The organism is Synechococcus sp. N32, from assembly GCF_900473895.1.
In the GTDB taxonomy this organism is placed as follows: domain Bacteria; phylum Cyanobacteriota; class Cyanobacteriia; order PCC-6307; family Cyanobiaceae; genus Parasynechococcus.
Genome location: NZ_UCND01000008.1, coordinates 56,493 through 167,136 on the forward strand (window position 1 = coordinate 56,493; position 110,644 = coordinate 167,136).

A 110,644-nucleotide genomic window follows, 5' to 3' on the forward strand; every position below is an offset into this window, starting at 1 on the left:
ATCCTCGAGCAAGGCGTCATAGGGGTAGGCATGGGCTGTGGGAATCAGCTCCTCGCGCAGCCGCTGGTTGGGGGCATGGAGGCTCACCGCAAGGGTGAACTGGGCGCGGCCCAGCCGCTGCATGGCCAGTTCCGCGAGTTGCGGCAAGGTTTTCGGAACACCCACCGTGCTGACGGTGATGCGCCGTTGGCCGATGCCGAGATCATCATTGAGGCAGCGGATCGCCTCCAGCACAGCGCTGCTGTTGAGCAAGGGCTCGCCCATGCCCATGAACACGATGTGGGAAGGACGACGGTCCATCGCCTCACGCACACTCAGCACCTGATCCACGATTTCGTGGGTCTGAAGTGAACGCTGCAACCCCCCTTTGCCGGTGGCACAGAAGCGGCAGGCCATGGGACAACCCACCTGGCTGGACACACAGACGGTGAGCCGTTGGTCGGTGGGAATCCCGACCGTTTCGATGGTTTCGCCGTCCTCGGTGGAGAGCAGCAATTTGGTGGTGGCATCCGTGGCCACCGAACGATGCACTTCCTTCAGCCGGCCCACATCAATACCGTCCTCCAACAAGGCGGCACGCCAGGTCTTGGGGAAGACCGTGATGTCGGCCAGGGATCGAGCCCCCTTGGCATAGATCCAGTCGTGGAGCTGACGGCCGCGGAACGGCTTTTGCCCCTGGGCGACGGCCCAGTCCTGCAGCTCGGCCGCGCTGCGACCCAGCAGAGCCTGGGTCACCAGATCAGCAGACCATGGCCAAGCTTGATCTCCACCGCCATTAGGGCGATGAAGCCAAGCATGGCCAGACGTCCATTCAGCCGCTCGGTATGGGTGTGGAACCCATATTTGGGCAGGCGTCTCTTGGGGATCTCAGTGGGCTCAAGCATGGAAGGGGCTGCAATGGTGAACGATTGAGCGGAGCTCATTCGTCAGAGAGCAGGCCCTCTTCCTGAAGACCCTCAACGGCTTCAGCATCGACCACCTGCTCTTCCTTCAGCTCATTGTCGGCGTCCGGACGGGTGAACGCGGCGAAATTGCTCGCCGAGGGGTCGATGTTGTGGCGGGTGCGGGTGGCCTCGAGATCAGCGTCACTGGGGTCATCCAACACCGCGCTGGCGCTGGCGGCAGGGGGCATGTCGACGGTGTAGTCGGGACGCAGGTTCTGCATGCGGCGGTAGCCAGCCGGATCCTCCGAAAGGATGTCGGGGTGGGGGCCAGCCTCCTTCTGCAGCTCTTCTTCGAAGCCGCTGAAGCCGGTACCTGCAGGAATCAGGCGACCGATGATCACGTTCTCCTTGAGACCGCGCAGCCAGTCGCTCTTGCCCTCGATGGCGGCTTCGGTGAGCACCCGGGTCGTCTCCTGGAAGGAGGCGGCGGAGATGAAGCTGTCGGTGTTGAGCGACGCCTTGGTGATACCCAGCAGAACCGGGGTGAACTCGGCGGGAGCGCCACCGGTGATCGCCATGGCCTGGTTGGTGTCTTCCACCTGACGCAGTTCGATCAGCTCACCGGGCAACAGGGTGGTGTCACCGGCATCTTCGACCCGCACCTTGCTGGTCATCTGACGGACGATCACCTCGATGTGCTTGTCGTCAATCGAGACGCCCTGGGACTTGTAGACGTTCTGAACCTCAGTCACCAGACGGTGCTGCAGGTTGGCGATCGCCTCCTGAGCGGCCTCCATCAGCGGCTTGCGGCTGCGCAGATCTTCGAAGTAGCACTCGAGCAACTCGTGGGGGTTGATCGGGCCATCGGTCAGCAATTCACCAGCGGTGACCTGTTGGCCATCGCTCACCATGATGTTGCGGCCGAGCAGAATCGGATATTCACCGATGGCGTCATCGGATTCGATCACGTTGACGGCGAGGGACTCGTCGTCTTCACCCTGCTTGATCTCAACGGTGCCGGGCTTCTTGCAGAGAATCGCGGATTCACGGGGGCGTCGGGCCTCCAGCAGTTCCTCGATTCGGGGCAGACCCTGAACGATGTCACCGGTCTTCTGGCGTTCAAACACCAGCAGGGCCAGGCCATCCCCCCGCTGCACCAGATCTCCATCACGCACGTGCAGGACGGAGTCGGGCGACACCATGTAGGGACGTCCCAGACGCAGGGTGACGCTGTTGCCGCTGACGGCCTCGATCTCACCACAGCAGGTGGCGGTTTCGCCCTCGGCAAGGGCATCGCCATCGACAATCCGCTGACCGACGCTCACCACCGGCTTGCCGGAGGTGCTCAGGGTGGTGGTGTCTTCGGGGCGTTCCACGATCATCCGACGCACAGGGTCGGCTTCCGTGGCTTCGGGCAACTGCGCCAGACCGGCCTGCTTGCAGAGGATCTGCGTGGTGGCGACGACATCGCCAGCCTTCACTGACACGCCATCTTCGACCTGCAGCTCGGTGTGGGTTGAGCCGTGGCTGGAGTCGGACATGGTGTCGCGACGCACCAGGATCGACTCGAGGATCACGAGGCGCAGACGGGAAATGGTCTTGGCCCGCTTGTCGGGAGCCTTCTCCACATCCACCGTCATCTGCGGGGTGGTGTCGAAGGTCTCGAGCAGCAGCTGGGTCTTGAGCAGCTCCACACCTTCAACGGACTTGATCAGTTCGTTGTCCTTGAACGCCAGACGCTGGGTGGCCTTGATGCCGAGGTGAGGGCCATTGGCCTGCTTCACGTGGGACAGCTCAGGCAGCTGGGCCTCGTTGGGGATGGTGTACTCCTCAACCGGACGCAGCAGCAGACCCTTACCTTCGGGGGTCTCCACCGTCTGCACGTACTTCATCGTGTCAACGGAGAGCCCCTTGGCGATGTCCTCGCCGGGGTTGACCATCTGGCCATCACCCTCGAAACGCTCCAGCGCCTTGGCATCGGTGCAGAGGTGGAACTCACCACTGCGGACGATGATTTCGCGCAGGATGTCGTTCTTCTGGGTGACGGTGACGATGCCCGCGGTCTGGCTGAAGATGTCTTTGACAACCTCGGTGCCGGCCTCGATCCACTGACCATCGGTGATCATCAACAGGGAGATGTCCTTGTTGATTTCGTGGGTCTCCTGGGGGATCCACAGCAGGGTGCCGCCCTTGTTGACCTCGTAACCGTTCTTGGCGGAACGGGCCTTCTTGATCGCCAGACCAGGGGCGAATTTGACCAGACCACCGGTGCCGGTGCGGAAGCGGTCATCCGCCAGTTCAGCGATGACCTCACCGGAACCGATCTTGCTGCCGGGGATGGTGTTGAGGCGGTAACGGGTGCCGTCTTTGGCCTCGAGGTTCCAGATCTCACCGGAGTGGGTGGACTCCTCCAGCAGCTTGAAGTCCTTGAGGGTCATCGCCGTGGTGACGATCTGCACCTCACGAGAATCACCGATGGAGTCGCGCAAGCGCACTTCACCGCCGTACTCACTCCGCTGGCTGGCTTCGGCCAGCACCTGACCCTCAGTGACCTGGGTCTCGCTGCTGACCACGGGCTGAGCGTTGGGCGGCAGGTTGTAGACGTCACCGGAAAGCACCCACATCCGGCCGAGACGCTGGGCCTTCAGGGTGATGTTGCCCTGGCGGTCGGTGACCTCACGGGGCTGGATCGCCTCCTCGTAGCGCACCTGGCCAGCCAGGTCGCAGATCACATCCTTGGTGGCCTTCTCCACACTCTTCTTGACCGCACCAGCGGCGATCTGCGCCACGGTGACGTCGGCGTCGATGTCAGCACCGTTGTCGACGAACAACAGGGAGCCGTTGGTGATCTCGATCTTCTGAGCCTTGCCCTTGCCGGACGGCTTGATCGTGAGGTTGAAATCAACCTCAGCCTGTTGGGCGTTCACACCATGGGGGGTGCGGTAGGGACGCACCCGCGCCTTGCTGCCGAACTCGACAGTTCCAGCCAACTTGGAGCGAACCACACCGGTTTCAGCGGTGGACACACCACCGGTGTGGAAGGTCCGCATGGTGAGCTGGGTTCCGGGCTCACCGATCGACTGGGCCGCGATGATGCCGACGGCTTCACCCAGGTCGACCAGTTCGTTGTGGGCCAGCGCCCAGCCGTAGCACTTGCGGCAAACGGAACGGTTGGCTTCACAGGTGAGCGGCGAACGCACACTCACGGCCTTGACGCCAGCGGCCTCGAAGGACTTGGACAGCGGCGGATCGATTTCGGTGTCGCGCTCAGCCAGCACCTCGCCATCGGCATTCACCACCTGGGCGGCGGTCAGGCGACCCACAAGCCGGCTGCCGAATTTGCCGTCCTCAGCGTCCACCACGATGTGGCGGGTCGTGCCGCAGTCATCCTCACGGACGATCACATCCTGGGCAACGTCCACCAGACGACGGGTGAGATAACCGGAGTCGGCGGTGCGCAGCGCCGTATCAACCAGACCCTTGCGGGCGCCATAGGAGGAGATGACGTACTCGGTGACCGTCAGACCCTCACGGAAGTTGGTGCGGATCGGAAGGTCGATGATTTCACCCTGCGGGTTGGCCATCAGGCCGCGCATGCCCACCAGCTGACGCACCTGGGACATGTTTCCCCGGGCACCGGAGTTGGCCATCATCCACACCGAGTTCAGCGGTGCGTTCTCGTCAAAGTTCTTTTTGACGGCATCCACCAGACGCTCGTTGGTCTCGGTCCAGGTGTCGATCACCTTGGTGTGGCGCTCCACCTCAGTGATTTCACCGAGGCGATAGCGCTCTTCGGTGGCCGTGATCTGTTCCTCGGCCTGGCCCAGCAGATCCTTCTTCGCCTCGGGCACCTTGAGGTCGTCGACAGAGATCGAAACAGCCGCCTGGGTGGCGTACTTGAAGCCGAGATCCTTGAGGTTGTCGGCCATGGCCGACGTCACCGCCGTGCCGTGGTTCTTGTAGGACCAGGCGACGAGCTGCTTGAGGGCCCGCTTGTCGATGACCTGGTTGCGGAACGGCGGTGGGGTCTTCGAGAGCGGACGCGATGCGCTCACGGGAGCCTCTTTGGCGGCCTTGGAGGCCTTGCTGGATTTGGACTTGCGGGATTTCGAGGACGAGGTCATGGCTGCGCGCGGATCAGGAGTTAAGGAGGAAGGACGTCTGGCTTGATTCAGGCGGCGGCCACCGCGTCGATGATCGTGTGATTCATCACCACGCGGCCCACAGTGGTGAGGATGTAGCGGCTGATCAGGGCACCGTCTTCATCGAAACGGTCGCGGCGGTAGCTCCACTCTTCGATGCGCGTGCCATCGCTGAGGGATTCGCTCTTGCTGGGCGCATCCAGCTCTTCATCATCCTGAACTTCACCGTTGAAGCGGACCCACACCCAGTCGTGCAGACCGATCCGGTTGTCTTCAAAGGCGTGAATGACATCCTCCAGACCCGCGAACGTGCAGCTGCGATCGCCGAAGTCGGGCTTGGAGACACCGGGTTGCAGCGCCGTCAGGTAGTAAGAGCCGAGCACCATGTCCTGAGACGGGGTGATGATCGGCTCACCGGTCGCAGGCGACAGGATGTTGTTGCTGGCCAGCATCAGCATGCGGGCCTCGGTCTGCGCCTCGATGGCCAGGGGCACGTGAACGGCCATCTGGTCACCGTCAAAGTCAGCGTTGAAGGCTGGGCAGACGAGGGGGTGCAGCTGAATGGCACGCCCATCCACCAGCTTGGGTTCGAAGGCCTGAATGCCGAGACGGTGCAGGGTTGGAGCACGGTTCAGCAGGATCGGGTGACCGTCGATCACCTCTTGCAGCACCTGCATCACTTCATCGTCGGCCCGCTGAATCAGCTTCTTGGCCGCCTTGATGTTGTTAACGATGTTCTGGCGGATCAGGCGGTGGATCACGAAGGGCTGGAACAGCTCGATCGCCATCTCCTTGGGCAGACCGCACTGGTGCATCTTCAGCTTCGGACCCACCACGATCACGGAACGACCGGAGTAGTCAACCCGCTTACCCAGGAGGTTCTGACGGAAGCGGCCCTGCTTGCCTTCAATGATGTCGCTCAGTGATTTGAGCGGACGGTTGTTGGCACCCACGACGGTGCGACCGCGACGGCCGTTGTCGATCAGGGCGTCGACGGCCTCCTGCAGCATCCGCTTCTCGTTGCGGACGATGATTTCAGGGGCCAGGATTTCCTGGAGCCTCGCCAAACGGTTGTTGCGGTTGATCACCCGCCGGTAGAGATCGTTGAGATCGCTGGTGGCGAAGCGACCACCATCGAGCTGCACCATCGGGCGCAGGTCGGGCGGAATCACCGGGATCACATCGAGCACCATCCACTCGGGACGAGCGTTGGTGGCGATGAAGTTGTCGATCACGCGCAGACGCTTGATCAACTTGGCGCGCTTCTGACCCTTGCTGCCGTTGATCTCCTCCCGCAGCTGCTCAGCCACTTCATCGAGGGTGAGGTCTTCCAGCAGTTGCTTGAGGGCCTCGGCACCGATGCCCACCACGGGCTCGTTCTCGATCTCGGAATCTTCGGCGTAGATCTCGTCCTCAATTTCCAGCCACTCGTCTTCGGTGAGCAGCTGCTTGTACTTCAGGTCCTTGTGGTCGCCGGGATCCAGCACCACGTAGCAGTTGAAGTAGACGATCTGCTCCACATCCCGCAGGGGCATGTCCAGCAGGATGGCCACGTAGCTGGGGATCCCCTTCAGGTACCAGACGTGGGAGACGGGGGCCGCCAGCTTGATGAAGCCCATGCGGTGACGACGCACGCGGCTCTCGGTGACCTCCACACCGCAGCGTTCACAAACGATGCCCCGATGACGCACCCGCTTGTACTTGCCGCAGTGGCATTCCCAGTCTTTGGACGGGCCAAAGATCTTTTCGCAGAACAGCCCGTCCATCTCGGGCTTGAGGGTGCGGTAGTTGATGGTCTCCGGCTTGGTGACCTCACCGACCACCTGGCCGTTGGGCAGGGTGCGCTGTCCCCACTCCATCACCCGATCGGGTGAGGCGAGGGTGATCTTGACGTAATCGAAGTGGTTCTCGGTGCGGAGGTTGCTGTTGGTCATTGACGGTTAAGGAAGAAGGAGCGGGGAATCGGTTCGTTCGTTGATCCGTCAGTCCTCGTCGTAATCCGCGACGCCGAGGGATTCGTAGGTGGGCCTGCTGGGGGTGCTGCGACGTGGGTTCACGTCCTGCATCAGATCCACTTCCTTGCCTTCGTCGGTGTAGACGGCGATGTCCAGACCCAGGGACTGAAGCTCGCGCATCAGCACCTTGAAGGATTCCGGTGTACCCGGGCGGGGAATCGGCTTGCCCTTGACGATGGCGTTGAGGGCCTCGTTGCGGCCCTGCATGTCGTCGGACTTGACCGTGAGAAGTTCCTGCAGGGTGTATGCGGCGCCATAGGCCTCGAGGGCCCACACCTCCATCTCACCCAGACGCTGACCACCTTGCTGTGCCTTACCGCCCAGGGGCTGCTGGGTGACCAGGGAGTAAGGGCCGGTGGACCGTGCATGAATCTTGTCGTCCACCAGGTGAACCAGCTTGAGGAAGTGGGAGTAACCCACGGCCACGGGCTGGTCGAAGGGCAGACCGGTGCGGCCATCCCGCAGCTGCAGCTTGCCGGGATCCTCAGGGTCGTACACCCAACCCTTTCCGGGCTGCTTGGCGGCTTCCTTGAGGAAGGTCTCGACGGTCTGCTGGGACTTCTCAGCACCGTGCATCTCATCGAAGGGAACGATGCGCACGCGGCAATCCAGGTTGGACGCGGCCCAACCCATCAGCAGCTCGAACACCTGACCCACATTCATCCGGCTCGGCACACCCAGGGGGTTGAGCACGATGTCGACCGGGGTGCCGTCGGGCAGATAGGGCATGTCCTCCCGAGGAAGGATGCGGCTGATGATGCCCTTGTTGCCGTGGCGGCCAGCCATCTTGTCGCCGACCTGGATCTTGCGGCGCTGGGCCACATACACCCGCACCACCATGTTGGCGCCGGGGGGCAGCTCATCACCCTGTTCACGGGTGTAGATGCGCACATCCACAACGCGGCCACGCTCGGTGCCGGGCACCCGCAGGGAGTTGTCGCGCACGTCGCGCGCCTTCTCACCGAAGATCGCGCGCAGCAGCTTCTCTTCCGGCGGCTGATCGGATTCACCCTTGGGCGTCACCTTGCCCACGAGGATGTCGCCGCTTTCAACGAAAGCGCCCACGCGGATGATGCCCATCTCGTCGAGGTTGCCAAGGCTTTCCTCAGCGACGTTGGGAATTTCGCGGGTGATCTCCTCAGGTCCAAGCTTGGTCTGACGCGCTTCGATCTCGTACTTCTCGATGTGAACCGAGGTGTAGAGGTCGTCGGTGACCAGACGCTCGCTGACCAGCAGCGCGTCCTCGTAGTTGTAACCCTCCCAGGGCATGTAAGCGATCAGAACGTTCTGACCCAGGGCGATCTCACCGCCTTCACAGGCGGAACCATCCGCCATCACCTGGCCGACAATCACCGGATCACCGCAGCGGACGATCGGGCGCTGGTTCAGGCAGGTGTCCTGGTTGGAGCGCTGATACTTCTGCAGGAAGTGGGTGTGGTCGTTGCCGTCCTCGTCCTGAACAACGATGGCGTTGGCATCCACATAGGTGACGGTGCCATTCACCCGGGAGATCGGCACCATGCCGGAGTCGCGGGCCACCTGGGTTTCCAGGCCGGTTCCCACCAGGGCACGCTCAGGACGCAGCAACGGCACAGCCTGACGCTGCATGTTGGAGCCCATCAGGGCGCGGTTGGCGTCGTCGTGCTCCAGGAAGGGAATCAGGGACGTTGCCACTGAGATCACCTGCACCGGTGAAAGGGCGACGTAGTCGACCTGCTCAGGGGGGACCTTCTCGAAGTCCTGGCGATAACGCACAGGAATCAGATCCGCCGAGATCCGGCCGTCGTCCTCGGTGGCCACGTCACCAGGGGCGACGCGCACTTCGTCTTCGCGGTCGGCAGACAGGTAGATCGGATCGCCATCCTTCAGAACGACACCGTTCTCCACCTTCCAGAACGGCGTTTCGATGAAGCCGTACTCGTTGACCCGGGCGTGGGTGGCCAGGGAGTTGATCAGACCGGCGTTGGGGCCTTCCGGCGTCTCAATCGGGCAGAGACGGCCGTAGTGAGAGGGGTGAATGTCGCGGACGGCGAAGCCGGCACGCTCACGGGTGAGACCGCCGGGTCCAAGGGCCGAGATGCGGCGCTTGTGGGTGAGCTCAGCCAGAGGGTTGGTCTGGTCCATGAACTGGCTCAGCTGGCTGGAGCCGAAGAACTCCTTGATCGCCGCCACCAGGGGCTTGGGGTTCACCAACTGGGCCGGGGTCAGCGAATCGGTTTCGCCGACGGTCATCCGTTCCTTGATGATCCGCTCAAGACGGTTCAGACCCACCCGAACCTGGTTCTGCAGGAGTTCGCCCACGGAACGCACGCGGCGGTTGCCGAGGTGATCGATGTCGTCGAGGCTGGCGCCGCCGACATCCAGTTCCAGGTTGATCAGGTAATCGAGGGTGGAGAGCACGTCCTCATGGGTGAGGGTGCGCACCGTGTCGGGGATGGTGAGGCGCAGCTTCTTGTTGATCTTGTAGCGGCCGACCCGACCGAGGTCGTAGCGCTTGGGATCGAAGAAACGGGTCTGCAGCAGCTGCTGACCGCCACTCACTGAGGGAGGCTCACCCGGACGGAGTTTCTTGTAGAGCTCAAGCAGCGCTTGGTCTTCCGAACTGATGCCCTCGTCGTTGGCGGCATCAATCGACTTCTTGTAGAACTCGGGGTGACGCAGCTTGTCGAGCACGTCGTTGTCAGACAGACCCATGGCACGCATGAGCACGTGCGCGTTGATCTTGCGGGTCTTGTCCACACGAACGTGGAGCAAGTCGTTCTTATCTGTCTCAAACTTCAGCCAGGCACCCCGGTTGGGGATGACGCTGGCGTTGTAGGTGCGCCGGCCGTTCTTGTCCATTTCATCTTTGAAATAGACACCGGGGCTGCGCACGATCTGGTTCACGATCACGCGCTCAGCGCCGTTGATGATGAACGTGCCGCGCTCGGTCATCAGCGGCAGTTCGCCGATGAAGACCTCCTGCTCCTTGATCTCACCGGTCTCCTTGTTGACCAGGCGGCAGGTCACATACATCTGTGACGCGAAGGTCGCATCACGGCGCTTGGCCTCTTCCACATCGTGGCGGGGGCGCTTCAGGCGGTACTCGCTACCGATGAAGTGCAGCTCCAGCTTGCCGGTGTAATCCGTGATCGGAGAGAAGCTTTCCAGCTCCTCGATCAGACCTTGATCCAAAAACCACTTAAAGCTGGCCCGCTGCACCTCCACCAGATCAGGGAGGTAGGTGGCGGTCTTGGCGACCTGAATCGCGCTGCTGCTCATGCGGGGACCGGCAGAGAGGACGAAGGGACTGGGGAGGACTGGATTGGCGGCAGAAGCTCACCTGACAGGACGATTCGACACAACAGCGGCACCGACGGTTTCCAGGATGGAACCGACAGCGCCGCTGCTGCTGTTCAGAAATCGCGGGTCAGATCAGCTGACGACGACAAGTGCACCGGAAGGAAATGGACGCTTCAGGCACCACACACAAGACGGAATCCCGCGCATGGCCAGGCCAATACAACATCTTACATATGGACTCGACACCTTTTGAACTCCGGTTAAGGGAGTCCGAACAAACGCCGGGCGTTGGCGGTGCTGCTGCAGGCCACGCTGTCGAGATCCACGCCGCGCAGCTCAGCCACCCGCGTGGCAACGGAAGCCACGAAGGCCGGCTCATTGCGCTTGCCGCGGCGGGGCACTGGGGCCAGAAAAGGGCAATCCGTTTCCACCAGGAAACGATCCTCCGGCACCTGACGGGCGCAGTCGTGGGTGGGCTCCGCCTTGGGGAAGGTGACGGTGCCGCTGAAGCTGATGTAAAAGCCGAGCTCCAGGAACTGGTGCATTTCATCGGGGGTACCGCCCCAGCAATGCATCACCCCTCCGGGGCAACGGCCCTGCGCCTTGCGGGCCCGCAGTTCCTCCAGCATCGGCTCGGCGGCATCCCGGCAGTGAATGATCACCGGCAGGTTCAACTCCACCGCCAGGTCCAATTGAGGGCGCAGCACAGCAAGCTGCTCCTCGAGATTCTTGTCTCGGAAGAGATCGAGGCCGAGTTCGCCGATGGCGACCACCCGATCATCCTCCAGAGCTGCCCGGCGCAGCACCGCCACCGTGTCATCCCGCCAATGCTCGGTGTCCAGTGGATGGACGCCGACGGAATAACGCATCTCCGGGAATCGATCCGCCAGGGCGCGGATCGCCGGGATTTCGGAGGGTTCGACGCAGGCGTGCAGCAGCGCACCAATCCCAGCCTCACGCCAGCGTGAAGCCACCTCATCGAGGTCGTCGTCAAAGTTGCGGAAGACGATGTGACAGTGGCTGTCAATCAACGTCGGGGTGGGGGACACAGCTGGGCCGAAACGCGCTTTCGGCCCATTCTGCCGGTTGAAACCAAATCAGCTGGCGGGCTCGAGCACCTTGCGCACGGCCGCACTGAGGCGGGACTTCTGGTTGGCACCGTTGTTGCGGTGCAGCACACCCACCTTCACGGCCTTGTCGATCCTGCTGAAGGCGGCACGCATGGAGGTCTGCACGCTGGCCTTGGCTTCATCACCAGGGGTGGCGCTGTAGGCGTCACAGGCGGCGAAGCAGCGCTTCATCAGGGTGCGCATCGAAGACTTGTAGGTGCGGTTGCGCAGACGGTTGCGCTCAGCAATCTCAATCCGCTTCTTGGCTGACTTGTTATTGGCCACTGAGGCTTCAACGTTGCGAACAATCCAGCACCATACTCCTTGACAGGACCACCTTCCCTGGGCTGTGGAGTCCTAACTTGACCAAATTCTCCCACTGTTCCTTTGTCTGTAAGCCAGCCGGCCGTTGCTCCCCTTCGCATCGTGCGGGATCTGGACCGGGCCCAGACGGAGCTGAAACGGTTGTCGAGCCGCACCACACAAACCCAGCAGGGTGAAGCCCGTGAGAGGGTTGAAGCCATTCTCACAGCGGTGCGCGACCGCGGTGATGCCGCCATTGCCGACTTCACCGAACGGTTCGATGGCTTCCGGCCCGAACCGATGGCGGTGTCCCCCGAGGCACTCGAACAGGCCTGGACGTCGCTGCCGACCAATCTGCGGGATGCCCTGGAGCTGGCCCATCGCCGCATCACCGATTTTCACCAACGCCAACGTCCCGCCGATCTGGCGGTGACAGGCCCCCACGGCGAACAGCTTGGGCGGCGCTGGCGACCGGTGGAGCGGGCGGGTCTCTACGTGCCCGGAGGACGGGCGGCTTATCCCAGCACCGTGCTGATGAATGCGGTGCCAGCCCGGGTCGCCGGAGTCAAAGACGTGGTGATCTGTTCCCCTGCCGGACGTGATGGTGCGGTGAACCCCGTGGTGCTAGCAGCGGCCCACCTGGCCGGCGTGAAAACGGTGTTCCGCCTCGGAGGTGCCCAAGCTGTTGCCGCCATGGCCTACGGCAGCGAGAGCGTGCCCAAGGTGGACGTGATCAGTGGCCCCGGAAACCTCTACGTCACCCTGGCGAAACAGGCGGTGTACGGCCAGGTGGCCATCGATTCCCTAGCGGGACCAAGCGAAGTGCTGGTGATCGCAGACCACTCCGCCAAGCCCGATCAAGTGGCAGCGGATCTGTTGGCGCAGGCGGAGCACGACCCCCTGGCGGCGGCGGTGCTGATCACCACCGACCCTGCACTGGCCGACGGGATCAACGCCGCAGTGGCCGAACAGCTGGCCGATCACCCCCGCCAGGAGATCTGCGAAGCCGCTCTGCGGGAATGGGGGCTGGTGGTGGTCTGCGACGACCTCGAGAGCTGTGCCCGCCTCAGCGACAGCTTCGCCCCCGAACACCTGGAGCTGCTGGTGGAGAGGCCCGAACCCTTGGCGGATCGCATTCAGAACGCCGGAGCAATTTTCCTGGGCCCCTGGTCCCCAGAAGCGGTGGGGGATTACCTGGCAGGCCCGAACCACACGCTGCCCACCTGTGGAGCCGCGCGTTTCAGCGGGGCCCTGAGTGTTGAGACCTTCATGCGCCACACCTCGCTGATCGGTTTCAACCGGGCTGCCCTGGAAGCAACGGGTTCAGCTGTGCAGGAGCTGGCCACCAGTGAAGGCCTGCACAGCCACGCTGAATCGGTGCGGCGGCGCCTCAGCTGAGGCGCTTCTCCAGGCTGCGGACACCCGCCACACCATCGGTGATCTCACCGACCAACACCTCATCGGTGATGTTGACGAACAGGCCGTTCTCCAGCACACCGGGAATGTTGTTGATCGTCTGCTCCAGGGCCACTGGATCGCTGATGCCGCCGTCTAGCTTGGCGTCCAGCACCAGGTTGCCCTGATCGGTAACCACAGGGCCGGCCTTGCGCTGGGCCATGCGCAGCTCAGCGCTGCCCCCGAGGGCTTCCAGCTGCTGCTTCACCTGGCGCCAGGCCCCGGGAAGCACTTCCACCGGCAGCAGAAAACCGAGGTTGAGACGGTCCACCAGCTTGGTGGAGTCCACCACCACCACAAACCGATCCGCCCGTGCCGCCACGAGTTTCTCCTGCACGTGGCAGGCGCCACCGCCCTTGATCAACTGAAAGCCAGGGTCGACTTCATCGGCACCATCGATGGCCAGATCAATCCGGCTGACGGCGTTGAGGCTGAGCAGGGGAATGTTGAGCTCAGCGGCCAGCACCTCTCCTTGGAAGGAAGTGGTAACACCGACGATGTCTTTGAGTTCTCCGCTGGCGAGCTTGCCCCCCAGGCCCTGAATCATCAGAGCGGCGGTGGAGCCTGATCCCAGGCCCAGCACCATGCCGTCCTTGATCTGTTCCACGGCGGCATCAGCCACCGCCTGCTTCATCTGGGTCTGCAGATCAGCCATCGGGTCACGTCCTTTGGGCGCGACCGTAGCAAGGGGTTTCAGGCCATCCCAGGCAGGGGCTCCGGTTTGACGGACAGGGTGAGCTCGCGGCCCGCCCGCAGCACTTTCAGAGGCAGGGGAACATCGATGGCGGCGGCATCCACCACCTCGAGCAGCGCCTGAGGATCGGCAATGTCGCGCTCATCCACCGTGATCAGCAGATCGCCGCGGCGCAGTCCTGCTTTTTCGGCCGGGCCATCGGGCAGCACGGCTTGCACCAGGGCACCGCTGCGTTCCGGCAGCTGCACAAGGGCATTGGGGTCCTTGTTGTGCTCGCGCGCGATGCGCGGTGTGAGCGCCACCAGTTGCAGACCGATATAGGGGTGCACCACTTCACCCTGCTGCTGGAGCTGATCAGCCACCCGGCGGGCCAGGTTGATCGGGATGGCAAAACCAAGGCCGGCCCCAGGACCCGACCGCACCAGGGTGTTGATGCCAATCACCTGGCCATCGCCGTTCACCAACGGCCCACCGGAATTACCGGGGTTGATGGCGGCATCGGTCTGAATCAGTTCCAGCCGTTTGTCGGCGAAGCCAAGGCTGTTGATGTTGCGGTGCAGGCTGCTGACAATGCCCAGAGTCACCGTGCGTTCCAATCCGAACGGGGTGCCGAGGGCGATCGCCCAATCGCCCACCTGCATGGCTTCCGAATCACCAAGGGGAGCCCGTGGCGGCAGTTGATCGCCCTCGAGACGCACCAGGGCCAGGTCTGTCACCGCATCGGTGCCCACCACCCGTCCATCCCGCTGTTCCCCGTCGGCCAGGGTGACGCTGACGGACTCCACCCGATCCACCACATGGGCATTGGTGAGCACAAGGCCCTTGGCATCGATCACCACACCAGAGCCTTGCCCCCGTTCCCGCTCCGGACCTGCCGGAGGGTCCCCCAGCAGGTCCCGCAGCAGGGGATCAAGCAGCGTGGGGTCAAACGGCTGACGTTCCACGGTGCGCTCGGTGTCGATCCGAACCACCGCCGGCGCCACCCGCTGAACGGCATCGGCCACAAAGCTGTGCTCCAGGGCCTGCGCTGAGTCACCTTCACCGACCAGAACCGCTACGGCCATCAGAACGGCCAGGAGTTGACGCAGGGCGTACCGCAACACAAGACCTCTAATTGCCTTCTTTTTATCGGATCCAGCCCGAGAAACGGGCCCTGGTCCAAATCGATCGCAATCTCAGCACCTCCATTGCGATGCGCGGTCGAGCTTGGAGATTCCAGCTAACAAATCAGCAAACGCAGTTTTCGCATGCGTGCACTTCTGGCTCCAGCGGCAGCTGTGCTTGCCCTGGCTGGCCCGGTTGCACTCACCCCTCAAGCCTCCGCGGAGAGCACAACGCTCAAGGCGGTGATCTTTGAGGAGGTCAAGCCGCTGTATCAGAAAACAGATACCGGCTACGAAGGCCTCGGGGTTGACGTTCTGGAACAGATCCGGATCCAGGCCAAGCGCCGCAAGGTGGACTACCGGGTGGCCAAGTCGGTGAACGACGGCATCGGCGCCGTGATCACCGGCAAAGCCGACATCGCCTGCGGCGTGGCCTTCACCTGGGGCCGCTCCACACAGGTCACTTACAGCCTTCCCTTCGGCATCGGTGGCACCCGTCTGCTGATGGCCAGCGACACCACCGTCGATGGAACCCCCGCCTCACTGGAGGGACAAACCATTGGTGTGGTGAAGGGCACCGCTTCCGCCCAGGTGCTGAAGAACGTGGTGCCCGGCGCCACGCTGAAGAACTTCACCACCCCCAAGGAAGCGTTGGACGCCTTCTACACAGGTGACGTCTCCATCCTGGGGGGCGGCACCCTGTGGCTGGCCGCCAACAGCCGCATCGACAAGACGGCACTGCTGCCCTTCCGTCCCTACGGCCGCTCCGGCATCAGCTGCATCGTCAACCAAAACAACGGCAAGCTGCTCTCCTCCACCAACATCGCGTTGGGCCAGATGATGCAGGCCTACATGGATGGTGATGCGGGAACGCGCCGCATGATCAACCGTTGGATCGGCCCCGGCAGTGATGTGGGCCTGAGCCAGGAATCGATCCGCTCCCTTTACGGCCTGATCCTCAGCGTCACAGCAGAAATCAACACTCCAGCGACACCAGGAATCTGACGACTCCTCGATTGCTTTTGTTCTCTACCCATCAACAGTCATGAAGCGTTCACTGATTGCTTTTCAAGCACTGCTGGCCTCCAGCGCTGTGCTTTGCCAAACCGCCGAAGCCAGCTCCACTTACTCCGCGCCGGAGCATCTGAACGACGCGGCTAAAGCCAACAGCATCGAAGCCCGGATCGAAGCGGTGCGGAACACCGACTGGGGCTCACTGCTTAAGGACCCCGAAATCGAAGACGAGCTTGTTGCCAAGAGCAAGTGGAAGAACGGCAAGGGCAAGAAATTCGGCAACAGCCGCGGCAAAGGCAAGTGGGGCAACGGCAAGAGCGGCAACAAGTGGGGCAATAGCCGCCGCACCTGGGGCAATGGCAGCTACTACGGCGGTTGGCGCAACGGTGGTGGCGGCTGGGGCAACGGCGGCGGCGGCTTCGTGAACTGGTGATCGTTTCCTCTCCCAACGTCGGGCCCGACCTCAACCGTTTCGGGCCCATCGGCCTCGTGGTTGTGCAGTCCACCTCGCTGTGCAACCTCGATTGCTCGTATTGCTACCTGCCCGATCGGCAGAAGAAGCGGGTCTTTGACCTGGATCTGCTGCACCTGCTGATGCAGCGGATTCTGGAAAGCCCCTTTGCCGGACCCGAATTTTCCCTGGTTTGGCATGCCGGTGAACCGCTCACCCTGCCCACCAGTTGGTACGACGAGGCAACGGCGATCCTGTATCGCAGCCTTGAGCAGTTCAATGCGAAGGGGCTGGACTTCACCCAGCACGTGCAAACCAACGCCACGTTGATCAATGACGCGTGGTGCGACTGCTTCCGGCGAAACCGCATCGTGGTGGGCATCAGTGTGGATGGCCCGGAGGACATCCACGACGCCCATCGGCGCTTCCGCAATGGGCGCGGCTCCCACGCCATGGCAATGAAAGGGATTGAAGCCCTGCATCGCAACGATGTGCCCTTCCACTGCATCTCGGTGGTGACCGCCGATGCCATGGAGCAACCGGAGCGGATGTACCGCTTCTTCCGCGACAACGGCATCCACGACGTGGGCTTCAACGTTGAGGAGCAGGAGGGGATCAACACCAGCTCCTCAATGCAGGGCTCCGCCATGGAGGAGAAGTACCGCGACTTCCTGCGGGCCTTCTGGCGGCTCAGCGAGCAGGACGGCTACCCCGTGGTGCTGCGCGAATTCGAGCAGGTGATCAGCCTGATCCAAGGCAACGAACGGATGACCCAGAACGAGCTGAATCGCCCGTTCTCGATCCTCAGCGTGGATTGGGAGGGCAATTTCTCCACCTTCGACCCTGAGCTGCTTTCGGTGGCCAGCGACCGCTACGGCAGCTTCAACCTCGGCAACATCAAGGATCTTTCTCTGGTGGAGTCCACCCACACCGAGCAGTTCCGTCGGCTGATGGCCGACATGACCAGCGGTGTGGAGACCTGCCACAAGAGCTGCGAATACTTCGGCCTCTGCGGCGGGGGCAACGGCAGCAACAAGTTCTGGGAACACGGCACCCTCACCTCCAGCGAAACCAACGCCTGCCGCTTCGGCACCCAGATCCCCACGCAAGTGCTTTTGGAGCGCTTTGAAGAAGGCCCTCCCCTGACGCCACTCACACCCAATCCATCGGGGTCTTGATGCGATCGATCGCTGTTCTGCCCCTTTCAGCAAATGGGCGGGTTTTGATGGCCACCGATCGCACAGCGGCTCTTGCGTCCACTGCTTAAGGTCGGGCCGTTTTGTGAGCTTCACTCTTGAGCGAATCCGCCGCTTCACAACGCTGTGAGCTCTGCCAGGTCGTGATCGAAGACTGCCCTGGCCTTCCCGATGTGGTGACGTTCAGCAATGGCCCCCAGGGCAGCCGCAGCAAACTCTGGAGCCCCGTCTGCCAGTACGTGACCGATCCGGAGCGTCGACGCCTCTGCATCAATCAGGATTCCGACGGGCGCGGCGCCGAACAGCCGGGAGACGCCTTCCCCGACGCTCCACCCATCGATCTGGGCAACAGCTGACGGCGGGCAGACGGTCCCGTACATTGAAGGTGTGTCCGACGGGCATCTCCCTGCGGGAGATCGGTCACAACTGAAATGCACGTCGGGCCGACGTCCGCCCTCAGTTCGCGTTGCCTCATCCTCTGCTTCCGGATCTCGAAACGCTGGTCACCGATGTGGCCGCCAGCAAAGGCTTTGCCCTTTGCGGCATTCAGCTGCTCACCCACATGAGCCCAATGACCCTGGAAGTGCAGATCCGCCACAGCAGTGGAGCGGATGTGAGCCTTGATGACTGCGCCGGTTTCAGTGGCGTGCTGGGGGATGCCCTTGAGGCCTCCACCCTGCTCACTGACGCGTATGTTCTGGAGATCAGCAGTCCCGGCATCGGCGACCAGCTGTCCAGCGATCGCGACTTTGAAACCTTCCGTGGGTTCCCCGTGGAGGTTCATCACCGCGACAAGGACGACAGCGAGCAACGCCTGGAGGGCCTCTTGCTCGAACGCGACGCCGACACGCTGCAGATCAACATTCGCGGGCGAATCAAACGAATTCCCCGGGATTGCGTGATCGGTGTCCGCCTCACGAGTCCAGGCAGCTGAACCCAGCGTTCACACCCCTGCAACCGCTCCTTTCTTTTCCCCTAACCCAACGCGATGGCTCTCGTCCTGCTTCCCGGTCTCAGCAACCTGATCGACGACATCAGCGAAGAGAAGAAGCTGCCGCCCCAGGTGGTGGAGGCGGCCCTGCGGGAGGCCCTGCTGAAGGGCTATGAGCGCTACCGGCGCACCCTGTACATAGGCATCAGCGAAGACCCCTTTGATGAGGAGTACTTCAGCAACTTCGACGTTGGCCTTGACCTTGAGGAGGAGGGCTATCGGGTTCTCGCCAGCAAGATCATTGTTGATGAGGTGGAGAGCGAAGACCACCAGATCGCGATCGCTGAGGTGATGCAGGTGGCCGATGACGCCCAGGTGGGCGACACGGTGGTGCTGGATGTCACCCCAGAGAAAGAGGACTTCGGCCGGATGGCCGCCGCCACCACCAAGCAGGTGCTGGCCCAGAAGCTGCGGGATCAGCAGCGCCGGATGATCCAGGAGGAATTCGCTGATCTGGAGGATCCGGTGCTGACGGCCCGGGTGATCCGCTTCGAGCGCCAGTCGGTGATCATGGCGGTCAGCTCAGGCCTGGGCCGTCCGGAAGTGGAGGCTGAACTCCCCCGGCGCGATCAACTGCCCAACGACAACTACCGCGCCAACGCCACCTTCAAGGTCTTCTTGAAAGAGGTGAGCGAAGTGCCCCGCCGGGGACCGCAGCTGTTCGTCAGCCGCTCCAATGCCGGTTTGGTGGTCTACCTGTTCGAGAACGAAGTTCCCGAAATTCAGGAAGGATCTGTTCGGATCGTGGCCGTGGCCCGTGAGGCCAATCCCCCCTCCCGTTCCGTGGGCCCCCGCACCAAGGTGGCCGTGGACAGCATCGAACGCGAGGTGGATCCCGTCGGAGCCTGCATCGGCGCCCGCGGCTCCCGCATTCAGCAGGTGGTGAACGAACTGCGTGGAGAAAAAATCGACGTGATCCGCTGGTCGCAGGATCCGGGCCAGTACATCGCCAACTCCCTCAGCCCCGCTCGGGTGGAAATGGTGCGCCTGGTGGATCCCGTGGGCCAGCACGCCCATGTGCTGGTGCCCCCCGATCAGCTGAGCCTGGCCATCGGCCGCGAAGGCCAGAACGTGCGTTTGGCCGCCCGACTCACCGGCTGGAAGATCGACATCAAGAACTCCACCGAGTACGACCAAGAGGCTGAGGATGCCGTGGTGGCAGAGCTGATCTCCCAGCGGGAGGAGGAGGAAGCCCTCCAGCAGCAAGCCGAAGAACGACTGGCCGCCGAACAGGCCGCTCGGGCGGAAGAGGATGCACGCCTGCGGGAGCTGTATCCGCTGCCCGAAGACGAAGAGGAGTACGGCGAGGAGCAGGCCGAGCAGGAGTTCTCTGAGGAGGAGCCCGCTGAGGTGGAAGCCAGCAGCGAAACCGAGTTCGAGGCCGAGGCTGAAACCACGGACGCAGCGGCTGAGGCCGATGCCGAGCCCGATCAGGAGCAGGTCCGGTGAGTGACCGCCCCGTCCTGCGTCGCTGCGTGGCCTGCCGCCAACTCTTGGATCGCCGCCAACTCTGGAGGGTGATCCGCGACCATCAGGATGGAGTTCTCCTCGATCAGGGGATGGGCCGTTCGGCCTATCTCTGCCGCGAGGAGAACTGCCTTGAGGAGGCGACCCGTCGCAAGCGTCTGCAGAAAGCCCTGCGTTGTCAGGTGCCCGAAACAGTGCTTGCGGTGTTGAAACAGCGGCTTAACCAAAGCGTTGGTGAATCCGCTGAGGCAGACTGAACATTGGCCCCACTTTGTGCGAGGCCACCGCGGCATTCCATGCCCGGACCGATCGGAGACCCGAACTGAATGACCAGCAGCGGCAAAGTCAGAATTTACGAGCTGTCCAAGGACCTCGGCCTTGAGAACAAGGACGTGCTGGATGCGGCTGAAAAGCTGTCGATCGCTGCGAAGAGCCACAGCAGCTCGATCAGTGACGCTGAAGCCGGAAAGATCCGTTCACTCCTCGGCAAAGGCGGGAATGGTGCGAAACCCGCTGCCGCGGCCCCTGCCAAGCCCGCAGCTGGCAAGGCCATCCTCTCGGTGAAGAAAGCGGCCCCCGCCGCGCCAAGCAAGCCCGCCCCAGCGGCGAGCAAACCGGTCGCCAAACCTGTAGCTGCCAAGCCCGTGGTCGCCAAACCCGTGGCGGCTGCCAAACCGCAGGCGACCCCGAAGCCTCCCGCAGCGGCCACGCCCAAACCGGTGATCACCAAGCCAGCGGCTGCACCGGTGAAAGCCTCAGCAGCACCGGCGCGGCCCGCCGCTCCTCAGAAAACCCCCGCAGCCCCAGCGCGACCAACGGCGGCAAAACCCGTTCCACGACCTGCCGCGGCCAAGCCGCAGGTTGTCAGCAAGCCGGCTGCAGGCAAACCGGAACTGGTGAGCAAGCCCAAGGCTGCCGCCAAACCCACGGCACCCACACCGCGGCCCACTCCGGCTCGCCCGACGCCACGCCCCGCAGGTGCTGGAAGCCCAGCGCGGCCCACCCCTGGCCAGGGGCAGCCCAAGCCACAGATCATCCGCGCAGGAGCTCCATCTCGGCCCGGCGCGCCAACCCGCGCCGGTGCCCCCACAAAGCCTGGTGCACCCTCACGGCCCACTCCGAGGCCTGAACTGGTCGGCAAACCCGTGCCCCGCCGTCCGGCAGGCACCGGCGTGCCTCAACGCCAGGGCGGTCCAAGCCGCCCAGGAGCCCCCACCCGACAGGGTCGCCCCGGGATGCCCCCCCGCAGCGGCAACACCCTTGAACTGGTCGGCAAGCCGATTCGTCGCGACGGCAGCAGCACAGGTAGCGGTCGCCCTGGTGCGCCCACCCGTCCGGGAGCGCCTGGACGTCCCGGCATGCCCGCTGGAATGCGCAAACCGGTGGCTCCCGGTGAGCTCATGCAGCTGCAAAAGCCTGTCGGCAGGCCAACGGCACCGGCACCCCGCCGTCCGGATGCACCCACCAAAACCGGTGCAGGTGCAGGAACAGCCACCCCGCCCGTGGCGCGTCCGAATGCCCCCTCGGCGCCCCGCCGTCCCAGCTTCCGTCCGGGTGGCCCTGGTGGCCAGCGGCGGCCAGGCCGGCCCGACTGGGATGACAGCGCACGGCTCGATGCTCTGCGCAGCCGCTCGCCGCAGAAGCAGCGCCAGAAGGTGCACATCATCGGTGAAAACGATGATTCCCTGGCGGCACAGACCGGCGGCTTCGCCGGTGAACAGGAGAACATGGTTCTCTCGGCGAGCCTGGCTCGTCCCGCCAAGCCCAAGTCGCAGCAGCGCACAGCACCCAAGCCGGTGGCGGCGATGCGCAAGCGCAAGAAGGAAACCGCCCGCCAGCGTCAGCGCCGGCGTGCCATGGAGCTGCGGGCAGCCCGGGAAGCCAAGCAGGTGCGTCCCGAAATGATCGTGGTGCCGGAGGACAACCTCACGGTGCAGGAACTGGCGGACATGCTGAGCGTCGAAAGCTCAGAGATCATCAAATCCCTGTTCTTCAAAGGGATCATCGCCACGGTCACCCAGACCCTGGACATGCCCACGATCGAGGCCGTTGCCGACGAATTCGGTGTTCCGGTGCTGCAGGACGACGTGGAGGAGGCGGCCAAGAAGACCGTCGAGATGATCGAAGAGGCCGACAAGGCTCACCTGATCCGACGTCCGCCCGTGGTCACCGTCATGGGCCACGTCGACCATGGCAAAACCAGCCTGCTGGATGCCATCCGTCAGGCCCGCGTCGCTGCGGGTGAGGCTGGCGGCATCACCCAGCACATCGGTGCGTATCAGGTTGAGATCGAGCACAACAACGAGCAGCGCAAGCTCACCTTCCTGGACACTCCGGGCCACGAAGCCTTCACGGCCATGCGAGCCCGCGGCACCAAGGTGACCGACGTGGCTGTGCTGGTGGTGGCTGCTGATGACGGCGTCCGCCCCCAGACCCTGGAAGCCATCAGCCACGCCCGGGCCGCTGAAGTGCCGATCGTGGTGGCGATCAACAAAATCGACAAGGAAGGTTCATCGCCCGAGCGGGTGAAGCAGGAGTTGTCTGAGCAGAACCTGCTGGCGGAAGACTGGGGCGGCGATGTGGTGATGGTGCCGGTGAGCGCCATCAAGGGCGAAAACATCGACAAGCTGCTGGAGATGCTGCTGCTGGTCACCGAAGTGGAAGACCTGCAGGCCAACCCGGATCGTCTGGCCCGCGGCACCGTGATCGAGGCCCACCTCGATAAGGCCAAAGGCCCCGTGGCCACGCTGCTGGTGCAGAACGGCACCCTCAAGACCGGCGACGTCGTCGCCGCTGGTCCGGTGCTGGGCAAGGTGCGCGCCATGGTGGACGACAACCGTCAACGCCTCAAGGAAGCGGGCCCCTCCTTTGCTGTGGAGGCCCTGGGCTTCAGCGAGGTGCCCACCGCCGGTGATGAGTTCGAGGTGTACCCCGACGAGAAATCGGCCCGGGCCGTGGTGGGCGATCGCGCCTCCGATGCCCGCGCCACCCGTCTTGCTCAGCAGATGGCGTCACGACGCGTCTCGCTCACGGCCATGTCCGGCCAGGCCAATGACGGTGAGCTGAAGGAACTCAACCTGATTCTCAAGGCCGACGTTCAAGGCTCCGTGGAAGCCATCCTCGGATCGCTCGAGCAGTTGCCCAAGGATGAGGTGCAGGTGCGGGTGCTGCTGTCGGCACCTGGCGAGATCACCGAAACCGACGTCGACCTGGCCGCCGCTTCCGGCGCGGTGATCGTGGGCTTCAACACCTCCATGGCCTCCGGCGCCAAGAAAGCGGCGGATGCCACCGGGGTGGATGTGCGCGACTACGACGTGATCTACAAGCTGCTGGAAGACATCCAGTTGGCGATGGAAGGTCTGCTGGAGCCGGAACTGGTGGAAGAAGCCCTGGGCGAAGCCGAGGTGCGCGCCGTCTTCACCATCGGCAAGAGCGCCGTGGCCGGCTGTTATGTCACCACCGGCAAGCTGCATCGCAACTGCCGGGTGCGGGTGCACCGCGGAAAACAGGTGGTCTACGAGGGCGACCTCGACTCCCTGCGTCGCAACAAGGACGACGTCAAAGAAGTGGCCACGGGCTTCGAATGCGGTGTCGGCACCGATCGGTTCGCCAACTGGGAAGAAGGCGATCGCATTGAAGCCTTCAAGATGGTCACCCAACGCCGCAAACTCACCACCTGACCCCGCAAGCGATCGTGCAGCCCCGCAGCGAGCCACTGCTCTGGCTTCAGTGCCTGGCCCTTGGAGCCATTCCCCTGGAGCTGCTGCTGATCCGCCTGGTTCTGGCCGGCGCGGATCCGGGTCCTGTTCCCGGTGTGGAGCGATTTCTGATCTGGGGGGTGGGGGTCCTGGCCCCTGCCGTCGCGTTGTGGCGACGGCCAGCCGACTGGGGCTCACTGCTGTTCGTGCGTCAGCCGCTGGCCAGCCGCAACAGCGATCAACTCCGCATCAGTGCATCCCAAGGCGGCTTAAGCAGCCGCGCCGCTGTGGTTAGCGCCGCAGTGATCCTGCTGCCCGTGCTCTGGTGGATGGACGATTCAGCGGTGCTGGCGAGTGAATTTTCCCCGGTGTCGGGACAATCCCGTCTGGTCACCCTGTTGCTGGTCAGCCCACTGCTGGCCTTGATGGTCTGGCAGGTGCAGCAGCTGATTCAAGCCGCAGCGCTGTTGCTTGGATCACCAGCAACCGTCGCCCCTGCCGATTCGGCTTTTCGTGCTGATGCTGTGGCAACGCAACGCACCAGTCTGGGCCTGCAACTTCTAAACCTCCCTGGCCTGGAGTGGCCGGAGCCTGCAGTCGAGTCGATCAAGCCAGAGCCCGACAAGGCCATCGGGGTGGAAGACACCGCATCGGAGACAGACGACAGCACTGATCAAGCCACTACTGATCAAGCCAGCACTGACAACGAAGCACCTGACAACGAAGCACCCGACGGGGAAAGTTCAGCCGACAATCCGGTGACGGCTGCAGTGTCTGACGAAGCTGATTCCGAAACAGCTCCTGAGCCCGTCGTTGCCGAAGCTCGAGCTAACGACGAGTCGTCTAATGACGCTGAAGAGGCTGCTCCAACACTCGATCAGGACGCCGATGAGGCCATGGACTTGGAAGACGAGGAAGACACCACGCCGGAACCGGACGACAGCACTGAAGACGTCAACACCGCCGACATCAGCCCTGACAACGAAGAGCCAGACGACGACAGTTCAGCCATCAACACAGCGACGGCTGAAGAGCCCGATGACGTCGAGCCCGAAGCGCTGGAACCCGTCGAGGCAGAGGATCAAGACGACATGTCGGAAGACGACGACGCTGAAGACATCAGTGCGGTTGATGCCGACGAATCAAGCGTCGCTGCTGCTGTCCCTGTTGCGGTCGAACCAGAGCAGACCGGTGAAGAGCAGGAGAGCACCCCCCTGGATGCCGAAGTCAGCCAGATCGACGGTGTCGCCGGCGGAAGCACGGAAAGCCATCGTGAACAGGCCGAGTCCAGCGGAGGCAAAGAGAGCGAACCAGACGAGCCGTCTGAGCCCACGCCAAGGGGTCTGTGATTCCTTGAGCAGCCGTTCCCGCAAAGCGGGATCCAGGCCAGATTTGGGGCGGGGATTATCGGGCAAACGTCCAAGTTGGATTCTGAGCAAATGTTAAATTGCTTGTGACGCCGATGTAGCTCAGCCGGTAGAGCAACGCTTTCGTAAAGCGTGGGTCGCCTGTTCAAGTCAGGTCATCGGCTTTTAAAACAGTGGTGCGTTGAATCAGCCGGATTCAACGCATGTCTAATTAACACATAGTCGCTTCAATCCAGAATACGAACAGAGCTCTTTTCCGCTGGCGATCCTGCCATCAAGAAGATCGTTCCAGGGAACAATCCAGTGCACTGGATTCACATCAGCCAACACGTCAGCCGCCTCAGGGTTCTGAAGCACAAGGATCCTTCGAGACCGCAGGTTGAGTTGGCGCCTCAACCAGGGCGTCATGATCGCTTCTTCAACAAGGCGCTGGTACGAGCCATCGGCGATCACCCGTTCAAAACCGGTCTGAATCGCGGCTGCCAGCTCCGTGTTCTCTGGAGCCACATAGAAAAAACCCGCAAAGGGATAAACAATCAACAGATGGGGATCCAGCAGCATCTGCGGGTACAACGACGTCACAACGGAATCCTCCGCTTCAAGTTCCGCCACACCGCGGGGAAACAACTGCACCCGGTTGTCATTCACCAAGCGCAGCAATTTTTCCGACCGAGCGGTGTAGGTGCGCAACCCAGCACGATCGAAAATCTCAACATCGCTCCAGCCCAGTCCTTGCACCAAAACGATGCGTTGGAGATCCTGAAGGCTGCGGATCGTTTGCAGTTCGGCCAGGGATGCCTGATTGGTCCATCCCGCCCGCAGTCCGAGGATTCCCCCTGTCACTGGAATGGGCACCGCCCGCAGACGACGGTTCAACTCAGGGCCGGCACCGTAAACACCAACCGAGAGTCGAAGGGTGTTCCGCCGACCCGCCTTCTGGCCTTCCGCGAGCGCTGCAATCGCCTCATCCTGCGGCTGAACGGCAGCGCTGAAACCGAGGGCAAATGGTGTGCCGCTGCGCTCCAGCAGCAGCTTCAGCAGGCGAAAGCGAAAGTCGTTCTGATCCTGACCGAGGCGTCGATCCAACACCACGGGAAGCGTGCCTTGCGGCAGCGCTGCAACTTCATCAGCAGTGAGAACATATCGATCGGGCAGCAGCTCGCGGCGTTCCGACAGCCGTGGCTGAATCGACAGAACTCCCAACAGAAGGATCAAAAGCGTCAATGCACTGGTAACAAAGGCCCAGAGGCCCTTGGCCTGCGACGCCGACATCTCAGTGGAGGATCGTTCAGTCAAGGAATAATCCAGAAAATGCCAAGAAGCGTGATGCCGACGTAACTGGGCAACAGCAACACACGCAGAACCTGGGAGATGCGCTCGTTGAGAACAACCAGATGGCTGTCAATCAACTCATCAGCCGCAACCACATACAAAATCCCCAGAAAAATAATCAGCTGCAGATTGCCGATGAAGCCCGCCATGGCTGTGACCGGCAGCTTCCCAGCGATGTAGACAAAATTGCCTCCCGCTGACACCACAGCAGCCAGGATCAGATCATCCCGGCTGTGGGTAATCAGCAAACTCATGCAGCACAAGCCGATCGCGAGCATGTAGCCGAGAAAATCAGGTGCCACGAACAGGAGACTGCGGCGCTGAATCAGCAGATCAAGCGACACGGCCGGTTGACGACGAAGCACCTCTCCATCCATCAACGGGCGCCCAAGATCACTCATCAGGCTGACGCTGGAGGCATAGGCACCGGGCTGCTTCAAGATCCAGCCTGGCAACACCAGACCGGGAGACACAGCGAAGGGATCCGGTTCAGCAACATCCAGATTCACGGACGCCAGCGGATCAGCCAGACCGATCTGGATGTGCAGCATTTGGTCGTCGAAGGGATAGCGCTGCAGCCGCCAGCGTTTGACCACGGCCGAGCGCACCCGATAAAGCGTCCAAGACCCGGCTTCAGTTTGCTCATGGCTGACCCGCTCAAACCGCTGAATGTCGCCGTCATAAATCCCATTCAGGATCATCAGCTGATCACTGGGATCGGCCTGCGGATCACCGGCCCAGGTGGTCCAGAGCAGCATCTCCACAGAGAACTGGTCTTCCAGGAGATCGATGTTGTTGATGTTGGTGATGTAGGCACCGATCCGAAGTGGCGGGCTTTCCGGCTCTATCACCTCCACCGGGGCCGCCCCCCAATCAATCGGTGCCGGCCTCTGGTCGACAGCAGCCTGGGCTCCCCATCCCAACTGCGCGAGAGACAGGGTTAGCGCGCAAGCCAACGCAAGCCAGACAAGCCGCCATGTCCAACGACGGGACCTCACCCTCACGTCAGCAAGCGGTTACAACCTCCCCACGATGACAAGGGTGCGCGAAGGCGACCAGCACGGAACCAGCCCTTTCCTCTTTCTGAATACGATTGACCTGAGAATCAATGACGACCCTGATGTCGAAACAACGTGTCAATAGCAGGTATCGTCCCTGCCGAAATCCTGTGGCCTGGGGTTCATGCAGGATCCGACCTTGATGCGCATTGGATCAGCCCTAAGCGGGTTGTTATTGGTGCTGTTTCTGGTGGTTCATCTGGCCGGTTTGTTGCCCGCCCTGATTGCACCGGTGCAGTTCGAGCACTACGCCACGGCCCTGCATCAGCAGCCATGGCTGCCTGTGTTGGAGGCCGGCCTGGCCGCCACCGCAACCGTGCATCTCAGCTTCACCATCGCCAAAACGCTGCAGAATCGGCGCGCTGGAAACACGTCTGCGCTGCTTAGCCGTCGCGGTCAACCGCTCGAGGCACTTGCCAGCCGAAGCAAGCTGGTTGCTGGCCTCATCACATTGGGGTTTCTCACCCTGCACCTGCAGCAACTGCGTTGGCCACGGCCGGCTGACGGTCTGGAGCGAGAGGTGCTGCTGCAGGTGCTGCTGCAGCCGATCAACCTGGTGGTTTATGCCGCCGGCAGCCTGGCCATTGGCCTGCATCTGCTCCACGGCGCGGAAGCAGCCCACCGGAACCTGGGTCTGCTCAACCCGGCCAACGGCCCCAGCATCCGCTGGGGAGGTCGCCTTTGGGCGTCGGGAATCGGGGGAGGCTTCCTGCTGATCAGCCTGGGACTGGCCCTTGGAGGGTTGGCATGACAGAGGGCCTGCCTGATCCCAGGATTCCCGCCGGGCCGCTCGCCGATGCCTGGCGACGGACCCGCGAAGGACTGCCGCTGATCAGCCCTCTGCGCAAAGGGCAGATGGATGTGCTCGTGGTGGGCACCGGTCTGGCGGGAGCTTCCGCCGCGGCGACTCTGGCGCAACAGGGCTACCGGGTCACAGTGCTCAGCTTTCACGACAGCCCGAGACGCGCCCATTCGGTGGCGGCTCAGGGGGGCATCAATGCCGCACGTTCTGTGGCGGTGGATGGCGACAGCGTCAGCCGCCTGTTCGCCGACACCCTCAAAGGGGGCGACTTCCGCGCCCGGGAAGCGGGCTGCCAGCGGCTGGCGGAAATCAGCAGCGGCATCATCGATCAATGCGTGGCCCAGGGGGTGCCGTTCGCGCGCGAATATGGCGGCAGCCTGGCCACCCGCAGTTTTGGCGGGGCCCTGGTGAGCCGCACCTTCTATGCCCGGGGGCAGACCGGTCAGCAATTGCTGTATGGCGCCTACCAGGCCTTAATGCGCCAGGTGGAGCTGGGCCGCGTTCAACTGCTCACCCGCCGGGACGTGCTCGAGCTGATAACCGTGGATGGGGTGGCCCGTGGTGTGGTGGCGCGCCATCTGCTGAGCGGTGAGCTGGAGGTGCACACCGCCCGCACCGTTCTGCTCTGCACTGGCGGTTACAGCAACGTCTACTTCCTCTCCACCAACGCACTGAAGTCGAACACCAGTGCGATCTGGAGGGCCCACCGCAAAGGGGCGCTGTTCGCCAATCCCTGCTTCACCCAAATCCATCCCACCTGCATTCCCAGTGGCGATGTCTTCCAGAGCAAGCTGACGCTGATGAGCGAAAGCCTGCGCAACGACGGGCGGGTCTGGCTGCCCAAGAACCCCGGCGAGTCACGCCAACCCGATGCGATACCGGAAGCGGAACGTGACTACTTCCTCGAGAGGCTTTATCCCACCTACGGCAACATGACGCCGCGGGACGTCGCCTCCAGGCGGGCCAGAGAACTCTGCAACGCGGGGCGGGGTGTCGGCCCAGGGGGGCGGTCGGTGTACCTCGACCTCACCGATGCCATCAGAGCCGAAGGCAAAGACGCCATTGCCGCCCGCTACGGCAACTTGATGACGATGTACGAGCGCATCAGCGGCGATGACCCGTACAAGAAGCCGATGCGGATTTATCCCGCACCGCACTACACAATGGGCGGCCTCTGGGTGGACTACCACCTGATGAGTTCCATCCCCGGCCTATTTGTTCTGGGGGAAGCGAACTACTCCGAACATGGCGCCAACCGCCTGGGCGCCAGCGCCCTGATGCAAGGGCTCGCCGATGGCTACTTCATTGCGCCATCCACGGTCACAGCCTGGCTTGCAGGCAACCCGGCGCAGGATGTAGCCACCGATCACCCGGCCTGCCGCGAGGCCTTGGAGACCACCCGCCGCCGCATCAGCCAATTGATCAACAGCGCAGGCAACACCCCAGTGGACGGCTTCCATCGCGAGCTGGGCAGCGTGATGATCGACCGCTGCGGCATCAGCCGCCATGCCGATGGTCTGCGGGAGGGGCTGGAACAGGTGAAGACGCTGGAGAAGCGGTTCGAGGCCGAAGTGCGGGTGCCCGGCGAAACCAGCGGCCCCAATGCCGAGCTTGAGAAAGCGCTGCGGGTCAAAGACTTCTTCGGCCTGGCCCAGCTGATGCTGCGGGATGCCCTGGCCCGGGAGGAGTCGTGCGGGGCCCACTTCCGCGAGGAACACCAAAGTGACGAGGGCGAAGCCCGACGGGACGACGTGAACTTCGCCCACATCGCCGCCTGGGGGCACAACACCAACGGTGAGCCGATCCGCTACAGCGAACCGCTGCAGTTCACCGCGCTGCAACCCAGCACCCGGAGCTACAAATGAAACTCACCCTGCGCATCTGGCGTCAACGCAGCGCCGATCAACCCGGTGGTTACCAGAGCCATCAGCTGGAGAACGTCTCCCCCAACCTCTCCCTGCTGGAGACCCTCGATCAGCTCAACGAACAACTGATCAGCGCCGGAGAACGGCCGGTGAGCTTCGAGCACGACTGCCGCGAAGGCATCTGCGGCAGCTGCGGCTTCCTGGTGAACGGCCAGGCCCATGGCCCTCGGGCCGCCACCTCCGTATGCCAGCTCTACCTGCGGGAATTCGACGATGGTGCGGTGCTGACCCTGGATCCCTGGCGCGCCAAGGCCTTTCCTCCAATCCAGGATCTAATGGTGGACCGCTCCGCCTTCGACCGGCTGATTGCCGCCGGCGGCTACTGCTCAACGGGCACTGGCCAGGCCCCCGACGGCAACGCACTGCCCGTGGGCCGGGAGCAGGCCACCAGCGCCTTCAGTACGGCAACCTGCATCGGTTGTGGCGCCTGCGTCGCCAGCTGCCGCAACGCCTCGGCAAGCCTGTTCGTGGCCGCCAAGCTGGCGCACTTGGGGCAACTGCCGCAGGGACAACCGGAACGGGCCAGCCGTGCCGACGCCATGCAACGCCAGATGGTGGCCGAGGGCTTCGGCAGCTGCAGCAGCAATCTCGAATGCGAGGCGGTCTGTCCCCAGGAGATTTCCGCAGACTGGATCAGCTGGATGCACCGGGAACGCAGAAACTGACGCCGCATGAACACGATGAGCCGCATCTAGCTGGTCTCCCTGCTCATCCTGGCAGTAGCCACCGGGATCTGGTTGAACCGCAGGGCATGGCAGAACCGGCGCTTGTTCTGGCAACTGCAAGCTGCCGTCGTCGCTGGTGGCGTTGGCTTCATCGCTGGTCGTATGACCGCTGGAAACGACTAAAAGTTGAGCCCACAATTGAGCACCAGCGAGGGTCCCCGTGCATGCAAATTCTCTCGGCCTTCAAGGACGAAACAGCACATTCAATCAACAATAATCGACTCCAATCCGGGCACAAACCAACAGACTCTCTTCCCGATCTAGCCATACCAAATACCTAACCTATTGAACATCACTTAAAAGCATCAACATGCAAGCCAACCCCCAGCCGGAGCAGATCACCAAAACCGTGGTTGGCGTGACCACGGTTTTCATTGGAGGCATTGCTCTGCTCTCAAGTGTGTTTGTTGTTCCCGCTGGTGAAGTTGGCGTGGTCACCACCCTTGGCAAAGTCTCCAACACCCCAAGAGAGCCGGGCTTGAACCTCAAACTTCCGTTCATTCAGTCGACCCATAATTTCAGTGTCAGAACACAGGTGATCCCCGAAAAATTTTCAACACTCACCAAAGACCTGCAGGTGATCGAAGCCACAGCAACGGTGAAATATGCGGTCAAGCCTGGAGAAGCCCCCAGGATCTACAGCACGATTGCCACCGATGACTCTGCGATTTACGCCAGGGTGATCCAGCCATCCCTGCTGAAATCACTGAAATCAGTGTTCTCGAAGTATGAACTCGACACCATCGCCACCGACTGGAACAACATTTCCACCCTTGTGCAGGAAAGCGTCTCCAATGAGCTGAGCAAATTCGACTATGTGGCCGTCAAAGGCCTTGACATCACGGGCCTCAAGATCGCTGAGGAATACCGAGCGGCCATTGAGCAGAAGCAGATTGCGCAACAGCAGCTTTTACGCGCCAAAACAGAGGTTCAGATCGCCGAGCAGGAAGCCCTGAAGTTTCAGACCTTGACCCGCTCGCTCAATGACAGCGTTCTCTACAAACTGTTCCTCGATAAGTGGGACGGAAAAACAAAGGTGGTTCCGCCCATTCGTGGAGGCAGCACGCCGCCGGTGATCGTTGGCCAATAAAAGGATTCAAATGGATGCATCAGAGCCCAGCGCAGCCGCGGGTCGCCGCCTGCAGGTCAGCAATGGCCTCGGCACCACGACCCGCCCGCAGCTGCTGCATCACCAGATCCGCCTGAACCCCCAACAGCAGGGTCTGGCAGGGATAGGCACTACGGGCTGACGCCTGTTGCTGCAGGGCCTCCGCCTCGATCAAGGCCTGTTCACAGAGCTGAGGCTGACGGCCCTCCAAGCAGCGCCTGGCTCGGGCCTGAAAGGCTGCCAAGGGCGACGCACGCACCACAGGGGCCGCCATGGCGAACAGCAGCAGGACTGTGACGGAGCGCGCGAGCAGGGCTCAGGGGGGCGATTTGCTGAGATGATGCCTCAACTTCGACCCACCGCCCCGCCGTGTACACCGACTGGACCGCCATTGCCCTGCTGCTGTTCACCGCGGTGCCGCTGTTGATCGTTGTGGCGACGGCCACTTACTTCGTGATTCAGAACGATCAGAAGACTCCCCTGGGCTGAGGATCAAGCCAGGGGCCGGGTCGGACAGCTGAGTTTGGCCAGACCTGGGGTGTTGATCGGCTGGTGGTTCAACGGTGCCGACTGCACCGCTGAACTGATCTGACCGGTCCCCAGACAGACGATGCAGGTGCGGAAGCGGTCTCCCGACACCCGCTGCATCCCACTGCCACCACAGACGGTGCACGTGCACATGATCCCAAGGATCAGACGATGAATTCAGTGTGGGCGGAAAACCCGCCGCTGATCCCGAAGTGTTCCTTAAGAAATCACTGCATTGATCTCTTGCTGCGTCAAGTGCTCGAGCAACTCTGTTGCACTCAGACGCGCACCAGGATCCAGCAGCTGAAGCCCTGAGGCCAAGCGACCGATCACCGCAGCCGCATCCAGCCCCGCAGCACGGAGCGGTTCCAGGCCGGAACTGGCCTCACGCTTGGACAGTTTCTGGCCGCTGGCATCACAAAGCAGCGGCCCATGCCGGAACTGGGGCGGTGATTCCCCCAGGGCCGCAAAAAAACTTCGCTGGGCTGGCAGGGCCTCGCGCAGATCAGCACCACGCACCACATCGGTGATGCCGAAGCTAAGTTCGTCGATCACTGTGGCGAGCTGGTAGGCGATGAAGCCATCGGCTCGCCGCAACACCACATCGCCACTGCCGTGGGGATCGTCATCGGCCACCTGCAGGCGCCAACTGGGGAGCCGCTGCTGCTGCCAGCCCCAGTTGTGCCCAGCCGTCCGGCAGACGCCGGGATAGATCGGCTGACCGGCAAGCTGTCTTCGGGAGCAGCGGCAGGCGAACAACCATCCGGATCGGCGCAACCACGACAACCAGGAGTGGTAAGTGCCACGCCGTTCGCTCTGGAGCAGCACCGGGCCATCCCATTCCAGGCCCAGCCAGCGCAAATCGCTTTGGATCGCCTCGATGGCACCGGCACGGTTGCGCGGCGTATCGAGGTCATCGATGCGCAGCAACCATTCCCCACCGGCCTGACGGGCCGCCAACCACGAGAGCAGAGCCGTTTGCAGGTTACCGAGGTGGAGCACCCCCGTAGGAGATGGGGCGAAACGGCCGCGGTAGCCACCGGCGGCAGCCAGGGCTCGACCCCGCTCCAGATGCTGTTGCAGATGCTCCGGAATTTCCTTCATATGGAACAGCCATCAAAAAAGGCGACCCGCTGGGCCGCCCGGAGAACGAGGTTGAGGCGCTGATCAGCCCTGAACGCGGTCCTTGAACATCTTGCCGGCGGTGAAGGCGGGAACGCGCTTGGCGGGAATCGCGATCTTCTCGCCGGTCTTGGGGTTCAGACCCTGACGGGCGGAACGCTCACGAGGCTCAAAGGAACCGAAACCGAGGATGGACACCTTCTTGCCTTCCACCACGGAGTCGATGATCGTGTCGATGGCGGCGTCGACAACCATGGAAACGTCAGTCTTGGTGAGCTCGGTGCGAGCAGCCACCAGATTCACCAGGTCAGCTTTGTTCATTGGTTAGAGAGAGTCGGGGGGCGGGAGACGGCTCAGATACGGCGTCGTGGGCTCGCCGCTGCCTTCCCCAAGCGGCCCAATCGTATGGAGAGCAAACGGTTGCTGCAAGCGAAACGTGTTGTGCCGCAACGCTTTAGCAGTTATCCGCAACATCGCTCCAACCGCTGAAGGGCACGAGCCGCTCCCCACGCAATGCACCAAGCGCAGCCCCAGAAAGCAGTTGGGGACAGGCATCTGAAGGAATCCAATCCCTGAGCCTAGCCAAGCTGTTCAGCTGTCTGGGCCAGTGGAATGTGCGGGCATGGCGCATCGGCGCAAGCTGACCCGGAGCCCATGGCGTCAGCAAACGCCCGCAGAACAACAGTTCATTTGGTGCCGGGGCAAATACCACACAGCTCCCCGGCGTCGGCCCCGGCGTCCACAACAGCCGCAAACCACTCACCGTGGTGTGTTCCTCGGCAAAGGTCTCCAACGGCTCCACATTGGGCAGGAGATAGGCCTCCTGTTCTTGCACCAGCACCGGCCATCCCAGGCGCTCCTGAACGCGACGCAAGCGCCCATGGCCTTCTCGACTGGTGAGGAGAATCCTCGGGCTGCGGGTTCCCGCCAGCTGGCGCAGAGCAGTGAGGCTGGCCTCCGTCAACGGCGGGCAGTCCACCAGCACGGGCTCGGGATCCAGATCCAGCCACCAGGAACTGCCCCCCTGGCTGTCGCGGTTAGGCGGAAACAACCAGAGGTTGTCACGCAGCTGCTGCGGCGGCCGGCCGGCCTCAAGTGTGGTGGTCATCGCCATTGGTTCAAAACAACGGACCAAACCACTAGTTTGAAGTCGAGATGCCCCAACGGGCCTTGAGTGGCATTCACCCCGGTTCTCCCTGGCCCCTGGGCAGCAGCCTCACCCGCCGAGGTGTGAACTTTGTGCTGGCGGCTCCCGGGGCCGACCGCCTTGAATTGCTGCTCTACAGCAACGGCAACGATCGCAGCCCGGAGCGGGTGATCGAACTGGACAGTCGACGTCACCGCTCGGGCGACTACTGGCACGTGGAAGTGGAGGGGGTCGGCGAAGGCTGCTGTTACGGCTACCGCGTCTTTGGGCCGCTGGCACCGGGGGGCCATGGCTTCCAGCCTTCCAAAGTGCTGCTGGACCCCGCCGCCCGTGCCATCAGTGGCTGGGACGTCTACGACCGGGTGCTGGCCACCGGCCCCTCACCCAACGCCCATGCCTGCCTCAAGGCGGTGGTGTGCGAACAGGATCTGTTCGACTTTCAGGCCCATCCGCGCCCGCGCCACAGCTGGCAACGCACAGTGATCTACGAGCTGCACGTGGGGGGCTTCACCCGCCGTGAGGATGCCGGGGTCGCCGTGGAACACCGCGGCACCTACCTGGGCTTGATCGAGAAGTTGCCCTACCTCAAGGAGCTGGGCATCACGGCTGTGGAGCTGCTGCCGGTGTTCTGCTTCGACCCGGCCGATGCGCCCCCGGGCCGCGACAACGTGTGGGGGTACAGCCCCCTGAGCTGGTTCACACCCCACCACGGCTACTGCAGCAGTAGCGATCCGTTGCAGGCCCGCCATGAGGTGCGCCAACTGGTGGCCGCCTGCCATGACGCCGGCATCGAAGTGCTGCTGGATGTGGTCTACAACCACACCACCGAGGGCAATCGCCATGGCCCCACCCTGAGCTGGCGGGGTTGTGCCGACAACGTCTACTACCACCAAAACGAGGACGGCGATTATCAGGATGTGAGCGGCTGCGGAAACTCAATCGCCGCCAATGCGCCAATCAGCACCCAGCTGATCCTCGAGTCGATGCGCTGCTGGGCCCTGGAACTGGGGGTTGATGGCTTCCGCTTCGATCTGGGCATTGCCCTCAGCCGCGGCGACCAGCTCAAACCCCTGAATGAGCCGCCCCTGTTCGCGGCGATGGAGGCCGACCCGCAACTGAGCGACCTCAAGTTGGTGAGCGAACCGTGGGACTGCGGCGGTCTTTATCGGCTGAACGACTTCCCCGCCAAGCGGATCGGCACCTGGAACGGCCATTTCCGCGACGGGGTGCGGCGCTTCTGGAAAGGGGACGACCACAGCACCTGGAGCCTGGCCCAGCGGTTCAAGGGCAGCCCCGATCTCTATGACGGCAAGCCCGTGACCCTGGGGCGTTCGGTGAACTTCATCACCGCCCACGACGGCTTCACCCTGGCGGATCTGGTGAGCTACAACCGCAAGCACAACCTGGCCAACGGCGAAGACAACCGCGACGGCGAGAACCACAACAACAGCTGGAACCACGGCATCGAAGGCCCCAGCAGCAACCCCCTGGTGCAAAGCCTGCGGCGGCGTCAGCAACGCAACCTGCTCAGCTCGCTGCTGCTGGCCCGTGGCGTGCCGATGCTGCTGATGGGCGATGAAGTGGGCCGCAGCCAAGGGGGTAACAACAACAGCTGGTGCCAGAACAGCCCCATGGGCTGGATGGTCTGGAATGAAGACCAGTGCGACCTGGAGCTGAAGCAATTTCTGCTGCGGCTGCTGCGGCTGCGCCAGTCCTTGCCGCAACTGTTCAATCCCTTGGTGCCGCCACGGGAAAGCAACCGCAAATCAGCGGAACAACCATCGGAGCAGCGCAGCGATCTCTGGCGTCAATGGCACGGGGTAAACCTGGCCAAACCCGACTGGGCCGCCTGGAGCCGCACGACGGCCACCAGCCTCCACCGCGGCAGCCGCGGGGCGCTGCTGTGGATGGGCTTCAACGCCTACAAGGAAAGCCTCAGCTTTGAGTTGCCGGTTCCGGCCTCCCCCTGGAAACGGGTGATCGACACCTCATTGCCCAGCCCCAAGGATTTCCCAGCCGAGCCAGCCAGCTTCAGCGGCGTTGAGATCCCCTTGCAGAGCCGGAGCTTCGTGCTGCTGCTCGCCGAGGAGGAAACCTCAGGCCTGCGGTTGTGATCAGAGCGGGTGACGGGAATCGAACCCGTGTCATCAGCTTGGAAGGCTGAGGTCTTACCATTACACAACACCCGCGTAGTACAAACGAACCACTGCCCCTGGGGCTGGTGATGTCGTGAGCACGCATTCATTATGGCAATCCGCCTGCCCGAAGCCTCCGCGTGACACCGACCGACGCATCCCTGCAGGGATCCCGCCGCAGGCTGATGCTGGCCTACGGCCTGGGCGACGCCGGCACCGGACTTGCCGCCACTCAGCTGGGCTTCTACCTCTTTCCGTTTTTCATCTGCGCTGCTGGCCTGCCGGCCTTCATCGCTGGTTCCCTGCTCACGGTGAGCAAGGTGTGGGATGCGCTGAATGATCCGTTGATCGGCTGGCTCAGCGATCACACCCGCAGCCGCTGGGGCCCGCGCCTGCCCTGGATGCTCACCGCAGCCCTGCCGCTGGGCATCAGCCTGACGGCGATGTGGTGGGTGCCCCCGGGCGACACGCTGCAGCGCACCACGTATTACGCGGTGATGGCGGTGTTGCTGATGACCGCCTACACCAGCGTCAACTTGCCCTACGCGGCCCTCAGCACCGAACTCACGCCGGACACCGCCATTCGCACCCGCCTGAATGCGGCGCGGTTCACCGGATCAATCCTGGCGGGCCTGAGCGGACTGATCGTGGCCTCGGTGGTGCTCACCGACGGAGGTGGGGGCTACCTGGCCATGGGCCGAATCACCGGCAGCATCGCCGCCACCACCACGCTGCTCTGCTGCTGGGGCCTGGCCCCCTACGCCAAGCGGGCCCAACGTCCGGTGCCCAACAACGAGCCGCCGATGCAGCAGCTGAAGCGGGTGATGGCCAACCCCCGTTTCCGCCAGGTGCTGGGGCTGTATCTGCTGCTCTGGTTCGGCCTGCAACTGATGCAGGTGGTGGCCCTGATCTGGCTGGTGCAGGTGGTGCATGTGCCCGCCAACCTCTCCACCTGGATCCTGCTGCCCTTCCAGATCGCCGCACTGCTGGGGCTTCAGCTCTGGAGCAACCTCAGCAACTGCATCGGCCGCGTCGCCACCCTGCGCTGGGGCGCGGGGCTGTGGATCAGCGCCTGCCTGATCTCAATGCTGTTCCCGCCCCTCGCGGCGGATCCCGGCCCGCTGCAACTGCTGCCGCTGGTGGGGCTGATCGCCCTGGTGGGAGTGGGAGCGGCGACGGCCTATCTGATCCCCTGGTCGCTGCTGCCCGATGCGATCGACGCTGATCCGAGCAAACCAGCCGGGCTTTACACCGCCTGGATGGTGTTCGGCCAGAAGCTGGTCATCGGCCTGACCATGTCGGTGTTCGGCAGCCTGCTCTCGCTCACCGGCTACATCTCCGCCAAGGGGGGCAACTGCAGCGGGGCACTGAGTTTCATCGAACAGCCGGATTCAGCCCTGCTGGCGATCCGCCTCTGCATGGGCCTGATTCCCGCCATCCTTGTGCTGCTTGGCCTTGTGGTGATGCGAGGCTGGCCCGACCGTGGAGCCCACCTGCAGAAGGCCGCCGGATGAACACGCCCCGTTCCATCAAACGCCTGGGCACCAGCCTGCTGATCGGAGGCCAGGCCGTGGCCGCCACCCTGCGCGCTCGCATCAATCGGGGTGAGCTGTTTGAGCAAATGCTGGAGGCCGGCCCGGGCAGCCTGCTGATCGTGCTGATCATCTCGGTGGCCGCCGGCTCGGTTTTCAACATTCAGGTGGCCGCGGAACTCACCCGCCAGGGGGCGGGATCAACGGTGGGCGGCATCCTGGCGATCGGCCTGGCACGGGAGATCGCGCCCCTGCTCACCTCCTGCCTGCTGGCCGGCAAGGTGGCCACCGCCTACGCCGCCCAGCTGGGGACGATGAAGGTGACCGAACAAATCGATGCGATCACCATGCTGCGCACCGACCCGGTGGAGTACCTGGTGGTGCCCCGGATGATCGCCATGGTGGTGATGGCACCGGTGCAGTGCTTCTTTTTCTTCTTCGTGGCGGTGTGGTCGGGCCAGCTCACCAGCACGGCCCTTTACAACATCCCGCCGGCGGTGTTCTGGACCTCGGTGCAGACCTGGATGAACCCGCTGGACCTGCCGTTCATGCTGGTGAAAGCCCTGGTGTTCGGGCTGATCATTGCCACGGTGGCCTGCGGCTGGGGCCTGACCACCCGCGGCGGTCCCAAGGAAGTGGGCACCAGCACCACCGGCGCTGTGGTGATGATCCTGATCCTGGTGGCCTTGATGGATGTCGTTCTCACCCAGGTGCTGTTCGGAGCATGAGTTCAACCCCCGCCCCCGTCACCCTCAAGCCAGACGTGCGGCTGCCGCTGCTGGTGGTGGCCCTTGGCCTGGCACTGCTGCCGCTGCCGCTTTCGCCCTGGCCCACCTTGGTGGTGGTGCTGTTCGGCATGTTTCTGCTGATCCAGAGCGCCAGCCTGCGCTTGGAATTCAAGGAAGACGCTCTGATCGTGTGGCAGAACAGCCGCGAGCTGCGGCGTTTCCCCTACGACCAATGGCTGAGCTGGCGGCTGTTCGCCCCCTGGTTGCCGGGCCTGTTCTATTTCCGCGAAACCCAGAGCATTCACTTCCTGCCGATCCTGTTCAGCCCCAAGGAGCTGCGGGAACAGCTGGAAGTGCGGGTGGGAGCGCTTGAAGTACCGAAAGACGACCCCGAAGACAAAACGAGCAATAGCGAGCAATAGCACGGCTTCAATACTATTTCGTTCCGATATCCATGCAATTTCGTGCATACCTGTCGCAGTTGTGATGCCACCTGTTTTTCTGCGGCCTGTTCGGCTGGAATGGAGGGATGGAGAGCACGGCAGCTGACGCAATGCCCGACGACACCGACCTGACCCCCCAGGCGCCTGAACCGGAGCAGCCCCCGGCAGAAACCAGCGGCGACACCAGCGCAGAACCCGCCAACACCACCAGCACCACCAGCACCGAGCCCGCCGCCGCAGAAGCCAATCCCGTGATGGAGCTGGCCCTCAAGGATCTGCAGGACCGCCGCGATGCCCTGGAAGCGGAGATCAACGCCCTCAGCTCCCGCAAGCAGCAATTCGAGACCGAGCTGAAGGCCAACTTCGCCGGACAATCCGACGCCATCGCCCGCCGCGTGAAGGGCTTCCAGGAGTACCTGGGCGGCGCCCTGCAGGACCTGGTGCAGAGCGTGGAAAACCTGGAGCTGGTGGTGCAGCCGATGGTGGTGCAGCCCTCCCCCCTCGATCAGGCGGCAGACAACGCAGCGGCGCCGGACAAGCCCGGGGACAACACTCCGCCTCCCGCGGTGGCCGACACCTTCCGCCCCGATGAAGAGCTGATCCGCCAGACCCTGGAGCGCTTCCTCAAACAGCCCGACGTGTACGCCGACCCCTGGAACCTGCGGCGCAGCATCGACGCCCGCGACACGGCCCTGCTGGAGGACTGGTTCTTCAATCAAGGCGGACGGGGGGCCCAGCCCAGCCGCGGCACCCGGCCGCGCAACATCCTGGTGAGTGCAGCCTTGATCGCGATGATCGGTGAGCTGTACGGCGATCAGTTCCAGTGCCTGGTGCTTGCCGGCGGCCCCGAACGGCTCGGCGAATGGCGGCGCGGCCTGCAGGATGCCCTGGGCCTGGGCCGGGAAGACTTCGGCCCCAGCAGCGGCATCGTGTTGTTCGAACGCCCGGAAGCGCTGGTGGAGCGGGCCGACCGGCTGGAGGAGCGTGGGGAAGTGCCCTTGATCCTGATCGATGCGGCCGAGCGCAGCGTCGACATCCCTGTGCTTCAGTTCCCCCTCTGGCTGGCCTTCGCGGCCGGACCAGGTGAACGCCTCGACGACGACGACCTGCTGTGATCCAAACAGCCCTCACCTCACTGCTGCTCCTGGCCATCGGCTACCTGCTGGGAGCCATCCCCAGCGGTTACCTCGCTGGCCGCTGGCTCAAGGGCATCGACCTGCGCGAGTGCGGCTCCGGCAGCACCGGCGCCACCAACGTGCTGCGCAACGTAGGCAAAGGACCGGCTCTAGCGGTGTTTCTGATCGATGTGGGCAAGGGTGCCCTGGCGGTGCTGCTGGCAAAGAGTGTTGGCCTGAGCGACTGGCTGCAGGTGCTGGCGGGCCTGGCGGCCTTGGCCGGTCACATCTGGCCGGTGTGGCTGGGGTGGAAGGGCGGCAAGGCAGTGGCCACCGGCCTGGGCATGTTCCTGGGGCTGGCCTGGCCGGTGGGGCTGGCCTGCTTTGGCCTGTTCATGGCGGTGATCTCGATATTCCGGATCGTGTCGCTCTCCAGCGTGGTGGCCGCCATCGGACTGCCGCTGTTGATGCTGCTCTCCGGCGGCAGCAGCGCCTACGTGGTGGTGTCGCTGGTGGCCAGCCTGATGGTGCTCTGGCGCCATCGCAGCAACATCGAACGGCTGCTGGCGGGCACCGAACCCAAGATCGGCCAGAAGTCTTGAGCACTGCCGCCGGCAGCGATCAGCCCAGGAGCTCTCCGCAACAAGCAGCAAATGCCGCACTGGGATCCTCTGCCTTGGTGATCGGCCGGCCGATCACCAGTTGGCTGGCACCTGCGGCGATTGCCTCAGCCGGCCCCATCACCCGGGCTTGATCACCAACAGCCGCACCTTTAGGGCGGATGCCTGGGGTGACCAAGGCGAAGGGCTCAGGATGCTGCGCACGCAACGCCGCGGCCTCCAGTGGTGAGCACACACATCCACCGATTCCTGATAGAGCCGACAGCTGCGCCAACGCCGGCACCCGTTCGGCGATGCCCTGGGCAATGGCGAGTTCCCGTTGCAGTCGCTGCTCCTCCCAACTGGTGAGAACAGTCACCGCCAGCAACGTTGGCGCGGGTTGACCAGCTCCTTGAGCTCCTTCTTCTGCCGCGGCCTGGGCTGCCTTGAGTGCTTCGCTGCCGGCGCAGGCATGCACCGTGATCAGCTCGGCCCCCAGCGCCCCCGCCCGCCGGCAAGCACCCGCCATCGTGGCCGGGATGTCGTGAAATTTGAGATCGAGAAACACCCGCAGCCCCTGCTCGCGCAGCTGAGCCACCACCTCCGGGCCGGCCTGCACAAACAGCTCCAGACCCACCTTCACCCAGCGCAGCCCATCCACCTGGCCGGCAAAGGCCAGCGCCTGCTCGGGCGCCATGCCATCGAGGGCAACGATGATCCGATCGGCGGGGTCAGCGGGATGCAAGGTCATCAGCCCACCAAACGACGGAAGGTTTTCTTGCCCAATTGCAACACCTTGCCCTCCAGCTCCGCCGCTGAGGCGAACTCCTGGTTGGGGTCGGTGATCTTTTCCCCCTCCAGGCGCGCCGCACCACCTTTGATCTGACGGCGGGCCTCGCTGCTGCTGGCGCAGATCCCCACGGCACTGAACAGGTAAAAGGCCTTTGCGGGGAAGTTCACCTCCGCCAGCGACGCCTCGGGCACATCAGCGCCAGCATCACCACTGCCGCCCACCAGGGTGGCGGCATCGCTCTGGGCCTTCTGGGCGGCTTCGATGCCATGACGGCTGGCGGTCACCGCCAGGGCCATCGCCTTCTGCTTCTCGCGCGGGTTCTCCGGCAAGGAGGCCAGATCCAGGTCGGTCAGCAACGTGACGTAGTCGTCGATCGCCGCATCGCCGACCTTCTCCAGCTTGGAGTACATCGAGAGCGGATCCTCTTCCAGCCCCACCACGTTGCCGAGGCTCTTGCTCATCTTCTGCACCCCATCCAGACCCACCAGGATCGGCAGCAGCAGGCCGAACTGGGTGCCCTTGTTGAAGTGGCGCTGCAGGTCGCGGCCCATGGCCACGTTGAACTTCTGGTCGGTGCCGCCCAGCTCCACATCCGCATTCACCGCCACCGAGTCGTAGCCCTGCAGCAACGGGTAGAGGAATTCATGCAGGGCGATCGGGGTGCCGCTGCCGTAGCGCTTGGAGAAGTCGTCTTTTGCCAGCATCTGGCCCACGGTGCCGGTGCCGAGCAGGCCGATCACCGCCGGCAGGTCCATCCCTTCAAGCCACTCGGAGTTGTATCGCACCTCCAGGCGGCCGGGGGTTTCGAAATCGAGCAGCGCCGTTTCCTTGGGCTGGTCTTGCCCCAACTGGCGCAGATAGGTGGAGGCATTTGCGGCCACCTGCTCCTTGGTGAGCTGCACCCGCGTGGCGCTCTTGCCGGTGGGGTCTCCGATCCGCGCCGTGAAATCGCCGATGATTAGCACCGCCGTGTGGCCCGCGTCCTGGAAGGCCCGCAACTTGCGGAACAGGATGCTGTGGCCCAGGTGGATGTTGCTGCCGGTGGGGTCGATGCCCAGCTTCACCCGCAGCGGCCTGCCTTCTTTGTCGGCCTGGGCCAACCGGGCCGCCAGGGACTGATCCGCATCACTGGGATCCCCGGCCGGGAACAGGTCGGCCATGCCCCGCGACAGCCAATCCGGCAACGACGGGATGGAGTCCGGCATGGGGAGGCGCAACGAGCGAGCGCTGGCGATCGTACGAGTCTTGGCTCAGCTCGAGCTGTTTCAGCTGGAAGGCGGCTGCTCGATCTGTGCCTTCATCCGCTCGAGAGTGGAGTTCATCTGATCGAACATCTGCTCGGGGGTGATGCCGAACTGGCTGAGCTGAGTGCGCAGCTGCTCCACCGTGAGCTTGGCCTGGAAATCCTCCGAGAGTTCAAAGCGCTTCATGAACACCCGGTAGCGGCCCATAAGCTCTTCCATCGTCTCGATGAACTTCTTCTTGCCCTCTCGGTCGAACTTGCCGTACTCACTGCCCAGCTGCATCAGCTGCTGGTAATCGCTGAACAGGCGCTTGGCTTCGTCCTGAACGATGTCGGAATCGAAGAAGGCCATCGTTGGCATTGCGCACTGCTTCGACAAAGTCTGCCAAGAACAGACCGCCTGCAACGGGGGTGATCGCCGCACCTCGCCGGAGCGGGCTGAATCAGCCGCCGTAAGCTGCCTACTCGCTGACGGAACGATGAACCCGAACATCGTTTATTTCCCGTTCGGCCGTGAAGCCAACGTTCAACAGTTCTCTAGGCAGGTGGAGCTCAAGCCAGCCTGCTTCTGCCCAACGGAGACCTCCACCACGATCATCTTCGGTGTGGCCCGGGGCGGAACCACCATGGCAGCGCGCGTGGTCAGCAGTCTCGGCATCGACCTAGCCGAAGGCAGCAACATCAATTTCGAGGATGAACAGTTCAACCTGCAGAAGCTCGGGCTCAATCCCAAGCGGGATGAGCAGCAGCTCAAGGACCATCTGCTGAAGCACTTGGAGCAACGCAACAGCCAACACAACCACTGGGGATGGAAGTATCCGAACGCAGCGGCCTACCTACCGCTGATTCTTGAGCGGGTGCGCAACCCACGACTGATCTGCATCCTTCGCGATCCGCTGGCGTCGTCATCGAGGGAGCTGCGTGCCGATGCCATCCAACAGCAGGGCAACGAAGAACGGCACTTACGGCAGGCGATGCGCGCCATAAACACCAACATCGCCTTGATGCATGAGAACGTTCACCCCACCTTGATGGTGAGCTACGAGAAAGCCATCCAGAAGCCAGCCCCCTTCGTGCGCGCACTGGCGTTGTTCCTGGGCATCGAGCCCACAGCCCAGGCGATCGATGCAGCCCTGGGGCAGATCCAGCCCGGGGGCTACCTGCAGGGCTGAGGGGAGATGGTTTGTACGGTCTTGCTGACCCGCACCACCCTCCGGTGGCATCCGAATTCATGGTGAGTTTCGGGCCGCCTCCAGGATGTGGACTTCACCGCTCAGCTCGGCGCGATGCGTGAGCTTCCCCAGCGCCATCGGTCCCTGTTGGAGGGGCGCCGCATTGTGGTGGCCTCCGCCGATCGCGTCTTGATCAGCGGCCTGGTGCACAGCCTTGATGGCATCGGCTCCCTGGTGGGGGCCGCCAGCACCGAAACAGAAGCCCTCGCCTGCCTTCGCAACACAGCCGCTGATCTGCTGATCTGCAGCGACCAGCTCGAGCGCGGCACCGGCCCCTCCCTGGTGGCGGCCGCCAAGGCCCAGCAGCCCTCCCTGCGCTGCCTGATGTTGATTCAGCGCCCGTTGCTCAGCACGATTCACGCCGCGGCCAAAGCGCAATGCGAAGGGCTCTGCAGCCATGAACGCATCGGCAACAGCGGCTTGCTCAGCGTGCTGCGCGCCATGGAGAGCGATGGCAGCCACATGGATCCGGTGATTGCCGGCGTGGCCAACCACGACCGTGGCCGCAAAGGCGCCGCCCATCCCCTCAGCGACGTGCTGAGCCTGCGGGAAGAAGACGTGCTGCGCGGGCTCTGCAAGGGCCTCAGCAATCAGGAGATTGCCGATCAGCTGCACCTCTCGATTGAAACCACCAAGCACTGCGTTACCGGACTGCTGCGCAAACTCGATGCCAAAAGCCGCACCCAGGCGGTGCTGATCGCCTTTCAGCGCAACCTGGTGGATCCACCACTGCCGATTCCCCGCTGGACCCCCTCGACCTGAAAGGACCAGCTCGGTGCCAGAACAACCAGATGCGCCAGTTGCGCTGACGCAGCCCCTGCACCCTCGTTAAGGTCAGCCCATCTCTGCTGAGCAGCATGCCCCGCAGCCACTGGTTGGATCCCCTGGCCAGGAGGGTGCTGCAGGCCACCGGACAGCTGCCAGCACCACCCCGACAGGCCCCAGCGCAGCCTTTACCAACCGTGCCCGAGCCGCCGGCATGGGTGATGGATGTGAACCGGGCCAGCCGCGAACAGTGGCTGCAACTGCCTGGATGCAGCCAGGACACAGCCGATCTGCTGGTGCGGCTGCAGCGGGGTGGGGTGCAATTTGCCAGCGCCGATGATCTGTTCCAGCTGCTGGAGCTACCGAGCGATCTGGCCAGGCTCTGGGCCCCCCATCTCCTCTTCCAGTGGCACGGCGATGCCCCACCGCAGCCGCAGGCCGCTCCCCTCGACCTCAACAACGCCAGCGCCGATCAGCTGGCGCTGCTGGGCTGGCCCGAACAACGGCTGGCCAACCTGATGCGCGAACGCCGCCGCGCCGGTTTCAAGGATCTGGCCGATCTGCAGGAGCGGCTTTGCCTGCCCGCCAGCAGCATTGAAGCCCTGATCGGCCGGGTGAGTTTCGGCAGCCGCCGCGCCGGGCCCAGCCTGCCGCTGCCCTGATGCAGGGGGATCTGTTCTCCACCGGCGCTCTGGCCTTCAACAACGGGCCTGATCTGCCCCTGCAACGGGAGCAGCTGCTCGCCTGGCAAGCGCGGCTGCATGCCCATCAGGCGCCGCTGTTCAGCGGCGAACGTGCCAGCACAGCCCAGGGGGATCTGTTCGGTGCCAGCCCCGATGACGCTGCGGCGGCCATCGATCCACTGGCCCTGACCCCCCTGGCGATGAGTTTCTGGCGCTGGCCGGAACCGTCCCACCGCGGAGCAGCGATTTATCTGGTGATGGACAGGCCAGCCCAGCTGGAGCAACCGCTCCTGCTTTATGTGGGCGAAACCCTGGCCGCCGAGCGCCGGTGGAAAGGTGATCACGACTGCAAGGCCTACCTCGCCGCCTACGGCGAAGCCCTGCAGCGCTGTGAACTGAACGCCCAGCTGAGCATCCGCTTCAGCTGCGATGTGCCCCGGGCCACCCGCGCCCGGCGGGCCCTGGAACAACAGCTGATCCAACGCTGGTGGCCGCCGTTCAACAAGGAAACCCGCCAGCGCTGGGCCACCCCCTTCACCGCAGAGCTCTAGGGGCCGAGGGCGTCGCACAAGATCGCTACGCTCATCCTTTGTTGACGCGTCCACCCATGCGCTTCTCCCTGTCCTCCGCCGGTTTGCAGGAGTGGAACGGCGATGTGCTGGCGGTGGGGCTGCCCCAGGGCGATGTCGATGCCACGGCAAGGGCCCTGGAACAACGCTTTGCCGGCATCACCGAGGCCCTCAAGCAGCAGGAGTTCAAAGGCAAGCCCGGGGATCAACTGGTGATCACGCCCCTGGGCGGGGGCCCGCAGCGCCTGGTGGTGCTGGGCCTGGGCGAGAGCGATGGGATCGACGCCGACCGCCTGCGCGGCGCCGCCGCCCGGGCCGCCAAGGCCGCCATCGGTTGTGAGGGCAGCCTCGGCCTGCACCTGCCCTGGGCGGGAAGCGATGCCACAGAAGCCGCCCGCATCTGTGCTGAAGCGGTGCGGCTCTGCCTCTACAAAGACCAGCGCTTCCGCAAAGAGCCGGACCCGCGCCGGATCCCCGAGGCCCTGGAGCTGATCGACCTTGACCCTGCCGCCGAAAGCGGCTTTGCGGCAGTGAATGCCACCTGCGCCGGTGTGGAACTGGCCCGGGAGCTGGTGGCGGCCCCTCCGAACGTGGTCACCCCGGCAGCCCTCGCCGACACGGCCGTCGGCATCGCCAAGGACCACGGCCTTGAGCTCAAGGTGCTCGAGCGCAGCGACTGCGAAGCCAAGGGCATGGGGGCCTTCCTGGCGGTGAGCCAGGGCTCCGATCTGCCCCCCAAGTTCATCCACCTGATCTATCGCCCCGAGGGCGAGGTGAAACGCCGCGTTGCCCTGGTGGGCAAAGGCCTCACCTTCGATTCCGGCGGTTACAACCTCAAGGTGGGGGCGGCTCAGATCGACATGATGAAGTTCGACATGGGCGGCAGTGCCGCTGTGATCGGTGCCATGCGCAGCATCGCCGAACTCAAGCCGGCCGGCGTTGAGGTGCACATGGTGGTGGCCTCCTGCGAAAACATGGTGAACGGCTCCGCCGTGCACCCCGGCGACATCGTCACGGCCGCCAACGGCATGACGATTGAGATCAACAACACCGACGCCGAAGGCCGCCTCACCCTCGCCGATGCGCTGCTCTACGCCTGTGAGCAGAAGCCCGATGCCGTGGTGGATCTGGCCACCCTCACCGGAGCCTGCGTCATTGCCCTGGGGGATGAGATGGCCGGGCTCTGGTCCAACAATGACGATCTGGCGGAGGCCCTCGACGCCGCTGCACAGACGGGCGGTGAAGGGCTCTGGCGGATGCCACTGCGGCAGTCCTACAGGGATGGATTGAAGTCGTTGCTGGCCGACATGAAGAACACCGGCCCACGGCCCGGTGGTTCGATCACAGCGGCCCTATTCCTCAAGGAATTCGTGACCAAAGACACCGCCTGGGCCCACATCGACATCGCCGGCCCGGTCTGGAGTGACAAGGGCAAAGGGGTCAATCCCGCTGGTGCCACCGGCTACGGCGTGCGCACCCTGGTGAACTGGGTGCTGGCCCAGTCATGAGCCGCTCCCCGGTGCGCTGGTACATCAAGGCCCAGCTGGGGGTGCTGCTGCTCCCGGTGGGCCTCTGCCTGTTCGGCGAGGCGGTGAGCCGCAAGGTGGTTCAGATGCTGGGCAAGGACGCAGGCCCCTGGTTCTGGTACGGAACCCTCAGCCTGATCTGCATCAACGCTGGCATCGGCCTGATGATCGACAGCGGACTGACCCGAGGCTTTCCAGGACGACGTCAGAACTGATCAGGGCGCCCTGGTTCAGTACGAAACAACCCCTCAGGAAGCAACAGCCTGCAATTCGAGGGAGCGGTCTGGAGTTTCCAATGCATGAATCTGCCACCGTGCTCGCTCGGAGCAGGTTTCCAACACCCGATCGAGATCATCCGATGCGTGCTTTGGCGACGCGTAGGGACCGATATGACGGGTGCCAAGACCATCCTTAATGGTCAGCAGATACATACAACCCTCCTCACCACCTGATCGTAAGCATGGTCTGTAGCATCGTCGATGGCCGGAAACCCGTCTGTTCACTGAGAACTTGCTAGATCAATCAGGTTGCCGCGCTTAATCTTTTCAACAGGTTGGATGTTGGTTTCTTAAGGAATTCGACCAGATTTGATCAAGTAACAGCCGGCGAAATCCCCCTGGAGCGATACGGGGTATCGCTCCATTTCATCGGGCTCAGTTGGCTTCAGTGACAGCCGCTGGAGCAGCAGACCTGCCAGACATCTCACGCAGAGAGCCAGCAGCGCAGAGGGTTGAAAGCGCGATCGCAACCAGGGCGGCACTGTTGATCAGCTTGAGCGCAACGGGCAGATGGGTGTTGACCATCTCGCGGACGTTTGCCATGAAAAGAGTTCGTAGTGAACATCTTCATGGTGCGGCCCCTGTCAACGCAGCGAGGACGCCCGCAGCGCCCGGCCTTTTTGTCGTAATGGCGACGACCAGCCACGGGAGCCCAGGCCATCCCGCGGGGGCTTCTTTCGGTGAAGGGGCAATGCGTCGAGCGGGGGTGCTTAGGGAACACCCCCTCTTTTTTTGGGCATCAGGCCACAAGAACAAGGGCGACGTTGAGAATCGCCAACCCCACCAGGAACACCGCCGCCAGCAACGCGGCTTCGGGGAAGAACTTGGCAATCACAAAACCCACGCCAAGAAACACCGAGGAGATCACGATGGCGGTGAGATCCGATCCCATCGGCGAATGCTGACTGGCTCGCCCACAGGATGTCGGAATCTCCCTTGGACCGTGGCTTGCCTCCATCCGACTACCCAACAAAAAGCCCCTGCCCTTGAAAAGGGGCATGGGCAGGAACCAACGGGTGCTTCGGGCTACTTGGTGTAGGTGACGCCCCGGTAGGTGAGGGTGCGGCGGCTTTCGCCGATAAGTTCCTGGCGGCAGGTGTTGTAGTGCTCGCGGCGGTAGGTCAATTCAACGCAGGCCTTGGGAGTAGCTGGAGCTGCTGCGTAGGTGTGGCCTCGATAGAGAAGTGCAGTCATTGGATGTTCCTCGAAGAAATCCAAGTCCCCGTTCCATGGCTTGGAGCATCTGCGCCCCCGCAAGAGGGGTGAACGTTTTTGTAGCAACCACTACAAACTACTTAAAAGACAGCTGTCAAGCCCGTGTCGTTCGCGCGAATACACACCGCCCCTTGATCAAGGCCCCACTCGATCAACAACCCTTCTTTATCAACAGCCCTTCTTTATCAACAGCCCTTCTCGATCAACAGCCGGAAGAGACAGGCGCACTGGCAGGCCACCCATCCATCGACCAGATCACATCCGAGACCGCATCGGCATTGATCCATTTGATGACGCCCGTATCCACGTCAGCCACCTGAAACAGAGACGGAAGCCTGGGGTGGCGAGCACTCCCCTCGCAGAAGAGCACCTGCCCCATCCACCAATCCCCTTGATCGAGCTGGTCTCCAGCGACGATCACAAAGTGCCCTGGGCGGACGTGGAGAAAGGGAGCCTCCGCCTTCACCGCGAGATCACCGTGATCAACCGACATGAGCCACCCAGGAATCAGTACATCTGTACTCATAGCCATGGCGATATGGGTTTGGCAAGCCGTCAATCGCGCTGGCGTTGAAGCACAGACGTGTTGCCAGACACTGACGTAAGCACTTTTGCTCCCTGGACGTTGCCCCGTGGGCGTCTAAGTTTCGACAGTCTTCAGACCCGTAGGCCCCCTTTCGATCGCAGAAGGCCCTGAGCCTGCCGCCGTCGAGAACGCCAATCGATGACTGACCGCACTCTCAGCATTTCCGATGCCCTGCGCGAAGCGCAGCTGCAGCGCCTGGAAGCCTCCCTGGCCTGCAAGGCGGCATCCAAGCCTCAGGCCACGACACAGCCAGCAAAAGAGAAGGACAAGGACGCCAAAGCAAGCGACTGATCGCAACAGTCCCCACGCATTCCTTGATCAGATCGGCATATTGAGGAGCATCCGGCGGTTGCCGGTGTCCTCAAGTGCTGTGCTGTGGAGTCGCTGCTCTCGATCCTGTTGGGCGTCGCCCTCGCGTGGGCGATCACGCGGGTGATCATCTGGCTGAGCGACCGTGCGCGCATCCGCGGACGCTCTGCCGAGGAATGAGGCTGCGGCAGCCCTACTTCCCCCAGGCATTACCGGTGCGAGCGTTGTCGCCCCAGACGCTGTCGAGCCGGCGGTCACGGCCGCAGCTGAACCGGTAGAAGTTGTATTTAACGGCGTTGTTCTCCGCATAATTCTGGTGGTAGCCCTCGGCGGGCCAGAAGCGAGCCGCCTGCCGGAGCTCCACCTTCAAAGCGGAAAGGGGTTGTCCGAGCTCACGGGCCGCCGCCACCGCACTGGCTTCAGCCGCCTGCGCCTGGGCGTCATCAGCCGTGAAGATCACCGGCCGGTAGGAATCACCGCGGTCGCAGAACTGGCCGCCGCCATCGAGGGGGTCCACATTGCGCCAGTAGCTGCGCAGCAGCTCCGCGTAGCTGATCTGATCCGGATCAAAGCTCACCTGCACCGCTTCCTGATGCCCCGTCGTCTCACTGCTCACCTGCCGGTAGGTGGGGCGCTCCAACTGCCCGCCGCTGTAACCGCTCACGGCATCACGCACCCCGGGCAGATGTTCCAGGTCGTGCTCCATGCACCAGAAACAGCCACCGGCAAAGACCGCCGTCTGCAGCTCAGCCATGGCGCGCTGGGGCCAGCTGAGCAGCATCAGGCAGGTGAACAGCAGCAGCAGGGTTCGTTTCATCCGATCACCTGATCAAAGATGGCCTTGGCCGCCCGCTCGGTGACCCCAGGAGCACCCAGGGTGGTCCGCAGCCGTGCGTACCCCTCCAGCATGGCCTGGCGCTCTGGGGTGTCAGTCAGCAGAGGAAGCGCCCTCTCCACCAGAGCTTCGGCCGTGAGTTCGTCCTGGAGCAGCTCCGGCACCAACCGCTGCTTGAGCAACAGATTCACCGGCGAGATGTGATCCACCTGGAAGCGCAGCACGTGGCGGGCAACCCAGGCCGTCAGTCGGCTCACGCGGTACCCCACCACCTGGGGAACCCCCTGCAGGGCCAGCTCCAGGTTCACTGTGCCGGATTTGCCCAGGGCAAGATCCGCCGCCGCACAGAAGGTGGTCTTCAACCCATCCGCTTCAGCGGCGGGAATCACCCGGGCGTGGCGCACACCGGCTTCCTGCAGCGCTGCAGCCAGGGGAGCTTCGAACTGCGCAAGCCCAGCGGGCAGCAGCACCTGAAGATCAGGGTGGCGTTGCTGCAACAGGGCTGCCGCCTGGGCCAACGGGGGCATCAGGTAACGCAACTCCTGGGGGCGCGAGGCCGGCAGCAGCAACAACACCGGCGCTTGAGGATCCAGACCCAGTTGACGGCGGGCACTGGCGCGATCAGGCAGGTTCTGGAAGCTGTCCAACAGGGGATGGCCCACCCAGCTCACATCCGCACCGCGGGCGGCATAGAACTCGGCCTCCGCAGGGAAGATCGCGAGGATCCTATCGGTGAAGTCCAGCAGACGGGTGGTGCTGCCATCGCCAAAGCGCCAGGCCCACTCCTGGGGAGCGATGTAATACGTGATCGGCAGCTCAGGCTGCTGGCGCCGCAGGCGTGTGCCCAAGCGCACATTGGCCCCGACATAGTCGATCAGCACCACACCATCAAGGGGCTGTTCCTCCAAAAGCGCATCCACCCGGGCCTGCAGCCGCAGCGTGGGAAGAATCAACGGAACGGCCTCCCACAGGCCGATGGCCCCCATCGGTGCGGTGTCGGCGATCAACACCGCACCCGCCGCCTCCATGCGCGGGCCACCCAGGGCCAGCACCTCCAGCTCAAGCCCCCGCTGTTCCGCCTCCACCCGCAAGGCGCGAATCAACAGGCTGCCCTGCAGATCACCGGAGACCTCCCCGGTGCTGATCAGCAGCCGAACCATCAGCGGCCCTGCACCGGCATCGGCCCCCGTCGGCCCTGACCCGTGGAGGCTTCAAGGAACCGGCAGAAATGCTCAGCCGCCGGCAGCAAGGGCTGGCTGCGGGCCTGCTGAAGCGCATCGGCAATCACCAGGTCGGAGCGATACATCAGGGCCCAGATCTCCTGAAGCTGCTTGAGTTCAGCGCCGTCATGGTTGGCAGCCAGGCCACTGCGCCGCAGACCCACGCGGTTCAACCCCCGCACCCGGCCCGGATGGCCTTCCACCAGGCAATAGGGGGGAACATCCCGGTCAACGCGGGTCATCCCGCCCACCATCGCCATCCCACCGATGTGAACGAACTGGTGAACGCCCAAACAGCCACCCACCACCGCACGGTCTTCGATCACCACGTGGCCCGCCACCTGAATGGCATTGGACATCACGATGTTGTTGCCGAGATCGCAGTTGTGGCCCAGATGGCAGTAGGCCATCAGCAGGTTGCCGTTGCCGATGCGGGTCACCTCGCCCTCTTCGGTGGCGCGGTTGATCGTCACGCATTCCCGCAGCGTGTTTCCATCACCGATCAACACCTCGGTGTTGGCACCGCGGTACTTGAGATCCTGCGGCGGAAGCCCGAGGCAGGCGCCCGGGTACACCTTGTTGTCACGGCCCAGGGTCAGCCGACCATCCAACACGGCATGGGGACCAATCCAAGTGTTCTCTCCGATCACCACCTCAGGGCCGACCACCGCACCCGGGCCGATGACCACGCCGGAGGCCAGCTCGGCCTTCGGGTCCACCACCGCCGTTGAGTGGATTTGCTGTGACGCCGTTTGCTGCGACATCCCGCTCAGTCCACCAGGGAGAACATCAATTCCCCGGAGCAGGCCAGATCGCCGTCCACCGTGGCCTCCGCCTTCACCTTGCCGAAACGTTTGCGCTTGAGGCTGAGCAGTTCACAGCGGATCACCAGCTGATCTCCAGGAACCACAGGGCGCCGGAAGCGTACCCCGTCAATCCCGGCAAAAACGAACAATCCCTTCGGCAGATCAGGCATCTGGGTGACGATCAGACCACCCACCTGCGCCATCGCCTCGACAATCAGCACCCCTGGCATCAGGGGACGCTCGGGGAAATGCCCCTGAAACTGGGGCTCGTTCATGGTCACGTTCTTGATCGCCGTGGCCGAAACCCCGGGCTCATGGGCGATGACCCGATCCACCAGCGCGAAGGGGTAACGGTGCGGAAGCAAACCGGCGATCTGCTCGCTGGTGAGCACGACGTTTGGGGTGGTGGATTCAGTCACAAAGCGGCTGCGAGATCGGTGTGAAGACCATGGGATCCCTTGTACACAAGAACCTGTGCCTGGGGAAAACCGACGAGGGCCAGGTCGCCGATTAGGTCCAAGAGCTTATGGCGCACTGGTTCATCCTCGAACCGCAGCGGTGGATTCATCCACTGATCACCGTCACAGACCAGGGCATTGTCCAGAGCTCCGCCCTGGATCAATCCAGCAGCGCGCAGCTGCTCCACCTGCTCCCGGAAGCCAAAGGTGCGTGCTGGAGCGATCTCATCGACGAAGCGTTGGGGCGTGAGCTCCAAGGCGAATTGCTGTCGCCCGATGGCCGCCTGCGGGAAATCGATGATGCCCACAACGCCAAAGCGATCGGCAGGAGTGGCAGTGATCACACTGTTGCCGCGGGTGCGCAGCAGGGGTTGCTCCAGCCGCGGTGCAGCCGGCCGCGGGGTGGCCGCCGGCACCAACCCAGCGGCAGCGATGGCCTCCACCCAACCCAGGGCTGAGCCATCCAGCAGGGGCACTTCATGGCCGTTGAGGCCAATCTCCACATGGCTGAGCCCACAACCGGCCAGGGCGGCCAGCAGATGTTCGACGGTGGCCACCTTGCTGGAACCCAGATCCAAGGTGGTGCACAACTGGCTGTCGCGCACCTGGTCCGGTCGCAGCTGGATCGGCTGCTCCATCCCCGGCAAACGCATGTGAAACCCCGGCTGATCCGTCGGCCGAAGCTCCACCGTGGCCTCAGCTCCACTGTGGAGGCCAACGCCAGAGCGTGATGTCTCCGCCGCCAATGTCCAGGCAGCGGAGTAGTCCTGAGGCCAGATGGTCACTAGAACTTCCAGCCCACGCCCAGGTTGAAGCGGTAATCGGAGGTGAAGTCTTTGGTGGCCACCTCAACACGGATCGGACCAACCGGCGTGGTCACGATCACACCGGTCCCGAAGGAGACACCGGAGCCGTCCTTATCCAACAGCAAACCAGGCTTGCCGGGCACATCTTTTTGGGTGTTGAAATCGGTGCCGGCATCCATGAACACCTCGCCGGAGAAGATGCTGATCAGCGGGAAGCGGTACTCGATCGTGAGTTCGCTGAAGGCCTTGGCCACCGCCATATCGCAGTCGTACCAACCCCGAATCGAGTTGGACCCGCCCATGCAGAACGCCTCGTAAGGAGGCGCTTCACCCATGATCGCGCCACCTTTGATTTGCACACCGATGGCCTGTGGGCAATCAGCCTGCTCACCGGCCTTGGGACGGCAACCCTTGTGGATCTTCAGCCAGTCCACGGGAAAGAACTGGGTGTAGCTCGCCCTCAGCCGGTTAAAGGTGGGCGAGTCGTTGTTGATGCCGAGGAACTGTTCGGTGCCGGCGGTGAAGAAGTTGCCGCTGGTGGGGTTCCGAGGGTTGTTGAAGTTGTTGTAAGTGGTAGCTAAACGCACCCCCATCAGGGTGTTGGTGTCGGCGCAGTTGTACGACACGCAAATGACGTCGTCGTTGTTGACCTTGCCCTTGCGCAGCTTGTTGTTGGACACGCCATAGGGCCTGGTATCACCGGCAAAGTTGATTGGCCGCACTTCGGCGAACGACATACCGGCCAGCACATTCCACTTGCTGTCCTTGTACGGATCACCACCGTTCAAGGGGCGGGAGAAGGCGAAGTTGCCGCCGATCTTGCGAAGCACCACGGTGTCGCCCTCGTAGTCAAACCAACTGCGGTTGGGGTACTCGCTGTCGGCCTTGTTGATGTCGCCGGGAGCCTTGTCTCCATCGGTGAACCCATACTTGCGACCGCCCTCATAGGCCTTGTTGGAGCCGTTATCGACGTAGTCCTTCGCTGTGCGGATGTTGCCGTTGTCTTCGCTTTGGAAGACCTGGGGCACCTGCTGGCTCAAGAACACCGATGTGCTGAAGCGCGTGCGGTGCTGGTCGCCGTAAATCCAGGGATCCGTGAAGTTGAGGTTGGCCAGTCCGCCGTATTGGCCGTAGGTGATGTTGGTGCCCAGATTCCAGGCGCGGCCGAACAAATTGCTTTCCTGCAACTGCACCTGGCCAAAAACACCCTGGCTTTGGCTGTAGCCGAGACCGCCGGAGAGCTGGCCGGTGGACTGCTCAACGATGCCCAGCATGATCACCACGTCGCCGGGTTCTTCAGGCACAGGCCGCAGGGTGACTTTCACATCACTGAACAGCTGGGTGGCGTATAGGCGTTTGATGTCCCGCTCGAGCTGGTTACGGTTGAACGGATCGCCGGGCTGAATCGAGACCTCCCGGGTGATCACCCATTCCTTGGTCTTGCCGCGGATGGGATTGCCGTTCTCATCGGTGTCATCCCCCTCTTTGGTGAGGAATTTGACTTCAACGCCAGACACACTGCCCTGCAGCAGTTTCAGCGTGACCACACCCTCAGGGCTGACCCGTTCCGGACCGGACACCCGCGCCAGGGAATAGCCCTGACCGGCCACGGAGGTCTGCAGGGCCTTCATCCGCTGCTGCAGATCGTTGAGGTTCAGCGTGCGGCCGTAATCGGAGGCAAACGTCTCCTCAATCAGCTCATCCGAGAGGAGATTCTCCTCATCACCGTTGATCTCCACGGCACTCAGCGGAGGGAAGGGCTGCACCTGAACAACCACTTGAACCCCGAGCGGTCCGTTCTGAGGAACGATCCGCACATCCGAGAACCAACCTGTGGCCTGAATGCCATTCAGATCGTTCTGCAGCTCCTCGCGGGTAACACGCATCCCCGGACGCACCTGCATGGCGTCGTAGGTGGAGATCTGAAGACGTTCCTCTTCCGGGTGGCCCTCGATGCCCTCAATCAGCACCTCGGAGATCAGCACCCGGGGCTGTTCCACCAGGGTGTTTTCGATCGCGGTGTTTTCACCAACAACCTCTTCAGCCTCAGCAGCTGGGTCCCCAGCCATGGCCTCCTGAGCCATCACCGGTGGAGCCACCAGGGGGATCCCCAGCATCAGACCCAGAACAGTGCCACGAACAGCAACCGAGGAGCGGCGGGACGAACGGCGGGTCATCAAGACGCAGGCTGGGCCGAAGCCACAAATAGGTGCGCCGACCTTACAGGCAGTTGCGGGGGTTGGGGCAGCTGCCTTGGACCCGTTTAAGGACCTCCCCGTAGGCCTCCATCACCCCACCGAGATCCTTGCGGAAACGGTCCTTGTCCAAAATCCGGTCCTCGGCATTGCTGCTGCGGCGATCCCAGAGCCTGCAGGTGTCAGGGCTGATCTCATCGGCGAGCAGGAGTGTTCCGTCCGCAGCCAGCCCCAACTCCAGCTTGAAATCCACCAGTTGCAGATCAAGCCCCTCAAAGAACGGCAGGAGCATGGCATTCACCCGGCGGGCCAATTGTTCAATCGCTGACAGTCGTGCTGGGTCTGCCACACCAAGCAGCTGCACGCGCGCCTCAGTGAGCAGCGGATCGCCCAGGGAATCGTCCTTGTAATAGAAATCCAGCAGGGCGGGTTCGATGGCTGTGCCCTCCGCGATCGGCGTCTGACGGCAAAGCGACCCCGTGGCGATGTTGCGCAGCACCACCTCAAGGGGAATGATCTCCACCCGACGCACCAGCATCCAGGTCTCCCCGGCCAGACCGCAGTAATGGGTCGGCACCCCCTCACGCTCCAGCAGCTCGAACAGGCGTGCTGAGATCTGGCAGTTCAGCCGACCTTTGTCGTCCAGCTGGGCTTTCTTCTGGGCATTGAAGGCGGTGGCGTCGTTCTTGAACTCCACCAGCACCCGGTCGGGATCCGTGCTGGCGAACACCCGCTTGGCCTTGCCTTCGTAAAGCAGCTCTCCGTGATCGGGCGTCATGGCGACGGTGCAACGGCTGATGGTCTTACATCAGCATGGCCTCCGGGATCCCGCGGTGAACGCAGCAGGGGATCGGGTTCGGCCTCCGGCTGCAGTTTCTGGAGCGCATAACGGTCATTAAGAACAGTGGCCAGCCGTTGGATCCGCTGCCGCGGCCGCGCGCCATCGCCCCCAGCCGCCAACTGCAGGTGCAGCTGTTGGTGCAGCAGGTCCATGGCCAGTCCCCAGGCCTCCGCTGCCGCGGCTTGGTCCAAGGCGGTTTCCAGCAGCTGATCGGCCTGCTCGAACTGATCGGCATCGAGCCATTGCGCCGCCCGAGCCAGTCGTTTCGCCCCCTGCACGCCCGTCAGATCGCCCAACAGCTGCAGTTCCACAGCCACAGCGTTTTGGCCCAGAGCCGCTTCATGCAAAGCCAACTGATCCAGCCCATTGATCTGATCCGACAACGGCTGATCTGGGAACAGAGGCGCATCCAGAGCCACGAGTTTGCCATCCACCAAACGGCGCAATGCCAAAGCCGCCTGGCGATGGTCCAGGGCCGCTGCTGCAGCACGCCAGCGCAGCAGCAGCCACTGACGCCGTTCATCGCCAACCCGCGGGCTGTAGCGGTTAAGCACCACCGCCGCGGCTTCAGGGGCACCGCAGCCCATCAAGGCTTCGGCGTTCGCCAGCACCAGCTCCAAGGAATCGATCACCGGATGCAGCTCAAGCAGCCGATCACGCAAGGCCTGGCGACGGCCGTCGGAATTGGCGATGCGGGGGTTGAGACAGGCCTGCTCCGCCGCGGCCAGATCCATCTCAGCGAGAACGCTCTGAAAGCGTTCCTCGCGCATCACCTGCGGATCCGGTGCTGCCGTGACAGCAGCCAGAAGGGTGAGGGCGAAGGGGAAAAGGGGAGTCCCCATGGCGGGCTGCGGTCTACAAAGGAAAACCTACGAGGCCCAAACCGTTCCTCCCGCAACCATGGCCATGTCGTCCACCCGTCCCACCACGCTGCCCGCCCTCCAACGTGCCCTCGTCGTCGGTGGCGGCGGCAGGGAACAGGCCCTGGCCTGGGCCCTGGGCCGTTGTCCTGGCCTGGACACGGTCTGGATCACCCCTGGCAACGGCGGCACGGAAGGCAGCGCCATGGCTGTGGGCGAAACCGACAGCGCTGGGTTGATCGCGCTGTGCCAGCAGAACGGTGTCGACCTGGTGGTGGTGGGTCCGGAAGCGCCGCTGGCCGCTGGCGTCGCCGATGCCCTGCGCGATGCAGGTTTTGCCGTGTTCGGCCCGGGAGCGGAGGGGGCCCAACTGGAGGCGAGCAAAGCCTGGGCCAAGCAGCTGATGCAGGAGGCGGGGGTCCCCACCGCCGGCCACTGGGCGGTGGCCAGTGAGGCCGAAGCCCTGGCGGTGTTGCAGGAGGTGCAACGGCCTCTGGTGGTCAAAGCCGATGGCTTGGCCGCCGGCAAGGGCGTCACGGTGGCGGACAGCGTGGAGGAATCGGAAACCGCCATCCGCGAAGCCTTTAAAGGGCGTTTCGGTGCCGCCGGCTCCCAGCTGGTGCTGGAGGAGCGGATGGAGGGCCCTGAAGTGTCGGTGTTCGCCCTCTGCGATGGGGAGCGGATGGTGCTGTTGCCCCCGGCGCAGGACCACAAACGGCTCAAGGACGGTGATCGCGGACCCAACACCGGCGGCATGGGCGCCTATGCCCCCGCCCCGCTTCTGGATGCCGAGGGCCTCGAGGAGGTGCGCCGCATCGTGCTCGAGCCCACCTTGAAGGCCCTGCGCCAACGGGGCATCGATTACCGCGGTGTGATCTACGCCGGCCTGATGATCACGGCTGATGGGCCCCAGGTGATCGAGTTCAACTGTCGCTTCGGCGATCCCGAATGCCAGACCTTGATGCCCCTGCTCGGCCCTGAGCTCGGCGCCGTGCTGCAGGCCTGTGCCCTGGGACGCCTCGATCTGGCACCGCAGCTGAGCATCGCCGAACGCTGCAGTGCCTGCGTTGTGGCGGCCGCCGAGGGCTACCCGGAGGCTCCCCGCAAAGGCGATGCGATTCGCATCGACATCGCCCCCAGCCCCAACCATCAGCTGTTCCATGCCGGCACCCGCCGCGACAGCTCAGGCGAACTGCTCACCGCAGGGGGCCGTGTGCTGGCCGTCGTCGCCCAGGGCGATGACTTCGATGCCGCCTTTGCCGGGGCCTACAACGGCCTCAATCAGCTGGATTACGCCGGAATCACCTACCGTCAAGACATCGGCCATCAGGTGCGCTCGGGCGGATGAGCAGCGGCAGCGGAGCAGCAATCGCTGATTGGGCGCTTCCCCCCAATGGCAAGCCGCCGGGGGACGACCAGAACCTCTGGGACCGCATCACCGCCTGGTGGGCGGAATTCACCCTCCAGACCAAGCTGCTGGCGATTGCCACCCTGGTGGTGAGCCTGATGATGACGGGCATCACCTTCTTCGCGCTGAACGGAATTCAGCGCGATGCCGTGATGAACGACACGCGCTACGCCCGGGATCTGGGCCTGCTGCTGGCCGGCAATGTCACTGAGCTGGTGGCGCAGGGCCAGGACCGTGAGCTGGCCAACGTGGCCGAAAAGTTCTGGCGTTCCAGCCGCAGCGTCCGCTACATCTTCTTCGCCGACCCCGAAGGCGTCGTCTACCTGGGAATCCCGATCAGCGGAACCCCCAGCAGTGGCGATGGAGAGCTTCGTCTCAACCGACGACTGGAGCTGCCCGAGGAGCTGCGTCGACGCCCCCAGAACCCCCTGGTACGACAACACCTCACACCCCAGGGTGCCGTCACCGATGTGTTCGTCCCCCTGATCCGCGGGGGTCAGTACTACGGCGTTCTCGGCCTTGGGGTGAACCCGAATGAGACGGCCCTGGCCAGCGCAGCCCTCACCCGGGAGGTGACCGTGGCCGTGTTCATCTCGATCTGGGTGCTGGTGATCCTGGGCGCGGTGTTCAACGCCCTCACCATCACCCGCCCGGTGAAGGAGCTGCTACGCGGGGTGCGCTCCGTCGCCTCCGGCAACTTCGGTGCCCGGGTCGATCTACCAGTTGGTGGGGAACTGGGGGAACTGCTCACCGGCTTCAACGCCATGGCCTCCCAGCTCGAGGCCTATGACGAGGCCAACATCGAGGAGCTCACCGCCGCCCAGGTGAAGCAGCAGTCGTTGATCGCCACCATGGCCGACGGCGCCATGCTGCTGGATGCCGACGGCCGCATCGTGCTGGCCAATCCCACGGCACGGCGTCTGTTCCGCTGGGAAGGGCGCAGCCTGGAAGGCCAGGAGCTGGTAGGGGAACTGCCGGAACTGCTGGCCATCGAACTGCACAGTCCCCTCGATTCCCTGCTCGGTGGCGCGGCCGACAGTGAAGACCTGCGCTGCAGCGTGGGGGAACCGGCCCGCACCCTGCGCATCGTTTTGCAAGCAGTGCGTGATGCCAGCGGTGAAACCCTCAAGGGCATCGCCGTCACCATCCAAGACCTCACCCGCGAGGTGGAACTGAATGCGGCCCAGAGCCGCTTCATCAGCAACGTATCCCATGAACTGCGTACGCCGCTGTTCAACATCAAGAGCTACGTCGAAACCCTGCACGACCTCGGCGATCAGCTCAGCCCCGATGAACAGAAGGAGTTTCTCGGGGTCGCCAACGATGAAACCGATCGACTCACCCGGCTGGTGAACGATGTGCTGGACCTCTCCCGGCTGGAGTCGGGCCGGACGCTGCAGTTCGAACCGATCAGCATGCGCCCGGCCATGGAGCAGACCCTGCGCACCTACCGGCTGAATGCCGAGGATCGCCAGGTGGAACTGGTGCTGGATGTTCCCGAAGAACTGCCCGAGGTGCTGGGCAACTGGGACCTGCTGCTCCAGGTGCTCGACAACCTGGTGGGCAATGCTCTGAAGTTCAGCCGGCCGGGCGGCCCCCTGGCGCTGCGGGCCTATCCCTGGCCCGACGCCTGTTCGGTGGAGGGAACGGCGATCACCAACAGTGATGGACCAACCTGTGCCCTCACCTCACCGCTGCCCAAGCTGAGGGTGGAGATTGCCGACACGGGCTGCGGCATCAGCAGCGCTGACCAGGAGCGCATCTTCGATCGCTTCTTCCGGGTCGAGAACGCCGTTCACACGGAAGTGGGCACCGGACTGGGTCTTTCGATCGTGCGCGGGATTCTCGAGAAACACGGCGCCAAGGTTCAGATGGCGAGTGAGCCCGAGGTGGGCACCACCTTCTGGTTCGATCTGCCCCTGGCGGAAGCCGACAAGGATGAGCTGCAACTGCAGGCGGAACGGCGCAGCCGCATCGCCATCGCCGAGGCCGTGGAGCTTTAGATCAGTCCTCGGTGGAGACGCCGCGGGCGATGCGCGACAACTCGCTGCGCTCATCGGTGGTGACCCGATGGGGCACACCGGAAATGATCCGCTCAAAGTTGGAGAAGGAATCCTTGATCTGAGGGCCATTGCCCGTGATCACAAATTCGCGGATGCCCTTGTCGTGCCATGAACCGCGCATCTTGAACACGTTCAGGGCGCGGGCCATCTCCCCGCGGATCTCCACGTACTGCAGCAACAGGATCGTGTCGGTGATCGTGGAGATGTGGGAGTCGGTGATCGAATGGCTGCCCATGAACTCCTCGGAGGTGTTCGTGAAGAAGCCGGCGATCTCCTCCTGCTTGGCGTAGCCGGTCACCCCGATCACGAACTGACGGAAGGCGTTGTGGCTCACACCGCGCGCCAGGGCCGAGAGGGAATCGATCGCCATCCGCGACGGTTTGAACTGGCTGATCTCCGTCTTGATGATCTGCAGGCGATCCTCAAGGCCAGTGGATTCGGGGTAGGCGCAAATGATCTTGAGCAGCCCGTCTTGCTCCATCTGCTCGAAGTCGATGCCCCAGCTGGTGCCGTTGCGCAGCAGCTGAGCCCGCGATTCCTCATAGGCAAACAGGATTGCGCGTTCCTTGTTGCGGCAGGCGTCTTCGATGAATTTGGAGACGAGCATCGTCTTGCCCGTTCCGGTGGCACCGGTGGCGAGGATGATCGAGTCCTTGAAGAAACCTCCGCCGCACATGTCGTCCAGGCGCGGCACGCCGGAACTGACCCGAACGTTGGATGAGCGCTGGGTGAGGCGCATGGCCCCGAGCGGGAAGATGCTGATGCCGTGGGTTCCCATGGTGAAGGGGAACTCGCCCTTCATATGGGTGGTGCCCCGCAGCTTGAGAATCTCCAGGGTGCGCCGACGCCGCTCTCCCTCGAGCACGTTGCGCAGAATCACCACGTTGTCGGAGACGAATTCCTCAACGCCGTAGCGGGCGATCGGGCCGTACTCGTCGATCCGTTCGGTGGTCATCACCGTGGTGACGCCGATTTCCTTGAGCCTTGCAATCAGCCGAAAGATCTCACGGCGCACCACGAACACAGCGTCGTACTGCTGGAACACCGCCGTGATCGAGTCGATGGCGACGCGCTTGGCCTTGTATTTGCGGATGGCGTAGTTGATCCGCTCGATCAAACCGGAGAGATCAAAACTGCCGGCCACGTCCTGGCCGTCAGGATCCGGTGAGGCGTCGAGGATGAAGAGCTTGTCCTGCTCAACCATCTCCTGCAGGTTCCAGCCGAAACTGGCGGCGTTGCGCAGGATGTCGAGGGGTGATTCCTCAAAGGTGACGAAAATGCCGGGTTCGTCGAACTGCTTGATGCCGTTGTGGAGGAAGTGCAGCGAAAACACCGTCTTGCCGGTGCCGGACGTGCCGCTGATCAGCGTGCTGCGGCCGATCGGCAGGCCGCCCTGGCACACATCATCAAAGCCCTCGATCCCTGTCGGGAGCTTTTGAACCTGCATCTGAGGCTGACCGCTGGTCGGAGGGAACTGCATGGCAACCACCTATGACTTGACCGTAGTGAGCAGGAGATGAACCGTGCTGGAGCGCACCATGTCGCTTAAGGATCTGAAGAAATCGTCGTGTCGGTCTCCTCATCGACCGCATCGATCAAGCTCGAACTGAGCGACGTATCAGACAGCTCGTCGTAAAGCAGATCCAGACCGATCAGCACCCGCTCGCGATCGGAGAGGTCACCGATGATGCGGCGCACCGGCGGGGGAAGAATCTTGGATAACGTCGGCGTTGCCAGGATCTTGTCTTCCTCCGCCAGTTGCGGATTTTTGAGCACATCAATCACCTTGAGGGCATACACCCCCCGGAATTCGGTCTCGAGGATGTTGCGCAGCGTTTTCAACGCCCGCATCGAATTGGGCGTGTTGCCCGCCACGTAGAGCTTGAGGATGTAGGTCTTGCGGGGACTCATGACGACTCCTCCGAGGCATCGAGCTGATCCGTCGGGCGACGTACACGGCTGGAAGCCGTGCCCGACAGAGGAAGGTCCGGCGGAATGGAGCGCCGGTACATCTCACACAGATGCGCCATCACATCAAGAAGCGCAAGGCGGTAATCCTGAAGAAAGTCATGTTTGTGGCCCTCCAAACTCAGTTGTTTCCAGAATTCATCGATGAGATCCACGTGGATCTCAACGGTGCGGGTGATCGGCAGATCACTGAAGAAAGCGGTGTTGACGAAGCTTTCCAAGGCCTGATTGGCCGCGGCCGGATCGCTGAAATAACTCGCCAGCAGGTCTCGATAGGTGCGTTGAAGCGACAGCAGCAGATCCCGGCGCTCCTCGGGGGGCAGGCTGCCCAGGAAGCGCGATGGATCTCGCTTGTAGAAGACCCCTAGGTAGCCGAGTCGCTCCTGCAGGCGATCGGAAAGGTTGCTGACGGCGCGGGAGGAGGAGCTGCTGTCGTCCGCGCGTCCGTCGGCACGACCCTGGCGCAGAAAACGCGAAATGGCCGCATCCACGTTGTATCCCAGCTGAGCCAGCTGGTCGTCGGGCAGATGCAACTCCTCGGGGTGGTAATCCACCTGCCCCTTCACCTCTCCAACGATCACGGCAGGAAAAAGCAGACCCGTCGCCAGCAGTTGCTCCTTGGCTGATGCATCGAGCAGGCTCTGCTCGAGCACCACAGCGTCGAAGTCGTCCTGCCGGGGTCCGAGAACAGCCGCAAGGGTCTCCCCAGGATCAACCGTCAGAACAACAGACTCGTAACGGTTGGCCGGCAGCCAGGGGCGGCAGGCTTCCACCAGGGCTGGGCTGGCCAGCACGAGAGCAACAGTGAGGGCCGGCCTGGCCATCCGGGCATCCGCAGCGTCGAGGTATCTGAATCTTGACGATGGGGCGCGTCAGAGACGAAGATCTTTGTTTGTCTTTCGATTGCGGCTCAGGCCTGAATCGGTTCGCCGAGCCTGAACGCGTCTTTTCACCTTATGGCCGACACCAAACCAGCCGCAGAACAGAGCGGTACCTACGCCATCGTTGAGGCGTCTGGCACCCAGATCTGGCTGCAGCCCAACCGTTACTACGACATCGATCGGCTTCAAGCTGAGGTGGATGACACCATCAAGCTTGAGAACGTTCTCCTGGTGAAGGACGGCAAGGGCACCACCCTCGGCCAGCCCTACGTCAAGGACGCGACCGTGTCCCTGAAGGTGATGGCCCATCGCCGTGGACCCAAGGTGATCGTTTACAAGATGCGCCCCAAAAAGAAAACCCGCCGCAAGAATGGTCACCGGCAGGAACTCACCCGGGTGATGGTTGAGTCCATCTCCGTGGGCGGCAAGGCCATCAGCTGACCTCTCCCCCTCGCTCCATCAACCGCCCCACCAGCATCTCTTCTCATGGCACATAAAAAAGGCACAGGCTCAACCCGTAACGGCCGCGACTCGAACGCCAAACGCCTTGGTGTGAAGGCCTACGGCGGCGAAACCGTCACTGCCGGTTCCATCCTGATCCGCCAGCGCGGCACCTCCGTTCTGCCCGGCGTCAATGTCGGCAAAGGCAAGGACGACACCCTGTTTGCCCTCACCGACGGCATCGTGAAGTTCGAATCGATCCGCCGCGGCCTGCGTAACCGCAAGCGCATCAACATCACTGCAGCGGTCTAAGTTTCAAGGCCAACGTCAATTCAAAGCCCTGATGCCAGCTGGCACCGGGGCTTTTTTGTTGGCAGCTTGTGTTGCCGCAGCCTCAGGAACGCCGGTAGAGCCGAGCCGTGATCAACAGGGGGTGAAACACCTCCAGGAACTGAGCCTGCAGGGTGCGGAAGAACCCATCCACCAGGGCCGGATCATCGAAATGGAAGGGGTACTCGCCCTGATGCCCTTTGAAGAAGTACCAGTTCAGAAGCGCGATGGCCCCGGGGGACATGCGCTGGTGAAACTCCAGCAACTGCGCCGAGGGATCCGGCAGGTGTTCCAGCACATCGAGGCAGACCACCGCATCGAAACGAACATCGCCTGTGCTGCTGAGGTCGCGATGGACCGAGAGCTTGTCCGCCAGCCCCAGGCTTTGCGCCCGTTGCTGAACAAAAGCCTGGTTGTGGGGATTGAGGTCGACAAACCAGACGTGATCGACCTCCGGCAGCGCCGCCGCTGATAGGGCGTGAGTGCCGATGCCACCGCCGAAATCCAGCACCTGGCCTTGCACCGCCATGCCCTGCAGCCGCAGCGTGTCGGCGATGTAGTCCGCACTGGAGAGGTGCCAGGCCGCCAGCTCCAGCAGGTGTCCCGTGCCCACCGTGTCCTCATAGAAGGCGGTGGCGTCCTCCGGCCGGAACGCACCGGGATGCAGATCCGCCAGGTCGTCGGTGCTGCTGGGCAGACGCTGCTCAAGCTGATCCAGCGTCAGGTCGAGGTAGCGACTGAGGTGTTGCTTGATGCCCAAACCATCCGCCAGGAATGCGGAGACGTCCACGTCCGTGCTGCTGCGGAGCTGGGGCATGGATGGGCATCAGAGAGCGGCCAACCTACGCAGCCGGCGGAATGCAACAGTCAGGGCACCCCGCTCCAGCCCCGGTGAACGGCCCCTTCGGCTTCGTGGTGATCGACAAGCCCGCAGGCCTCACCTCCCATGCCTGCGTCAGCCGCCTGCGCCGCAGCTACGGCCTCAAGCGCGTGGGCCATGGCGGCACCCTTGATCCTGCCGTCACCGGGGTTCTCCCCATTGCCCTAGGGCCGGCGACCCGATTGCTGCCCTACCTCCCCGGGGAGAAGACCTACACCGGGGTGATTCAGCTGGGCCGGCGCACCAGCAGCGACGATCTGGACGGAGAGCTGCTGGAGCAGCAGGCCTGGCCATCCCTTAGCGAAGCCGAGCTCAACAGCAGCCTGGAGGCGTTCCGGGGCGCGATTGAACAGCGTCCTCCGCAGGTCTCCGCCGTCCATGTGGATGGCGAACGGGCCCACGCCAGGGCACGGCGCGGTGAAGCCATGGATCTGCCGCCACGGGCCGTTACCGTGCACCGGCTGGAGCTGTTGGATTGGAATTCGGCCCTGGGGGAGCTCAGCATCGAGGTGCACTGTTCCGCTGGCACCTACATCCGCTCGATCGCCAGGGATCTGGGAGACCGCATCGGCTGCGGAGGTTGTCTGGCCTCCCTGCGCCGCACGCAAGCCCTGGGGTTCCATGCGCATCAGGCCCATCCCCTGCCGGAGCGAGACGCTGTGCCGCCCGATCCCCTCTCGCCGCTGCTGGCCCTGACGGCCCTACCCCGGCGTGATCTCAGCGAAGCCGAGCAGATCGACTGGCGCTGCGGCCGACGCATCGCGATGGATCCAGGGCCTGGAGAGGCGGTGGTGGTATGCAATGCGGATGGAAGCATGGCCGGTATCGGCCACCGCGAGAGCGAAGGTCTGCTGCGACCCAAGGTGGTCTTCGATGCAGCAGGCTGAAACCAACCGGTCGCTCAGTACTCTCCGAGCGCATCCCGCCCTGCCCTGACGCGATGGCTGGCCACAGCAAATGGTCCCAGATCAAACGCACCAAGGCCGTCGTCGACGCCAAACGTGGTGCGGTGTTCACCCGGCTGGGGCGGGAAATCATGGTGGCGGCCCGTGCCGGAGCCGATCCCGCCGGGAATTTTCAGTTGCGGACGGCCATCAGCAAAGCCCGTGCCGCTGGGGTGCCCGCCTCCAACATCGAGCGGGCCATCGCCAAGGGGTCAGGTCAGGCGGGTGATGGAGCCCAACTCGAAGAGGTGCGCTACGAGGGCTACGGCCCCGGCGGCATGGCGGTGCTGGTGGAAGCGCTCACGGACAACCGCAACCGCACCGCGGCGGATCTGCGGCTGGCCTTCAGCAAGAACGGCGGAAATCTGGGGGAAAACGGCTGCGTGGCCTACCTGTTTGAACACCGCAGCGAAGTGATCCTCAACGCCGGCCCCAACGACGAGGAACGGTTACTGGAAAACCTCCTGGAGCTGGAGGCCGATGGCTATGAGCTGTTGGACGAATCAGTGATGGTGCACGGCCCCTTTGAGGCCTTGGAGAGCCTTCAGGACGGCTTGCGACGGGCTGACTGGAATGTGCGGGAATGGGGCCATCACTGGTCCGCCCAGACCAGCGTCTCTGTGAACGATCCCGACACCGCCCGCAGCTGCCTCAAGCTGCTGGATGCCCTCGACGGGCTCGACGATGTGCGCAGCGTCAGCGCCAACCTTGATCTCGCCGACGGACTGGAGCTCGACTGACGCCTCCTTGAAGTTTGTCGTCAGCAAATCCGCACCAAAGCTTGAGGCCCTGAGCCCCGATCAACCCCAGCGCTAGGCCGAAGACATCCCTTCTGGAGGATCGCCATGTCCATGAAACAGCTGGAGACGTTCATGTCGCGGGTGCAGAGCAACGACTCGATCCGCGATGAGGTGCAGCGCTGCGGCAAGGACAACTCCTGCGTGGTCAAGGTCGGGGCGAAACACGGCCACAAGTTCTCGCCAGCACACCTGAGCCGCTGGCAAAAGGAACACTGACACCCGACCAGGCCGGCGGCTGGGGCTCCCTCAGGGGGACTCAGTCGCCTTCTCCTCCTCGCCATCGGGTTGCTGACGGATCATCCGCGCCAGCATCTCCAACTTGGCGTTTTCCGATTCCGAGGCCCGGGTGGCCATCCAGGCACTGGCCGCCTTCTGCTGGGCCAGCTGCTGCACCAACGCCAGGGCCGTCTCGCGCAACTGCTCAAGGTCCTGACAGTCCTGAATGAAGCGCGTCCAGCGTTCCGCCTCAAAGCTCTGCTCAAGGCGCCGTTCCACGGGGTCGATGCTCATCGCCGCTGCTCTCGGCTGTTCAAGCTAAAGCCGCTGCATCGCACCAGAGCCAGACATTGGGATGGGTCAGCAGCCAGCTGGCGGGCAGCGCAGGATCCGGCTCCGTTAAGTCCAACAACCGCTTGAGGATACCGGCCTTGGCGGCGCCGGTCACCACCAGATGAATCTCAGCAGCCTCGAGGATCTCCCACAGGCCCAGGGTGATGGCCCGCTGCGGCACAGCCTCAACGCAACCATCGAAGAGCACCGCGTTCTGCTGCCGGGTTGCAGGGGTCAGCTCCACCTCATGGCAGTGCTGATCAGGGGGACAAGGCGGCTCGTTGAAACCCACATGACCATTGCTGCCGAGCCCCAGAAGCTGCAGGCCGATACCCCCGCAGCCGCTGAGCTGCTCGCCGTAGCGGCGCGCGGCAACCGCTCCGTCAGCGGCAGTGCTGTCGGGCAGATGCACCGCTGAGGAGGGCAAGCCCAGGGGTGCAGCGAGGTGGTGGGTCATGTAGGCCCTGTAGCCCCGGGGATCGTCCGCCGAAAGTCCGAGGTATTCGTCCAGATTGAAGCTGCACCATCGGGCCCGCAGGGCCTCCAGCTCATCGGCAGACCACGACAGCAGCCGTTCCACCAGGGTGCGATAGAGCGGCTCCATCGTGCGTCCCGTGGCGAGGCCCAAGGGCTTCAGGGGATCAGGCCCCTGCCAACTGCGCAGATGACGCTCCAGATGGGCCGCCAGCACAGCGCAGAGATCCGTGTCACTGGAATGGCGTTGCAGACGACAGGGAAACCGTGCCAAAGGGCGAAACCGGCATGTCTCTCCAGAGTGGCTTCGTTGGGGGCTTCAGCGCCAGCGATGGGTCGTGGTGCGGCTGGTAGGGAACAACCTCAGCCCCGCGGTAGTAGTGCCGAAGAATCGAGCGGAAGTGAGCCCCCTGCTCCGCCAGACCATGGGCTCCCCACTGACTCATGCCAACGCCATGGCCATAGCCCTGGCCCTTCACCAGCAGCTGGAGTCCGCCAGCGGACCAACGACGCACCGACGTCTTGCTGACCAGCACCGGCGGAGGGGCCACCAACAGGGGCAGCCGTGCTCCCCGCTGGCGAGCCACCGATGCGGTGATCCGCTCAATACGGGAGCCCGGGCGGGAGGTTGCAGTCACCCGCCGCACCGGAAGCTCCACGGGAGAACGCTGCCCCCCCGTCACCATCTCAAAGTTCACCAGAGTGCTTTTGAGTCCCAACCGCTTGCGCAGCTCGCCGCCGCTGAGCACCAGCGATCCGCGGGGCCCGCTCAAGCGGGCCTCACGCACCCGTCCGCTGGCGGAACGACTCAGCACCTCAACGTCCTGGAGCCCACCGGTTTCGGGCAGCCGCTGACGCAACCCGGCCGAATCAAACCATTGTTCCCAGCGGTGCACCGGGCTGTGCTGATCGTGATCGGGGACGCTGACCAGATAGGGATGCTGGCGGCGCCAGACCATCCCACTCGCCTCGGTCACCCCGCCAGAACTGCTGTGGAAGACGGCATCGATCAGGCGACCGCCGTGCACAAGCACCAGCGAACGGGTGCTCGCCACCGCCTTGCGTGTGCTCGGCGTTTCCGACTCCACGCCGCGGTACACCTGACTCGCCACCGTGGCCTTCACATCCCAGGCACCACCGCGACTGCGCTGTTTCAATGCATAGGTGCGCGCGGCCACGGCCTGGGCCTGCAGGGCAGCCAGGGGCCAGCGGTGGGGCATTTCGCTGCCGACAACACTGGCGAGATAGGTCTCAACGCCCAGGCTGTTGACCACCCGCAAGGTGCCGCCGCGGCCGCTGACGCGGAGCACACCCCGGTAGCGACGCCCTCCCAACCAGATGCCCCGTGGATCGTCGTTCTGCACCGTCACCAGGGTGCTGGGGGCCAGCCGCATCGATCGGCCATCCACAGTGGCGCTCAAGCGGGCCCCTTGCAGGCTGAGCTGAAGCCGCTGTGGCCATCGCTCGCCGCCGGGGAGTCCCTGCACCCGCAGCGGCAATGCGCCATCGGAACGCAGGCTGACCCGGTTGCTCTCCAGCAGCAGCACGCGCATCTGCGGCTCGCGGCCGCGGGCCAGCGCCACCGGTGATGGAGCGATCACAGCGACGAGCACCAGACCGACGGCAACGGAGGCGCTGCGCACGCTGGAGATCAACAGGCGCCCCAGTGTGCCGCCTGTTCCTGGGTTCAGCCAGATGGCAGCATGAGTCCTGAGGAGCACCGGCCTTGCAGGTCACATTTCTCGGTACGAGTTCTGGGGTACCCACCCGGGCCCGCAACGTTTCAGCCGTGGCTCTGCGCTTGCCGCAGCGCTCGGAGATGTGGCTGTTCGACTGCGGCGAGGGAACCCAACATCAGTTTTTACGCAGTGATCTGCGGCTCTCGCAGCTGCGCCGGGTGTTCATCACCCACATGCATGGCGACCACGTGTTCGGCCTGCCTGGTCTGCTCGCCAGCCTCGGGCTCGCCGGCAGCAGCGCAGCAGGGGTGGATCTCTACGGGCCAGACCCGCTGGAGAGTTACCTCAATGGTGTGCTGCGCACCAGCTCCACCCGGATCGGCTATCCCCTCGCTGTCCACAGGGTCCGGGATGCAGCCGAGCAGGGCACGCTGCTGTTCGAGGACGACGACTTCACGGTGCGCTGCAGCCCGCTCACCCACCGTGTGCCGGCCTACGCCTACCGGATCGAACAGAAGCCCCTGGCCGGTCGCTTCGACATTGAGAAAGCACGGGACCTGAACATCCCACCCGGCCCCGTGTACGCCCAGTTGAAGCGGGGTGAAACGGTGACCCTGGAGGACGGTCGCAGCATCGACGGCACCAGCCTCTGCGGTGAGGAACGGCCCGGTGTGAGCGTGGTCTATTGCACCGACACCGTGTTCTGCGAGGCGGCCGTCGAGCTTGCCCGCGGCGCGGATCTGCTGATCCATGAATCCACCTTTGCCCATGGCGAGGCGGAGATGGCGTTCCAGAAACAGCACTCCACCAGCACCATGGCTGCCCAGACGGCCGCCGAAGCAGGTGTGGGGCAGCTGGTGCTCACCCACCTCAGCCCGCGCTACGTGCCGGGCAACCCGGTCACGCCCCAAGACCTGTTGGACGAGGCCAAGGCGATCTTCCCCAACACGCTGCTGGCCAAGGACTTCCTCAGCATTGACGTCAAACCACGCTGCAACAGTTCGTGATCCGGCCACAGAGGGTCACTTCCCCGTGATACAAGAGCTTGGTGCGGTGAATGCGTCACGCCCCCTTACCTTCATGGCCTCTGTGTTCTCTTCCTTGCGACGGTCCCTGAAGGGCCTTCTAGTCCTCATCCCGGTGCTGATCGGTTTGGCCGTTATCTCTCCGGCTCAGGCGGCCCAGTGGGACGCTGAGACCCTGACGGTTCCGGCAGATCCCTCCGGCACAGAGGTGACCTTCAGCGATCGTGAAATCGATGCTGGCCGCAAGGTGTTCAACACCAGCTGCGGCACCTGCCACGCCGGCGGCATCACCAAGACCAACCACAACGTGGGCTTGGATCCTGAGACCCTGGCCCTGGCCACCCCGGCCCGCGACAACGTTGAGGCCCTGGTCGACTACATGAAGGACCCCACCTCCTACGACGGTGAGTACAGCATTGCTGACCTGCACCCGAGCATGCGCGACGCTGAGCTCTACCCCGCCATGCGCGATCTCGATGATGAGGATCTGCGCCTGATGGCTGGCTACATCCTGGTGTCGCCCAAAGTCCAGGGCAGTGCCTGGGGTGGCGGCAAGATCTACTTCTGATCAGCTTCTGCCGATCAACTCCAATCAAAATCGTTTGTCCCCGGCGGCCTCAGGTCGTCGGGGCTTTTTGTTGGGGACTCACCTGCTCAGGGGCCATGGAGCTGGGATGGCGGCTGTACCACCACTCCTGCAGATCCCTGCTGAAACGAACGGAGAACAGGGTCAGCACGGTGGGTGTGGGTCGTCCTCCAGGCTGCAGCAGTTCCACGGCGTAGGAGGGGCAACGCCGGGCCGCCAGGTCGGGCACAAACCGCCGTCCGATCCGTCGCCAGCTCGGCTCCTTGCTGCGCCAGGCCAGACGACAGCAGGGCCAGGGCAGTTCTTCGCGATCAAACAACCGGCAACAGGGCCCGATGACGCGGAAGCTGTACTGACCGCCGGGGCTGGTGTGAACGCTGCCGGGCTCCAGAAGATCGTCGACTTCGGGGCGGCTCACGGCAGGAGAAGACAAGGGACACGCATGGAAGACGACCAGACCAAAAAAAACCACCCCCGAAGGGGTGGTTGAAGACACGTCCAATTGAAGGACAGAGGCTCAATAGAGCTCTTCTTCGGCGTGGGTCTTGATGGTGCAGTCGCTGGTGGGGTAGGCGACGCAGGTCAGTACGAAACCAGCTTCGATCTGGTCGTCGTCCAGGAAGCTCTGGTCGGACTGGTCGACGGTGCCAGCGGTGATCTTGCCGGCGCAGGTGGAGCAAGCGCCAGCGCGGCAGGAGTAGGGGAGGTCGATGCCCTGCTCTTCAGCAGCGTCGAGGATGTACTGGTCGTCGGGCACTTCGATGGTCTTGTTCAGACCTTCGCTCTCGGAGACCAGGGTGACCTTGTAGGAAGCCATGATTGATGAATGCGTACAGGGTTCCGGAAAACCCGGTCCTGCAGAACGCCACATTTTTACTTCAAATAGGTGCTCAACCTGACGATTCCGGGGCCACTGGGGAGGAGGACCAATCGGAGACCCCACTCTGATAAGCCTGGCTTATAGGGCTAGGTCTAGTGGCGGCGGATCTCCAGCAGCCCCCAGCGGCCCTGTGCCGCCTCGGCGGTGACCAACCAGCCCAAGCCCCCGAGAACCTCCTTCAGGCGCGGCGCCTGATCCACCAGAAGCCCACTGAGCAGAGCGCGCCCATCGGGCTGAAGCAGCCCCTCAAACCCCGGGGAGAGGGCTTCGATCACCGGAGCCAGGATGTTGCAGAGCAGCAGATCAGCGCGACGGGGCGCGAGCAGCTCGCTCAGGGTCTCCACAGAACCAAGAGCCACCTGAAGCTGAGCCTCCGATCGGTCGTTGAGGCCGCGGTTGTCCGTTGTGGCACGCACCGCCAAGGAATCGGTGTCAGCGGCCACCACCGACTCCGCCCCCAGACCCAGCGCAGCGAGGCCCAGCACCCCGCTGCCGCAGCCCAGATCGGCCACAAGCGCCCCCTGCGGAGGCGACTGTTCCAAGGCCTCCAGGCAGAGCCGGGTGGTGGGGTGACTTCCGGTGCCGAAGGCACTGCCGGGGTCCATCTTGATCACCAGCCGATCGGCATGCTCTGGCGGGACCTCCAGCCAGGCCGGCAGGATCAACAGCCCCGTACCGACAGGATCGGCCTGCCAATGCTGTTTCCAGCTGAGGCTCCAATCCTCGTCGGCCACATCGTCCCAGTGCCCATCGGGCAGGCTGAGGCCAAAGGGCTCCGCCAGCGGCTGCAGGCTGGCGACCAGCTCCCGCCGCTGCGGCTCTGGCCACTCCGGCTTCGGGAGCCAGACCAACAGCGTCTTGCGATCAGGCGTTTCGGGCGCATGCTGCACCGCATGGCGATGCAGCCCCAGATCCGTCAGTTTCCACACCAGCGATTCCTCCAGCTCCGGAGGACACGGGAGTGTGAGACGCCACCACATCAGAGCGTGACCGGGTGTGCTTCCTGGATGCCATCGATGGCCGTGATCGTCTGCAGCAGATCTGCTGGGATCGGATCATCGATGCTGAGCACCATCACCGCATCGCCGCGCACGATTTTGCGGCCCACCTGCATGGAGGCGATGTTGACGTTGTGTTCGCCCAGCAGAGAGCCCAGGTGACCAATGATTCCGGGCATATCCCGGTGACGGGTGAACAGCATGTGGCTGCTGGGGGTCACATTGACAGGGAAGGCATCGATGCTGGTGATGCGCAGATCGCCATCGGCAAAGACGGCACCGGTGACGCTGCGGCTGCCCTGATCACCACGGGTGGTGATTTGCAATGAGCCTCCGGCGAAGTCGCGGCTGCTCTCATCCTTCACCTCCAGCACCTGAATGCCGCGGGCCTTGGCCTCGAGCGAGGCATTCACGAAGTTGATGCTGTCACCCAGGCCAGCGCTGAGCAGACCCTTCAGGGCAGCAATCACCAGAGGCTGGGAGGGATGGCTGGCGAATTCACCTTGCAGGCGCAGTTCCATCTCCTTCACATGACCGCCCGCCAGCTGACTGACGAGCAGACCGACCGTCTCGGCGAGCTGGAGATGGGGCTTGAGCCGCTCCATGATCTCGGCGCTGAGGCCGGGAATGTTGACCGCACTGCGGGCCGGCAGACCCAGCAGCACATCACGGATCTGCTCCGCCACATCGATCGCCACATTCTCCTGGGCCTCTTCCGTCGATGCACCGAGGTGGGGCGTCAGCACCAGACCACGCTCCACCGCCCGCAGGGGGGAATCCTCCGCCAGGGGCTCACTGGCGTACACATCCAGGCCCGCACCGGCGATCACACCGTTGTTGATGGCTTCAGCGATCGCCGCCTCATCCACCACGCCGCCGCGGGCACAGTTCACGATCCGCGCTGTGGGCTTCATCGTGCGCAGCAGCTCCGCATTCACCAGGTTCTCGGTGTCCTTGGTGCGCGGGATGTGCAGGGTGACGTAGTCGGCGGTGCGGAACAGCTCATCCAGCTCCAGCAGCTTCACCTGCATCCGTTGAGCCCGGTCAGCAGCAATGAAGGGGTCGTAGGCGATCACATCCATGCCCATGGCCTGGGCAACCCGGGCGACGTGGGATCCGATCTTGCCGAGACCGACCACCCCCAGAGTCTTCTTGTAGAGCTCGTTGCCGACGTATTTCTTGCGGTCCCACTTGCCGGCCCGCATGCCGCCATGGGCCTGAGGGATGTGCCGCGAGAGGGTCAGCATCATCGCCAGAGCGTGCTCCGCTGCAGCGATGGTGTTGCCCTCCGGCGAGTTCACCACGAGCACACCCCGCTGGGTGGCCGCAGGCACATCAACGTTGTCGACGCCGACGCCGGCGCGGCCGATGATCTTGAGACGGCTCGCCGCCGCGATCACCGCTGCGGTCACCTGGGTGCCGGAACGGATCATCAATCCGTCGTACTCACCGATGATCCCGATCAGCTCCTCCTCCGAGAGGCCGGTGCGCTGATCCACCTGCGCCACTTGGCCAAGGATGTCGATCCCGGCCTGGTCGATCGGATCGGAAACAAGAACTTTCGTCATCGAAAGGCGCAGAACTGCCGCGGTGAACTGTAGAGATCGACATCCTCCACCCCCTCCAGTTCGAAGCACAGGGTTCAGAATTCAGCGCATTGGATCTGAATGCCCCATGCCCGTCTGTGTGATGGTGATGGCCGATGCCCCTGCGGCGGAAGGCCTGACCCAGCGGCTCCGGGACACCGATCTGCCGCTGCTGAAGTGTCTGACCATCCCCCCAGATGGGGATGCCATCGACAAGGTTGCCCTGCTGAACCCCAACCTCACTCGCCAACAGCGGCAACGGGGCATGGCCCGCTGGCTGATGCCATTCGGGTTCCTGGCAGGGGTCACCTTCACCAAGATCACCACCCTCACCACCTTCGCCAGCTTTGGCCCCTGGGGTGAAACCCTGATCGGCGGCCTGCTGGGCATGGGCTCCGGCCTGATGGGGAGCTACGCCGCAGCCGCCAGCGTGGATTCAGACAACGATGCAGGCGTGCGGATCCTGCGCAACCGCCGCGACGAAGGACGCTGGCTGGTGCTGCTGGAAACACCCAATGGCATCGAGGCCCCCTGGCAGGTGATTCAAAAGTCGCGGCCGCAGCAGGTGGTTCGCCTCGACGACCTGTGATGCTGCCCCGGGAGGAGCTGCTGGAGGGGGCCCAGAACCCGGAAGGGCTGACGGTGCTGGTCGATCTCGCGGAGCAGGTGTTGCGCACCTGGCAACCGGCCTGGAGTCCCTTCCTCAGCGCACCGCTGCGGGAAGAAGCCTTGGCACGCCTGGGCAGCCTCAGTGAATTGGTCTGGATCAGTGATGGCGGCTATCCAGGCGCCGAACGCCAACGGCTGCTCTGCCACCGTCGCGACGACAGCCCCGATCCAGCAGCCCCGGTTCAAGGCCTGCTGATTGAAGGCAATTTCCTCTTCGACCCCCTCTCCCCCGAGGACTTGCGCGAAGCGCTGCAGACCATGGGCGTCGACGCCGACAACATCGGCGATCTCTGGGTGCGCGGCGATCGCGGCGGGCAAGGGGTCTGCACCCCCAGTGCTGCCGAAGCCCTGCATGGCCGCCTGGGGGCCGTGCGCGAGGTGGAGATTCGCTGCGAATCCCGTCCTGTCGAGCAGTTGCAGCAGCCTTTGCAACGCAGCGTCCGCACCCTGCAGACAGTGGAGGCCTCCTGTCGCCTGGATGCGATTGCATCGGCTGGATTCGGGCTGTCCCGAGCCAAGATCGTGACCCACGTCAAAGCTGGGCGCCTTCGGCTCAACTGGGGCAACGTGCGTCAAGCCAGCCGTGAACTGGTGGTGGGCGACCGGCTGCAACTGCAGGATCGCGGCTCGGTGGAGGTGCTCTCGCTCACGCGCACCAAACGGGAGCGGTGGCGCGTTGAACTGCGCCGCAGTTGAGTTGAGCTGCCCACCAGCTGCTACTGTTCAGCCTCGGTCAAGGAAATCACAAGATTTCAAATTGATCGATGTCGGGCGATTAGCTCAGGGGTAGAGCACTACATTGACATTGTAGGAGTCACTGGTTCAAATCCAGTATCGCCCACTTTCCCTGTCGGGACTGCGTTTTCGAACTTCAGACCTCGCGATGACACGCACGATTGTCGTTGGGTTGGGTCGCTCAGGTTTGGGAGCTGCGCGTCTGCTCAAGCAGCAGAATCGCGATGTAGTTGTGTTCGAACGGGGCGATAACGAAGCCCTCCAACACACATCGAAACCCCTCGCCGAGGAGGGCATTCAAGTGGTGCTGGGGCAGCCCCTGACCCTGGAGAGCTTTGACGCCTGGCGCGACAACCTGGACGCTGTGGTGATCGGCCCCGGCATCCCCTGGGATCATCCAACCCTGGCTGAGCTGCGATCCGAGGGCATCCAGGTGCGCGGCGAGATTGATCTGGCCTGGGATGCCCTTCAGCAGATCCCCTGGATCGGCATCACAGGAACCAACGGCAAAACCACGGTCACCCATCTGCTCAGCCACGTGTTGGAGGCCTCAGGCCTCACGGCACCGATGGGGGGGAACATGGGCCTCTCCGCCGCTGAACTGGCCTGCCAGATCGGCTCAGGGGCCATACCGCGGCCGGATTGGCTCGTGATGGAACTGAGCAGCTACCAGATTGAGGCGGCGCCCGCCGTGGCCCCCAAGATCGGCATCTGGACCACGCTGACCCCAGACCATCTCGAACGCCACGGCAGCCTGGAGGCCTACCGGGCTATCAAACGCGGGCTGCTTGAACGCTCGGAGTGCGCTCTGTTTAATGCCGATGATCCAGACCTGCGCCAGCAACGCAGCAGCTGGGACAGCGGCACCTGGGTGAGCAGTGAGGGCGCGCGTCCGGACAACCAGCCCGCCGACCTCTGGATTGATAACGAGGGCATGGTGCGCAACACCACCACCCGCTTGTTTGCGGCTGATGCCCTGGCGATGCCGGGCTGCCACAACCGCCAAAACCTGTTGCTGGTGACCGCTGCCGCCCTCAAGGTCGGCCTCTCCCCCCAGCAAATCGCCGACGCCTTGCGCACATTTCCGGGCGTACCGCACCGGCTTGAGCAACTGGGCACGTTGGCAGGAGCCAGCGTGTTCAACGACAGCAAAGCCACCAATTACGACGCAGCCGAGGTTGGCTTGCGGGCCGTGCAGGGGCCCGTCGTGGTGCTGGCCGGGGGGCAGACCAAACAGGGCGATGCCAGTGGCTGGCTCGAGCAGCTGCACACCAAGGCCTGCAGCCTGATCCTGTTCGGTGCGGGGGCCGATGAGCTGGCCAGCCTGGCCAAAACGGCTGGATACCCCGGCGAACTGCTGCAGTGCCCGGAGCTCGAGAGCGCTGTAAACCTGGCTGAAACGGCCGTACAGCGGCATCAAGCCTCATCGCTGCTGCTGTCACCGGCCTGCGCCAGCTTTGATCAATACAGGGATTTCGAGGCCAGAGGAGACCACTTCCGCACCCTGATCACCCCCCTGCTGGACGTCGCCTGAGACCAAACGAACGCAATGGGATGCATCTGGGCCTAACGGTCCGATGATGGTGTGAAACAAGCCTTGCGACGTGGCCTTCTGGTTGATGAAAAGCGAACCCGACGCCTACGGGATCGATGATCTGCGGCGCGAGGGCACCACGCTGTGGGACGGCATTCGCAACTACCAGGCCCGCAATTTCATGCGCAGCATGGAGGTGGGAGACCAAGCATTTTTTTATCACTCCAATTGCAAGCCCCCCGGGATCATCGGGCTGATGGAAGTGATGGAGACCGGCCTGGTGGACCCCACGCAATTTGATCCCACGGCCAAGTACTACGACCCCAAATCAAGCCCCGAGAAACCACGCTGGGACTGCGCACGCCTGCGATTCCTCGGCGAATTCGACGCCCTGCTCAGCCTCGACCAGCTGCGGGAGCTCTACAGCGAAGAGCAGCTGCCCGTGATCAAACGCGGCAACAGGCTCTCGATCCTTCCGGTCCCCACCGATACCGCCAACGACCTCCTTTCGCGGCTTGGCCAGCTCCACTGAGATCCCACTGGTCACGCTGCTGCCAAGGGCCTGGATCGGCTTCAGCCGGGGGCCCTGGCGCTGTGTTGGCTTGGCGGCGCTGGTGTTGATCAGTGCCAGCGGCCCTGCGGTGATCGGCCACGACCTGCGCCTGGCGGGATCCCCATGGCTCAATCGGCTGGGGGACCTCTCGGTGTTGATCAGCCTGGTGCTTCCGCTGCTGCCTCTCCTGGGCCTGCTGCAACTGACGGATGGCCTGCTCCCCGACCGACGCGACGACCGCCCCCAACAGAGCTGGAGACAGTTGCTGCGCCAGGCCTTCACCCTGGTGCTGCTTGAGCTGGTGCTGGTGCTGGGGGGCGTCGGATTGATTCAGTCGTTGAGCTGGGCGCTCGGACGCTGGAGCACGGCCTTGGCAGGTCTGAGCGTGCTGCTGGGGGGAGTGGTGCTGTTGAGCTGGCTGTTCAGCCAAACCCTTGCCCTGCCCCTGCTCGTGCACGAGCGCTGCCGAGCTCTTCAGGCGATGGACCACAGCCGACAGCTGGTGCACCGCAATGGACTCAAGGTGCTGGCGCTGCTGGGGATGCTGCTCGGCCTCAATCTTCTGGGGCTGATCGGGGCCACCCTGGGGCTGCTGCTCAGCCTCCCCTTCAGCGCCCTGGTGCTGATGGCCTGCTGCCGGCCTCAGACCCCATTGATCAGCGATTCCCGGCGGAACATATTTCCGACGTAAACCCGGGTGATCTCCCGAGATGCTTGGCCGTTCTGCACCAGGAAGCCGGCAAGCGCCGCCTGAACCAAACGGTATTGATCCCAGTTCGGATGTCCTTCGATGAACTGGGTCATGGCCTGCTGGAGGGGCTGCGGCACTTCCGATTGGAAACTCACAACACTGGTCTCAGCCGCGGCTTGCTCAAGGCCTTCCGGCATCTTTTCTCTTCGAAACGAACACTAGTTCTCCACACCACGGCGCCGCCGTCAAGAACCCCCAACACAGGGCCATTCTCACGAATCTCCAAGCGAGATCCCTGCCAGAAAGCCACTCCTGCACTGGTCGAAGCGCCGGCCTAGACGGAACTGCGCAGCCCGCCGCCATCGTCAAGCAAAAACAACGACAAACGGGGGATTTCCACAGAAACTAGCCAGGGCGGCGCTAACGGCCCATGGCCTGTGGAAAAACTGTGCAGAGCGACAGGGAAAGGGCGGGGGAAATCAATGACTCAAAAACGATTAGCTGGATTAATCAATGCTGCGAGTCCCACAACGTTCTCAAGGCCGCTACGGCCGCCGCCGCCGCTGGGGCCGGCCACTCCCCCTGCGCCGCACGTCCCTCCAACGGGGTGAGCAGGATGCGCAACTCCCATTGGCTGCGATCACCGCTCAAGCATCCCCACCACACGCCACGATCCAGCTCCAGCTCGATCGATTCCTCGGGCATCAGTTGGTCAACCAGGCCCCTGTGCTGCTGCTCCAGGGTTGCCACGAGATCCACCAGATCCCGCCACTCCGGCTCGGTCAACTCAAACGCCCAGCGTTCTCCCCCCACAAGAACGCAGTACTCGCCGCGGGAGGGGTCGTGCGACACCCGCCATCCGTCCCCCTCCTGCTGAATCACAGCCGATGGATCAACCAGGCAGCAGATCGGGCTGGTCTTGCTCGTCGCTCAATTCCACGATGGCCCGTTGCACCGGCTTGACGCTGGACTCCTCCAGCAGACCGTCAAAGTCGTCGAAGCGGCGCTGCTTGGCCCGGAAGGCGATCCGCACCGTCGTCAGATAGCGGTTACTTGATTGACGAATCAAGCTTTCGCCACGCTTGGCGAGATCTTTGGAATCCACTCCGGCCGAAAGCACAGGCTTCTTGATCAAACAAGTTCAGATTAATTGGTGACCGTCTCAGGCCAGCTGATCGGTGTGAAAGGGCACGTGCATGGGGTAAGCCCGCTGACGGGAGCCTGGAACCCGCAACACGATCTGGCGCCCCATCCCCAAAGCCGCCAGGGGCAAGCGCAGATCAGCGACCAAACCACTCAATTCCTCGAGATGCGCATCATCGATGCACTCGATGCGGATGCTGCCCCAGCTGCGACGCATGCGACAGCTCCGCAGCGGCTCCAGCCTGTCCTGCAGTTCAGGATCTTCCCGGTAGAAGGAGAAGATCAGCTGTTGCAATCGATCCATCGCCGCCAGTCCCCCTAGTCTCATCCTGACTTCACCGTGCCCTGAGCACGGTCAGAGATCGCGTGGGCGAAGAAAAGCTTCAGCATTCAGACCAACGGGGCGGAACACTCGCCATCGATTTGGGCAGCACCACCACGGTGGTGGCCTATCAGGGAGCGACATCCACAACAGCCGATCTGCTGAACCTGCCGGCCATCTGCAGCCGGGCTGGTGAAATTCCCAGCCTGGTGTGGGAGGCATCCCAACGCCCCCTGATTGGCCGGCAGGTGCTCGAGTCAGGCCTCAATGACTCCGTTGACAGCCGTCTGCATCGCGACTTCAAGGGCCACATCGGTCAAGCGGATTCCCCAGAACAGGACGCAGCCCGCTGGGCAGGAGAACAGCTGCTTCAACAGATCTGGAGCCGGCTCCCCAGCGATCTCCCAGTGGAGCGGCTGGTGCTGACCGCCCCAGTGGAGTGCTATCGGGCCTATCGCAGTTGGTTGCTGGAGGCCTGCACCACGCTGCCGGTGGCCGAGATCGCCCTGGTGGATGAACCCACGGCAGCCGCCATGGGTGCAGGGCTTCCCGCTGGTTCCACTCTGCTGGTGGTGGACCTGGGCGGAAGCACCCTGGATCTGGCCCTGGTGGCTCTGGAAGGAGGGGAAGGTCGTGCCGCACCGATCGCCCAACTGCTGCGGCTGGGGGGGCGCAGCCTCGGGGACAGCAGCCGCCAGATGCTGCGCACAGCAAAGGTTCTGGGCAAAGCGGGGCTGCGCCTCGGGGGCCGTGACATCGATCGCTGGATTGTGGACCGCTGTTGCCCGGGTCAACCCGCCAGCACCCCCCTGCTCAATGCTGCCGAACGGCTCAAATGCCGGCTGAGCGACACCGCCTTGGCCGAACGCGAGCCCCTGATGGAGTTGGCGGTGGATGAGCGGGAGCATGTGCTCCGCCTGTCGCGCAGCGAACTCAACGCGCTTCTGCTGGAGCGCGGCTTCGGAGACGCCCTCGAACAATTGCTGGAGACCTGTCTCGCCGGCGGTCGCCGCAACAACTGCAGCCTTGAAGATCTGGAGGGCGTGGTGGCCGTCGGCGGCGGTGCCCAGCTGCCCCTCCTGCGCCAGTGGCTCTCCGAGCACACGGCGCCAGCGCCCTTGCTCACCCCGCCACCGGTGGAGGCCGTGGCCCTGGGTGCGCTTCAACTCACGCCAGGGGTTGCCATTCGGGATGTGCTGCAACACGGTGTTTCCCTGCGTTTCTGGGATCAGCGCAGCAACAGCCACCGCTGGCACCCCCTCTTCGTGGCCGGTCAACCCTGGCCGAGCCCCGCCCCCCTGGAGCTAGTGCTGGCCGCCAGCCGGACCGGTCAACGCAGCTTGGAGCTGGTGCTGGGGGAGCCCATCCCCCAGGGGAGCCACAGCGTGGTCTTCATTGATGGTTTGCCGACCCTGCAGGAGCAGACCGCCGGGGAGGTCTCCCATCAGCCTTGGCCCGGCATCGAGCTGGTGCTGCCTCTGGATCCCGTCGGAGAGCAGGGCGAAGACTGCCTGCGGCTGCGCTGGAGCATTGATCAAGAAGCGCAGCTTCAGCTGGAGATCAACGATCTGCGTTCAGGTCGGACGTGGTCCCAGCCAACGCTGGGGGCTGTCCGATAAGACCGACCCATAAAGACCGTCCGATAGGACGTCCGTCCACAGGCCCTTGGAACGCGAGCCGACACTCCATAGAACAGAACCAATGTTCAGCTCCACCCTTCGTGGCGGCACCGCGTCAACTGCTGCTGCGGCTCTGGGGTGTTGGAACCCTGGGACTGGTGCTGGCGATTGCGACAGGTGCCTATTGGTGGGAACAACAACTGCCGAAGCGGCTGCAGAGCGCCCTCGATGCCAACGACTACGAGGCCTGCATCCGCACCACTGAACAACTGGCATCCCTGCGCTGGTTGGGGGAGGGGGCACCGGAAGAGCAGGCCCTCTGCCGCCAGAAGCACGCCGAGCATCTCTGGGGCCAAGGCGATCGGATCGCTGCCCTCACGCTGCAGCAGCAACTGGTCGCCTCGGGCCATGGCGACCTTGCCCTTCATCGCAAGACCCTCCAACGCTGGCACCAGGCCCTGACGGATCAGGCGATTGCTCTGTTTCGTGAGGGAGACCTGCAGCAGGCACTCGAGTTGCTGGATCCCCTGAAAGGCAGCGCGCGCAGCTCCATCAGCCAACTCAGTGCAACGCTGATGGAGATCTGGAACCGCAACCAATTGGAACAGCGTCGGCTGGTTCAACTGGTGGAGAAAGAACGCTGGTGGGAGGCCTTGGACAGCCTCAACAAACTCGACCATCCCTGGTGGCAGCAGCAGGCAAGTGCCACCCGTCAAGAGGTGGAGAGTGCTATTCAGGCCCTCGACGAGGCCCAGCAACACCAACAGCACCCAGCGATGCATGCCGACGTGATCAGCGGTGACCGGCTGGATGCCGCCGTTGAGGATCAGTTGCTCCAAGGTCTGGACCCCTGGACGGCCTTTTCGATGGGCTGCAGCGACCTTGGCGGTCGCGTCGAAGAGGACGGACCGGAAAGTTTCTGTCGACGCTCGTCCCCGAGCCCGTGACAAGATGAGCCGGTGGACGACTCAGGTGCAATGCAGGCGGGCGACAGGGTGACGGTGGAGGCATCCGTCGTTGTGTTCAACCATCCCGAACACCGGGGCCAGGCCTTTGACATGAAAGGTCAGACCGGAGAGGTGGCGAGTGTTCTCAATGATTGGAAGGGTCGGGTGATCAGCCCAACGCTTCCCGTGATCGTTGCCTTCGGCCGCTACAAGGCCCATTTCCGCGCCGACGAACTCAAGCCTGCCGGCTGAGTCGGCTCAGGAACACTCCTTCCTCACCATCGACATCCCTGAGGCGGAGCTCGATGGTTTCGCTACGTCTGGTCGGCACCACGCGGCCACAGAAATCAGGCTGAATCGGAAGCTCCCGATGGCCTCGATCCACCATGGCCAGCAACATCACCCGCTGCGGGCGCCCCCAGCTCTGCATGGCCTCCAGGGCGGCACGCACCGTCCGCCCCGTGAAGATCACATCGTCCACCAGAATCACCTGGCGGTCCTCAATGCTGGTGGGCAGAGTCGTGAGCTGGGGCAGACGGGTGCCGATGCGCTCAAGATCATCGCGATGGAACGTGGGATCAATGGCCCCCTGGGAGATGGCGTGGCCTGTTAACCGCTCCAATTCCCGCGCCAAAACCCTGGACAACTGAACGCCGCGGGTGGGGATCCCCAACAGCATCAATCGACGGCTGTCTTCGGCACTCTCCAACACCTGCGACGCCAAACGCAACAGCGTTAGACCAAGCTCACGCTCCGAGAGAATTTCGATCCGTTCAGGGTCGGCCATGGAGGATTGAGCGCTGCGGGGTGTGGGAATTGGCTGAAACTGCAGCTTGAGGGCTGGCGTGGCGTTAAGTTGATTCTGCAAGAGTCCTTAAGAACCGTCGGTCGCGGGTGAACGTGGGGAAAAGCACTACCAACGGTTCAGGACGCTCCGGGACAGTGGCACCGGTCGTTCTCGCCATTCTTGATGGCTGGGGTTACAGAAACGCAAGCGAGCACAACGCGATTCAGCAAGGCGGCACTCCTGTGATGGATGCCCTGTGGCATGCCTATCCACACACCTTGATTGAGGCCAGTGGCTCCCATGTTGGCCTCCCCGATCAACAGATGGGTAACTCTGAGGTGGGCCACCTCACCATCGGAGCCGGCCGCATCATTCGCCAGGAGTTGGTGCGCATCAGCGACACGGTGAGCAGCAACCAACTGGGCGACACGCAAGCACTCAAGGAACTGGCGGAACGCACCCAAAAGCAGGGCGGCACCTTGCACCTGCTTGGCCTCTGCTCCGATGGGGGCGTCCACAGCCATGTGGACCATCTCTGTGGACTGATCCAGTGGGCAGCGGACAGCGGCATCTCCGATGTCGCCGTGCATGCCATCACCGATGGTCGCGACACACCCACTCAGAGCGCACCGAGATACATCAGCCAGGTGGAAGAGGCCCTGAGCCGAAGCGGAGTCGGACAACTCGCCAGCCTCTGTGGTCGGTACTGGGCCATGGACCGGGACCAGCGCTGGGAGCGGATCGAAAAGGCTTACAACCTCTACACCGATCCCAACATCGCCGTCGACAGCCGGACGGCAGAGCAGGTGTTGGCGGACAGTTATGCCGAGGACATCACCGATGAATTCCTCGAACCGGTACGACTTCAGAACAGCGTCATCAAAGACGGTGACAGCGTTCTGGTGTTCAACTTCCGACCCGATCGCGCTCGCCAGATCGTGCAAGCGCTCTGCCTTCCAGATTTCGAGGGCTTCGAGCGCAGCCACACTCCGGAGTTGGATGTGGTCACCTTCACCCAGGTTGAACAAAACCTTCCCGTTCAAGTGGCTTTCCCCCCCGAGCCGCTCGACCAACTGTTGGGGCAAGTGGTGGCAGACGCCGGGCTGAAGCAGTACCGCACTGCCGAAACGGAGAAGTATCCCCATGTCACGTACTTCATGAACGGTGGCATCGAACAGCCGCTGGCGGGAGAAGACCGTCACTTGGTGCCATCGCCGAGGGTCGCCACCTACGACCTTTCACCTGCAATGTCGGCCGAGCAACTCACCGACAGCTGTATTTCAGCCATTGAAAAGGCGAACTATTCGTTGATCGTGATCAACTACGCCAACCCCGACATGGTGGGGCACACCGGTGTGATGGATGCCGCCAAGGAAGCCATCCAAACCGTGGATGCCTGCATTGGCCGGTTGTTGGATGCGGTGGGACGCCAGGGCGGAACCATGCTGATCACGGCTGATCACGGCAATGCCGAGTTGATGCAGGGTCCGGATGGCCAAGCCTGGACGGCCCACACCACCAATCCTGTGCCTGCGATCCTGATCGAAGGAGAACGGCGCAAACTGCCTGGTCATGGCAACGCCATCACACTTCGCGATAACGGAGGGCTGGCCGATATCGCACCGACGTTGCTGCAAATTCTTGACCTTCCGCAACCGGCGGCCATGACTGGCCAAAGCCTGATTGCACCCATGTCCAACATGGACACCACACCCAAGACCGCTCGCCTTCCTCTTTCCGTTTGATGCTCACCTCAATTTTGTCCTGGAGCTGGATCGGCACCGGCCTTCTGTTGATCGTCTTGGTGCTGCTGCATAGCCCCAAAGGTGATGGCATGGGTGGCTTGGCGGCAAGCGGCAGCTCCATGTTCAGCAGCGCCAGCAGCGCAGAAGCAACGTTGAACCGTCTGACATGGACATGCCTGGCACTTTTCCTGTCTCTGGCAGTGATCCTGAGTGCTGGCTGGTTGAATTAACTGCTGACAATCTCCTGGCGGGCAGCGCTCAAACAGGCATTTTCAACCTCGCGATTGAACACTTCAATCGCCTTCAACTGGCGATCCTTGGCCACCTGAGAGGCCAAGTCTTTGAGCTCATCGTCAGTTTTCAAGACCGCCTCGGGCAAGGGCTGAAAGTAACGCTGATCGACGGACATCAGTTCGCAGTAGTCACTGTTGTCTGCAGCTGTTCTGCTGTCGAGGTGATTGAGCAGGCAGCGTTCAAAAGCAGCTGAAAACAATCCCTCAAACCCATTCATCACATCTGGCTGTTGAGACAGTCGATCACAAACACGGAACAGCCAACGGTTGCCTTCGTGGGGGCCAGGGAAAAAGGACTGACGGTTGGCGGGAAGTTCACTGGAAAAACTGGAAACACCATGAATCACGACAGGATGGAAGGATTGATTCTTGCGAACATCCATGGATGCAAGATCCTCGAGCTCCAGGTTGAGGCCGGTCGACTCCACAAAATGCTGCAATAGAGAATAAGGCAACTGACGCGTTGGAATATGGCAGCTCACAACGTTCACACGCCCAGATAGGTGCTTCACGCCAGCCAAGAATCGTCGATAGTTTGCGCACCAATTTCGATCATTGCCAGACAAAGAAAGCGCGAACAAACTTCGCTCCTGCGCTGTAAACTTGCGCCAAGGCAAACCCAAGCCACGAAATACTTTAATGTCTGAAAGCAACCTTTTGCGGTCCCTAAAATACCACTGCGCAAATGCAGAAACATGATAGCTTGACTGCAATCTCGTGTATCCGCTGATCACAATACGATCAAATACGAATACAGCAAGCGCACGTTCTGCGATCGCACTCACCAGGGCAGGACGATTGCCCAACATTTCATGACTGATCACAACCTGGTCGGCCGTCTGACGGGAGAGCACTTGATCGATGTAGCCAAAGGCGCCATCCCCCCGCTTGCCAATGGCAAGATCAGCCGCACGCAATTGCGCTGGATTTAGAAAACAAAACCCGAAACGACCCTTCAGAGCTTGATGCACAAGCCGCAACGATGCCTGCAGAGACGAGGAAGCACACTTTTGTGCACCCACATGGATGACCAAGGTCCGCGACATCCAGCAACCTCAATGCATCACAGATCACACCAGACTATGACAACAGGCCACAACTGGGCAACGCGAAAGATGAAGCGGCAATCCTGGACGCACCAGACAGACAGAGCGCAACAGAAATCAAAATGCTAATATTGAATAAAAAGTGAGATAGCGGTGGCGAAAACAAGAATCGTCTTGCATGCAGGCCACGGCAAAACAGGGACATCTGCCATTCAATCAGCACTGGCCATTTCCGCAGATGAACTTCTGAAGAATGGAATTCGGTATCCAATTGATCCCAACGAGAGACATCGCGCTGCAAGCTTCGAAATCACATCCGGGAATTGGAAGCACAATCCAACCACCAGCCTGAACGAACAATGTCTCCAGCTTGCCGCTTCCAATACTGCTGGACATACCATCGTTTTAAGCTCTGAATCGCTCTTCTGGCACCTCACGGATTTTGTCAACCAAAAAGAACAATGGAATGAAGCTGTTGAGATTCATGTGATTCTTGCCGTACGCGAGCTGGAAGAGATGTTGTCGTCGGAGTACCAGCAGCGCGTCAAGAGACATGGAGAAAGCAAACCTTTTGAGCAATTTCTTAGACGTCGTAATTTCATCTCCTCACACCACAAAAAGGCAGCCGAGGTTCTAACAGAACTATCGCAGCACAACATCCCGGTTACGTTAATCAATTATTCAGCACACAAAAAAACCATCTCAAAACGGGTCTTTGAAGCCATGGGCTGCAGCGACTTGTATCCAAATCAGACGATGGGTGACCTCGTGATCAATCGCAGCCTGAGCCAGAAAGAACTCCAGATGCTGATGATGATAAATGCCCTTTACTACGACCAGTTCCCTTGGATCAGCGCACGACTATCGGACGCCCTAGCGAAGAACCTACCCAACACAGAAACACAGCGCAGCCGGATTTCACCGCAAAGCCTTAAAAAACTCTACGAAAAAAATGATTCCTACCTCCAAATCATCAACAGCCACCTGAGTGAAGAAGAGCCGTTGACAGTACAGCAAACACTGAAGCAAGATCGTCAAACCAACAATCCTGCCAAGCAACTTGAGAAAATCAGGCAAGAAGAGGAACAGTCGATCCAGCTGATCAGTCAAACGCTCTTGGAGGCGCTGCGCGACGATCCAACACAACGGCTGTGCAACGAAACCGTCGATACGCTGATCAAAACAAGCCAGGCGGACGATACCCCAGCCCATGTTGAGGTTGAACTGCTCGAGATCGCCAAAATCAATCGGCCCCAAGGCCAACGGCTGGGGCAACTTTTGGAACGGGCTCAGATCAAGAAGCAGCAGAGCTAGACAAAGTCGACCGGGCAAGATCGGTGATGATTTGAGAAACCTCGGCCACCGTCAGCTCGTCCGAGACTGAATCATCGGCCAAGACAAACTCCTCCGAGAGCAAATCAACCATGGCCTGATTGGATTGGGCCAATTGATCCTTAAGCAGGTCAACTTCGGTCCTCGTTAGTCTGAATTTACCGGTCGATGCCAAGTCGTCCTGAAGGCGGAAATGATCAGGATTGAGCTGTTTCTGTGGATCAAAGATGGGCCAGCGCCTGTTAATCAGATTCTGGACGCGAACCCACCCATTGCTCTTGGATTCCTGGCTATTTTGAAACTTGATCAACTCGAGATTGGAAACACTACAGAACTCCTCCAGCAGGTATCCGACAGGCCCATGGGAATGGGCACAGGCCCGTCGAAATGGCACCAGCTGCAGATCCTCACCAAAGACAGATCTCAACATCGCAAGCTCACGCTGGCCATCCGGAATGGTCAAGCGCTTCATAGGCTGGGGCACGAGCAAAGGGCCACACCCCACCAACTCCAGATGCTGACCACCGCGAATCAATTGCTGGGCAATGGAATGGGCGTAGTCCAGCGGTGAGCGAACCAAAGCCAAGGGACAGATCACAAATCCCTCGGCACGAATCCTCTCCACGAGTTGCGACAAGGCTTGGCCACTCAGAAGTGACAAGCCCTCTCCACTCAGGATGATTGATGCGTCACGCGATAGAGCCTCCGTCAGCTGAGCGTCGTAATCACGAATAGCCTCATCCAAGCGATTAATCTTCCAGCGTTTGTTGATGTGGTAATTCTTCGGATTTTGATCATATAGACACCGCAAGGGAACCGAATGATTATTAATTTTTAAACGCTTTGGCCGCGAGTACTCGCACGCAAACAGCGGATAATGAAAACCTTGCTTGCCAAGCGTCTTGCGATTCCAGGCGCAGGTCTGCTGAAAAGAAGAGGATGCTGTTTTGTGCAGGCCCAGATGAAGAAAACACGTTTTCATGCCTGCAAGGACATCGACGGATTATTTTAGACGATCCATCACAGGTGGACTACAGTCAATCAAGGAACCAAAGTGCCTCAGCAAAAACAAGAGCAACTCCAGAACAAGCCTCAGAACAGAAACAGATCCAACGCGATAGTCCTTGGTGAAAGAATGAAAGCAAACATAACGTGCCCCACGACGGTCCCTCAGTGGGAAGCATCGCGTTCTTGGAGCTGCGCAACTAGGAACCACGATCATTCTCGGTGATAGCAGTCATGGGGAAAATATCAGGCGTTTGGTCGCCCCCCCCGAACTCCACGATCAACCCAGAATCAGTCAGTGCATGATTGATTAAAAGCACGACGAATCAACCTTGATAATTCTGATAGACTTGATTAATACTTGACAAATAAGATGAAAATCTGCTATTTCCATGTCGGATTCCATAAGACAGCAACCACATCTTTACAGCAAATATGCGGAGGAAATCGCGACCTCTTTAGGGAAGCAGGCATATTATATCCCAAATTTGCCTATCCCAAAGAGAAAGGAAATCAATGGAATCATTCAGGCCCCATTTCCCAAATCTACAAACAAGGGAAAGTGAAAGAATTGAAGACAGAGGCGAGCTCGAATGAGCGCACTAAAAATCGCAGTTTCAACCAGAAAAGCTTCCTAAAAGCATTGCGTCAGGATGGAAATCTTCTTCTCAGTGGAGAAGCGTTATCGTGCTGGCCAAAAGAGCAATATATCCGCTTCCTAGATGATCTTGATACTTTTGGCTACAGCGTGAAAGCATTAGCCTTAGTGCGATCTCCATACTCGTTTGCCTGCTCAGCGATTCAAGAAACACTCAAATCAGGTCGCTATCATCCACTTGTGGGCATCAACGGACCCCACAAGACCAAGGGTAGAGGAATTCAAAGAATTCCAAACCGTTCCGAAGCAATCAAGATTCTTCAAGAGGTCTTTGGCTCTTCGATTAACTTTCAACCCTTTTCAAAAGCAATCAGTCATCCCCAGGGTCCAGTCGCCTTCTGCTTGGAAGAACTCGGCCTGCCCATATCCTGGTCTTCATTACGTCAGGAATCAAGCTTTGACAGCAATCAGTCTCTAAACAATCGACAAGCACGTACGATCAACCTCTTCAACAAACAATTAAAAATAAATTCAAACAAAAACGATTACAGCAAATCAACACGCAGATTGATGAGACAAGGCCTTGAAAGCCTGAAAAGCGGCCGCTTCCTGCTTACAAAAGAAGAGTTCAAGCTCATCGAAAATCATTACAACCAATTAAAAAAAGACATGAATACGATGCTTGGACCTTCGTTTTCGGAAGAGTCGGTACAATTTTCTGATCCAATTAAAGACACGGAGGATATCATGGAAGCCCTCGCACGATGCACTGCGCTTCTCGCAACTCAATCTCCTAAGAAATCACGCTCAAAACAGCCAATCGTGACTGAAGGGCGTGACTACAACCACTACTAAAACCAAGAATGTCCATGAAAAAAATCTGTTATTTACACCTAGGCTTTCACAAAACAGCCACTACATCTTTTCAGCTCACCCTTCAACAGAACCGCAAACTTCTCGAACAGGATGGAATTTATCTTCCTAAGTTCCGAGGAAAAAAGCAGAAGTTTTCTGCGAATCACTCAGGTCAAATCAGAGATATATTTGACGAAAAAGCGCAGAATCTGTGGGACAGCAGTGATCACACCAACCCAGCCAAGGATCAAAAACAACAAACCGTTCAAAACCACTGCCAACGCTTTACGCAGCTGCTGGATCAAGACCACGACATCTTGATCAGTGGTGAAGGAATGTCGACCATGCCTGAACAATCTTTGATCAGATTGAAAATAATGGTCGAACAGCATGATTTCCTGATTGAACCCTTTGCCTTGGTGCGTTCGCCCTACGCATTCATCACCTCTGCATTGCAGCAAACGATCAAAAATGGGAAATACCATCCCCTGATCGGACTGATCCCAGGCCAAAGCATTGCATCCAACCAAGCATTCAAAATCCCCAGTGTCTCCAAGTCGATCAGCACACTCGATCGCATCTTCGGGGAGAAGATGAACTACATTCCTTTCAAGACGGCAACGAATCATCCGGGGGGCCCCGTTCTCTTCCTTCTGCAGCAGGTGCTTCAGATCAAGCAGGCCGATCAGTACCAACTGATCAATGCAAACGAATCAAAGAGCAACGTGAGCACACGGCTCAAAAACTTCCTCAACCAGCAACACCCCCATGCCGATCAAGGCAGGCTGAGGAGTCTGTTCAAAATGATCTTGCTGCAAGCGGAGCAGCCCAAGTTTTTACTCACTGAGAAGGAGTTTGATCAGATTGAAAGCAATTTCAATCAGGTGAAGCGTGAGATGAAACGCAAGCTTGGCAAATCATTCGTCGAAGAAAAGATCACCTTTTCATCTGAATTTTCAGCAGAGGAAACCAACCAACTTCTCTCTCAACTCAGCCAAAAGCTATATGAGTTTGCCATCAAGGGATAACTGGTGAATCAGAATCAGCCAGGGCTTTGCAAGCCTGATTTCAGAAAAGCAATTTCCTTGTAAACCCGATCAAGCTCGTACAACGTTTTTGTTTCCTTCTTTTCAAGGATTTCAACCCGCTTCAGCAGGTCTTCCAGCAGCTTGTTCTGCAAAGTTTCCACCTGCACCTGCCGCTTCTGAACACCTGGGGCAGCACTTGGGGCAGAGCGATCGGCCAAAATGGCACCGTTGGTTTCGATATAAAGCAGCGCCAGGCGCTCCAACACCTTGGAGTAGGCCTTGTCTTGCTGTCGGCAAAGGGCCCTGAAACGCTGCAGCGTCTCTGGAGCGAACTGGGCGGCGAAAGCTCCGGGGCGCTGGGGCATTCGTCCCGACATATCGATACACAGCAAGACGTTAGCCGGCACCTCTCCGCACCTCACATCCTTCATGGCCGGCAGCCAACGCCGGCCCCCAGACACCACATGTCTTGTAAAAACTAGTTCCTACAAGACAGCATCCGAACATAAAAAAGAGGCCCCGCAGGACCTCTTGGCATGACTTGAGTTGGGGTGTTCGGGCGGTCTCCCGACCACCCGAAGGTCGATCAGTAGTCGAAGTCGCCGCCGCCCATGCCGCCGCCGGCAGGAGCTGCTTCCTTCTTCTCAGGCAGATCAGCCACGATGCACTCGGTGGTAAGCACCATGCCAGCGATGGATGCGGCATTTTGCAGACCGGAGCGGGTCACCTTGGCGGGATCGACGATGCCGGCAGCCAACATGTCGACGTACTCGCCGGAGGCAGCGTTGAAGCCTTCGGCACCAGCGCGAGCCTTGACGTTCTCAGCCACAACAGCGCCGTTGGCACCTGCGTTTTCAGCGATGCGCATCAGTGGAGCGGTAAGAGCAGCAGCCACGATGTTGGCGCCGATCAGTTCCTCGCCGGACAGGCTGGAGGCTGCCCACTGCTCCAGAGCCGGAGCCAGGTGAGCCAGGGTGGTGCCACCGCCAGGAACGATGCCTTCCTCAACAGCCGCCTTGGTGGCGTTGATGGCGTCCTCGAGACGGAGTTTCTTGTCCTTCATCTCGGTTTCGGTGGCTGCACCCACCTTCACCACAGCCACGCCACCGGCCAGCTTGGCCAGGCGTTCCTGCAGCTTCTCCTTGTCGTAGGTGGAGTCGGTCTCGTCCATCTGCTTCTTGATCTGTTCGCAGCGGGCGCCGACAGCCGCCTCGTTGCCCTCGGCAACGATGGTGGTGGTGTCCTTGTTGATGGTGATGCGACGGGCGGTGCCCAGCATCTCGAGCTTGGCGTTCTCCAGCTTGAGACCGGCATCTTCGGTGATCAGCTGACCGTTGGTCAGCACAGCCATGTCTTCCAACATGGCCTTGCGGCGATCACCAAAACCAGGAGCCTTCACAGCGGCCACGTTCAGCACACCGCGCAGACGATTCACCACCAGAGTGGCCAGGGCTTCCTTCTCGATGTCCTCAGCAATGATCAGCAGAGGCTTGCCGGTGCGGGCGATTTGCTCCAGCACGGGCACCAGATCCTGCACCAGACCGATCTTCTTGTCGGTGAGAAGGATGTAAGGCTCGTCGAGGACGGCTTCCATCCGCTCGGTGTCGGTGGCGAAATAAGGGGAGATGTAGCCCTTATCGAAGCGCATGCCCTCGGTGACCTCGAGTTCGGTCTCCATGGACTTGCCCTCTTCGAGGGAAATCACACCTTCCTTGCCGACCTTGTCCATGGCATCGGCAATCATCTTGCCGACTTCTTCATCGTTGCCAGCGGAGATGGTGCCGACCTGAGCGATGGCATTGCTGTCAGCGATGGGCTTGGCCATTTCCTTGATCTTGCTGACCAGGAAATCGGAAGCTTTGTCGATGCCCTTCTTCAGGGTGATGGCGTTGGCACCGGCAGCCACGTTGCGCAGACCCGCCTTGACCATGGCGTGGGCCAGAACGGTGGCGGTGGTGGTGCCGTCACCGGCAGCGTCGTTGGTTTTGGAAGCAGCCTGACGGATCAGAGCAACACCGGTGTTCTCGATGTGGTCTTCGAGCTCGATCTCCTTGGCGATGGTGACGCCGTCATTGATGATCTGGGGTGCACCGAACTTCTTCTCGAGCACCACGTTGCGGCCCTTGGGACCCAGGGTCACGGCAACGGCTTCGCAGAGGATGTCGATGCCTTTTTCGAGAGCGCGACGGGCGTTCTCGTTGTAGATGATGCGCTTTGCCATGGAAGGCGGTTCCTAATGAAGGGGATGGTTAAGGGAGGCTGAGTTGAGACTCAAGCCGCAATGCAGCGGGGCTGATCTCAGTTGACGACAGCCAGGATGTCCTTCTCGGACAGCAGCACGTATTCATCGCTGCCGAGCTTGATGTCGGTGCCGGCGTACTTGCTGTAGAGGACCTTGTCGCCCACACCAACTTCGGGAGCCTGACGGCTGCCGTCGTCGTTGCGCTTGCCGGGGCCCACCTGAACCACTTCACCCACCTGGGGCTTTTCTTTGGCGGTGTCAGGCAGAAGGATGCCGCCGGCAGTCTTCTCTTCGGATTCAGAGACCTTGACGAACACGCGGTCGCCGAGGGGTTTAACGGTCGAGACGCTGAGAGAAACAGCAGCCATGGGTACTTGCAGGAGCAGGGACAGGGCGCAATGCGCCACGCATCGACGCGAGTTGGCACTCGATGCCGATGAGTGCCAACGTATGCAAGCGACCACCCCCCGGGCCATACCCCAAGCTGTGCGGGTGACCGAACCGGAGGGGGTGCAACCACAGCGGTGGTATGGTTGCGCCGCTCTGAATGGGTCCGAGCGCGCAGCGCCTGTTCCCGCAACTCTCCTTCCTATGGTCGCTTCTGCTCCTGCATCTGCTGGCACCAAGGGTGTGATCCGTCAGGTGATCGGCCCGGTTCTGGACGTTGAATTTCCCGCCGGGAAACTGCCCAAGATCTACAACGCCCTGCGCATCGAGGGTAAAAACCCCGCAGGTGACGACGTCGCCCTGACCGCTGAGGTTCAACAGCTTCTGGGTGATCACCGGGTTCGTGCCGTTGCCATGAGTGGCACCGACGGTTTGGTGCGCGGCATGGAAGCCGTTGACACCGGTGCACCGATTTCCGTGCCCGTTGGTGAAGGCACCCTCGGCCGCATCTTCAACGTGCTGGGCGAGCCCGTCGACGAGCAGGGCCCCGTCAACACCACGGCCACCGCTCCCATCCACCGGGATGCCCCCAACATCACCGAGCTTGAGACCAAGCCCAAGGTGTTCGAGACCGGCATCAAGGTGATCGACCTCCTGGCTCCCTATCGCCAGGGCGGCAAGGTCGGCCTGTTCGGCGGCGCCGGCGTGGGCAAGACCGTGCTGATTCAGGAGCTGATCAACAACATCGCCAAGGAGCACGGCGGTGTGTCTGTGTTCGGTGGTGTGGGTGAGCGCACCCGTGAGGGCAACGACCTATACGAGGAGTTCAAGGAATCCGGCGTGATCAACGCCGACGACCTGTCCAAGTCGAAGGTGGCCCTCTGCTACGGCCAGATGAACGAGCCCCCCGGCGCCCGGATGCGCGTGGGCCTCTCCGCTCTGACCATGGCTGAGCACTTCCGCGACGTGAACAAGCAGGACGTGCTGCTGTTCGTGGACAACATCTTCCGCTTCGTGCAGGCCGGCTCCGAGGTGTCTGCACTGCTGGGTCGCATGCCTTCTGCTGTGGGTTACCAGCCCACCCTCGGCACCGACGTGGGTGCGCTGCAGGAGCGTGTTGCTTCCACCGTTGAAGGTTCGATCACCTCGATCCAGGCCGTTTACGTGCCTGCTGACGACCTGACCGACCCCGCACCGGCCACCACCTTTGCCCACCTCGACGCCACCACGGTGCTGAACCGTGCCCTGGCTTCCAAGGGCATCTACCCCGCTGTGGATCCTCTGGATTCCACCAGCACCATGCTCCAGCCAGCTGTGGTGGGTGACGAGCACTACCGCACCGCCCGCGCCGTGCAGTCCACCCTGCAGCGCTACAAGGAACTGCAGGACATCATCGCGATTCTGGGTCTCGACGAACTGTCGGAAGACGACCGTCGCACCGTGGATCGTGCCCGCAAGGTGGAGAAGTTCCTCTCCCAGCCTTTCTTCGTGGCTGAAATCTTTACCGGCATGCCCGGCAAGTACGTGAAGCTGGAGGAGACCATCGCTGGTTTCAACCAGATCCTTTCCGGTGAGCTGGACAGCCTCCCCGAAGCCGCCTTCTACCTGGTGGGCAACATCGAGGAAGTGAAAGCCAAGGCCGAGAAGATCGCCGCCGAAACCAAGTGATCCCTGCGGGGGTGTGATTCACACCCCCGATCACGTGTTTCTCGACAGTCCGTTCTTTTTTCGAACCAAGGTTCATGTCCCTCACCCTCCGCGTGCTGGCAACAGACCAGAACGTCTTTGATGGCAGCGCCGACGAGGTGATCCTGCCCAGTACCACCGGTCAACTCGGCATCCTGCCCGGCCACATCTCCCTGCTCACCGCCATCGACATCGGTGTGCTGCGGGTGCGTGCCAATGGTGCCTGGAACTCCATCGCTCTGATGGGTGGTTTTGCCGAAGTGGATGCTGATGAAGTCACCGTTCTGGTGAACAAGGCCGAACTGGGCAGCTCCATCGATGCCGCTGCCGCCGAAGCCGCTTTCCAGAAGGCCTCCACCGTGGTGGCTGGCATGGAAGGCCAACCTGCTTCGCCGGAAAAACTCAAGGCGCAGCAACACCTGAATGAAGCCCGCGCTCGCCTTCAGGCCAGCAAAACCGCCGACTGATTCATCCCCCTGTTTCAAGGATGACGTCGCAAAAGGCCAGGGGTTACCGCCCCTGGCCTTTTTCGTGGTGTGGTTTGTCTGTTCGTCATCCCAACACCAGCCAAGCCACGGGAATGCATAAAAAAAAACCTGCCCGAAGGCAGGTTTGCATGATCAAATTGAAAAGCGGAATCAGGCGGTACCGCAGAAGGTGACGTCGGGGAACTTGGCCTTGGCCTCGTCGAGGCTCTTGCCTTTGCCCTCTTCCTGCCAGTAGTTGATCACCTCAGTGGCCTGGTTGAGCACTTCAACCCGCTCGTTGTCGGTGATCCAGCTCTTGCCTTCCAGCTCGGTCTTGAGGCTTTCCCAGGCATCCTCACGGGGCCAGAAGAAGTAGGAGGTGAGGGGGCTGGGGCCACCGCCAACGATCTGATCAACCGCAAGGGCCACGTTGTCGGGAAGCCAGAGGATCTTCAGCAGGAAGCGGCCCTCATCGGCCTTGGGGGTGTAACCGGAAGGAACACCATCAGCATCGATGGTGGCCGTGGCCAGAGCCGCGGCGGCGCCCTTCAGCACAGGACGGCCTTCAGCTTCGCTGGCTGCAGGCTTTTCAGTGGTTTCAGCTGCCTGGGTGGCGCCTTCAGCCGCGTCGGCGGACGGAGTCGCGACCTCCTGGTCGGTAGGGGCAGCGCCTTCGGTGACCGTCATGGTGTCAGCGCTCAAGACAGAAATACAAACAACTAACCTACCAGCCGCTCCACATGAGACGTTCTGGGATCCCCAACCATCCTGCTGTTCGACATCGATGGTGTGATCCGCGATGTCGCGGGCAGCTATCGACGGGCCCTTCAATGCACTGTGCAGCACTACAGCGGTTGGCAGCCCAGCGCTGATGTCATCGATGCATTGAAGGCTGAGGGAGCCTGGAACAACGACTGGGACGCCAGCCTTGAACTGCTGCGGCGCCATGGTGCTGAGCTGCCGGATCGCGCCGCGCTGATCGATGTGTTCAGCGGCTTCTACTTCGGCGGAGATCCGGACGGAGACCCCAGCCAATGGACGGGCTTCATCGGTGATGAGCCTCTTCTGGTAGACGCCAGCTTTTTCGCCACGCTGTCGAAGCGCAAGTTGCGCTGGGGATTTGTGAGTGGAGCGGAACCACCCTCAGCCCGCTTCGTGCTTCAGCAGCGCCTGGGGCTCCAGGACCCGCCCCTGATCGCGATGGGAGATGCCCCCGACAAACCGGACCCCACAGGCTTGATCCGCCTGGCCAAAGCACTGGGGGCCAGTGCCGAGGGAGTTCAGGTGGCCTATCTAGGCGACACCGTGGCCGATGTGAACACCGTGATCCAGGCCCGGGAACGCTGGCCGGAACAACCATTCGTAAGCCTGGCGGTGGCACCGCCTCACCTGCAAACCCCAGAGCAGGCTGCGGCGCGCGACATCTATGAGCAACGGCTGCGGGAAGCGGGCGCCGATCAAGTGCTGACGACCACTGAAGCGGTCTTGCACTGGGAAGGAGCTGCGGGATAAGGGCAACTGCGGTCCGCGAAACTCCCCGCTGATCGAGGCGATCAGCGCTCCATCGCAGCAACGCTCTTGAGGGCGCCGGCAGTGAGCACCTCATGGCCGGTCTCGGTGACGGCAACGTCGTCTTCGATGCGGATGCCGATGCCTTTCCAGCGATCGTCAATCTCTGGCTGTCCTTCCGGCACGCTGAGGCGATCGCTGACGTAAAGACCGGGCTCAACGGTGAGCACCATGCCTGGCTCCAGCGGCGCAGGTTGCTCACCGAGCCTGTAAGCCCCCACGTCATGCACATCCAGACCCAGCCAATGGCCGGTGCGGTGCATGTACAGGTGGCGGTAGTCGCCTCGCTCGATGATGCCGTCCACATCCCCGATCAGCAGGCCCAGGTCCACCAGGCCCTCCACCAGAATTCGCAGGGCGGTGTCGTGCACCGCCTCCGCCGTGCCACCTGGAGCCACAACGGCAACCGCAGCTTCCTGAGCCTCCAGCACCAGGCTGTAGAGCTCCCGCTGTTCCGCCGTGAAGCGGCCATTCACCGGGAAGGTACGGGTGATGTCGCCGTTGTAGTAATCCTCCAGCGAACAACCGGCATCGATCAGCAGCAGGTCACCGTCCTGCAGCGGGGCCGTGTTGGCGGTGTAGTGCAGCACGCAGGCGTTATCACCGCCAGCGACGATGGATCCGTAGGCCGGACCGCGGGCCCCGTTGCTGCGGAAGTGGGCCTCCATCGCCGCCTGCACCTCGGCTTCGTTCATGCCCGGGCGGGTGATCGATCGGGCCAGCTCGTGGGCTTCTGAGGAGATGCGGCAGGCCTCCCGCAAACGCCCCAACTCATGGGGCTCCTTGCGCAGCCGCAGGCGATGCAGGATCGGTGTTGGTGCCACCAGGCCCAGGGCCGCCGTCCCCGTGCGGGCATAGGTGTCCAGTTGCCGCCCCCAGGCCGAAAGCACCATCGATTCCACCGATGCATGGTGGCCCACCCGGAAGGCGATGGCTTCGGCACCGGCGAGGTACTCGGGCAGTTTTTCGCTCAACTGATCCAGCGGATGGGCCAGGTCCGCCCCATAGCGCTCCACCGCGCCTTCGGTGCCCCAGCGGAAGCCGGTCCACACCTCAGCCGCGGGGTCCTTGGGCTGCACAAACAGCACGTAGCGCTCCCCTTCCGGTCGATGCGGCAGCAGCAGAGCCACCGCATCCGGTTCATCAAAACCGGTGAGATAAAAGAAATCGCTGTCCTGCCGGAAGGGCCATTCGCAGTCGGCGTGATGGGTCGCCAATGCCGCGGCTGGAATCACTGCGGCGGCAGCGCCGAGTTGCTCAATGAACAGGGCGCGACGACGCGCGTGGATGCCGGAGTCGAAACCGTTCACAGCAGCAGAGCGTTCAGGGGAACAGGATGGCAGTTGGCAAGGCCGAACTGGCCAGGGCCTCTACGATGCAAGGAGTTTCAGACGGCAATGAGCTCCGATCTTCTGGTGCTGTTGCTGCTGGTTTTGGTGGTGCTGCTGGGTTCGGCCCTCTGTTCCGGAGTGGAAGCCGCGCTGCTGACCGTGAGTCCAATCCGGGTGCACGAGCTGGCGGCTCGGGAACGTCCCGTGGCCGGGGCCCGGCGGCTGGCGCAGTTGCGTCAACGGCTGGGGCGCACCCTGTCGGCTCTGGTGATCGCCAACAACGGCTTCAACATTTTCGGCAGCCTGATGCTGGGCGGTTATGCCGCCTGGGTGTTCGAGCAGCGCAACATCAGCGGTGTGGCCCTGCCAGTGTTCTCGGTGGGTCTGACTGTCCTGGTGATCCTGCTGGGGGAAATCCTGCCCAAAGCCCTCGGAAGCCGTCTGGCCCTGCCGGTGGCCCTGGCCAGCGCACCCCTGTTGCATTGGCTCGGCCTGGTGCTCAGGCCGCTGGTGCTGCTGCTGGAACGGATGCTGCCGGCCATCACCGCCGAAGCGGAACTCAGCACCAATGAAGAGGAGATCCGTCTGCTGGCTCGCCTGGGCTCCCAGAAGGGAGAGATCGAAGCCGATGAAGCCGCGATGATCGGCAAGGTGTTTCAGCTCAACGACCTCACCGCCCGCGACCTGATGACGCCGCGGGTGGCGGCGCCCACCCTGGATGGGAGCCTCAGCATCGAAGCCCAGCGGGCCAAGCTGATGAGCACGAACGACCCCTGGTGGGTGGTGCTGGGCGATCAAGTGGACAAGGTGCTTGGCGTGGCCAGCCGCGAGCGGGTGCTCACCGCTCTATTGGAGAACCGCGGCCTGCTCACACCCGTTGACCTCTGCGAACCCGTGGAATACGTGCCCGAGATGATCCGGGCTGATCGGCTGCTGACGGGCTTCCGGCGCGACAGCGGTGGTGTGCGCGTGGTGGTGGATGAATTCGGTGGCTTTGTCGGCGTGATCGGTGCCGAATCGGTGCTGGCCGTGCTGGCCGGCTGGTGGCGCAAGCCGGCAGCATGAGCGGGATGCAATCCACGCCGCCCCATACCGTTGAGCGCTGCCAGCTGCTGCTGGAGCACTGGCGCAGTCAGCTTCAGCTGAGCCCACGGGACCAGGGACTGCTGGGGGGTGAATTGCGGCTGCTGGATCGTCAGCTGCAACGGCTGCAGCAACGACGCCTGCGCATTGCTCTGTTTGGTCGGGTGGGGGTCGGCAAATCCAGCCTGATCAATGCCTTGATCCGCCAGCCACTGCTGGCAACGGATGTCGCCCACGGCAGCACCCGCCATCAGCAGGCGGTGGACTGGCCCGTGGAGATTGCCGGGCTGACCAGGGTGGAACTGGTGGACACCCCCGGCATTGATGAAATCGATGCCGCCGGGCGGGCTCGCTTGGCCTCCCGCGTGGCCATGGGGGCTGATCTGGTGCTGCTGGTGGTGGACAGCGACCTGACCCGGGCCGACCTGGAAGCCTTACAAACGCTGTTGGAGAGCGGCAAGCCCCTGCAGCTGGTGCTGAACCGGAGCGACCGCTGGCCAGAGCAGGAACGCGCCGAACTGCTGCGCAGCATCCGCGCCCGGCTGCCGGTGGATCTGCCGATCACCGCGGCAGCGGCAGCGCCCCGCATCCCCCAGATCCAGGCCGATGGGCGGGTGCGCAGCACGATCACGACGCCGCAGGTGCAGGATCTGCAGAAGCAGCTCTGCCGGCAGCTGGAGAACGAAGGCACCCTGCTGTTGGCGATTCAGTCGCTGCGCCAGGCCGACCGCTTCCAGAGGGCCTGCCAAGCACTGCGGCTGCAACAGCACCGCCGCACGGCCCAGAGCCTGATCGGTCGTTATGCAGCCGCCAAGGCCACCGGCGTGGCCGTCAACCCTGTAATGGCATTGGACATGGCCGGAGGCATGGCCTGCGACACCGCCCTGGTGCTACAGCTCAGCCGTCTCTACAACCTGCCGATGACGCCAGCGGCGGCACGGCTGCTGCTCACCCGACTCTCCAGCCACAACGCCTTGTTGGGCGGGGTACAGCTAGGGCTGGCGGCCCTCAAGCAGGCCCTGCTGCTGCTGGTGCCGGTGAGCGGCGGCGCCAGCATGGCCCCTGCAGCCCCAGTGGCTCTGGCCCAGGCCGCCCTGGCGGTGCATGCCAGCCGCCGAACGGGGCGTCTGGTGGCGCAGCAGTTGCTACGACGGCGCGGTGGACAACCCGGAGCGCTGTTGCGCCGCCTGGCCGAACGAGATCCCGTGGTGCACCACTGGCTGTTGCGCTGGCCCAAAGCCCTGGAGCAGGATCTGCAACCACTGCTGCCCTGAGATGACCGCTGCTGCCATCGCTTTGCTGGGCACCAGCGCCGATCCACCCACCCGCGGCCATCAGGTGCTGCTGGAGGGGCTGTTGAACCGCTACGGCCAGGTGGCGACATGGGCCAGCGACAATCCCCTGAAACAGCACGATGCACCCCTGGAGTTGCGAGCGATGCTGCTCGGCCAGCTGGTGCAGCAACTGCAGGATGAACGTCTCGAGCTGGCCCAGCATCTGAGCAGCCCTTACACCTTGATCACCTTGCAACGGGCCGCCCAGCATTGGCCTGATCGCAACCTTGTGTTTGTGGTGGGCAGCGATCTCGCTGGCCAGATTCCCCGCTGGAAACAGAGTGATTGCTGGCTGCCGCAATGCCGCCTGGCCATCGCCCCCCGCAAGGGTTGGCCCCTCGAGGAGGCGAAGCTGCAGGCCCTGCGCGATCTGGGCGGACAGGTGGAGCTGCTGGATCTGGAGGTTCCCGCCACCGCCAGTTCGCAACTGCGCCAGCAACCGAATCAAGCTCAGATCCCTGAAGCGGTGTGGCCGCTGTTGCTCCAGCACAATCTTTATGGCCTTTCGGGGAGCCTCTGCTGATGCGCATCGCCCTGGCGCAACTCAACCCCGTGGTCGGCGACTTCGAGGGCAACGCGAAGCGGATTCTTAAGGCCGTGCGCAGGGCAGAAGAGCAGGCTGTTGAGCTGGTGCTCACCCCTGAACTCTCCCTCTGGGGGTATCCCCCTCGGGACCAGTTGCTCGAGCCCAGCCGCATCCAGCAACAGAACACGGTGCTGCAGTGGCTGGTGAACCAACTGAACAGCAGCGTCACCCTGTTGGTGGGAGCTGCGCTGCCCGCATCAGATGCCCGCAGTCCACGGCTGCACAACGGTGTGGTGCTGGTGAATCGCCTGGGCTGGCGTCCGATTGCCCAGAAACAACTGCTGCCCAGTTACGACGTCTTTGATGAGCGGCGCTACTTCCGCCCCGGTGATGGGCCCTGCCTGCTCAGCCTGCCCAATGGGAAGCTACTGGGCCTCACCATCTGCGAAGACCTCTGGGTGGATGACGGCCTGCAGCGCGAGCGCCTGGACGGACCGGATCCCATCGATCAACTGGTCCCCGAACAGCCGGATCTGGTGATCAATCTGGCGGCTTCCCCCTTCGATGCCTCCAAGCCAGCCTTGCGCCAACAGCTGGCGGCGGCGGCGGCGCAACGCCTCAATTGCCCACTGATCTACCTCAATCAAGTGGGGGGCAACGACGAGCTGGTGTTCGACGGGGCCAGTTTTGTGGTGGGAGCCGATGGCGCCGTGCAGCTGGAGCTCCCCGTCTGTGAGGAGCACCTAGCGGTCTGGGACAGCGGTCAACCCACCCCTGTGCAGTCACACGGCCAGATTCAACCAATGGATCCCCTGGAGCAGCTGTTCCGCGCCCTGGTGCTTGGGGTGCGTGACTACGCCCGGAAATGCGGGTTCAACAAGGCATTGCTGGGGTTGAGCGGCGGCATCGACTCAGCGCTGGTGGCCGTGATCGCCAGCGCAGCCCTTGGGAACGAGGCGGTCTCAGCGCTGTTGATGCCCTCCCCCTGGAGCTCGGCTGGATCCATCGACGACGCCTTGGCCTTGGCCGAACGGTTGGGACTGCAGACCAACACAGTGCCGATCGCCGGCCTGATGGAGGGCTACGACCAGGCCCTCACCGCACCGCTGGGGGCAACGCCCCAGGGCGTGACGGCGGAAAATTTGCAATCACGCATTCGCGGCACCCTGCTGATGGCCGTGGCCAACCAGCAGGGCCAACTGCTGCTCACCACCGGCAACAAATCCGAGCTGGCCGTGGGGTACTGCACCCTCTATGGCGACATGAACGGCGGGCTTGCGGTGATTGGCGATCTCTACAAAACCAGCGTGTTTGCCCTGTGCGACTGGCTCGACAGCGACGCAGCCCGGGGCTGCCGCCAGGCGCTGGGACTCCCGACCCACGGGGAGCTGGTGGGGGAGGCGATTCGACGCAAACCCCCGAGCGCCGAGCTAAGGCCCAACCAGAAAGACAGCGACTCCCTGCCCGACTACGACGCTCTGGATGCCCTGCTCAAAGCCCTGATCCAGGAGCGCCAGTCTGGACCAACCCTGGTGGCGGCCGGCCATGATCCCGCCCTGGTGGAGCGGGTGGAACGGCTACTGAAACGGGCCGAGTTCAAGCGACGCCAGGCGGCACCGTTGCTCAAGGTGAGCCCCCAGGCCTTCGGCAGCGGCTGGCGGTTGCCCATTGCAGCGGCCTAAAGCCATCCCACCCTTGAGATGTGGCGGGTTGCGCGCAGCGGAGCCAGATTGAAGGGATCTCCTTGAAGCCGCCATGGCAGCCTCCGTTCTCTCGGCCCCGATGGCCAGCATCGGTGTGCCGAAGGAGATCAAGCTCGATGAGCAGCGCGTGGCGCTGACTCCCGATGCGGTGCGGGAACTGGTGAGCCAAGGCTTGGAGGTGCGCATCGAAACCGGAGCCGGGGCTGGAGCGGGAATCGGTGACGACGCCTTCGCCGCCGCCGGTGCCCAAATGGTGAGCCGCGACGAGGCCTGGGGCGCCCATTTGGTGGTGAAGGTGAAGGAACCGCAGGCGGAGGAATTTGTCTATCTGCGGAAGGACATGGTGCTGTTCACCTACCTGCACCTGGCCGCTTATCCCAGCGTTGGCGAGGCCCTGCTGGAGGCAGGCACCGCTGCCATCGCCTACGAAACCGTGCAGCTGGAGAACGGCAGCCTGCCGTTGCTGGCACCGATGAGCGAAATCGCGGGGCGCTTGGCGGCCCAGGTTGGAGCTCACCTGCTGGAGAAACCCCACGGCGGCCGCGGCGTGCTGATGGGGGGCTGCACCGGCGTGCAACCGGCCCGGGTGGTGGTGCTTGGCGCCGGCACCGTGGGGTGGAATGCCGCACGAACGGCCGCCGCCATGGATGCCGAAGTGTTGCTGCTCGACCGCTCACCCCAGCGGTTGCGCAGCCTGGAGGCCGACCGGCGCGGTCGCTTGATGAGTGTGGTGAGCAGCCGCGGGCTTCTGGAACGGTTGGTGCCAACGGCGGATCTGGTGATCGGAGCCGTGCTAACCCCCGGTGGGCGCGCCCCCACCCTGGTGGATGAGCAGATGGTGAAGCAGATGCGGCCCGGTTCGGTGATCGTGGATGTGGCCATCGACCAAGGCGGCTGCATCGCCACCAGCCAGGAGACAACCCACCGCGATCCCACCGTGACCATCCACGGCGTGCAGCACTACGCCGTGGGCAACATGCCTGGTGCGGTGCCGTTCACCTCCACCGAAGCCCTGGTGAGCGTGACCCTCCCGTACATCCTGGGCATTGCCGGGCGGGGCCTGGAGGAAGCGGTGACGGAACGACCGGAACTCATCTCCGGCCTGAACACGGTGCAGGGATCGGTCTGCCACCCCGGCGTGGCCAAAGCACTGGGGGTGCCGCCGCGGCATCCGATGGCCTGCCTGCGTTAGCCCTCCAAGTGGAGTGCACCCACATAGAGCCAAGGACCATCCTCCGCGCCGTCGCGCCGCTGAAACAGGGAGGTTTCCTTCAGCACCCCACCGCGGTAACGGGCTTCAAACTGCACCGTTCCCTCCAGATCCCGCGGGCCGCCGGCGCTGACAGCCAGCACCGTCAAGCCGAGCCAACGGGTCTGCCGGCAACTCCGCTCCAGGGAACGACGCCGCTGCTGTGCTGGAACATCCGGCTCGGGATGGGTGGCCAGCAGATAGTCGATCTCGCCATGCGCAAAAGCTGAATATCTAGAGCGCATCAGCTGTTCAGCCGTTTCGGCACGCTGATCGCCGCGATGCAGGGGCCCGCAGCAGCTGCGATAAACACAACCCCCACAGGGGCAAGGGCTCTGATCGAAGGCTCCACCAAAACCGCCAGGCATCAATCCAACCGTTGCAGTGCTGGCAGTGGCCGGCCCAGGGACGCCGGACTCAATCCCTCCCGCAGCGCCAACACCAACCCTGCTGCCTCGCTGTAACTGCTTGCATGGAGAACGCCCTGGCTCAAGCCAAGGGCATCGGCCGTGACCGACAGCACCGCGGGGTTCTCCACTGTGATCAGCGGAACATTCCGTTCCAAACAAGCCAGCACCGCTTCACCCCCGAGGGCGCCCGCGGGCACCACAACCGCCCCCAATTGCGTCGCATCAAGATCGCCAGGCTGCCGGGGGGCGCTCACCAGATCCGGTGCCCGGCTCAGCCCCACCAGCACGCAAGCCAAGAAGGTGTAGCCGAGCTCCTCACCCGCCGCCCTTGGATCCAGCTGCGGATCCAGGGGCAAAGGGTCCAAAGCGGGCGCGTGGGCACAGGGGATCTGCAGGTGCTGCACCAGCAGGTGGCTGATCACCGCTTCAGCACCGGCCAGAGCATCCACGCCACTGCCCTGGCGATACGCCGCCAACGCGTCACTCTCCGGATCCTCCGGGAAGCGGGCCACCACCGCAATCGCCGTCGCCCCGGCCTGCTTCAAGCGTTCACCGGCTCGCAACAAGGCATCAGGACGCCCCAATCGCCCCCAGCTGGCGCCACTGGCACCACACTCAAGTGTCACCTCAAGCGGCGCATCCGTTGAAACCACCGGGCCGATCTCCAAACCCAGGCTGGCTCGGCAGCCCTCAGCCACCTGGATCTGGCGCTGGGCCAGCTCGGGCTCGATGCCGACATCCAGCAGCAAGCCGATCCGTTGCCTTCGCACCGGCCGCAGGGCCCAGTCACCCACGGCAAACCGATCGAGGCCATAACCCTCTACATAGATCACGCGGGAGTCGCTCCAATACAGCGAAGCCCCGTTCATCACATTGGGATGGGTGATCAGGCAGCCGCTCGCTGCAGCAAGCAAGCGGGCTGACGGCAGGGCGTCACCGGCGTAGCCACCGATGTCACAACCGATGCCCGTGGGCACCAGCATCAGCGTTGGCAGCGGTGCCGAGCTCACGCGCTGATCACTGCCTCCACTTGAAGGGTGCGAGCACCATCGGCACTGGAGTGCACTGCGGTAAGAGCCCACCGCAGCAGATCACCCTCCTGAGCCAACTGCTGACGGATCCAGTTGCGCAGCTCAACCAATGGCACATCAGCGGGCCAAGGAAACTGGCGTTGCAGGCTGTGGAGCCTCACTTCTGGTATTGACCGAACTGGGCTTCGTAGAGCGCATCCTCTTGCCCCGCCTTGAGGGTGAGATCAGCCCGCGGGAAAGCCACGCACAGCAGGCTGTAGCCCTGCTGCTGAAGCTCACCCTTCACACCCATGGCATCGGGCTGCTCAACACTGCCCTCGCTGATCACCGCAGCACAAGTGGTGCATACCCCGGAGCAGCAGGAGCTGGGGAGGGTGATGCCAGCGGCCTCAGCAGCATTCAGCACCGTCTGGTCAGCGCGGCAGGGAAAGCTGTGGGTTTCGCCTTCGAACTCGGCGCGGACGGTGTAGGTGGCCACGTCGGACATGCCGGGCTCAACAGAGAAGACGCCGCATTCTCTCAGGCAATGGGCTCGTCCAGCGAGTCCCAATGGCGGGGGTGGGGCGCCAGATATTCCGGCGAACCACCCTGCACGGGTGCTGTCAGCACGAAATCAAAACTGATGGAACAGCGCAGCTCATCTGGGGAGTCGTTGGGCAGAACGCTGTGGTGCAGGCTCGACGGAAACAGCACCAGTAAACCGGGGCGTGGGGCCAGATCCCAGTGGGCCTGATTGAACGGGTGGCCTTCAGCAATCGGGCAGCCGTAACCCACCGCCAAACCCGCCACCAACTCATTGGGTTGATCGGACGCATGCAGCCGCAACACGCCTTCTTCTCCCGAGCCGTTACCCGTGAGGTACAGAACAGCGCTGAGATGGGCATTGGGGTGATGGTGGCGGCCAACCGCTTGATCCCAATCACTGATCACCGGCCAGCAACGCTGCAGATGCAGAGCCACTTGGCTTCGCTCAAACCCAAGCGAATCGAGATAACTCCAGGCCTGCTCAACCACCAACTGAGCCAAGGCCTGAAAGGGCTGCTGTTGATGCAGCTGCCACACCCCATGCAGGTCCCCCGTCCAGGCGCAGCCATCATTGGGGTTGCCCTCGGCCGGGCCGCGAAGCTCCAAAAGAGCCTGCATGCAGGACGCCTGCTGCAGAGGGTCGAGAGGAAATTGCGTCGTTGCCACGACGGTGGGGAAGAGCTGATGAAGCTGAAGCACGCCCACGCCCTCAAACCGCTCCGCTTCACCGTAAACACAACACAAAAAAGCCGGCCCCGAAGGACCGGCTGTCTATGAATCGATCGACCGAAAAGATCAGCCGAAATGGTTAGCCAACAGCGGCGGCGCCACCTGCAACTTCCAGGATCTCCTGGGTAATCGCAGCCTGACGGGCCTTGTTGTAGTCAAGGGTGAGGCTCTTAGCCAACTCCTTGGCGTTGTCGCTGGCGTTGTTCATGGCCGTCATCCGGCTGGCCAGCTCGGAGGCTGCCGATTCCTGCAGGGAACGCAGCATCTGGTTCTGCAGATACAGCGGAAGCAGTGCATTCAGCAACTGTTCAGGGGTCTGCTCAAACACGATGTCCGAAGGAATCTTCGGCTCGGTGTTGGCAGGGCCTGCACCAGGCTCCACCGTCAGAAGGCCGTCCTTGGTGGTGAGACGGAAGATCTCATCCTCGGGATCAGCGATGTCCTGAGGATCCAAGGGCAGAAGGGTCTGAACCACGGGCTTGCAGCTCACCAGGTTGATGAACTTGGTGAAGATCAGTTCGACGCGGTCGGTGCTTTCGGCCAGGAACTCAGCCAGCAGATCCGTGGAGATCGTGTTGGCCTCATCGGCGGTGGGCACCTGTTCCAGACCGGAGAAGGTGGCCTGGATCGGGTAGTCCCGACGGGTGAAGTAGCCGATGGCTTTGGTGCCGATCAGCAGCAGCTTCACGTCGAAGCCCTTTCCCTTCAGCTCAGCAAAACGCTGTTCCGTGCGCTTGATGATGTTGGCGTTGTAGCCACCACACAGGCCGCGATCGCCGGTGACCGCCACCAGGGTGATGGTCTCCACATTGCGCTGCTGCATCAGGGGAGATGCCGCATCTTCGAAACCCATGCGGGACTGGAGGTTTTCCAGGATCCGGGCCAGCCGATCCGCGAAGGGACGGCTGCGGAGCACTTGCTCCTGGGCGCGACGCACCTTGGCCGCAGCCACCAGGCGCATGGCCTCGGTGATCTTGCGGGTGTTTTTGACCGACTTAATTCGGTCTCGGATTTCCTTGAGATTCGCCATGTCGGCAGCTCCTTCAGGCCGCAGAGGCGACCATGGTGGACACGACTTCGGTGATGGCGTCCTTGAGGATCGCCTCAGCCTCAGGGCTCATCACTTTCTTCTCCTGGATTTCGGTGATGAACTCAGCCTTGTTGGACTTGAGGTACTCACGCAGTTCGCGGGAGAAATCAACAACCTTGTCGACGGGGACGTCGTCGATCAGGCCCTTCACACCGGCGTAAACGATGGCGACCTGCTCAGCCAGGATCAGGGGGCTGA

Annotated in this window: 119 protein-coding genes, 3 tRNA genes and 1 pseudogene (2 of these 123 only partly in view); 59 read left to right on the forward strand and 64 right to left on the reverse strand. The window is 62.6% G+C overall.

Translation table 11 applies throughout. The features are described from left to right. From rlmN to rpsT, 7 genes are all read right to left on the reverse strand, one after another. Window positions 1–735 carry the 5' portion of a 23S rRNA (adenine(2503)-C(2))-methyltransferase RlmN gene (gene rlmN / locus DXY35_RS02570; protein ID WP_115080889.1) on the reverse strand. It extends 324 nt beyond the left edge of the window, so the window shows 735 of its 1,059 coding nt (coding positions 1–735); the start codon lies at window positions 733–735; its stop codon lies beyond the left edge, outside the window. Continuing rightward, on the reverse strand, window positions 732–884 hold the full coding sequence (locus tag DXY35_RS02575; RefSeq protein WP_006850847.1) for a hypothetical protein: 153 nt from the start codon (window positions 882–884) through the stop codon (window positions 732–734). The genes rlmN and DXY35_RS02575 overlap by 4 nt, the downstream gene beginning before the upstream one ends. Window positions 885–919: 35 nt before the next feature. Beyond that, window positions 920–5,008 (reverse strand): DNA-directed RNA polymerase subunit beta', encoded by a 4,089-nt coding sequence (locus tag DXY35_RS02580; RefSeq protein ID WP_115080891.1) that lies wholly within the window; start codon window positions 5,006–5,008, stop codon window positions 920–922. A gap of 47 nt (window positions 5,009–5,055) precedes the next feature. Next, window positions 5,056–6,960: a DNA-directed RNA polymerase subunit gamma gene (locus DXY35_RS02585; RefSeq protein ID WP_115080893.1), complete on the reverse strand. Its 1,905-nt coding sequence runs from the start codon at window positions 6,958–6,960 to the stop codon at window positions 5,056–5,058. A 48-nt stretch (window positions 6,961–7,008) separates the two neighbouring features. Next, window positions 7,009–10,302, reverse strand: coding sequence for a DNA-directed RNA polymerase subunit beta (gene rpoB / locus DXY35_RS02590; protein WP_038553495.1), 3,294 nt, complete (start codon window positions 10,300–10,302; stop codon window positions 7,009–7,011). A gap of 281 nt (window positions 10,303–10,583) precedes the next feature. Continuing rightward, on the reverse strand, window positions 10,584–11,372 hold the full coding sequence (locus tag DXY35_RS02595; RefSeq protein WP_115080895.1) for a TatD family hydrolase: 789 nt from the start codon (window positions 11,370–11,372) through the stop codon (window positions 10,584–10,586). 48 nt (window positions 11,373–11,420) lie between these two features. Continuing rightward, window positions 11,421–11,717, reverse strand: coding sequence for a 30S ribosomal protein S20 (gene rpsT, locus DXY35_RS02600; protein WP_115080896.1), 297 nt, complete (start codon window positions 11,715–11,717; stop codon window positions 11,421–11,423). A 102-nt stretch (window positions 11,718–11,819) separates the two neighbouring features. Between rpsT and hisD the strand changes: the two genes are divergently transcribed. After that, window positions 11,820–13,133 (forward strand): histidinol dehydrogenase, encoded by a 1,314-nt coding sequence (hisD, locus tag DXY35_RS02605; RefSeq protein WP_115080898.1) that lies wholly within the window; start codon window positions 11,820–11,822, stop codon window positions 13,131–13,133. Here hisD and rpiA read toward each other — a convergent pair. Together rpiA and DXY35_RS02615 are read right to left on the reverse strand one after the other, a co-directional pair. Next, a complete protein-coding gene (gene rpiA, locus DXY35_RS02610; protein WP_115080900.1) occupies window positions 13,126–13,845 on the reverse strand; it encodes a ribose-5-phosphate isomerase RpiA in 720 nt (239 codons plus the stop codon). The genes hisD and rpiA overlap by 8 nt on opposite strands. A gap of 38 nt (window positions 13,846–13,883) precedes the next feature. Beyond that, window positions 13,884–14,948, reverse strand: a complete 1,065-nt coding sequence (locus DXY35_RS02615) for a trypsin-like peptidase domain-containing protein (protein ID WP_115081069.1) — start codon at window positions 14,946–14,948, stop codon at window positions 13,884–13,886. Between the two features lie 183 nt (window positions 14,949–15,131). Here DXY35_RS02615 and grrP point away from each other — a divergent pair, with 183 nt between their 5' ends. From grrP to DXY35_RS13070, 9 genes and pseudogenes are all read left to right on the forward strand, one after another. Continuing rightward, window positions 15,132–15,992, forward strand: a complete 861-nt coding sequence (gene grrP, locus DXY35_RS02620; RefSeq protein ID WP_115080902.1) for an extracellular substrate binding-like orphan protein GrrP — start codon at window positions 15,132–15,134, stop codon at window positions 15,990–15,992. A gap of 40 nt (window positions 15,993–16,032) precedes the next feature. Beyond that, window positions 16,033–16,434 carry a GrrA/OscA1 family cyclophane-containing rSAM-modified RiPP gene (grrA, locus tag DXY35_RS02625; protein WP_115080904.1) on the forward strand — a complete coding sequence of 134 codons (402 nt, stop codon included), beginning with the start codon at window positions 16,033–16,035 and terminating at the stop codon, window positions 16,432–16,434. Then, the gene (grrM, locus tag DXY35_RS02630; RefSeq protein WP_115080906.1) at window positions 16,431–17,630 is read left to right on the forward strand and encodes a cyclophane-forming radical SAM/SPASM peptide maturase GrrM/OscB; all 1,200 of its coding nucleotides are present in this window, start codon (window positions 16,431–16,433) and stop codon (window positions 17,628–17,630) included. The genes grrA and grrM overlap by 4 nt, the downstream gene beginning before the upstream one ends. Before the next feature lie 116 nt (window positions 17,631–17,746). Next, window positions 17,747–18,004, forward strand: coding sequence for a hypothetical protein (locus tag DXY35_RS02635; protein WP_115080907.1), 258 nt, complete (start codon window positions 17,747–17,749; stop codon window positions 18,002–18,004). 110 nt (window positions 18,005–18,114) lie between these two features. Next, a complete protein-coding gene (gene rimP, locus DXY35_RS02640; protein ID WP_115080911.1) occupies window positions 18,115–18,582 on the forward strand; it encodes a ribosome maturation factor RimP in 468 nt (155 codons plus the stop codon). Window positions 18,583–18,636: 54 nt separating this feature from the next. Continuing rightward, complete coding sequence (nusA, locus tag DXY35_RS02645) at window positions 18,637–20,088, forward strand: transcription termination factor NusA (protein WP_115080913.1); 1,452 nt, start codon at window positions 18,637–18,639, stop codon at window positions 20,086–20,088. After that, window positions 20,085–20,363, forward strand: coding sequence for a YlxR family protein (locus DXY35_RS02650; protein ID WP_115080914.1), 279 nt, complete (start codon window positions 20,085–20,087; stop codon window positions 20,361–20,363). Before nusA ends, DXY35_RS02650 begins: the two co-directional genes overlap by 4 nt. A 69-nt stretch (window positions 20,364–20,432) precedes the next feature. Next, entirely contained in the window at window positions 20,433–23,786 is a 3,354-nt protein-coding gene (gene infB / locus DXY35_RS02655; RefSeq protein ID WP_115080916.1) for a translation initiation factor IF-2, read from the forward strand. Window positions 23,787–23,800: 14 nt separating this feature from the next. Then, window positions 23,801–24,361: pseudogene (locus tag DXY35_RS13070) on the forward strand (low-complexity tail membrane protein); the annotation flags it as partial. Window positions 24,362–24,946: 585 nt separating this feature from the next. Here the strand turns inward: DXY35_RS13070 and DXY35_RS12580 are convergent. Beyond that, complete coding sequence (locus tag DXY35_RS12580) at window positions 24,947–25,243, reverse strand: DUF3493 domain-containing protein (RefSeq protein ID WP_371681724.1); 297 nt, start codon at window positions 25,241–25,243, stop codon at window positions 24,947–24,949. Between the two features lie 19 nt (window positions 25,244–25,262). Here DXY35_RS12580 and DXY35_RS02665 point away from each other — a divergent pair. After that, window positions 25,263–25,335: transfer RNA gene (locus DXY35_RS02665), tRNA-Thr, on the forward strand. A 43-nt stretch (window positions 25,336–25,378) separates the two neighbouring features. Here DXY35_RS02665 and DXY35_RS02670 read toward each other — a convergent pair. Further along, entirely contained in the window at window positions 25,379–26,443 is a 1,065-nt protein-coding gene (locus DXY35_RS02670; protein WP_170950488.1) for a hypothetical protein, read from the reverse strand. A 20-nt stretch (window positions 26,444–26,463) separates the two neighbouring features. After that, complete coding sequence (locus tag DXY35_RS02675; RefSeq protein ID WP_244272883.1) at window positions 26,464–27,360, reverse strand: hypothetical protein; 897 nt, start codon at window positions 27,358–27,360, stop codon at window positions 26,464–26,466. A gap of 325 nt (window positions 27,361–27,685) precedes the next feature. Here DXY35_RS02675 and DXY35_RS02680 point away from each other — a divergent pair, with 325 nt between their 5' ends. The 4 genes from DXY35_RS02680 (at window position 27,686) to DXY35_RS02695 (ending at window position 32,103) form a co-directional block, all read left to right on the forward strand. Then, window positions 27,686–28,312, forward strand: coding sequence for a succinate dehydrogenase cytochrome b subunit (locus DXY35_RS02680; protein ID WP_115080918.1), 627 nt, complete (start codon window positions 27,686–27,688; stop codon window positions 28,310–28,312). Then, a complete protein-coding gene (locus tag DXY35_RS02685; RefSeq protein WP_115080919.1) occupies window positions 28,309–30,228 on the forward strand; it encodes a fumarate reductase/succinate dehydrogenase flavoprotein subunit in 1,920 nt (639 codons plus the stop codon). The genes DXY35_RS02680 and DXY35_RS02685 overlap by 4 nt, the downstream gene beginning before the upstream one ends. Beyond that, entirely contained in the window at window positions 30,225–30,953 is a 729-nt protein-coding gene (locus tag DXY35_RS02690; RefSeq protein WP_115080920.1) for a succinate dehydrogenase/fumarate reductase iron-sulfur subunit, read from the forward strand. The genes DXY35_RS02685 and DXY35_RS02690 overlap by 4 nt, the downstream gene beginning before the upstream one ends. 370 nt (window positions 30,954–31,323) lie before the next feature. Next, on the forward strand, window positions 31,324–32,103 hold the full coding sequence (locus DXY35_RS02695; protein ID WP_115080921.1) for a prohibitin family protein: 780 nt from the start codon (window positions 31,324–31,326) through the stop codon (window positions 32,101–32,103). A gap of 19 nt (window positions 32,104–32,122) precedes the next feature. On the opposite strand, the gene DXY35_RS02700 is transcribed toward DXY35_RS02695, so the two are convergent. From DXY35_RS02700 to DXY35_RS02720, 5 genes are all read right to left on the reverse strand, one after another. Then, window positions 32,123–32,395, reverse strand: a complete 273-nt coding sequence (locus tag DXY35_RS02700) for a hypothetical protein (RefSeq protein ID WP_244272885.1) — start codon at window positions 32,393–32,395, stop codon at window positions 32,123–32,125. 218 nt (window positions 32,396–32,613) lie between these two features. Then, window positions 32,614–32,802 carry a hypothetical protein gene (locus tag DXY35_RS02705; RefSeq protein ID WP_115080922.1) on the reverse strand — a complete coding sequence of 63 codons (189 nt, stop codon included), beginning with the start codon at window positions 32,800–32,802 and terminating at the stop codon, window positions 32,614–32,616. Between the two features lie 66 nt (window positions 32,803–32,868). Then, the gene (gene gluQRS, locus DXY35_RS02710; protein WP_115080923.1) at window positions 32,869–33,753 is read right to left on the reverse strand and encodes a tRNA glutamyl-Q(34) synthetase GluQRS; all 885 of its coding nucleotides are present in this window, start codon (window positions 33,751–33,753) and stop codon (window positions 32,869–32,871) included. Between the two features lie 63 nt (window positions 33,754–33,816). After that, window positions 33,817–34,092, reverse strand: coding sequence for an HU family DNA-binding protein (locus DXY35_RS02715; protein ID WP_006850925.1), 276 nt, complete (start codon window positions 34,090–34,092; stop codon window positions 33,817–33,819). Between the two features lie 133 nt (window positions 34,093–34,225). After that, window positions 34,226–34,885 (reverse strand): MBL fold metallo-hydrolase, encoded by a 660-nt coding sequence (locus DXY35_RS02720; protein WP_115080924.1) that lies wholly within the window; start codon window positions 34,883–34,885, stop codon window positions 34,226–34,228. Window positions 34,886–34,926: 41 nt separating this feature from the next. On the opposite strand from DXY35_RS02720, the gene DXY35_RS02725 reads away from it, so the two are divergent. Further along, entirely contained in the window at window positions 34,927–37,032 is a 2,106-nt protein-coding gene (locus tag DXY35_RS02725) for a glycogen-debranching protein (RefSeq protein ID WP_115080925.1), read from the forward strand. A 4-nt stretch (window positions 37,033–37,036) separates the two neighbouring features. Here DXY35_RS02725 and DXY35_RS02730 read toward each other — a convergent pair. Continuing rightward, window positions 37,037–37,107 (reverse strand) — tRNA-Gly (locus DXY35_RS02730). A gap of 131 nt (window positions 37,108–37,238) precedes the next feature. Between DXY35_RS02730 and DXY35_RS02735 the strand changes: the two genes are divergently transcribed. From DXY35_RS02735 to plsY, 5 genes are all read left to right on the forward strand, one after another. Continuing rightward, window positions 37,239–38,567 (forward strand): MFS transporter, encoded by a 1,329-nt coding sequence (locus tag DXY35_RS02735; RefSeq protein WP_115081077.1) that lies wholly within the window; start codon window positions 37,239–37,241, stop codon window positions 38,565–38,567. Next, window positions 38,564–39,313 carry an ABC transporter permease gene (locus DXY35_RS02740; protein ID WP_115080926.1) on the forward strand — a complete coding sequence of 250 codons (750 nt, stop codon included), beginning with the start codon at window positions 38,564–38,566 and terminating at the stop codon, window positions 39,311–39,313. Before DXY35_RS02735 ends, DXY35_RS02740 begins: the two co-directional genes overlap by 4 nt. Continuing rightward, a complete protein-coding gene (locus tag DXY35_RS02745; RefSeq protein WP_115080927.1) occupies window positions 39,310–39,735 on the forward strand; it encodes a DUF3119 family protein in 426 nt (141 codons plus the stop codon). The genes DXY35_RS02740 and DXY35_RS02745 overlap by 4 nt, the downstream gene beginning before the upstream one ends. 107 nt (window positions 39,736–39,842) lie before the next feature. Next, entirely contained in the window at window positions 39,843–40,871 is a 1,029-nt protein-coding gene (locus DXY35_RS02750) for a DUF3086 domain-containing protein (protein WP_115080928.1), read from the forward strand. After that, on the forward strand, window positions 40,868–41,473 hold the full coding sequence (gene plsY, locus DXY35_RS02755; protein ID WP_115080929.1) for a glycerol-3-phosphate 1-O-acyltransferase PlsY: 606 nt from the start codon (window positions 40,868–40,870) through the stop codon (window positions 41,471–41,473). Before DXY35_RS02750 ends, plsY begins: the two co-directional genes overlap by 4 nt. 19 nt (window positions 41,474–41,492) lie before the next feature. Here the strand turns inward: plsY and pyrF are convergent, their stop codons facing one another. From pyrF to DXY35_RS02770, 3 genes are read right to left on the reverse strand one after another with little or no spacing between them, the layout of a single operon-like run. Next, a complete protein-coding gene (pyrF, locus tag DXY35_RS02760) occupies window positions 41,493–42,221 on the reverse strand; it encodes an orotidine-5'-phosphate decarboxylase (RefSeq protein WP_115080930.1) in 729 nt (242 codons plus the stop codon). After that, on the reverse strand, window positions 42,221–43,468 hold the full coding sequence (gene tyrS, locus DXY35_RS02765) for a tyrosine--tRNA ligase (RefSeq protein WP_115080931.1): 1,248 nt from the start codon (window positions 43,466–43,468) through the stop codon (window positions 42,221–42,223). The genes pyrF and tyrS overlap by 1 nt, the downstream gene beginning before the upstream one ends. A 60-nt stretch (window positions 43,469–43,528) precedes the next feature. Continuing rightward, entirely contained in the window at window positions 43,529–43,858 is a 330-nt protein-coding gene (locus DXY35_RS02770; protein ID WP_011365051.1) for a DUF1825 family protein, read from the reverse strand. Between DXY35_RS02770 and DXY35_RS02775 the strand changes: the two genes are divergently transcribed. From DXY35_RS02775 to DXY35_RS02800, 6 genes are all read left to right on the forward strand, one after another. Further along, entirely contained in the window at window positions 43,836–44,678 is an 843-nt protein-coding gene (locus DXY35_RS02775; RefSeq protein ID WP_115080932.1) for a sulfotransferase, read from the forward strand. The two genes, DXY35_RS02770 and DXY35_RS02775, sit on opposite strands and share 23 nt — an antisense overlap. A 114-nt stretch (window positions 44,679–44,792) precedes the next feature. After that, a complete protein-coding gene (locus DXY35_RS02780) occupies window positions 44,793–45,500 on the forward strand; it encodes a response regulator transcription factor (protein ID WP_115081079.1) in 708 nt (235 codons plus the stop codon). Between the two features lie 95 nt (window positions 45,501–45,595). Further along, window positions 45,596–46,165, forward strand: a complete 570-nt coding sequence (locus tag DXY35_RS02785) for a hypothetical protein (protein WP_115080933.1) — start codon at window positions 45,596–45,598, stop codon at window positions 46,163–46,165. Next, window positions 46,165–46,737 (forward strand): GIY-YIG nuclease family protein, encoded by a 573-nt coding sequence (locus tag DXY35_RS02790; RefSeq protein ID WP_115080934.1) that lies wholly within the window; start codon window positions 46,165–46,167, stop codon window positions 46,735–46,737. The genes DXY35_RS02785 and DXY35_RS02790 overlap by 1 nt, the downstream gene beginning before the upstream one ends. 56 nt (window positions 46,738–46,793) lie before the next feature. Then, a complete protein-coding gene (locus DXY35_RS02795) occupies window positions 46,794–48,263 on the forward strand; it encodes a leucyl aminopeptidase (RefSeq protein WP_115080935.1) in 1,470 nt (489 codons plus the stop codon). Continuing rightward, the gene (locus DXY35_RS02800) at window positions 48,260–48,496 is read left to right on the forward strand and encodes a hypothetical protein (protein ID WP_114989453.1); all 237 of its coding nucleotides are present in this window, start codon (window positions 48,260–48,262) and stop codon (window positions 48,494–48,496) included. The genes DXY35_RS02795 and DXY35_RS02800 overlap by 4 nt, the downstream gene beginning before the upstream one ends. A gap of 33 nt (window positions 48,497–48,529) precedes the next feature. Here the strand turns inward: DXY35_RS02800 and DXY35_RS02805 are convergent, their stop codons facing one another. The 5 genes from DXY35_RS02805 to DXY35_RS02815 form a co-directional block, all read right to left on the reverse strand. Further along, a complete protein-coding gene (locus DXY35_RS02805) occupies window positions 48,530–48,712 on the reverse strand; it encodes a hypothetical protein (protein WP_115010059.1) in 183 nt (60 codons plus the stop codon). 222 nt (window positions 48,713–48,934) lie between these two features. Continuing rightward, window positions 48,935–49,102 (reverse strand): hypothetical protein, encoded by a 168-nt coding sequence (locus tag DXY35_RS12585; protein WP_170950489.1) that lies wholly within the window; start codon window positions 49,100–49,102, stop codon window positions 48,935–48,937. 196 nt (window positions 49,103–49,298) lie between these two features. Further along, a complete protein-coding gene (locus DXY35_RS12590; protein WP_170950490.1) occupies window positions 49,299–49,451 on the reverse strand; it encodes a hypothetical protein in 153 nt (50 codons plus the stop codon). Between the two features lie 134 nt (window positions 49,452–49,585). Continuing rightward, a complete protein-coding gene (locus DXY35_RS02810; RefSeq protein WP_244272886.1) occupies window positions 49,586–49,753 on the reverse strand; it encodes a DUF4278 domain-containing protein in 168 nt (55 codons plus the stop codon). A gap of 223 nt (window positions 49,754–49,976) precedes the next feature. After that, on the reverse strand, window positions 49,977–50,267 hold the full coding sequence (locus DXY35_RS02815) for a DUF3104 domain-containing protein (protein ID WP_115010137.1): 291 nt from the start codon (window positions 50,265–50,267) through the stop codon (window positions 49,977–49,979). Window positions 50,268–50,498: 231 nt separating this feature from the next. Between DXY35_RS02815 and DXY35_RS12595 the strand changes: the two genes are divergently transcribed. Then, window positions 50,499–50,651, forward strand: coding sequence for a hypothetical protein (locus DXY35_RS12595; RefSeq protein WP_170950491.1), 153 nt, complete (start codon window positions 50,499–50,501; stop codon window positions 50,649–50,651). Between the two features lie 211 nt (window positions 50,652–50,862). Here DXY35_RS12595 and msrA read toward each other — a convergent pair whose 3' ends face one another. Genes msrA through DXY35_RS02855 form a run of 8 tightly spaced genes read right to left on the reverse strand, consistent with a single transcriptional unit; the run spans window position 50,863 to window position 58,672 of the window. Further along, window positions 50,863–51,486 carry a peptide-methionine (S)-S-oxide reductase MsrA gene (msrA, locus tag DXY35_RS02820; protein ID WP_115080937.1) on the reverse strand — a complete coding sequence of 208 codons (624 nt, stop codon included), beginning with the start codon at window positions 51,484–51,486 and terminating at the stop codon, window positions 50,863–50,865. Next, window positions 51,483–52,664, reverse strand: coding sequence for a lipid-A-disaccharide synthase (lpxB, locus tag DXY35_RS02825; RefSeq protein WP_115080938.1), 1,182 nt, complete (start codon window positions 52,662–52,664; stop codon window positions 51,483–51,485). Before lpxB ends, msrA begins: the two co-directional genes overlap by 4 nt. Then, the gene (lpxA, locus tag DXY35_RS02830) at window positions 52,664–53,488 is read right to left on the reverse strand and encodes an acyl-ACP--UDP-N-acetylglucosamine O-acyltransferase (protein ID WP_115080939.1); all 825 of its coding nucleotides are present in this window, start codon (window positions 53,486–53,488) and stop codon (window positions 52,664–52,666) included. The genes lpxB and lpxA overlap by 1 nt, the downstream gene beginning before the upstream one ends. Window positions 53,489–53,493: 5 nt before the next feature. Then, window positions 53,494–53,949 (reverse strand): 3-hydroxyacyl-ACP dehydratase FabZ, encoded by a 456-nt coding sequence (fabZ, locus tag DXY35_RS02835; protein WP_114989460.1) that lies wholly within the window; start codon window positions 53,947–53,949, stop codon window positions 53,494–53,496. Next, window positions 53,946–54,773: a UDP-3-O-acyl-N-acetylglucosamine deacetylase gene (gene lpxC, locus DXY35_RS02840; RefSeq protein WP_115080940.1), complete on the reverse strand. Its 828-nt coding sequence runs from the start codon at window positions 54,771–54,773 to the stop codon at window positions 53,946–53,948. The genes fabZ and lpxC overlap by 4 nt, the downstream gene beginning before the upstream one ends. After that, window positions 54,773–56,971 carry an outer membrane protein assembly factor gene (locus DXY35_RS02845; protein ID WP_115080941.1) on the reverse strand — a complete coding sequence of 733 codons (2,199 nt, stop codon included), beginning with the start codon at window positions 56,969–56,971 and terminating at the stop codon, window positions 54,773–54,775. Before DXY35_RS02845 ends, lpxC begins: the two co-directional genes overlap by 1 nt. 43 nt (window positions 56,972–57,014) lie before the next feature. Next, window positions 57,015–57,767 (reverse strand): phosphoribosylaminoimidazolesuccinocarboxamide synthase, encoded by a 753-nt coding sequence (gene purC / locus DXY35_RS02850; RefSeq protein ID WP_115080942.1) that lies wholly within the window; start codon window positions 57,765–57,767, stop codon window positions 57,015–57,017. Beyond that, window positions 57,764–58,672: a hypothetical protein gene (locus DXY35_RS02855; RefSeq protein WP_115080943.1), complete on the reverse strand. Its 909-nt coding sequence runs from the start codon at window positions 58,670–58,672 to the stop codon at window positions 57,764–57,766. Before DXY35_RS02855 ends, purC begins: the two co-directional genes overlap by 4 nt. Before the next feature lie 58 nt (window positions 58,673–58,730). On the opposite strand from DXY35_RS02855, the gene purD reads away from it, so the two are divergent. Together purD and DXY35_RS02865 are read left to right on the forward strand one after the other, a co-directional pair. Next, window positions 58,731–60,038 carry a phosphoribosylamine--glycine ligase gene (gene purD, locus DXY35_RS02860; protein WP_115080944.1) on the forward strand — a complete coding sequence of 436 codons (1,308 nt, stop codon included), beginning with the start codon at window positions 58,731–58,733 and terminating at the stop codon, window positions 60,036–60,038. After that, entirely contained in the window at window positions 60,035–62,101 is a 2,067-nt protein-coding gene (locus tag DXY35_RS02865; protein WP_115080945.1) for an ATP-binding protein, read from the forward strand. The genes purD and DXY35_RS02865 overlap by 4 nt, the downstream gene beginning before the upstream one ends. A gap of 1 nt (window position 62,102) precedes the next feature. On the opposite strand, the gene kaiC is transcribed toward DXY35_RS02865, so the two are convergent. The 3 genes from kaiC to DXY35_RS02880 all read right to left on the reverse strand — a co-directional run bounded on the left by kaiC (window position 62,103) and on the right by DXY35_RS02880 (window position 64,953). After that, window positions 62,103–63,641, reverse strand: coding sequence for a circadian clock protein KaiC (kaiC, locus tag DXY35_RS02870; protein WP_115081080.1), 1,539 nt, complete (start codon window positions 63,639–63,641; stop codon window positions 62,103–62,105). A gap of 65 nt (window positions 63,642–63,706) precedes the next feature. Continuing rightward, the gene (gene kaiB, locus DXY35_RS02875) at window positions 63,707–64,072 is read right to left on the reverse strand and encodes a circadian clock protein KaiB (RefSeq protein WP_114989467.1); all 366 of its coding nucleotides are present in this window, start codon (window positions 64,070–64,072) and stop codon (window positions 63,707–63,709) included. Then, complete coding sequence (locus DXY35_RS02880; RefSeq protein WP_115080946.1) at window positions 64,069–64,953, reverse strand: circadian clock protein KaiA; 885 nt, start codon at window positions 64,951–64,953, stop codon at window positions 64,069–64,071. Before DXY35_RS02880 ends, kaiB begins: the two co-directional genes overlap by 4 nt. Window positions 64,954–65,085: 132 nt before the next feature. On the opposite strand from DXY35_RS02880, the gene rplU reads away from it, so the two are divergent. Further along, window positions 65,086–65,451: a 50S ribosomal protein L21 gene (rplU, locus tag DXY35_RS02885; protein ID WP_011365073.1), complete on the forward strand. Its 366-nt coding sequence runs from the start codon at window positions 65,086–65,088 to the stop codon at window positions 65,449–65,451. Window positions 65,452–65,496: 45 nt separating this feature from the next. Then, a complete protein-coding gene (gene rpmA, locus DXY35_RS02890; RefSeq protein ID WP_114989469.1) occupies window positions 65,497–65,763 on the forward strand; it encodes a 50S ribosomal protein L27 in 267 nt (88 codons plus the stop codon). Between the two features lie 82 nt (window positions 65,764–65,845). Here the strand turns inward: rpmA and DXY35_RS02895 are convergent, their stop codons facing one another. After that, window positions 65,846–66,598 (reverse strand): bifunctional 2-polyprenyl-6-hydroxyphenol methylase/3-demethylubiquinol 3-O-methyltransferase UbiG, encoded by a 753-nt coding sequence (locus DXY35_RS02895; protein ID WP_115010074.1) that lies wholly within the window; start codon window positions 66,596–66,598, stop codon window positions 65,846–65,848. Between the two features lie 41 nt (window positions 66,599–66,639). Here DXY35_RS02895 and truB point away from each other — a divergent pair, with 41 nt between their 5' ends. The 3 genes from truB to DXY35_RS02910 all read left to right on the forward strand — a co-directional run bounded on the left by truB (window position 66,640) and on the right by DXY35_RS02910 (window position 68,621). Further along, window positions 66,640–67,548: a tRNA pseudouridine(55) synthase TruB gene (gene truB, locus DXY35_RS02900; protein ID WP_115081081.1), complete on the forward strand. Its 909-nt coding sequence runs from the start codon at window positions 66,640–66,642 to the stop codon at window positions 67,546–67,548. Between the two features lie 53 nt (window positions 67,549–67,601). Next, window positions 67,602–68,345, forward strand: coding sequence for a YebC/PmpR family DNA-binding transcriptional regulator (locus DXY35_RS02905; protein WP_115080947.1), 744 nt, complete (start codon window positions 67,602–67,604; stop codon window positions 68,343–68,345). Window positions 68,346–68,450: 105 nt separating this feature from the next. Continuing rightward, a complete protein-coding gene (locus DXY35_RS02910; protein WP_071823080.1) occupies window positions 68,451–68,621 on the forward strand; it encodes a Nif11 family protein in 171 nt (56 codons plus the stop codon). Window positions 68,622–68,651: 30 nt separating this feature from the next. On the opposite strand, the gene DXY35_RS02915 is transcribed toward DXY35_RS02910, so the two are convergent. From DXY35_RS02915 to DXY35_RS02925, 3 genes are read right to left on the reverse strand one after another with little or no spacing between them, the layout of a single operon-like run. Continuing rightward, a complete protein-coding gene (locus tag DXY35_RS02915) occupies window positions 68,652–68,915 on the reverse strand; it encodes a hypothetical protein (protein ID WP_114989473.1) in 264 nt (87 codons plus the stop codon). Window positions 68,916–68,934: 19 nt separating this feature from the next. Continuing rightward, window positions 68,935–69,702, reverse strand: coding sequence for a glucosamine-6-phosphate deaminase (locus DXY35_RS02920; protein ID WP_256359508.1), 768 nt, complete (start codon window positions 69,700–69,702; stop codon window positions 68,935–68,937). Continuing rightward, complete coding sequence (locus tag DXY35_RS02925; protein ID WP_115080949.1) at window positions 69,662–71,149, reverse strand: SpoIID/LytB domain-containing protein; 1,488 nt, start codon at window positions 71,147–71,149, stop codon at window positions 69,662–69,664. Before DXY35_RS02925 ends, DXY35_RS02920 begins: the two co-directional genes overlap by 41 nt. A gap of 5 nt (window positions 71,150–71,154) precedes the next feature. On the opposite strand from DXY35_RS02925, the gene rnz reads away from it, so the two are divergent. Both rnz and psbV read left to right on the forward strand, forming a co-directional pair. Next, window positions 71,155–72,114 carry a ribonuclease Z gene (gene rnz / locus DXY35_RS02930; protein WP_115080951.1) on the forward strand — a complete coding sequence of 320 codons (960 nt, stop codon included), beginning with the start codon at window positions 71,155–71,157 and terminating at the stop codon, window positions 72,112–72,114. A 73-nt stretch (window positions 72,115–72,187) separates the two neighbouring features. After that, complete coding sequence (gene psbV / locus DXY35_RS02935) at window positions 72,188–72,700, forward strand: photosystem II cytochrome c-550 (RefSeq protein WP_222929014.1); 513 nt, start codon at window positions 72,188–72,190, stop codon at window positions 72,698–72,700. A gap of 49 nt (window positions 72,701–72,749) precedes the next feature. Here the strand turns inward: psbV and DXY35_RS02940 are convergent, their stop codons facing one another. The 4 genes from DXY35_RS02940 to serA all read right to left on the reverse strand — a co-directional run bounded on the left by DXY35_RS02940 (window position 72,750) and on the right by serA (window position 76,164). After that, window positions 72,750–73,136 (reverse strand): hypothetical protein, encoded by a 387-nt coding sequence (locus DXY35_RS02940; RefSeq protein WP_115010139.1) that lies wholly within the window; start codon window positions 73,134–73,136, stop codon window positions 72,750–72,752. A gap of 99 nt (window positions 73,137–73,235) precedes the next feature. Continuing rightward, window positions 73,236–73,535 carry a ferredoxin gene (locus DXY35_RS02945; RefSeq protein ID WP_006043345.1) on the reverse strand — a complete coding sequence of 100 codons (300 nt, stop codon included), beginning with the start codon at window positions 73,533–73,535 and terminating at the stop codon, window positions 73,236–73,238. Between the two features lie 155 nt (window positions 73,536–73,690). Further along, window positions 73,691–74,578 carry a 50S ribosomal protein L11 methyltransferase gene (gene prmA / locus DXY35_RS02950; RefSeq protein ID WP_115080955.1) on the reverse strand — a complete coding sequence of 296 codons (888 nt, stop codon included), beginning with the start codon at window positions 74,576–74,578 and terminating at the stop codon, window positions 73,691–73,693. Further along, on the reverse strand, window positions 74,578–76,164 hold the full coding sequence (gene serA, locus DXY35_RS02955) for a phosphoglycerate dehydrogenase (protein ID WP_114989479.1): 1,587 nt from the start codon (window positions 76,162–76,164) through the stop codon (window positions 74,578–74,580). Before serA ends, prmA begins: the two co-directional genes overlap by 1 nt. Before the next feature lie 106 nt (window positions 76,165–76,270). Here serA and DXY35_RS02960 point away from each other — a divergent pair, with 106 nt between their 5' ends. The 6 genes from DXY35_RS02960 (at window position 76,271) to DXY35_RS02985 (ending at window position 80,364) form a co-directional block, all read left to right on the forward strand. Further along, a complete protein-coding gene (locus tag DXY35_RS02960) occupies window positions 76,271–76,771 on the forward strand; it encodes a hypothetical protein (protein WP_114989480.1) in 501 nt (166 codons plus the stop codon). Next, complete coding sequence (locus DXY35_RS02965; protein ID WP_170950492.1) at window positions 76,771–77,547, forward strand: photosystem II S4 domain protein; 777 nt, start codon at window positions 76,771–76,773, stop codon at window positions 77,545–77,547. Before DXY35_RS02960 ends, DXY35_RS02965 begins: the two co-directional genes overlap by 1 nt. 73 nt (window positions 77,548–77,620) lie before the next feature. Further along, window positions 77,621–77,692, forward strand: a tRNA-Val gene (locus tag DXY35_RS02970). A gap of 42 nt (window positions 77,693–77,734) precedes the next feature. Further along, a complete protein-coding gene (gene murD / locus DXY35_RS02975; protein WP_115080959.1) occupies window positions 77,735–79,120 on the forward strand; it encodes a UDP-N-acetylmuramoyl-L-alanine--D-glutamate ligase in 1,386 nt (461 codons plus the stop codon). An 85-nt stretch (window positions 79,121–79,205) separates the two neighbouring features. Continuing rightward, the gene (locus tag DXY35_RS02980) at window positions 79,206–79,652 is read left to right on the forward strand and encodes an EVE domain-containing protein (RefSeq protein WP_115081082.1); all 447 of its coding nucleotides are present in this window, start codon (window positions 79,206–79,208) and stop codon (window positions 79,650–79,652) included. Beyond that, window positions 79,636–80,364 (forward strand): hypothetical protein, encoded by a 729-nt coding sequence (locus tag DXY35_RS02985; RefSeq protein ID WP_186541049.1) that lies wholly within the window; start codon window positions 79,636–79,638, stop codon window positions 80,362–80,364. Before DXY35_RS02980 ends, DXY35_RS02985 begins: the two co-directional genes overlap by 17 nt. Here the strand turns inward: DXY35_RS02985 and DXY35_RS02990 are convergent. The 4 genes from DXY35_RS02990 to DXY35_RS03005 form a co-directional block, all read right to left on the reverse strand. Further along, complete coding sequence (locus tag DXY35_RS02990) at window positions 80,316–80,561, reverse strand: DUF2811 domain-containing protein (protein ID WP_006851681.1); 246 nt, start codon at window positions 80,559–80,561, stop codon at window positions 80,316–80,318. The two genes, DXY35_RS02985 and DXY35_RS02990, sit on opposite strands and share 49 nt — an antisense overlap. Before the next feature lie 313 nt (window positions 80,562–80,874). Then, window positions 80,875–81,246 (reverse strand): DUF1818 family protein, encoded by a 372-nt coding sequence (locus DXY35_RS02995; RefSeq protein ID WP_115080964.1) that lies wholly within the window; start codon window positions 81,244–81,246, stop codon window positions 80,875–80,877. 10 nt (window positions 81,247–81,256) lie between these two features. Continuing rightward, complete coding sequence (locus DXY35_RS03000) at window positions 81,257–81,484, reverse strand: DNA-directed RNA polymerase subunit omega (RefSeq protein WP_025362489.1); 228 nt, start codon at window positions 81,482–81,484, stop codon at window positions 81,257–81,259. Window positions 81,485–81,526: 42 nt separating this feature from the next. Next, complete coding sequence (locus tag DXY35_RS03005; RefSeq protein ID WP_006851813.1) at window positions 81,527–81,811, reverse strand: hypothetical protein; 285 nt, start codon at window positions 81,809–81,811, stop codon at window positions 81,527–81,529. A 62-nt stretch (window positions 81,812–81,873) separates the two neighbouring features. Between DXY35_RS03005 and DXY35_RS03010 the strand changes: the two genes are divergently transcribed. The 3 genes from DXY35_RS03010 to DXY35_RS03020 all read left to right on the forward strand — a co-directional run bounded on the left by DXY35_RS03010 (window position 81,874) and on the right by DXY35_RS03020 (window position 84,647). After that, window positions 81,874–83,448 carry an Hsp70 family protein gene (locus tag DXY35_RS03010; protein WP_115080966.1) on the forward strand — a complete coding sequence of 525 codons (1,575 nt, stop codon included), beginning with the start codon at window positions 81,874–81,876 and terminating at the stop codon, window positions 83,446–83,448. Window positions 83,449–83,549: 101 nt separating this feature from the next. After that, on the forward strand, window positions 83,550–84,395 hold the full coding sequence (locus DXY35_RS03015; protein WP_115080968.1) for a hypothetical protein: 846 nt from the start codon (window positions 83,550–83,552) through the stop codon (window positions 84,393–84,395). Between the two features lie 30 nt (window positions 84,396–84,425). Further along, window positions 84,426–84,647 (forward strand): ferredoxin-thioredoxin reductase variable chain, encoded by a 222-nt coding sequence (locus DXY35_RS03020; RefSeq protein ID WP_115080970.1) that lies wholly within the window; start codon window positions 84,426–84,428, stop codon window positions 84,645–84,647. Here DXY35_RS03020 and pyrR read toward each other — a convergent pair. Further along, entirely contained in the window at window positions 84,631–85,182 is a 552-nt protein-coding gene (pyrR, locus tag DXY35_RS03025; protein WP_115081083.1) for a bifunctional pyr operon transcriptional regulator/uracil phosphoribosyltransferase PyrR, read from the reverse strand. The genes DXY35_RS03020 and pyrR overlap by 17 nt on opposite strands. 107 nt (window positions 85,183–85,289) lie before the next feature. Between pyrR and gpmI the strand changes: the two genes are divergently transcribed. Both gpmI and secG read left to right on the forward strand, forming a co-directional pair. Continuing rightward, a complete protein-coding gene (gene gpmI / locus DXY35_RS03030) occupies window positions 85,290–86,927 on the forward strand; it encodes a 2,3-bisphosphoglycerate-independent phosphoglycerate mutase (RefSeq protein WP_115080971.1) in 1,638 nt (545 codons plus the stop codon). Then, window positions 86,927–87,157: a preprotein translocase subunit SecG gene (secG, locus tag DXY35_RS03035; protein WP_006849683.1), complete on the forward strand. Its 231-nt coding sequence runs from the start codon at window positions 86,927–86,929 to the stop codon at window positions 87,155–87,157. Before gpmI ends, secG begins: the two co-directional genes overlap by 1 nt. On the opposite strand, the gene DXY35_RS12335 is transcribed toward secG, so the two are convergent. Then, on the reverse strand, window positions 87,154–88,266 hold the full coding sequence (locus DXY35_RS12335; protein ID WP_137006694.1) for a hypothetical protein: 1,113 nt from the start codon (window positions 88,264–88,266) through the stop codon (window positions 87,154–87,156). The two genes, secG and DXY35_RS12335, sit on opposite strands and share 4 nt — an antisense overlap. Before the next feature lie 153 nt (window positions 88,267–88,419). Between DXY35_RS12335 and DXY35_RS03045 the strand changes: the two genes are divergently transcribed. Further along, window positions 88,420–89,580 carry a hypothetical protein gene (locus DXY35_RS03045; RefSeq protein WP_115080975.1) on the forward strand — a complete coding sequence of 387 codons (1,161 nt, stop codon included), beginning with the start codon at window positions 88,420–88,422 and terminating at the stop codon, window positions 89,578–89,580. Here DXY35_RS03045 and DXY35_RS03050 read toward each other — a convergent pair. Further along, window positions 89,561–90,580 (reverse strand): hypothetical protein, encoded by a 1,020-nt coding sequence (locus tag DXY35_RS03050; protein ID WP_137006695.1) that lies wholly within the window; start codon window positions 90,578–90,580, stop codon window positions 89,561–89,563. The two genes, DXY35_RS03045 and DXY35_RS03050, sit on opposite strands and share 20 nt — an antisense overlap. Window positions 90,581–90,976: 396 nt before the next feature. On the opposite strand from DXY35_RS03050, the gene DXY35_RS12340 reads away from it, so the two are divergent. Then, window positions 90,977–92,056: a hypothetical protein gene (locus DXY35_RS12340; protein ID WP_137006696.1), complete on the forward strand. Its 1,080-nt coding sequence runs from the start codon at window positions 90,977–90,979 to the stop codon at window positions 92,054–92,056. 14 nt (window positions 92,057–92,070) lie between these two features. Further along, the gene (locus DXY35_RS12345; RefSeq protein ID WP_137006697.1) at window positions 92,071–93,084 is read left to right on the forward strand and encodes a hypothetical protein; all 1,014 of its coding nucleotides are present in this window, start codon (window positions 92,071–92,073) and stop codon (window positions 93,082–93,084) included. A 14-nt stretch (window positions 93,085–93,098) separates the two neighbouring features. On the opposite strand, the gene DXY35_RS03070 is transcribed toward DXY35_RS12345, so the two are convergent. The 3 genes from DXY35_RS03070 to groES form a co-directional block, all read right to left on the reverse strand. After that, entirely contained in the window at window positions 93,099–93,347 is a 249-nt protein-coding gene (locus DXY35_RS03070; protein ID WP_244272888.1) for a hypothetical protein, read from the reverse strand. A 323-nt stretch (window positions 93,348–93,670) separates the two neighbouring features. After that, a complete protein-coding gene (gene groL / locus DXY35_RS03075; protein WP_006851861.1) occupies window positions 93,671–95,305 on the reverse strand; it encodes a chaperonin GroEL in 1,635 nt (544 codons plus the stop codon). Between the two features lie 77 nt (window positions 95,306–95,382). Continuing rightward, window positions 95,383–95,694, reverse strand: a complete 312-nt coding sequence (groES, locus tag DXY35_RS03080; protein WP_006850452.1) for a co-chaperone GroES — start codon at window positions 95,692–95,694, stop codon at window positions 95,383–95,385. A gap of 223 nt (window positions 95,695–95,917) precedes the next feature. Between groES and atpD the strand changes: the two genes are divergently transcribed. Both atpD and atpC read left to right on the forward strand, forming a co-directional pair. Continuing rightward, complete coding sequence (gene atpD, locus DXY35_RS03085) at window positions 95,918–97,381, forward strand: F0F1 ATP synthase subunit beta (RefSeq protein WP_115010090.1); 1,464 nt, start codon at window positions 95,918–95,920, stop codon at window positions 97,379–97,381. Between the two features lie 74 nt (window positions 97,382–97,455). After that, a complete protein-coding gene (gene atpC / locus DXY35_RS03090; RefSeq protein WP_115080985.1) occupies window positions 97,456–97,866 on the forward strand; it encodes an ATP synthase F1 subunit epsilon in 411 nt (136 codons plus the stop codon). 171 nt (window positions 97,867–98,037) lie between these two features. Here the strand turns inward: atpC and DXY35_RS03095 are convergent, their stop codons facing one another. Continuing rightward, the gene (locus DXY35_RS03095; RefSeq protein ID WP_114989493.1) at window positions 98,038–98,553 is read right to left on the reverse strand and encodes a 30S ribosomal protein PSRP-3; all 516 of its coding nucleotides are present in this window, start codon (window positions 98,551–98,553) and stop codon (window positions 98,038–98,040) included. Between the two features lie 102 nt (window positions 98,554–98,655). Between DXY35_RS03095 and DXY35_RS03100 the strand changes: the two genes are divergently transcribed. Next, a complete protein-coding gene (locus DXY35_RS03100) occupies window positions 98,656–99,378 on the forward strand; it encodes an HAD-IA family hydrolase (RefSeq protein ID WP_244272890.1) in 723 nt (240 codons plus the stop codon). A 41-nt stretch (window positions 99,379–99,419) separates the two neighbouring features. On the opposite strand, the gene DXY35_RS03105 is transcribed toward DXY35_RS03100, so the two are convergent. After that, window positions 99,420–100,745 carry an aminopeptidase P N-terminal domain-containing protein gene (locus tag DXY35_RS03105; protein ID WP_115080989.1) on the reverse strand — a complete coding sequence of 442 codons (1,326 nt, stop codon included), beginning with the start codon at window positions 100,743–100,745 and terminating at the stop codon, window positions 99,420–99,422. An 87-nt stretch (window positions 100,746–100,832) separates the two neighbouring features. Between DXY35_RS03105 and DXY35_RS03110 the strand changes: the two genes are divergently transcribed. From DXY35_RS03110 to ald, 5 genes are all read left to right on the forward strand, one after another. Next, the gene (locus tag DXY35_RS03110; RefSeq protein ID WP_114989496.1) at window positions 100,833–101,831 is read left to right on the forward strand and encodes a CNNM domain-containing protein; all 999 of its coding nucleotides are present in this window, start codon (window positions 100,833–100,835) and stop codon (window positions 101,829–101,831) included. After that, complete coding sequence (locus DXY35_RS03115; RefSeq protein WP_115081084.1) at window positions 101,828–103,123, forward strand: GTP-binding protein; 1,296 nt, start codon at window positions 101,828–101,830, stop codon at window positions 103,121–103,123. Before DXY35_RS03110 ends, DXY35_RS03115 begins: the two co-directional genes overlap by 4 nt. Before the next feature lies 1 nt (window position 103,124). Continuing rightward, window positions 103,125–103,706, forward strand: coding sequence for a nicotinate-nucleotide adenylyltransferase (locus DXY35_RS03120; protein ID WP_115080990.1), 582 nt, complete (start codon window positions 103,125–103,127; stop codon window positions 103,704–103,706). Beyond that, a complete protein-coding gene (locus DXY35_RS03125) occupies window positions 103,706–105,391 on the forward strand; it encodes an NAD+ synthase (protein ID WP_115080992.1) in 1,686 nt (561 codons plus the stop codon). Before DXY35_RS03120 ends, DXY35_RS03125 begins: the two co-directional genes overlap by 1 nt. A 73-nt stretch (window positions 105,392–105,464) precedes the next feature. Beyond that, complete coding sequence (gene ald / locus DXY35_RS03130; protein ID WP_114989499.1) at window positions 105,465–106,604, forward strand: alanine dehydrogenase; 1,140 nt, start codon at window positions 105,465–105,467, stop codon at window positions 106,602–106,604. On the opposite strand, the gene DXY35_RS03135 is transcribed toward ald, so the two are convergent. From DXY35_RS03135 to atpA, 7 genes are all read right to left on the reverse strand, one after another. Beyond that, the gene (locus DXY35_RS03135; protein WP_115080995.1) at window positions 106,601–107,029 is read right to left on the reverse strand and encodes a YchJ family protein; all 429 of its coding nucleotides are present in this window, start codon (window positions 107,027–107,029) and stop codon (window positions 106,601–106,603) included. The two genes, ald and DXY35_RS03135, sit on opposite strands and share 4 nt — an antisense overlap. After that, window positions 107,029–108,081 (reverse strand): DUF3326 domain-containing protein, encoded by a 1,053-nt coding sequence (locus tag DXY35_RS03140; RefSeq protein WP_115080997.1) that lies wholly within the window; start codon window positions 108,079–108,081, stop codon window positions 107,029–107,031. Before DXY35_RS03140 ends, DXY35_RS03135 begins: the two co-directional genes overlap by 1 nt. Next, window positions 108,078–108,218, reverse strand: coding sequence for a hypothetical protein (locus DXY35_RS03145; protein ID WP_244272892.1), 141 nt, complete (start codon window positions 108,216–108,218; stop codon window positions 108,078–108,080). The genes DXY35_RS03140 and DXY35_RS03145 overlap by 4 nt, the downstream gene beginning before the upstream one ends. A 41-nt stretch (window positions 108,219–108,259) precedes the next feature. After that, window positions 108,260–108,589, reverse strand: a complete 330-nt coding sequence (locus DXY35_RS03150; protein ID WP_114989502.1) for a 2Fe-2S iron-sulfur cluster-binding protein — start codon at window positions 108,587–108,589, stop codon at window positions 108,260–108,262. A gap of 32 nt (window positions 108,590–108,621) precedes the next feature. Continuing rightward, a complete protein-coding gene (locus DXY35_RS03155) occupies window positions 108,622–109,332 on the reverse strand; it encodes a putative 2OG-Fe(II) oxygenase (protein ID WP_115081085.1) in 711 nt (236 codons plus the stop codon). Between the two features lie 103 nt (window positions 109,333–109,435). Next, the gene (locus tag DXY35_RS03160) at window positions 109,436–110,386 is read right to left on the reverse strand and encodes a F0F1 ATP synthase subunit gamma (RefSeq protein ID WP_114989503.1); all 951 of its coding nucleotides are present in this window, start codon (window positions 110,384–110,386) and stop codon (window positions 109,436–109,438) included. Window positions 110,387–110,399: 13 nt separating this feature from the next. Further along, window positions 110,400–110,644 carry the 3' portion of a F0F1 ATP synthase subunit alpha gene (gene atpA, locus DXY35_RS03165; protein WP_114989504.1) on the reverse strand. It continues 1,276 nt past the right edge of the window, so the window shows 245 of its 1,521 coding nt (coding positions 1,277–1,521); its start codon lies off the right edge, out of view; the stop codon is at window positions 110,400–110,402.

Coding starts and splice junctions, on each gene's coding strand:
- murD (WP_115080959.1), top strand. CDS start 77,735: ATGACACGCACGATTGTCGTTGGGTTGGGTCGCTCAGGTTTGGGAGCT.
- DXY35_RS02980 (WP_115081082.1), top strand. CDS start 79,206: ATGAAAAGCGAACCCGACGCCTACGGGATCGATGATCTGCGGCGCGAG.
- DXY35_RS02715 (WP_006850925.1), bottom strand. CDS start 34,092: ATGAACAAAGCTGACCTGGTGAATCTGGTGGCTGCTCGCACCGAGCTC.
- DXY35_RS02965 (WP_170950492.1), top strand. CDS start 76,771: ATGCTGCCCCGGGAGGAGCTGCTGGAGGGGGCCCAGAACCCGGAAGGG.
- DXY35_RS02770 (WP_011365051.1), bottom strand. CDS start 43,858: ATGGCCTTCTTCGATTCCGACATCGTTCAGGACGAAGCCAAGCGCCTG.
- grrA (WP_115080904.1), top strand. CDS start 16,033: ATGAAGCGTTCACTGATTGCTTTTCAAGCACTGCTGGCCTCCAGCGCT.
- DXY35_RS03120 (WP_115080990.1), top strand. CDS start 103,125: ATGACCGCTGCTGCCATCGCTTTGCTGGGCACCAGCGCCGATCCACCC.
- DXY35_RS02735 (WP_115081077.1), top strand. CDS start 37,239: ATGCTGGCCTACGGCCTGGGCGACGCCGGCACCGGACTTGCCGCCACT.
- ald (WP_114989499.1), top strand. CDS start 105,465: ATGGCAGCCTCCGTTCTCTCGGCCCCGATGGCCAGCATCGGTGTGCCG.
- msrA (WP_115080937.1), bottom strand. CDS start 51,486: ATGAAACGAACCCTGCTGCTGCTGTTCACCTGCCTGATGCTGCTCAGC.
- DXY35_RS12340 (WP_137006696.1), top strand. CDS start 90,977: ATGAAAATCTGCTATTTCCATGTCGGATTCCATAAGACAGCAACCACA.
- DXY35_RS02815 (WP_115010137.1), bottom strand. CDS start 50,267: ATGTCGGTTGATCACGGTGATCTCGCGGTGAAGGCGGAGGCTCCCTTT.
- secG (WP_006849683.1), top strand. CDS start 86,927: ATGCTCACCTCAATTTTGTCCTGGAGCTGGATCGGCACCGGCCTTCTG.
- serA (WP_114989479.1), bottom strand. CDS start 76,164: ATGACGAAAGTTCTTGTTTCCGATCCGATCGACCAGGCCGGGATCGAC.
- tyrS (WP_115080931.1), bottom strand. CDS start 43,468: ATGCCGGACTCCATCCCGTCGTTGCCGGATTGGCTGTCGCGGGGCATG.
- groES (WP_006850452.1), bottom strand. CDS start 95,694: ATGGCTGCTGTTTCTCTCAGCGTCTCGACCGTTAAACCCCTCGGCGAC.
- DXY35_RS02800 (WP_114989453.1), top strand. CDS start 48,260: ATGAGCCGCTCCCCGGTGCGCTGGTACATCAAGGCCCAGCTGGGGGTG.
- DXY35_RS12590 (WP_170950490.1), bottom strand. CDS start 49,451: ATGGGATCGGATCTCACCGCCATCGTGATCTCCTCGGTGTTTCTTGGC.
- prmA (WP_115080955.1), bottom strand. CDS start 74,578: ATGTGGTGGCGTCTCACACTCCCGTGTCCTCCGGAGCTGGAGGAATCG.
- DXY35_RS02915 (WP_114989473.1), bottom strand. CDS start 68,915: ATGAGCATCGACCCCGTGGAACGGCGCCTTGAGCAGAGCTTTGAGGCG.
- kaiC (WP_115081080.1), bottom strand. CDS start 63,641: ATGCAGTTCCCTCCGACCAGCGGTCAGCCTCAGATGCAGGTTCAAAAG.
- DXY35_RS12595 (WP_170950491.1), top strand. CDS start 50,499: ATGACTGACCGCACTCTCAGCATTTCCGATGCCCTGCGCGAAGCGCAG.
- DXY35_RS02855 (WP_115080943.1), bottom strand. CDS start 58,672: ATGGGGACTCCCCTTTTCCCCTTCGCCCTCACCCTTCTGGCTGCTGTC.
- rpoB (WP_038553495.1), bottom strand. CDS start 10,302: ATGAGCAGCAGCGCGATTCAGGTCGCCAAGACCGCCACCTACCTCCCT.
- DXY35_RS02670 (WP_170950488.1), bottom strand. CDS start 26,443: ATGTCGGCGTCGCAGGCCAAGGGCCTCTGGGCCTTTGTTACCAGTGCA.
- DXY35_RS02910 (WP_071823080.1), top strand. CDS start 68,451: ATGTCCATGAAACAGCTGGAGACGTTCATGTCGCGGGTGCAGAGCAAC.
- DXY35_RS03020 (WP_115080970.1), top strand. CDS start 84,426: ATGCAGGCGGGCGACAGGGTGACGGTGGAGGCATCCGTCGTTGTGTTC.
- DXY35_RS02865 (WP_115080945.1), top strand. CDS start 60,035: ATGAGCAGCGGCAGCGGAGCAGCAATCGCTGATTGGGCGCTTCCCCCC.
- DXY35_RS03050 (WP_137006695.1), bottom strand. CDS start 90,580: ATGAAAACGTGTTTTCTTCATCTGGGCCTGCACAAAACAGCATCCTCT.
- truB (WP_115081081.1), top strand. CDS start 66,640: ATGCAACAGTCAGGGCACCCCGCTCCAGCCCCGGTGAACGGCCCCTTC.
- DXY35_RS03095 (WP_114989493.1), bottom strand. CDS start 98,553: ATGACGGTCACCGAAGGCGCTGCCCCTACCGACCAGGAGGTCGCGACT.
- DXY35_RS03150 (WP_114989502.1), bottom strand. CDS start 108,589: ATGTCCGACGTGGCCACCTACACCGTCCGCGCCGAGTTCGAAGGCGAA.
- DXY35_RS02775 (WP_115080932.1), top strand. CDS start 43,836: ATGTCGGAATCGAAGAAGGCCATCGTTGGCATTGCGCACTGCTTCGAC.
- groL (WP_006851861.1), bottom strand. CDS start 95,305: ATGGCAAAGCGCATCATCTACAACGAGAACGCCCGTCGCGCTCTCGAA.
- DXY35_RS02810 (WP_244272886.1), bottom strand. CDS start 49,753: ATGACTGCACTTCTCTATCGAGGCCACACCTACGCAGCAGCTCCAGCT.
- DXY35_RS02705 (WP_115080922.1), bottom strand. CDS start 32,802: ATGTGCACGTGCACCGTCTGTGGTGGCAGTGGGATGCAGCGGGTGTCG.
- infB (WP_115080916.1), top strand. CDS start 20,433: ATGACCAGCAGCGGCAAAGTCAGAATTTACGAGCTGTCCAAGGACCTC.
- DXY35_RS02895 (WP_115010074.1), bottom strand. CDS start 66,598: ATGCCCCAGCTCCGCAGCAGCACGGACGTGGACGTCTCCGCATTCCTG.
- DXY35_RS12345 (WP_137006697.1), top strand. CDS start 92,071: ATGAAAAAAATCTGTTATTTACACCTAGGCTTTCACAAAACAGCCACT.
- psbV (WP_222929014.1), top strand. CDS start 72,188: ATGGCCTCTGTGTTCTCTTCCTTGCGACGGTCCCTGAAGGGCCTTCTA.
- DXY35_RS02740 (WP_115080926.1), top strand. CDS start 38,564: ATGAACACGCCCCGTTCCATCAAACGCCTGGGCACCAGCCTGCTGATC.
- rpmA (WP_114989469.1), top strand. CDS start 65,497: ATGGCACATAAAAAAGGCACAGGCTCAACCCGTAACGGCCGCGACTCG.
- DXY35_RS02845 (WP_115080941.1), bottom strand. CDS start 56,971: ATGACCCGCCGTTCGTCCCGCCGCTCCTCGGTTGCTGTTCGTGGCACT.
- purD (WP_115080944.1), top strand. CDS start 58,731: ATGGCCATGTCGTCCACCCGTCCCACCACGCTGCCCGCCCTCCAACGT.
- DXY35_RS02685 (WP_115080919.1), top strand. CDS start 28,309: ATGACAGAGGGCCTGCCTGATCCCAGGATTCCCGCCGGGCCGCTCGCC.
- DXY35_RS12585 (WP_170950489.1), bottom strand. CDS start 49,102: ATGGCAAACGTCCGCGAGATGGTCAACACCCATCTGCCCGTTGCGCTC.
- gluQRS (WP_115080923.1), bottom strand. CDS start 33,753: ATGAAGGAAATTCCGGAGCATCTGCAACAGCATCTGGAGCGGGGTCGA.
- DXY35_RS03160 (WP_114989503.1), bottom strand. CDS start 110,386: ATGGCGAATCTCAAGGAAATCCGAGACCGAATTAAGTCGGTCAAAAAC.
- DXY35_RS02700 (WP_244272885.1), bottom strand. CDS start 32,395: ATGGCGGCCCCTGTGGTGCGTGCGTCGCCCTTGGCAGCCTTTCAGGCC.
- rplU (WP_011365073.1), top strand. CDS start 65,086: ATGGCCGACACCAAACCAGCCGCAGAACAGAGCGGTACCTACGCCATC.
- rpiA (WP_115080900.1), bottom strand. CDS start 13,845: ATGGCTGATCTGCAGACCCAGATGAAGCAGGCGGTGGCTGATGCCGCC.
- nusA (WP_115080913.1), top strand. CDS start 18,637: ATGGCTCTCGTCCTGCTTCCCGGTCTCAGCAACCTGATCGACGACATC.
- DXY35_RS02780 (WP_115081079.1), top strand. CDS start 44,793: ATGCGTGAGCTTCCCCAGCGCCATCGGTCCCTGTTGGAGGGGCGCCGC.
- DXY35_RS03115 (WP_115081084.1), top strand. CDS start 101,828: ATGAGCGGGATGCAATCCACGCCGCCCCATACCGTTGAGCGCTGCCAG.
- DXY35_RS02750 (WP_115080928.1), top strand. CDS start 39,843: ATGGAGAGCACGGCAGCTGACGCAATGCCCGACGACACCGACCTGACC.
- DXY35_RS02585 (WP_115080893.1), bottom strand. CDS start 6,960: ATGACCAACAGCAACCTCCGCACCGAGAACCACTTCGATTACGTCAAG.
- DXY35_RS03125 (WP_115080992.1), top strand. CDS start 103,706: ATGCGCATCGCCCTGGCGCAACTCAACCCCGTGGTCGGCGACTTCGAG.
- DXY35_RS02785 (WP_115080933.1), top strand. CDS start 45,596: ATGCCCCGCAGCCACTGGTTGGATCCCCTGGCCAGGAGGGTGCTGCAG.
- DXY35_RS02905 (WP_115080947.1), top strand. CDS start 67,602: ATGGCTGGCCACAGCAAATGGTCCCAGATCAAACGCACCAAGGCCGTC.
- DXY35_RS02680 (WP_115080918.1), top strand. CDS start 27,686: ATGCAGGATCCGACCTTGATGCGCATTGGATCAGCCCTAAGCGGGTTG.
- DXY35_RS02725 (WP_115080925.1), top strand. CDS start 34,927: ATGCCCCAACGGGCCTTGAGTGGCATTCACCCCGGTTCTCCCTGGCCC.
- DXY35_RS12335 (WP_137006694.1), bottom strand. CDS start 88,266: ATGTCGCGGACCTTGGTCATCCATGTGGGTGCACAAAAGTGTGCTTCC.
- kaiB (WP_114989467.1), bottom strand. CDS start 64,072: ATGAGTCCCCGCAAGACCTACATCCTCAAGCTCTACGTGGCGGGCAAC.
- pyrF (WP_115080930.1), bottom strand. CDS start 42,221: ATGACCTTGCATCCCGCTGACCCCGCCGATCGGATCATCGTTGCCCTC.
- DXY35_RS02615 (WP_115081069.1), bottom strand. CDS start 14,948: ATGGCCGTAGCGGTTCTGGTCGGTGAAGGTGACTCAGCGCAGGCCCTG.
- DXY35_RS03135 (WP_115080995.1), bottom strand. CDS start 107,029: ATGCCTGGCGGTTTTGGTGGAGCCTTCGATCAGAGCCCTTGCCCCTGT.
- lpxA (WP_115080939.1), bottom strand. CDS start 53,488: ATGTCGCAGCAAACGGCGTCACAGCAAATCCACTCAACGGCGGTGGTG.
- DXY35_RS03005 (WP_006851813.1), bottom strand. CDS start 81,811: ATGGATCGATTGCAACAGCTGATCTTCTCCTTCTACCGGGAAGATCCT.
- DXY35_RS02990 (WP_006851681.1), bottom strand. CDS start 80,561: ATGCCGGAAGGCCTTGAGCAAGCCGCGGCTGAGACCAGTGTTGTGAGT.
- DXY35_RS02745 (WP_115080927.1), top strand. CDS start 39,310: ATGAGTTCAACCCCCGCCCCCGTCACCCTCAAGCCAGACGTGCGGCTG.
- purC (WP_115080942.1), bottom strand. CDS start 57,767: ATGACGCCCGATCACGGAGAGCTGCTTTACGAAGGCAAGGCCAAGCGG.
- DXY35_RS03110 (WP_114989496.1), top strand. CDS start 100,833: ATGAGCTCCGATCTTCTGGTGCTGTTGCTGCTGGTTTTGGTGGTGCTG.
- DXY35_RS02575 (WP_006850847.1), bottom strand. CDS start 884: ATGCTTGAGCCCACTGAGATCCCCAAGAGACGCCTGCCCAAATATGGG.
- lpxB (WP_115080938.1), bottom strand. CDS start 52,664: ATGGTTCGGCTGCTGATCAGCACCGGGGAGGTCTCCGGTGATCTGCAG.
- DXY35_RS02720 (WP_115080924.1), bottom strand. CDS start 34,885: ATGGCGATGACCACCACACTTGAGGCCGGCCGGCCGCCGCAGCAGCTG.
- pyrR (WP_115081083.1), bottom strand. CDS start 85,182: ATGGCCGACCCTGAACGGATCGAAATTCTCTCGGAGCGTGAGCTTGGT.
- DXY35_RS02790 (WP_115080934.1), top strand. CDS start 46,165: ATGCAGGGGGATCTGTTCTCCACCGGCGCTCTGGCCTTCAACAACGGG.
- DXY35_RS02695 (WP_115080921.1), top strand. CDS start 31,324: ATGCAAGCCAACCCCCAGCCGGAGCAGATCACCAAAACCGTGGTTGGC.
- DXY35_RS02805 (WP_115010059.1), bottom strand. CDS start 48,712: ATGTATCTGCTGACCATTAAGGATGGTCTTGGCACCCGTCATATCGGT.
- DXY35_RS02795 (WP_115080935.1), top strand. CDS start 46,794: ATGCGCTTCTCCCTGTCCTCCGCCGGTTTGCAGGAGTGGAACGGCGAT.
- atpD (WP_115010090.1), top strand. CDS start 95,918: ATGGTCGCTTCTGCTCCTGCATCTGCTGGCACCAAGGGTGTGATCCGT.
- DXY35_RS02880 (WP_115080946.1), bottom strand. CDS start 64,953: ATGGCCAGGCCGGCCCTCACTGTTGCTCTCGTGCTGGCCAGCCCAGCC.
- DXY35_RS02690 (WP_115080920.1), top strand. CDS start 30,225: ATGAAACTCACCCTGCGCATCTGGCGTCAACGCAGCGCCGATCAACCC.
- DXY35_RS02945 (WP_006043345.1), bottom strand. CDS start 73,535: ATGGCTTCCTACAAGGTCACCCTGGTCTCCGAGAGCGAAGGTCTGAAC.
- atpC (WP_115080985.1), top strand. CDS start 97,456: ATGTCCCTCACCCTCCGCGTGCTGGCAACAGACCAGAACGTCTTTGAT.
- grrP (WP_115080902.1), top strand. CDS start 15,132: ATGCGTGCACTTCTGGCTCCAGCGGCAGCTGTGCTTGCCCTGGCTGGC.
- DXY35_RS02580 (WP_115080891.1), bottom strand. CDS start 5,008: ATGACCTCGTCCTCGAAATCCCGCAAGTCCAAATCCAGCAAGGCCTCC.
- DXY35_RS02960 (WP_114989480.1), top strand. CDS start 76,271: ATGCCCGTCTGTGTGATGGTGATGGCCGATGCCCCTGCGGCGGAAGGC.